This is a genomic window from Ornithinibacillus caprae (assembly GCF_009728145.1).
Classification (GTDB): Bacteria; Bacillota; Bacilli; order Bacillales; family Amphibacillaceae; genus Ornithinibacillus; species Ornithinibacillus caprae.
In genome coordinates this window covers 57672-143223 of the sequence record NZ_WOCA01000009.1, presented here as the reverse complement: position 1 = coordinate 143223, position 85552 = coordinate 57672, and the positions used below count along the sequence as shown (strand labels likewise).

Below are 85552 nucleotides of genomic sequence, written 5' to 3'. Positions count from 1 at the left end.
CTTACGAAGTAAATGATCTTGGGGTACTAAGTCTTCTATACTTACAAATTCCACTTCATTTTGAGTATTATTTCTAGTATGAAACACAGTTACCACCGCCTTATATTGTTACTTATATTATAACAAAATTACGCGGTGAATTGTTAAAGTATTCTAAATAAAAAACAGGCTGGCGAGGGTTTTTCGACAGCCTGAGCAGGGGAATTCCCCTGCCTTTTTTGAGTTATTTAGCTACTTTCTATTTGCCATTTTTTTACCTAATACTTTTAAATCATTTAATAAATCATCTTGTAATTCTGGATCATTTTCACAATGTACACCATAAACGTATTCATCGAAATTCTTTTCTACCCATACTAGTGTGCCTCTTATTTTGTATGTACTATTATTTAAAGAAAATGAGATCGACACCCACACATCATTTCCGTATACGGGAATATTTAAGGAAGTCAGTATTTTCATCCCATTTAGACTTATATCTAACATTTTTGCTTCCCCATCGGAAGATGTCACGCTTTTACCATTTAATTGCTCTATAGTAAAAACAATAGATAACGGTTCTCCAAACTCAAACCGAAATGCTTCATCTCGCTTATAACGCATTAAGATGTCCCCCATTTCTAAACTATGATTTTATCATACCAATTGCTACAATAGATGACAATATTTTCATTTGTTAAAACTATTCACACCTAATATAGAAGACGTATAAATTAATGAATCCGTATTAGAAAAAGTATTAAGTTTCTTTCAGAAGTAGCACATAAAAGCCACTTTCGGTAGCTTTTATGTTTATATTAATTTACTTATTTTCTCAAGCACTTGTTTGATTTCTTGATTGGTAACATCATAATGAGTGGTAAACCGAACGGTATATGGACCAAAAGCAACAGCTAATATCTCTTCTTCCTTTAATTTTTCAATGAATTGATCAGCAAAGATACCGGCTTCTTTCGTATTAACGAGTACGATATTTGTGTCCACTTTATTTTCAATTTCTAACCCTTTTACGCTTCCTAGTCCTGATGCTAATATAGCTGCCTTTTCATGATCGTCCGCTAAGCGATCTACCATTTTATTTAATGCTACTAAACCAGGTGCTGCAATAATTCCAGCTTGTCTTAATCCTCCACCTAAACGCTTTCTCCATTTTCTTGCTTTGACAATAAATTCTTTTGTACCAGCAATAATGGAACCTACAGGTGCTCCTAATCCTTTAGACAGACAAAATTGAATGGTATCTGTATAGCTAGCGTATTCTTCCACACTTATTCCTGTTGCAACGGATGCATTAAATAATCTTGCACCATCAAGATGAACTGGCAAATTATGTTTTTTTGCTATTTCATAAATCTCTTTCATATTTTCTAATGGAACAATCGCACCACCTGCACGATTATGTGTATTTTCTAAACAAATGAGCCCTGTTTCTGGTTGGTGAATATCATCTACTCGGATAGCAGCCTCCACTTCAAGTGGATTCATTGCACCATGATTTCCTTTTAACGTTCTTGGCTGTACTCCTGCAAAAGCTGCTATCGTACCTCCCTCATAAAAGTAAATATGTGAGTCCGCTTCTAAAATCACCTCTTGCCCAGATACACAATGAGTTAACACAGCAATTTGATTCCCCTGTGTACCACTTGGTACAAACATCGCCGCGTCTTTACCTAACTTTTTCGCAGCTAGTGCTTCCAGTTCGAGAATAGTTGGATCCTCAATATAGACATCGTCACCCACAATCGCATCAAATGCAGCTTGTCTCATTTCTTTTGTAGGTTTGGTAACCGTATCACTACGTAAATCAATCATTTTATTCTCTCCCCTCATTGCTATTCATTTATTTGTCATTTTCTTAATAATTCTCTAGCCAATAATTCATAGGAATTATTTCGCTTTTCATAGCTATACGTATTCGTTAATATCATAAACTCTTCAGCTTCATACTGTTTCTCAAGTTCTTGTAACTTGGCCCTTACGACATCAGGAGTACCAATAATCATCTTTCTCTTCATATTTTCCACCTTGAATTTTTCTTCATCTGATAAAGAGTAACCTTTTATTTCCTCCATTGTTGCCAATCCAGCTTCCATATCCCCGTTATCGCGTTTAATAGATGCTATCAAACTGCTCATCGCCAACTCTTCTGCTTCTTCAAACGTTTCTGCACAATAAACAATAATTGCTACAATTACTTTTGTAGATTGAATTGAATTTACTTTGCTAATTGCCTTTTTATATTTCTCCACAATAATCGGACCATCTTGATCGCTCATAAAATGCCCAAATGCATAAGCCATACCCTTTTCCGCTGCTAAATCCGCACTTTTTTCACTAGTTCCTAATAGCCAAGTTATCGGTGCAGTCATTGGTGCTGGGGTTGGTTTGACTTTTGAAAATACATGATCCGCTGGAAAATCATTATGTAAGAAGCGCTGTAATTCATCAATTGATTTAGGCATTTCCTTTACGTTGGCTAAAAAATCCCCTGAAAGAGCAATAGATGCTTCTGCGGATCCACCAGGTGAACGACCAAGCCCCAAATCAATTCTACCAGGATACAATGTCGCTAATAAATTAAAGGTCTCTGCGACTTTATATGGCTTATAATGTGGTAATAATACAGCACCAGCACCAATTCGTATCGTCTTCGTCTGTGCTCCTATGATACCTAGCATAACCTCTGGTGCAGGACAGGCTAATCCATTTAAGTCATGATGTTCTGCAATCCAGTATCGAGTGTAGCCTAATTTTTCTCCTAATTGGGCCAGATCAATGGATTGCTGCAAGGCGTCCTTCGCTGTCTTACCTGGTACAATGGGAGATTGATCTAATATGCTTAATTTCATTAAACCACCTACTATTTAAGCTTTCATTATTATAATTTTTTATATTGTAACATATCTGCTGAAGGACCACTTGCACTTGAACTTAAGGTTAGAATTTAAACTATTTTTAAAATAAACTTTTTTCGCCTTACTTTTTGTGATAATATATATCTAAATGATGCATATCAATTAGATGTAGGTGATGTAATGAAAAGAGAAAATGATACTAAATATGCAATACTTGGGCTAATAACAACCGGCTGTAATACTGGTTACGCCATTAAACAAAAAATCGATAATAGCTTAAATCATTTTTGGAAAATCAGTTATGGTCAGGTTTATCCAATGTTAAATCAATTGGTTAAAGAAGGGTTAGCAAATGTAACAGAAACGCCCCAGACCGGAAAACCAAATAAAAAAGAATACAGTCTTACACAAGATGGAAATTATGCCCTTGTAAATTGGTTGCAAAAACCAATTAAAGAAATACCCACAGAAAAAAATGAGCTATTATTGAAAGTATTTTTTAGTAGACATCAAAGCAATGCGGTTACAGTTAAACATATTGATCATTATTTTATACAACTCCAAAAACGCTTAGAAACATATGAATCCATTGAAAAAATAATCCTGGAACATTCACTAGATCATGCGGATTCGCAATTTTGGCTATTTACATTAGATTACGGCAAAAAAACGACACGTGCAGCAATGGATTGGTGTCAAGATACAAAGAAAAAACTATTATAAGGAATTCTTCAATCAGTAGGGTCTTAATTGGGGTGAATAAAGGAGGGAAATATGATGGGAAAGGAAGTTTTTACAGGAAGATACACGTGTGAAAATGAAAAGGACATTGTTGTTTTTATCATTGGAATGCGCATCAACAAAATATGGGCAATTCATAAGTGGTTACCCGTTCTTAAAGCTATGCCACCAATGATCCGTGAACTGTATACGAACAAAGATCTTGGGTTTTTAGCAGCAGAAAATTTTGGTAGCCCCCGAAGAACACTAATGGTTCAGTATTGGCGCTCATCTGAAGATTTAATGTCCTATGCTAAAGGGGCAAAACACTTAAAAGCATGGAAAGAGTTCAATCGAAAAGTGGGGAATAATGATGCAGTTGGAATATATCACGAAACCTATATTTTACCTGCAAAAAATTATGAAAGTGTCTATGGAAATATGCCTCATTTTGGCTTAGCACTTGCCACTGGACACAAAGCTATTGACCATACAATTAATTCAGCTCGAAAAAGACTTGGAAATTAGAATTTATAGAGGGAAACGAGCTTATGTCGTTTCCTTCTTATTTCCTATCTCATCAATTATTTTTTCTGCTGCTCTACGATAATAATTGCTCATATTTACTAAAGAAGCAACCAACAATAATTGCTCTAGATAGTTAGAATCCTTATCTTCTAGTAGGCTCACTTGTCTACTTACCTCATTAGCAGATTCTTGAATATCTTCTACAAAACGACCTCTATTCTGTTCGGATAAATAGAGGTAACTATTATAAAGATTATCTATATTAAAATCATCCTCGGTAATCTTCTCATTAACCTTATTCAAAGCAACCTTAATATCTTTGATGGATAAAGCGCCTTTCATCTGATAGATTAAACTAATCAATATTAAGTGTTCCTTCGAGTACTTCTTATTTTTAATTGGGAAAAATAACTTTCCTTTTGCATAGTTATTGATCATCGTCTTGGTCAGTATTTTTTCGTCTTCATCTCTTTTTGAGCTAGAAAATTTACTTTCAAATATTTGTATGATCTGATCCATATACAAATCTAAATCAGGCATTTCCTCAATCGTTAAATGGTTTTCAAGATTTAAAGTTTCTATCAATTCATTTATTTTATCCATATTCCAGACCTCATTGTTTTTTTAGACTCTTCATTCGTAGTGTCTATTCTAATAAGGTTATTATAAAGGAAACTCCTTCAAAAAGTAAAGCTTGACTAGATGACGTTTTGAGTATATCATTTTATGTAGTATTAAAAACTATGTTATAAGTTTAAGGAGAGATTTCAATGGGAATGTATATTCGAGAACCTATTAATGGACTAACTCACTTATTTGGAGCCATCTTAGCATTTGCTGGACTTCTTGCACTAGTTATAAAAGCTTCCATTGAGACGGGATCAGCACTTGCCATCACTGCAGTAATAATTTTTGGAGTTAGTATGATATTACTATACTCTGCTTCAGCCACCTATCATATGGTCGTAGCAAAGGATCACGTGATTGCTTTCTTACGGAAAATAGATCATTCAATGATCTTTGTATTAATAGCCGGTACGTATACACCGATATGTTTAATTAGTTTAAATGGAGTTACTGGTTGGATATTATTTGGGGTTATTAATGGATTAGCATTACTAGGTGTACTATATAAATTGATTTGGTTTAACGCACCTAGATGGTTATCAACTGGAATTTACATTGTTATGGGGTGGATCGTTGTCTTCTTTAGTTCTTCCTTAGCCAATATTATTGGTACGAATGGTATGCTTCTATTAATTCTTGGTGGAGTTGCTTACACAATTGGCGGTTTCATTTATTGGTTGAAACCAAAATATTTAGAGTTTAAACATATGGGATTTCATGAAATTTTTCATATATTCATTTTGGTCGGTAGCTTATTCCATTTCTTCTGTGTTTATTGGTATATACTTTAAAAATATTAGAAAACTTATCATTCGCTAATCCTTTATGGTTGCATTTAACCAGCATAAGAAGGCTTATGCTTTCTAAACTACAAAAACATGAAGTAGCCAAGCGTTGGCTACTTCATGTTTTTAGTATGATACTAGTTCAGACATTACATAATGATAAACTAATTGCTCCGTACTTACTAATGAATCCTCATGAGTTCTTTCATATGCATGTGAAGAATCAATCCCAGGTCCAATTAATCCATGGATAATATCATGACCAGAACGTATTGCTGCAGATGCATCTGAGCCATAATATGGATAGATATCTAGTTTATACCCGATATCATTTTTTTTCGCTAAATTTACCAAATGCTTTCTTAACCCATAATGATATGGTCCAGTAGCGTCTTTCACACAAATAGATACCGTGTATTCATCTGTAGATTGACCGTCCCCCATTGCTCCCATATCAACTGCTAAATATTCAACAGTTTCTGGAGTTACATTGGAATTTCCACCATATCCAATTTCTTCATTATTAGAAATTAAGAAATGAGTTGTATAAGGTAATGTTGCATTCTCTTCTTTCACGCGCTTAATAAGCTGTAAGAGAATAGCAACACTTGCTTTATCATCTAAATGACGTGATTTAATATAACCATTTTCAGTTTCCTGTACTCGTGGATCAAAAGATACAAAATCACCAACTTCTATACCTAATGCCCGAATATCCTCGGCATTATCGACTTTTGCATCAATCCGAACCTCCATATTTTCCTGATTGCGTTCAGCTTTACCCGCATCTTTATAAACATGGACAGATGTCTGATGCATAAGAATTGTTCCAGTAAATACCTTACCAGTTGATGTATGGATTTCACAATACTCCCCTTCGATCGCGTTGTAGCGGAATCCACCAATTAAATCTAGACGAAGACGACCGTTACTTTTTACTTCCTTCACCATAGCACCTAACGTATCAACATGAGCTGTTAACATACGATGTTCTTGCTCATTTTTACCTGGTAAAGTTGCAATTAGCCCACCTTTTCGGTTTCGCTTTGTTTCCACATTTAATACTTGAAGATAATCTTCTACAAATTGAATAACTTGAGATGTAAACCCTGATGGACTAGGAATAGATACCAATCTTTGAATAAGTTCTTTCGTTTCTTTTACCTTTGGATATGTAGTCATAATTAAATCACCCTTTCACTTCATCTCAATATCTATCTTAACGATTATTGTCGTAGATTAACAGAAATAAAAGCTATTTCAGATTACTTTTTCAAGTTTTCCACTTTCAAGATGAAATAAGAGTCCAGTAACTTTAACATCTTTTCCATATTCTTGATAAATCGGATGACTTTTATATTTTCTACCTGTTTTAGTATATTGATTTTGGATAACTCTGTAGTAGAAATGGATTGGTTATCATTTGGATTTGGAAGAATGTCGCGAATATAAGTTAGCCATCCATGTAATTCTTACGTTAAAAATCAATATTAGATTGTGAACTAGTGTATTAATGAAGTAGTAATCTGGGGCTTTCTAATTGACAATATTTAAAATTTGGCATATCTTAAACTTAACATATTAATCTGCAGATGTTTTTTTCCTTTATAAATAATTATGCCTTTAGCATTCTTTTAATATTTAATATTGACTGGATGAAAAAGTATCTTAATATAAAGGAAGAGAAACGTAAATCGATTTATTACATAACTAAGGGACTAGACTCATCCGATGTGTTCTTTAGTAGGACGTTAAAACATAATATTAAATGAACTATAAAAAGGGAGCTCTTCAAAAAATTTGTTGAAATTAGTTGAAGTGAAACCGACAATTTTCAAGATTCAATGGTTTTAAACCAACATTGAATTTTTGAAATTGTCGGTTTTTTTATTAATAAATGACTTTTAACCAATAATAGAAGTAAATAAAAATTGTTTAAAGAGGGAGAAGTTGAAATGTTAGTTTCACTGTATTTGTCATCATTGTTAACATTATTTTTTGTTATGCTTATAGCTTCTGGACTAAGTGGACTATTGTTTTTACATCCACGAATACCCTTAAGTTTTGTTCGCATTCATTTAGTTATCGTAGCATTACCACCTTTGGTTTCCTTAGTGGCTCTTGCTAATAGTAGTGTAAATGGCGGTGTTGGTCCTTGGTACTTGGATTCCTTAGCCTGGTTAATGGCTTTCTTTATTCTTGCGATTGGTTTAATCATTCAGCGTTTTTCTGTACGTTATTTAATGGGTGATCGTTCCTATCGAAAATATTTTACACTTTTCACATTCACTACAGGTGCTGCTTCAATTGCATGGTTAAGTGCTGATCTCCGCTTCATGATCATATCTTGGGGGGCAACTCTCATCGGTTTAACCTTCCTTATAAGGTTAAACAGTACATGGAAAGTAGCTACTGAAGCAGCTAAGGTCTCTAGTCGATTATTCATATTAAGTTGGGTTTCTTTATTAATTGCAATGATTTGGCTATTTCAAGTCACAGGTCAATGGCAAATATCATCAGCTCTAACAACTGAAAGTTTAGCCCATCTTGGTTCATGGGAGAGAACAGGGATCAATCTATTGATTATATTAGCAGTGATAATACCTGCAGCTCAGTGGCCATTCCAACGGTGGTTAATTGAGTCTATTGTTGCTCCGACTCCTGTTTCTGCGATTATGCACGCAGGTTTAGTAAATGCAGGTGGAATTATGCTTACTCGATTTTCACCTCTTTTTAATGGTGATATTGCTTCGATTATATTACTTATTCTAGCAAGTATTTCTGTATTGATTGGATCAGGAATTAGTTTAGTCCAGGTTGACTATAAACGTCAGTTAGTAGGATCCACGATTGGACAAATGGGGTTTATGCTTATTCAGTGTGCATTAGGTGCGTATATTGCAGCAATTATTCATCTTATTTTACATGGTTTGTTCAAAGCTACGCTGTTTTTACAGGCTGGTTCGGCAGTACGGCGATTCGAAGTATCGAATCGCGTTAATGAAAGATCATCCTATTTATGGATCATTGCTGGTCGGATTTTAGGCTTAGTTGCAGGGGGGGCTTTTTGGCTCATCGCTCCTGGAGAGGGATATCAATTGATTAGTGCGTTAATCTTAGGGTGGTCATTGTCCGTTTCTTGGACACAACTTGTAGCTTTTGGAGAGGGGAGAATTGGTCGAATTACTGGATTATCATTTCTAGGAGGAGCTGCCCTCATTTATTTTATCATACATAACATCTTCTATGAGTGGTTGCATACATCCGTTTTTCAGAGTGTTCAACCTCCAATGTCAGTTGTCATCATTGTCGTATGTCTCTTAATATTTGGTAGTGCGATAGGTACGTGGGGTGTTCGTAATCGTTCTTCTGTTTCCTTCGCAGTACTCTATCTTTGGTTAGTACAATTAGGTGAAGCGAAACCAAAGTCAGTAGAGAGCCATCCAAACTATCTTAAACAATATTTATCATAAGGAGGTAATCAGTGATGGGCGAAACATCTGTACTAACCAAGGAAAATGTAAAAAATAAAGATACAAATATTGATTCTGAAGAAAGTGATATTAACATTTTAATTAAATCTGCTAGTAAAGTCATTGCACCACTTTGGCCTATTTCTACATTTGCAGCACGTAATCCGTGGATGGGACTTGAAAAGCAATCTTTTGACCAAGTTGCAGATTGGTTAAAAAATACTCGTGATGTTGATATATACCCTAGTGCTTCTATAATCCTATCGGCAAAGAGTAAAGGTGAGATTAATGAAGCTTTTGTAAAAAAGGGTCTACAGCGTTGGCTTGATTCACATCCCTTTAATATCCCACGGGACATGGCTGAGCGATTTTGTTATGCTGCACTAAAATTAGAACCAATACCTTCTAACTTTATATCATCACTTAAACTGGAGGAATTAACAGATGAGTTTAGTGGACTAAATACGGATCATATCGAGAATTCTTTCAACCAACCAATTAGTTTACATATAGAGAATCATGATGGTGAAAAATTAATCAATATTCTCGATCATCATGTCATCAAATGGTGTAAATTATTTCTTGATGACTCACAGGCAGCTTGGACAATTCCAAATCGTGAGGAAGGTTTCTATCGTGCTTGGCGACGTCTCATTCAATATGATCCGGCACTTAGTAAAAAGCAGCGTGAAAGTTTAAAAGCTTGGCCACAAGAGGCTCATTTGGCTTTACAAGAAGCATTATCCGCACTGGGAATCCCAAAATCAGAAATACAGAATTACCTTGAAGGTCATTTACTTTCCTTACCTGGGTGGGCAGGAATGATGCTTTGGCGTTCTCAACAATCGAGCCATAAGCATGCACTTCTAACAGAATATTTAGCAGTTCGAATTTCCATGGAATGGGCGCTTATAAAGCCTTACTTACCTTTGAATCAACGATCTAAGAAAAAAGTTTCAATTACTCCCCTTTTAGCATCTTGGATCCATTGGGGGGGCCTTACAAATGAGGAATGGTCACAGATGTCAGCTACTGAGCAAAATGAATATTTATCATTTGCCTACAGATTTGATGATAAGCTTCGCAGGAAACTTTGGTTAGAAGCTTGGGAACAAACACACACAGACCGATTAAGTCAAAAGATTATTTCTAAACAATGTGAGACCAACGATAAAAGATCTACATTAGCTCAATTCGCCTTTTGCATAGATGTACGATCAGAACCATTTCGTCGTCAACTTGAAAAAGAAGGTCCAATTGAAACGATTGGAATTGCAGGTTTCTTTGGCTTACCGATTGCAATTAATGAACTTGGGAGTAATCATAGTCATTCTTCCTTACCAGTTATACAAAAGCCTCAGCACAAAATAAAAGAATCTGCAGAAGAAAATGAATTCAAATCATATCAACAACGTAAACAGGCAGTTAATTCTTTAAGCTTTACATTCAAAGTGATGAAACAGAATGTACTTTCAAGCTTACTTTTACCTGAGCTAAGTGGACCGTGGCTTAGTCTACAAATGTTAGCACGTAGTTTTGTACCGAGAGGAGCAGATCGTTTTATTCGTAACCTTCGTGAGACTTGGTTACGCAAACCTAATACAACACTTTCGCTTAATCAAGTTCATAATACAGAAGCGAAATTACCTATTGGTTTTTCTGATGAAGACAAGGTGAATTATGTGCGCCAAGTTCTTAAAATGATGGGGTTAACAACTAATTTTTCGCCATTAGTCGTAATTTGCGGACATGGTAGTAAAAGTCACAACAATCCCTATGCTTCCGCTCTCGACTGTGGTGCCTGCGGTGGAGCAGCAGGTGGATTCAACGCTAGGGTTTTAGCTACTTTATGCAACCTTCCTGAGGTAAGAGAAGAGCTTTCTTCTGAAGGAATTAAAATCCCTGTGGACACCGTTTTCATTGCAGCTGAGCATAAGACTACAGTGGATGAATTACACTGGATTTATATTCCCGAGCTTTCCGAAGCTGCACAAGAAGCATTTGATTGTATCGAAACTATTATGCCAAAGGTTAGCCATAAAGCAAATGCGGAACGGTTGGCCCAATTACCAAATTTCCAAAATAAATTTAAAGATCCGATTGCTGAGGCACACCGATTTGCGGAAGATTGGAGTGAGATCCGCCCAGAATGGGGGTTAGCTCGTAATGCCGCTTTTATTATCGGTAAACGTGAACTAACTCAGGATTGTGACTTGGAAGGTAGAGCCTTCCTTCATAATTATGATTGGAAACAGGATAAAAGTGGTGATCTCCTAGCTAACATTATTGCAGGGCCAGGAACGGTTGCCCAATGGATTAATCTTCAATATTATGCTTCAACGGTGGCACCTCACTATTATGGTAGTGGAAATAAAGCAACTCAAACCGTTACAGCAGGTCTCGGTGTTATGCAAGGGAATGCAAGTGACTTGTTAGCCGGACTACCTTGGCAATCCGTCATGCAATCAGATCACGAGGCTTATCATTCTCCTCTTCGTTTGCTGATTGTCATCCAAGCACCCAGCGAATATGTGAAACGGTTATTAAATAATGATTTAGTATTCCGAGAAAAAGTTCAAAATGGATGGGTTCGGCTTGCTAGTGTTGACCCTGAAGGACGTTGGGAAAACTGGTAAATGCTAAATTGACATCCTCCCCCACTTAAAATCTTAACGGATTTTTGAGGAAGGGGATTCCAATAGACCGAAAGACTATTGGGTGGTTACCGTTACCTCGGCTCAGTCCCGTAATTGGCTTGAACGAATTACTGGTAGAGCGTCAACAGCTAGGTGTACAGCGCAGTCAGGCGCCAAAAGAAAACACTAGGTTTCCTGCAACGACTGTTTAGTCGTAGTTTATTGTTCCGTATTAACGGTAATTCGATTACCGTGTGGCTCAGCCACCTACGATGAATGCATAGAATTTTACCTGATGAACGAATTTTTAGTCATCAGAACTCCATATTCTATCTACTTTTCAAGGAACATGTCATAAGTTGGTTATAGCAGATAGAACATTCGTTTGCATTGAGATTTTGATTTAGTATTTAAAAAAACAGGCGATTCATCTCCCACCTAAACGTTGCCTCGTTTTGATGAAGGAGTCTTGTCGCCAAAGTATGATAAAATCGTATTAAAGAATTTAAAAAAATCAAATAGATCATTTTTTGTTTAGGAGATGTATAAAATATGAAAATATCGAAAGGTTCTTTTGAATCAGAGATAAGTAAATCAATTACCCAATGGGAAAAAGATTACCTTGGGCGTGGGTCTGTTTCTGTAAAGACAGACATATTACGAGATATGATAATTGTTAATTTAAAAGGTATTTTAACACCAGCTGAATATAAAGTTTGTGAAACAAAAGAGGGAATGTTAACGATAAAAAAAACTCGTTCGGAGTTAGTTGAATCAGGTATAAAAGACCTTAAGGATATTATAATAACTATAACTGGAGAAAAAGTGAAAAGTTTTCATACTGATATAAGCTCTCGTACAGGTGAACGTGTGATGATATTTAAATTGTTTAATGATCTTGAGAAAAATCTTTTAATGTAAAGAAATAATGGGATATCACCTTACGAATGGGCATATTTTAGTAATCATAATGTCCTGCGATAACAATTCGAGCAATGTTAGGGACTGAAATATACTGGTTGCTCTAATGACTAAAATACAAATAAACTGACTTTTTCAGCAGGATAAAGATTATTATAGCAAACGCATAAATAACGTTATAGGAAAAAAGCGGAAAGTGTTTATCAACCTTTGTTTCTTTTTTTTGGGATTGTTATTGCACAGTACAAGAAGATAGAGATAGTTTCACTTAGACTTAGCCTTCCTTATCTACCTAATAAAGATATCTATAGAATTGAAAACGTGCATCGCTTTAGAACGGTGCACGTTTCCTCGACTACAATGATTCTATAAGGCTATCTCTATCCTGTTTATTTTGATTTAATTCTAGTTCTGTTTTACTTAACTGAGATTCAAGATTAGATACAATTTGATTTACGGTTGTTAGGTGTTCCCTTGTTTGTTGCAAGGAATCATTGATTCTACCTTGAACCATCCAATCCACAATTAATCCATCGAAGAAAAAGTCAGCAAACTTTAATAGTCCCGACATATCAATCTGCATATGGGCAACTTCATTAACATCAAGGAGTTCCTTTTGAAATTTGCGCATTCGAGATTGTGCGATATGAATATGGTTCGTTGCAGTATCAATGTGGCTATGTTTCACTGCACTAGAGATCATTCCTCCACCAACCATATCCCATGTTCCCCAGCCTTTAGCACTCTGAAGAGAATCTAATGCATGGTTCAGTGCTTTTTTTACTGTATTTCCTGCTGCAATAGCTTCCTTTAGTTCAGTTACGTGTGATTGAAGGTTCGCTTGCTGGTCATCTAATTGATACAGCTTTTCTGAATAGACTGAGTTGGTATCCTTAATAAGCTCTTCTTTTTGTACTAATAAATTTTTATATTCATTTTCACTATTATTTACCCTTTCTAATTGGTACCTTACATCATTTATACTGTTTGTTATTTCATTCTTGGTTTTTTTAGCTTCTTCTAATTTCAACTGAACAGCTGCAACTTCTTGTTCTTCCTTATCAAGTTTTTCATACTTATTGCCAACAATTGTCGAAACTAAGTTAGTGATACTAATACCTTCTAGTTTTTTCACATCTTTTTGTTCTTTTTCCAGTTGATGAGACAAATTTTGTATTGCGCTCTCTATTTCATGTAACTCACTCTCATAATCTGCTAATTGTCGTTCAAACTTTTGCTTTTTTCGTATATCTCCTTTGGTCTTAACAAGTTGCTCATTTATAGATACAATAATAAATACCCCCAAATAGTCATTTACTTAGTAATACGTATGGAAGAGTAACAGGTTTCATAGAATTTCTATTACTCCTCCCCCCTACATAAAAACTGAATAGTTCGCGTTTTTGCTACCAAAAGGACAGAACCTCTTTATAGAAGTTCTGTCCTAATTAGTTTGAACTAACCCACTTATACCCTACTCCCCAAACTGTTTGTAAATAGTCATCAATCGGAAAACCTGCATGGCGTATTTTATCTCTAATATTACGAACATGTGAATCTACAGTTCTACCACCTGTGTCAGAAGAATATCCCCAAATTAAATCAATTAACTGCTCTCTTTCAAATACTTGACTTGGATTTTTCATAAAAAGTCCAATCATAGAAAACTCTTTAGGAGTTAGTTTAATTGGTGTTTTATTATATGATAGTTCAAATCGAGATTCATCCCATACCAAACCATTTACTTCCATAATATTTGACTGAATCCTTCGTCTTAATAATGCTTCCATCCGTGCTAATAATTCTTCCTCATTTATTGGTTTAGTAAGATAATCATCTGCCCCTAATTTTAACCCTTTAACAATATCTTCTTTTTGGTCTCGAGCAGTGATCATAATAATCGGCACATCAGATATCTTACGGATTTCCTGACAAAGCTCCCATCCACTCAACTCTGGCATCATGATATCTAACAACACGATATCAAAGGATTTATTCTCCAGAAAAGATAAAGCCTCCATTGCCCCGAGTGCTTTTTTACAAATATAATTATATGGTTTCAGATATAAAGCTAACAAGTCTACCATTCGTTTTTCATCATCAACAATTAGTACCTTATTCATTTACATGTTCACTTCCTAACGATATTGTAATCGTAGTTCCTTTACCTAGTTCACTATGAACTTCGATCTCTCCACCATGAGACTCCACAATTTCTTTAGCAATGGCTAAACCGAATCCTTTTCCGCCACTTGCCCTTGATCTTGATTTTTCAACTCGATATAATCGTTCGAAAATATGTGGAAGGTCTTTCTCTGGAATTCCTTCCCCACTATCACTGATTACGATGTTTAGTTTACTTTTTGTTTCTGTTACTTCAAGTATTATTTGACTACCTACTTCTGAGTGCTTACGTGCATTATCTATTATATTTAATAACACCTGTTGAAAGCGTTCTGGATCAACAAATGCAATAATCTCCTTTGAACAGCTTACCGATAGCATTATATCTTTTTCAAGTAACGCTGGCCTAATTAAATTGGATATAGATTTGATTAAATCACACAACCTAACATTCTCTCGTTGAATTACAAAATTATTCTGATCCATTTTAGCCAATTCTAATAAATTTTTAATCAGAACATTTAACTGTTCTGTTTCTTCTCGAATAATAGATATATATTCATCTCTTTCATTTTCTTTAATACCTTTTCTATCTAAAATATCTGCATATCCTTTGATGTAAGTCAATGGCGTTCTTAATTCATGTGAAATACTTGCTAGGAACTCATTCCGTTCGTTTTTTAATCGATCTAAGTCTTGGGATAATTTTGTAATGGAATGTGCTAATTCACCTAGTTCATCTTTTCTATTCGTATAAAGTTCTATTCTATTATGGCCCTTACCTAGTTGCTCCGTAGCTTCCTTAATACGAATCAATGGTAAGGTAATATAACGAGAAAGAATGAAAATAGTAACTATTGTTAATAGAATGGTTGCGATACTAACTACTAGAAATTGAGCGTTTAATTGATCAATAATTTTGGCTACATGAATCGTATCAGCAAACATAAAAACATGACCTTTATGTACTCCATCAACAATAACCGGGGTGTTAGCTGCAATATACTTTTGGTCCATCCAACGATCTTCAATAATTTTACTTTCCATAGATAGGTCATTAAAACTTGTTTTTCCAATGATATCTAACATATCGTCATCGATTGGATCTGAGTTAACTAGAATATCTCCCGTCTCATCTGTAATGATAACCGCATAATCCGATACCGATTCCATGATCCCTACATGTTCCATTGTCGTACTTTCAAAATCATCTACAAGTACCTCCGTATGCGTTTCCCCACGTACTAACAGATTTTCCATTACCTCTTCAATCCGATCATTGACTAGACCCGAATATAAAATGAAAAATAAAAATGACTCAATGACTAAAATAAAGATAAAAAACAAACATCCGATTTTCAATGATAGTTTATTATACATAGTAAACCTCAACTTTTTCACCAATAGATTAGTGTATCAAAGATCCCAATGAACAATAACAATACACCTGCGACTTTTTGTACAACAGCCCCAACCCTCCTGCTTTTTTTGAGCACAGCGCCACTCACACCTAAATACCACATTAGAAAGATTACCAATAATAATGGAAAAGAAGTACCTATTCCAAACACCGAAGGAAGAATAACTCCATAAGAGGTAGTCAATACGACAGGCATTAAGGTAAGTATAAACAACACAAACATCGTTGGACAAAAAGCTAGCGTAAAACTAACTCCCAAAAGGAAACTCCCAATATAGCTATCTCTTAACTTATTAGGTATTTTAATGACACCTAGTGATTTGTTCAATCGAAATAACCCGATCATAAACAACCCAATCACAATCAATAATGGCCCAATTGCTTTTCGAAGTATCGGAAACAACTGTACTAAGGAACGATGAACCTCTTGCCCCACCGCCCAGATAATATTACCTAGTATGGTAAAGACTACAATTTTTCCTAGGATGAACAAAAAAACATGGCGCAAAGGTACTTTGTCTACTAATAATTTATTCCCATAAATCGTAATGGCACTAACGTTACTTGTAAGCTGACAAGGTGCTACAGCTCCCACTAGTCCAAGAAAAAATGCAAAAATAATGGGAAAATGTTTAAATCCATATGCCAACTCATGGAGTGGTCCGCTAAGCATACTACTTAGTTGGTTAAACAAATCAAACATAGCTTTTCAACTCACACTCCTCTAATTTATGCTTCCATCAACCAATATTTGTTTCCAAGATTCAGCACCATCAGTAGTTAGAAATGCTTGTCCTTTTGTTGTATAGAAAGCTATTTCTTGGTTGTTCTGAGGATGTTGAGAAATGTATATCGGAACATCTTCTTGTAAATCTGGCAAATTCATTGATTTACCTTTATCATCATCTAATTTATATTGAATCAGCTCAGGTATTGAATGATAGCTAGCATAGTAAAGATTATCTTCATTAAAAAATACAGCAGTTCCCTGTGCAGCTTCTGTTAATTGTTCAAAATGCTTACCACCATCACGCGATAAAAATATACCCATTGTTGTTGCAGCAGCAATGATATTGGAATCTGTTGGATGAATGGCTAAAGCAAAAATATCTCCCGTTAAATTTAATGCTTGAACAGCTTCCCAGGATTTTCCTTCATCTGTGCTTTTATAGAAACCAACGTCTAATTCAGAGTTTTTCATTGGATTCATAACAATGATATCATGGCTAAAATACCCAACACCCATCGCATGAAAATCTGTTTCCCCTTCAAATGCTAAGCTTTCAAGTGTCTCTCCTCCATTAAAGCTTCGTTGAAGACCGATTGGATTTGGTAAATCAGAATCTGCACCTGGATGTCCAGATGTATAAAATCCTTTATCGACAGCATTAAAACCCATATAGTCATTAAAATTCTTTGAGGTTTCATACCAATTACCATCACGGTAGATCTTTAACCCCGTATGTGTGGCAAAATATAATCCACCATTGTCTCCAGCATACCCTAAACCATGGACATGATCTATCATACCAGCATAAGGAACTTCAAAGTTTCCATCATTTTCAGTACTACTTTCAGTTTTAGTGCTATCTTCCATACTCTCATTTGTCGTCGTATCATTTTTTAAACCTTCACTTTTATTATTTTCATTCTCATTATTACAACCTACAAGTACCAATCCTATCGTAATGACCAATATAACGATCTTTCGTTTCATATAATCTTCTCCTTCATGCACTAATCACATTCTGTTATTCATCTCATTATACACAATAATAATTTATATTTTCCCTCTACTTTTTAATGATTTTTAACAATTCTTCATATTTTTCTTTATCTATATCTCCTCTTGCTAGTCGTTCTTTTAATAAATCTTCTTTCGTTTGTTTCGTTTGTCCACCATTAACAAAATTAGCAACTAAATAAAAGCCTATAACAATTAACAATATCCAAAATACTAGCATTCCAACCATCGGCCATGTAGATCCAAAACCGAATATTTCGTGCATAAAAAATCACCAGCCTTCTTTATTATTATTATAATAAGGGAAAATTATCGAGAAACTATGCAGTTAGCAAAATTAGGAATATGTCGAGCAATATAACATGTATTTGTAATCTACTTTGCACATATTTTGCATATTTAGAGGGTAGTGTAGGAATACAACTTTATGCAAGGAATGGAAGGGGCTGAAGCAACCATCGTTGGAGCGTTTGATACAACCGTCTATACCATATCCTATACCCCAACAAATGGTGGAGAAAGAGTCGAAAATCATAAGTGGGTCATTCATGAGGAGCTAGTAGATGCAGATAAGGAACCTTTAGAGCCTGGGACAGAGGTTACTGTTGATGCAGACCACATGGAGGGTATAGAAGGTGCAACCGCAACCATTGATTCTGCCGAAGAAACAACTGTATATATGGTTGATTTCGTCCCCACTACTGGCGGAGAAGAAGTAACAAACCATAAACGGGTTATAGAAAGTGAACTATCAGCTGAATAATACTCAACTTATTATAAAGTAGCTGTTTGATAGTCATCTATTAAACAGCTTTCTCTAATATGAGCTAACCAAATGTTATTCTAACCTGTTTATAGTATGATTGAATACAAACATTCAATCGGAGGGAATAGGATGCAACATATGTTAAAAGAATTATCTGCTATTCACGGTCCTTGTGGATTTGAAGAGGATGTTGCCATATACATAGCAAATCGACTAAAAAACTCAGCGGATTCCGTTGATACAGATGGCATTGGAAATTTAATCGTTCGAAAAAAGGGACACCAAGAAGGACCTAAGATTGTTATTGCAGCTCATATGGATGAAGTAGGTTTTGTTGTAAAAAAAATTGAAGAAAATGGATTACTTCGATTTGAAAAACTTGGTGGTCATGATGATCGCATCTTATTATCACAACGTATTCAAATTAAGTCTAAAAATGGATTTCACTCTGGTGTAATCGGTACAATATCCGCTCACATGAAGAAGTACGATGACCCCAATAAAATTCGTGCATACCAAAAATTATATATAGATGTTGGTGCGAGTTCTAAAAAAGAAGTAGCTGACCTAGGAATTGAAGTCGGCGACTCTATTACATGGTACCCACAATTTGATAACCTAACCGAAGCTCGTATTGTCGGTAAGGCATTCGATGACAGAGCAGGCTGCGCTGTCCTAATAAAAGCACTTGAAGAATTGAATACCAAGGATTTTGCAGGAGAAGTTGTTGGAATCTTTACTGTACAAGAAGAAGTTGGATTACGAGGTGCAAGAGTAATCAGTCACCAAGAAAACACAGATGTTGCAATTGCCTTAGACACAACTGCAGTTAGTGATACCCCTGAAGAAATGATGGACCAGACACTGGCATTAGGTGATGGTACCGGTATAAAAGTGATGGATGCAAGTTTAATTTCAAATAAAAAAGTGAGAGAACACCTAGTTAAAATTGCCAAAACACAAAACATCCCACATCAGTTAGAAGTGTTTCCTGGCATTGGTACAGATGCTGGAGAGTTAAGCTTAGCTCAACAAGGGATCCCAACTGGAGTATTATCTATACCTTCTAGATATGCACATTCATCAATCGAAGTAATAGATAAAAATGATCTTAACGCAACAAAGGAATTATTGATCGCTTTTATAAAAGAAATGAAAATATCAAAAGATTATCGATTTAAAATATGATGGTTAGAAGCATAGGCTTTCAAATAGCTTATGCTTTTTTCTATAGAAATTTTTACAAACGCTAATTACTGGGAAAGCTATAGGAAACAATGTGTATTTGTCGGAGATGATATCCATGGATTTACAACTTATTGAAGCATATGTACCAGATAAATATTTTGAAAAAGTTGATAACTCTTTACAAGATTATCCCCATCTATCCTATTGGGTATCTAATGAATCCAAAGAACGAATGCTAATTCGTGTCCTGGTAGAAACAAAAAATACAGAAGAAATTTTGGACTATCTAGAGAATGTAACAAATCTTATAGAGGGATTTGAAGTTCTACTCTTCCCTGTTCAAACTTATATAAACAGAACAACAGAAGAAGAAAAAGAGCAGAGAAAGAAAGAAAATGAGGAAGATGCAACAAAACTGCAGCGTGCTAGTCGACAGGAATTACTAGGAACGATACAGAAGTCGAGTCATATTACACTTAGTTATACATTACTTATTATATTATCAGCAGTGGTTGTTACAGTTGGGTTTGTTCAAAATAGCCAAGCAGTTATTATCGGTGCAATGGTTATTGCTCCTATGCTGGGTCCAACTATCTCTATTGCCTTTTCATCTATTTTAGGTGATTTTAAGCTGTTGCGTAGTTCTTCCGTTACATTATTTTACGCCATTATCATTGTCGTAGGGATATCCATCAGTTTCACGCTCTTTTTTCCAGTTCCAATGGAAAGTAGTGAATTTTCCTCTAGAACAAATGTTAATATATCGGATATTGTTCTAGGTTTAGCCTCTGGAACTGCTGGGGCATTATCGATCCTCAACCGATTACCTGGATCACTTGTAGGTGTAATGGTTGCTGTTGCCCTATTACCACCTACCGTTGTATTAGGGATGACCGTTGGTTCTGCTATGTGGCAAGAAGCTTATGGAGCTATGCTTTTGTTAATGGGAAATATTACATCTGTTATCTTAGCTGCCATTGTTGTTTTTTCATTAAGTGGAATCCGACCTGTAAAATGGGATCAAGTAGACAAAGCAAAAACATCACTTAAATTATCCATCCTCTTTGTTAGTTTAATTATTATAATGTTAATCATTGCGATTATTTTTAGTCAGGAGCTGATTTAGAATTAGAAAAATTGGCTAGTTACAAGCTTTTATAGTAAAACATTTAGTTGAACTTATGGCATGAGAAAGCATGTTCATTCTTATTAGTCATGAAAAATCACCATGCGAATTATTCACATGGTGATTTTTTATCTATTTTAGCAGAATGAATCTTTAGGTTTGGGAACGGACAATCCAAATAGTGGTCTTAAATATAGCGCTACAAACGTACCTGCTAATGCTAGAATCCCCCAAACATACCCATGAAGACTAAATGATGCAATTCCACCAAAGTATGCACCGATATTACATCCGAATGCAAGACGAGCACCATATCCCATCAATAAGCCACCGATTACAGAAGCAGTAGCATTTTTACCAGTAACTTTACTAAACTTGAATAAACCTCCTGCTGCGGATGCTAGAAAAGCGCCTAGAATCACACCGAGATTTAATACAGTTGTTGAATCGGCAAAAATAGAGGATTCTAGAACAGCTGCATTTGCACCTTGCCAGTATCCCCAGCTTGCTACATCCACACCAAAGAATTGCGCTACTTTAGACCCCCATAATGCAAAGGCAGAAGTAACTCCCCAAGGCTGGCCACGAGTCATTAGCGTTAAAGCATTAAGAGCAGCTAAAGCAATAGCAGCAGCAAATAATGGCCAAGATCCTCGGAAAATTCGCTTCCAACCGGTTGTCGATGGTAATGGGGCCATTTTTGGTCCATTATTCTTTCTTTCCACTACTAACGTGATCCAAGCAATAAGTCCAAATAACAGAATGGATAGAAACCAAGCACCACCATAGCCTAATCCAGTACTTGTAGCTAATGAGATAGGTTCAAATGCCGGTAATTCCTCCGTCCAAAACGGTAAATGATATGCTCCTATTGTTGATCCAACAATAAAAAATAACAGCGTAATAAACATGACGGATCGTCCGCCACCGACGGCATAAAGAGTACCTGACGCACAACCGCCACCTAATTGCATTCCAATTCCAAACATAAATGCGCCAACGATCAGGCTAATTCCTACTGGAGAAACATATCCTGAAGCCCCTGTGCCGAAAAATGAAAAACCAAATGCTAATATTGGAGCAAATAACGTAACAGCTACTGCCAACATTAACATATGAGATCGCAATGCTTGCCCGTTTCCAACTGACATAAGTCTACGAAATGCAGAAGTGAAACCAAAACGTGCGTGAAATAATGTGTAACCTAATAACAATCCAATAACTAGTAATAAAGGTTGAATCATTTTTTGTGTAACCATTAGATAGGTCATTAATATTGCCCCAGCAATTAAACCACCAATAATTAATGACATTTGTGGATTATTTAATTTCGGTGCAGAGTTATTTACTTGATTTGTTAGTTGTTGTACTTTTCTTGTTGCCTCCATTTAAAAATCACTCTTTTCCGATTAATTTACTCAGAATTACGTTTATTATATTAATAGGTTTTTAGCTATGTGTCAAATTGGTGTTAAGTGACGACAACATTTTTGGCAAGAAAAATAGAGAAGCTTATTATTTGTTAGATGCTTCTCTAAAAATATAAATTGTTATCCGTAGATGTTATTCCTCTTAGTACACATAACTTATTCTGGTAACATTACCTTACTGAATTCTTCTAGGAAAGCTTCGTAATGTAGATTTACCGCGATTCTAGTTTCACCAGTATTACTTGTTGGCCGAAAATCGATATAAGACATTCCCTTTACTTCAATATCCTCTACAACTTTTGCATCATAATAAATATAATCAACGATGGTAGGATTTTTAACTAGCATAATTGTAAGTAGGTCATGAATAGGAGCACCAGGAATACCAGGTACAGATTCCTTATAAAATTCGTAGTAAAATTCGAAGACTGGAGCTATCATAGACGCATAAATGTTTCTCTCGTTTTCAGATATAGCTTCCGCAACTTCAGGGGTGAGAATAGCGAATTGAGTAACATTTAATGGAGTAATCGTTAAGTTATGTGCAAACTTAAGAACAAAGTTAGAAGATGTCGGATCACCGAAGAAATTTGCTTCTGCCATTGCAGTTACATTACCTGGCACAAAAAATGCTCCTCCCATTACATAAAATGAATGTACCATTTTTATTTGCTCAGGGAATAGAATAAAAGCGGTAGCTAATGTTGTTGAACGACCTGTGTCTACAATGATAAGTTCATTTCTATACCTTTCTATAATGAGTCGAATAGTATCAAAAGGATAAATCTGATATTGTAAATCACTTGGAGGCTGTATTGGACCAATACCTTCCCCATGAATTTCTGGATAAAATGATACCTCTTCCTGTTGAACCGGCTTCGATGCTCCGGGTATGATTGGAATGTCGTATTTTCCTGCTAATTGCAGTAAATAAGCAGCATTGGCTGTTGCCTGGTCAATGGTCACATTTCCATAACCAGTAACTATACCAACAAGTTCAAGTTCTGGATCCAGCATGGTGTACATAATTGCTAAGGAATCATCAATTCCGGGATCACAAAACAATAGAATTTTTTTAGTAATAGGAATCCCCTCCTTCCTATTTTATATGTTTATTCTTGGTAACTATGAATTATATCTTGAGAAAGGAGGGTTACTTATGTAAAGCTTGTAAAACATGCTTATAAACTGCGACAAATACGATATAATATTTAATTATGAGTGCTGAGATCTAGTTCCATTATAAACAATGATTAATAAATTTTTGTACTGAAACTGAACCCAAGAAATTTTATAACAAGACTTTATTAATATACTTGGCTACCTCTTTATATAAACCAGTTTGATTGGAGTACTTTATATAATTCTTAATTGTTTGTAGCCACTCTAATGTAGAAGGTATTGTTTCTTCTATTGCATACAGCAAATCTTCCATACCAATTAATCGCTCTTGATTTGTTTCCATTATCTCCGTTAACACGTTCTCCGTTGCGAGCTCGATAACATTTTCAATGTCTGCACCGGAATAGTATTCTGTCTTTGTAGCAAGAATCTCTAAGGATATATCAGAACTTAATGGCTTCTCTTTAAGCTTTAGTTGAAAAATGGTTTGCCGTGCCTCCATATCGGGAGGTGGAACAAAAACAAGCTTGTCAAACCGGCCAGGACGTTTAAAAGCAGAATCAACATCCCATGGCATATTTGTAGCCCCAATAATAAGTAGATTATCTGTGCCAGTATCAATACTCTCCATCTCAGTTAACATGGAATCAATGAGTGGTCTCATGATATCGGAATTGGCTTTCGATCGACTATATCCAAGTGTATCCACTTCATCGAAGAAAAGGACGGATGGACGATTTGCTCTGGCAGTTTTAAAAACATCATGTAAATTCCGCTCACTTTGTCCGAAGAATGGATCTAGAATATCTGAAATATGAACAGGAAAAAAGTTTGCTCCAATTTCTCCTGCTGTAGCTTTTGCAATGAATGTCTTTCCACAGCCTGGTGGTCCAAATAATAAAATACCACCACCCGTTTTTTTACGAAACTTTGTGAAAAGACCCGGATCCATAAAAGGCTTAATGATCTTCATATTAATTGTCTTCTTTAAGGAGTCCAAACCACCCACGTCTTGAAATGTTACAGTTTTCGGCTGATATTGTTTAAGAGAAGAAATATTGTCCGTTTTCTTTCCATGTATAACAGTTAACTCCACAGTCTTTTCAACCTCATCAGGATTCGGTTGATCATCATCTTCTACATGTCTCACGCTAGCCAGATTATAAGCATTCTCTTCATCGGTATTGCGACTCTGCCCTTCTAATGAAGAAAATACTTTGCTGAGATAAGCAATAACATTTTGTTCCATAGTATAGTCGTTTTCGGCTAAAGCCATAGAAAATGCATATAATGCTTCACGAAGATTTTCTTGTTGAAGAAGCTCTTCCCCTAGCATATACCATGCTTGAATGTTTGATTTATCTTTTTCAACCATTGATTGAAGTAATTCGATTCTATCCATCTATATCTTTCCTTTTACAAAAAGTCTGTATAGTAAGGGCGCCAACCATGTGTATCCTGCTGTAATTAAATACAATGCTAAGATTACGATAGCAATACTATTTATATCTGCCCATGTCAATACAAGTACCAAGATAATAAATCCTATATAAAATACTGCAGGACCACCAATTTTATCAATTAACCGATTAGGTAAAAATAACATATGATTTGTACGATTGATTTCCTCAAGAACTTCAAGCACATGTTTATTTGTCGGATCAAGCAAGTAAAGTTGTCGAAGATATTCTTCAGCTGTCTTTGTATCTTCCTTTACTAAGTGGTAGACAGCAATATTAATTAACTTTTCTTGTTCGTTTCTTGCAATCTCCATCGTTCGTTGAAGATATTGTGCCTGATTGCTTCCATCATTTTTTGCCAAATAAAATCGATACACATAATCATTGACAGCACTGTCATCAGGATCTATCCTAATCGCCTCATCTAACAGTTTGATCGCCTTCTCATCATGACCTGTTAACAACATGAGATATCCATAGGCAGCATTTACATTAGCTTGATTAGGGTTTATTTCCAGGGAGCGCAAATAGGCATCTTCAGCTTCAGCATACATCTTTTGTTCCTGATAAGTTAATCCAATAAAAAAGAAAGCATACTCTGGATTGTACCCATTTCGTAAGGCTTCTTGAACCAATTCTCTCGCTTCTGTATATTGCTCCCTAGATAAGTAAACTACTCCCATTAGATAAAGAGTTTCAGGATCTTGTGGATCTGATAGTAACAAGTTCTCTATAATGGGACGTGCATCTTCATAACGATCCATCGAAAAATAATGTTCAATCATCTTTCTATCATTAGCATATTGTTCCTCGCACACCCTTCATCACCTCAAAACGAAAATCATAAGAAATTCTAATTAAATCTACATGGAAACAGCAACAACTAATACGAATTCCACCACAATTCCAACAACAATCCATATTAGCGCAGGTTTTAACAGTGCTTCCATTTTTCCACAAACAACCATATGTTGGTGAAACGCTTTATTGAGAACAAGCTTAAAAGCTATGAAAAGTAGAACACTCCCAACTCTATAACTAATATTTAGTGTTGTATTATCTAAATCAAGACTTCCACTTGTTATCATCGCAACAAAAACGAGTTTCGTCACCAATAAAGCTGCTCCAAAAATAATCAACATATAGATAAGTTTTTTAGAAATGTTTAGCCATTTCGCATTTTTTGCTCCTAGAACTACCATTGGGATCACTCCGCCAAAAAAGGCTACTAAAAATAGGTTATCTATATTAAATGATTTTGTACCCATCGTATTGGGTACTACTGATTTTTCGTAAATACTTTCTGTATTGTCCATTATTTCATCCCTTCTAGTTTGTTTACATCGTAATTTTTGAAATTGCCTAAAAGTATATTAGAGCGATATTACATATATCGGCTCATGTTACTTTTTATTTAGAGTTTTTACATAACTTACTTTTTCCACGAATTTTTATAATTACAATCATATTAACGGCAAAAGTAAAAGGCATGAATTCAATAAAATATCGAACCATGCCCAACAATCCACTTTATGAAATTCTTTGTTTCATACGCATTTGGAGTTACTCACTAACGAAAGCACCTAAACAATTGGTTCCATACATACTTATAAGGGTATTGTCTTCGATACTAAATTGGAGTAAATTAAAGCAATTAAATGGAATACCATTTAAATCATTTATAGAAATTAAACTGTCATCTTAAATATACAAAATTAACTTTTTTTACTGTTTGAACTTTACGTATTAAAAGCTGTACCATTTAATTTATGATTGTTTTATAACTGGGCTAACAGAAACAAAAAAGTAGTAAAAGAGGAGAGTAGTAAAATATGTTTCAATTTAATTGGAAAAGATTAGGGATAGTTGCGGGTTTATCTTTATCTCTTGTAGCAGCTGGCTGTGGACAAGATGACACAGATAATACTTCTAACAATGCGGAAAATGGTGGAGATAATCAGACAGAGGCATCCACAAATGTTGGTGAAGAAATAGATTACACCATCACAGGTATTGAACCTGGCGCCGGAATTACTCAAGCGACAGATGATACGTTAAGTGAGTATGAAAACCTTGCAGGCTGGGAACAAGAAATTTCTTCTACAGCTGCTATGCTAACTGAATTAGAAAATGCAATTAATAATGAAGAACCTATCATCGTTGCTGGATGGTCACCGCATTATAAATTTGCTAAATTTGATTTAAAATATTTAGAAGATCCAAAAGGTGTTTATGGCGATGTGGAATACATTGGAACAATAGTAAGAAAAGATTTAAAAGAGGAAATGCCTGAAGCCTACACGATACTTGATAGATTCCAATGGGAAGCAGATGATATGGAATCTGTTATGCTTGATGCTCAAAACATGGATTTTGAAGAAGCTGCCCAACAGTGGGTAGATGAAAATCAAGAGACCGTTGCAAAATGGACAGAAGGTGTAGATCCAGTAGATGGTACTTCCATAGAATTAGTATTAACACCTTGGGACACAGAACGTTCTTCGGCAAATGTTGCTAAAATTGTACTAGAACAACAAGGGTTCAATGTTACGCTTACCCCAGTAGACCCAGCTGTTATGTTTAAAGCAATTGCTACCGGTGATGGTGACGCTTCTCTTGCTCCATGGCTACCTGCGACGCACGGTGCTTTCTTCGAAGAGTTTGAAGGTGAATTCGACGACCTAGGAGAAAACTTGATAGGTGCCAAGATAGGATTAGTTGTACCAACCTATATGGACATTAATTCCATTGAAGATTTGGAACCTGCAAAATAAAGAGTAAACTAAAATCCTCCCTTTAGAAGGGGAGGATTTTTTTATCTAAAGCCAATTGTTATTTACCAACTTTTAAAGTCGGAACCAACCATTACTCCGCTCTACAGGTTCTTTTGAGATACCTATTTAATCCACTAATTTCACCAAGGATTTATGAATCGATTTACCAACAAACTAACTTTTAATTAAGCATAGAATTTCCAAAATAAAATAAAAAAACAATAAATTAAAGCATAAGCTTTCCAACCGGAAAACTTATGCTTTTCTTCACAACAAACAAAAAAACCACCAATATTATGTATTGGTGGAGACGGTGGGAATCGAACCCACGTCCAGAGATATCGTCACTCAGGCTTCTACACGTGTAGTTGGTATATTATCATTCGCTAACTTTTCAGCCTACCAACAGGCTTTCAAGTAGCTAGTCTGATTAGATTCCCAAATCATCCTCAGACGGCGGATGACAGGATAGCCCACTATAAGTTGAGACCCTACAATCTGCCACATGGGCGATAGCAGGTAGGATCCTTTAGACAGTGCTTACGCAGCTGCTAAAGAGTAATTGTTTTCTTTGCCAGTTATATTTAGGCGAGTAACGTTTTACGAGTCGTAACCTCGACGCGCAACCTGAGCTCGATCTACCCCTGTCGAATCCGTAACGCCCCCATAAATGAGAAACGCTTGGGATATATATCGAGCACATACATATAAAATTTTCAATGTCTTAGTCCCAAGACAATTACAAGTATAACATATAGCATATAAAAATCAAGAACACTTCAATGGAATGTTATGCCAGCTAAAATTAAGTCTTCCAATGGAAAAAAGGAGCTTGTATGAAAACAAGCCCCTTAAATCTATTATACTATTAATATGTGAATTTAAGTTTCATTGTATCAGCAATTAGTTTAGGTAAATCTGTATTATCATGAAAACCAACAAACTTATGTGATTGTGGTCCATATGCATAGACTGGAATATCAGCTCCAGTATGGTTATAACTTGTCCAGCCGATACTTGCACGATCACTTATTACTTTATTTATAGCAAGCGATGCATTTTGTTCTCGTTTAATTATTTTTTCTTCTTCACTTGTCAATTCTATACTAGAATAATTATAGACCACTTCAGAAATATTAGATCGTTCTTCGTTTAACAAAGAAGCCATATAGTCACCAGTAGCAGTTACATTCTGAAGTACTTGTGCATTTAAATCCATTTGGCCATTAGAACCCGTTGTCATTCCACCAGTATCATGATCTCCTGCTACCACAACAAGCGTTTTCCCATCTTCCTCTGCAAAATTGATTGCAACTTCTACAGCTTTTTCAAAAGCTTCGACATCTGTCATCGCCCATGCTGCATCATTATCATGTCCAGCCCAATCAATTTGACTTCCCTCAACAACTAGGAAAAATCCATCCTTGTCCTCTTCCAGTACGTCAATAGCCCTTTCCGTCATTTCAGCAAGGCTAGGTTCTTCTGTTTCCCCTCGATGTAGTTCTGGTGCTAGTGCCTCGTTTGCAAATAGACCTAGTAATTTTTCACCATTTTTAATATCTATATATAGATTCTGTAGCAGCTCATCACGAGTTTCTACAAATTCATAACCTTGTTCTTCTGCTTGTTGAATTGAATTAAATTAATTTTATCCTGATTTCCACCTTCTGATTTCGGTAAGAAGTTATTTTTTCCACCACCAAGGATAACATCTACTTCGCTTGAAAGAATTTGCTTAGCAATTTCTACTTCATTATTACGACTTTCTACATGCGATATTACGACTTTCTACATGCGATGCAAAAGAAGCTGGAGTTGCATGCGTAATAGTAGAGGTAGCAACTAAACCGGATGCTTTTCCAACTTCTTGGGAGGCTTCTAATATTGTTTTTAATTCTTTGCCTTCTGTATCAAGACCAATCACGCCATTATTCGTTTTTTCACCTGTTGCCATTGCAGTGCCTGCTGCGGCAGAATCAGTCACATCTGAATTAGCCGAATTTGTAGTAAACATGCCCTTTAAATGCTCATCCCAAATGGCATCTTCTCCTTTAAACACACGATAATTCGATGCGTAATCTGCACTAAATCCATCTGGGATCATATAAATTACATTTTCTACTTTTTTGTTGCCATGACCTACACCATTATCTTTTCCAAGCGAATCTGGCTTTTCCGCACCTGCCTGACTAATACTCAATCCTGAAAAAACAAGACCTACACTAAGAGCAACTACACCAATCTTCTTAAACATTTTATCCTCTCCTTTAATTTTGAATCTACTAATACAATAAATAATAGATATTAAAGGAGATTAAACTAGCAGTAAATCGTTTGTGTATTTTTTTCATACGAATTAACTATTACTTTTTTATTAGTTTTTTGATGCGATTATTTTATGGTTCGTGAAATAAGGAAGCCATCATCCTTTATTTAATATAGTTAGGATCACTTTATTCGTTAGGTTTGGAACTATTTCTAAAGAATATGTCATCTCCATTCGTTCTAATTTCTTATGTGCATCCATACCATATGGTCCAATATTAATTACTGGAACATTTATATCTCGTATATCTTGATAGTTTACAAAAAACTTTGAACCCCAGCTTGGATTATTATCTGCAACTGGTGCAAGATCTTTATCATCATCACTCAATGCCATAAAACTCATATCAGAAATATAAGGATAGAAATTTTTCACTACAATAGGGTACTCATAGCTTGGTTGGATATCCTCTACTGCTTTTTCCAATGCTTCGATTAATACGTTCTCATTTTCATTTTTCCCTGTTATCTCAATTCGAGGAGAATATAAGGATGAATTAAATACGATAATGGTAGGGTTTTTATCCTCCATCCATTTCCAAGCTTCTTCCACTACTCGAGCAGCATACATTCTAATATCTAATGTTTCATCATTTAATAAATCATATTTAAATTCTTGCATATGGTTTGTGTAGGTATTACCATGTGTTAGTTTTAACATTTGATCCATTTCTTCATACGTTATCACACGTGGTTTCCAAGATACAGGTTGAAATTTTTGTCCACTTACTTCACAAAATCGTTGATAACGTTCTTCATAGATTTTTATGGCATTTTGAAAGGCAATATCTGCTTGTTTAGTTACAATTTCTAATACATCTTTTGGCGTCCAAGAATGGAGAAAGAAATTATAATAGGCAAATGCAGACAATGCGGTTTGAACATCGTATGCTGGTTTTAAATCAATTTGTTTTAATGACACAGGTGGTACCGTTACTTCTCCATGCGCTTCATTGCAAAGTTCCGGATTATAACTCAATTGTCTGGTTAGCTCTGCGATTACAAAGTTAGGATCAAGTCCTTCAAAAGCAGCACCTACATGAGTTTCCGCACCAGTAACGAAAAAGGATGGAAGCAATTTTCCTACCGTTCCTTTATAGACGTAACGATTTTTATCACCTTCATATCTTGGTGCTACAAAATCTGCATTTATCGCTGCCACATACTCAAATTGATGCTCTTTTTTCCACTTTTTCAATGTCTTAAGTGCAGATAAAATTCCATTCGAACTGTCTTCCTCATCACATTCCGCTACGAGAACAAGGTTACCTTCTAATTCTTCTGGATGCTCCGAATAGTATTTTAAGAGAAATAAATGACTAGAGAGCCCACTTTTCATATCAAGTGCTCCCCTTCCAAATAACCAATCACCAGAATCCAATTGTTCCCTCGCTGTATTTGGAATTTCTTCGTTCTTTAAAATGTCCATCCACTCATCTGGAGAAAATGCATATTCATATAATTGGTTAAAATCACCTACTCCAACTGTATCTGTGTGCCCCATTAAAATTACTGTGCGATTACTCGATTTCTTTGTTCCTTTTACAAAAGCCAACACATTATAGCGTTCATGGTAATCATCTATTGTTTGTTCAAGGACTAAATTTTTTTGATTCTCCGCAAAATATGGATAAGAAGCTAGTAACGTATATAGCGAGTGAGCTATAACCATTTCACCTTCTGTATTAACAATACTATTAATTCCAACTAATTGTTTCGTTAACGAAAGAACTTCCTCTCTGCTATTTAGCAAGTCAGCCATTTGACATACCTCCTTATATAAAATCCATCAGTAAAAAGATGCTTATCTCTACTGATGGATTACTTCGATTAGTATTTACCTCATTTGATCTTTTATAGCGCGATCAATATCTCGTTTCATTTGTTTTTTCTTTAGATCTTCACGTTTGTCGAATTTCTTTTTACCTTTTCCTAAGCCAATTAATACTTTAGCATACCCATTTTTTATATATATTTTTAATGGCACAAGTGCATAGCCTTGTTGTTGTGTTAATCCGATTAGTTTATCAATCTCTTTTCGGTGTAAAAGTAATTTTCGTGATCTGGTTGGATCATGGTTAAAGCGATTACCCTGTTCATACTCCGAAATATGTAGATTAACTAGCTGTACTTCCCCACGTCGATCGATTCGAGCATGTGAATCCTTGAGATTAACACGGCCAGCACGAAGCGATTTTATTTCCGTTCCTTTTAAAACAATTCCCGCTTCATATGTATCTTCTATAAAATAATCATGAGACGCTTTCTTATTTTGCGCAATGACTTTACCTTGACCTTTTGGCATACAACTTCCTCCTACTACTTCCGTGACCTTCATTTTACCAAATATTCGAGTTTAATCCAATCAGTATGGCAGATGTTTTCGCCTGATGGCCTGTGTTTTCATCTGAAGACAGATATTTCTGCTTGAAAGCCGATTTTCTTCTCTGATGACCGATACTTCTGCTTGAGAGCCGATATTCTTCCCTGAAGGCAGATACTTCTGCTTGAGAACCGATATTCTTCTCTGAACGCCAATACTTCTGCTTGAGAGCCGATATTCTTCTCTGAACGCCGATATCCCCACCTGAAAGCCTACACCGTTCCCCAAAACCGATTCCTATAATAAAATAAAAGCTGTAGCCCAAACCTAAGCTACAGCCCAACCAACATCTCATTACATTAATAGCAGCAAACTTACCGCCATAACTGCCATTCCACTGATCAATCCATAGATTGACAAATGTGCCTCATCATACTTTTTAGCAGCAGGAAGTAGTTCATCTAATGAAATAAATACCATGATTCCAGCTACAGCTGCGAATATAACACCAAACATTAAGTCATTTAGGAATGGCATTAAAATTAAAAATGCCACGATAGCACCTACCGGCTCTGCTAATCCTGATAAAAAGGATAATTTAAAAGCTTTTTTCTTACTTCCAGTTGCATAGTATATAGGAACAGATACTGCAATACCTTCAGGGATATTATGAATAGCTATTGCAATCGCGATGGCGAATCCAACAGTTGGGTCTTGAAGTGTGGAAACAAAGGTTGCAATCCCTTCTGGAAAATTATGAATCCCAATAGCAAGTGCTGTAAAAACACCCATTTTTAATAAATCAGGATCTTTTGTTCCATTCTTTTTCATATCCTCTACCTTTTTTGGTTCGTGTGGATTTGAACTTTTTGGAACGAAACGGTCAATTAACGCAATTAATAGCATACCAGCGAAAAATGAGATAACCGTTAGCCAATTTCCACCTGGTTCTCCTAATTCACTAACTAATGAATCCTGTGCTTTAAAGAAAATTTCGACCATAGAAACATAAATCATAACTCCTGCTGAAAATCCTAATGAGAATGATAAAAATCTTGTATTTGTTGTTTTAGCAAAAAATGCCAACAAACTTCCGATACCAGTTGCTAAACCGGCAAACAGAGTGAACAAAAATGCTAAAATTATTTCTTGTGACATTTTTTTTACTCCTTTTGTTGTACTTGTTAATTAGTTTTTACCTAAGGCAACTTTTTTCAGTTAGGTATATTTTATTCTATTCAATCAAAAAATGCAATACAAATTATTTGAAAATATCGAAGGAAATAAAAAAGACTAATTCTATATTTTTTAACATACAGAATTAGTCTATGCACTATACATATGATATGCGCCTATTTTTTCTTTTTAGCTCTTATTTTCTTGGAAGGACTTTTTCTTCCTTTTCTTTCTCCAGGTTCACCACCTGATACAATTTCGAAATCAATAGCATGTTCATCCATATTTACAGCAGTGACCTTTACTTTCACTTCTTGTCCAATTCGGTATACTTTTCCTGTTCGTTCACCAATCATGGCATAATGTTGCTCATCAAAATGGTAATAATCATCCGTCAAGTAACTAACATGAACTAAACCTTCAATTGTATTCTCTAATTCAACAAATAAACCAAAGCTTGTTACGGAACTAATAACTCCTGTATATTCCTCACCAATACGTTCCTGCATATATTCAGCTTTTTTCAAATCGTCTGTATCTCGCTCGGCATCAACTGCGGTTCGTTCCTTAGCTGAAGTATGCCTTGCGATCTCAGGTAATTTATCCTTCCAGCTGCCAATTGTTTTCTGGTCTATTGTTTTTTCAATTAAATACGTACGAATTAACCGGTGAACAATCAGATCCGGATAACGACGAATTGGTGATGTAAAATGGGTATAAAATTCCGTCGCAAGTCCAAAATGCCCGATTCCTTGAGGATCATACTTTGCCTGTTTCATAGACCGTAGCATCAGCTTTGAGATAATCATTTCTTCCGGTTTTCCTTCTGCTGCTTCCAAGACTTTTTGTAAAGCTTGTGGATGTATTTCATTCGATGTACCTTTTACACGGTAACCAAGACCACCTAAAAACTCAAAAAAGTTCTGTAATTTTCCTTCATCAGGATCTTCATGGATTCGATGTATGAATGGAACATCCATCCAATGGAAATGCTCAGCAACTGTTTCATTTGCTGCAAGCATGAATTCTTCAATTAATTTTTCCGCTACAGATCGCTCTCGAATCACAACATCTTGAGCTTTACCCTCATCATCAACAATCACTTGTGCTTCTTTAAAGTCAAAATCAATTGCACCACGACCAAATCGTTTTTTTCGCAATATCTCAGCAAGTTTTTCCATTTCCTCAAACATCGGTACCAACGGTTTATAGCGATCACGAACTTCTTCATCTTTATCGACCAAAATTCGATTAACATCCTTGTACGTCATTCTTTCCGTTGTCTTAATAACACTTTGGAAAATTTCATGGTTAACCACTTTACCCGATGAATCAATTTCCATCTCGCATCCAAGAGTAAGCCTGTCCACTTGTGGATTTAAGGAACATATTCCGTTAGATAGACGATGTGGGATCATCGGAATCACTCGGTCAACTAAGTATACACTCGTCCCACGCTCAAAAGCTTCCTTATCAATTGGCGAGCCCTCTTTAACATAATAACTAACATCAGCAATATATACACCAAGCTTATAATTACCATTATCAAGTTTCTTAACCGTGACTGCATCATCGAGGTCTTTTGCATCTGCTCCATCAATAGTTACGATAACCTCGTCCCTTAAATCGCGTCTATTCGCAATTTCTTCTTCTCTAATGGTTTCTGGTGTTTGTGATGCTTGTTCTAAAACCTCATCTGGAAAATCCACTTTTATTCCATGTTTATAAATAATCGAAATAATATCAATACCAGGATCATTCTTGTGACCGAGGATTTCTATAATTTCTCCCTCAGCACTCATTCGACCTTCAGGATATTTTGTTATTCTAGCAATAACCTTATGTCCGCTAACAGCCCCATTATTCTGGCTTTTAGGAATGAAAATATCGTTCGGAATACGTTTATCATCCGCAATAACAAATCCAAATGATTTATTATCCTCGTATGTTCCAACTATTTCCGTAACGGCACGTTCGAGTATACGAATAACCGTACCTTCAGGACGATTACCATCTGCATTACTTTTCTCAATTCGAACAAGAACTCGGTCATTATTCATCGCTGAAGCTAAATCAGAATGATGAATATAAACATCCGATTGTTCTTCATCATCAGGAATTAAAAAAGCAAATCCCTTTGCATGCATTTGAATTTTACCACGGATTAAGTTCATTTTTTTTGGAAGTCCAAAGCGGTTTTTACGAGTACGTACAAGTTCACCTTGATGTTCAAGCTCATTTAGTGCTTTAACTAACTCCTTAAAATCAACTGCGTCGTCGATTTCTAGTTCTTCTTCTAATTCATGAACAGCTAATGGCTTCCTATCATGATCTTTAAAGTATTTTCTAACTCTATCTATCATCTCATTATCCATCTACTACACCCTCTTTCCTCTAGTTATTAGTGTGAACATTTTTTTGAAAAGGTAATCATGTTTCCCAATCCAATGTCTCTAAAAATGTATAAATATCTTCATGCAATTGTTCTTTTTCCTGATCAAGGGTTATTACATGACCAGATTCTTCATACCATCTTATTTCTTTTTCGTCTGCCTCAACATTTTCATAAATATATGTAGCACTCTCTGTATTAATCATTTTGTCTTGGCGAGCTTGAACTACCATTGTTGGTGTATAAATGGTATCGATATTACGTTTTACCTCTTGGATTAGCTCTCCTAATTGTGTAAACATCCGCTTGGAGTTTTCCATCAATGATTCTAATTCCTGACTAATTATCGAATCATCTTTTCCTTCAAGCTGTTTATATTCTTTCGAAAATGTTTGAAAACCACTTGTTAGTTGTGTTTCATTATCAAAAAACATGGGAGAACACATTGGTATGATTGCTTTTATATTTTCCGAATATGCAAGTTTTAATCCTAATACTCCACCAAGTGAAAGGCCAGCAACAGCTATTTCTTTATATCCAAGTTCCTTTACGTGTTCAAATGCTTGTTTCACATCATCCCACCACTGGTCTGGATTAGATTTAATTAATTCCTCCGGCGGCAATCCATGTCCTCGATAGATTGGAGCATGACTTGTATACCCTTTCTTTTCCAAAAATCTTCCCAGCATGCGGACATCAGCAGAGTGTCCAGTGAATCCATGTAATAATAAGACAGCTCTTGGCCCAGCTTCAAACGTAAAAGGTTTTGGTTGTACAATCTTCATTTTCGTAAATCTCCTTTATTTATCCCTATATTCTACTTTACCCTTTATACAATATACTACAACAACTATTAGAAAACTTGTTTTTTGCGTATACTAGGGAACTTTCCTCCCCGCCACACTAAAAAACCCTTATCACTATTTGTGATAAGGGTTAGTTCCTATTGTAATACGTATGCACTTAGGAAAGCTAGTACAAAGAATAATACACCTGTAATAATTGTTCCTCGGTGTAGAACAAGGTCAATTCCTCGAGCCTTTTGTTTCCCAAATAGTTGTTCAGCTCCACCTGAAATTGCTCCAGAAAGACCTGCACTAGTACCACTTTGCAATAAAACTAAAACAATCATAATAATTGCATCAATTACTAACAATACATTTACAACACCAGCCATGTTTCCATGACACCTCCTGTGCAGACAAATAGCTACTACTAACTTTAGCATATTTTAAGTAAAAATATCAAGAGAATTTTTTGAAATCTATATACACTTGTCATCTAATAGCTCCCATTCGCTATTCTTTCTTCTCTACCTTATTATTAAAAGTAGAATGGTTGACTAGATCGGGGGAAATGATGATGAGAGATAGTTTTTGGTTAACGACGGATGACCAGACCGAGATTTATTTGGAAAAGTGGTATGATCCTACCATTGCTCCAAAAGCAATTGTTCAGCTTGCCCATGGTATGGTTGAACACATCAGACGGTATGATGACTTCGCTAATTTTTTACTAGAACATCAAATTTTTGTTTATGGCAATGACCACCGTGGCCATGGAGAAACTGGAAAAAGACAAGGACTTATGGGATATCTTGCGGACGAAGATGGATTTCATAAAACAGCGAATGACCTTGTTGAAATTACAAATTATATAAAGAAAGAATACACCGATACACCACTTTACCTGTTTGGTCATAGTATGGGATCATTTTTAGTTCGTTACTATATCCAACAACACAGCCAATTGATTGATCGGGTTATTCTATCTGGAACTGGTTACTATTCAAACATAAGTACGTTTACAGGAATGAAAATTGCTAGTAAGCTACCGCCAAAAGAAAAATCTCCCCTAATGAATAAAATTGCTTTTGGTGGTTTCAACCGGAAAATAAGTCATCCTAAGACCAATTTTGATTGGCTCTCAAGAGATGATGATATCGTCCATGCTTATATGGAGGATCCGTATAATGGATTTATTCCAACCGCCAGATTCTTCTATGATCTAATGAATGGACTACATGCCATTCATAATCGTGAAAAAAATAAAGGAATTCGACAAGATCTTCCTATCCTTTTAATTAGTGGAGATGCTGATCCAGTAGGAAACTTCGGTCAAGGAGTATGGAAAACAGCTAACCTCCTGAAAAATGCTGGTCTAAATGATGTAACAACCATGCTCTTCGAAGGCGGGCGTCACGAAATTTTAAATGAAGTAAATAAACAGCAGGTTTATGAATCCATTCTTCGTTGGATACACTAGTCACACAATGTTCACATTCAAACGCTTACATAGTAACCACTTTTTAGCAATGAGGTCTATGACTTGAATCGACAAAAACAAAACGTTTAAAATAAAAACGGATTGATTTTTGATTATTTATAGAAGGGTTGGTCGAATTATGTCAAATATCCAAGGGATTGCAGCATCATCTGGAATTGCGATTGCGAAAGCCTATCAGCTGCAAACACCTGATTTATCATATGAAAAGGTAGCCATTGATAATCCTGATCAAGAGGTTGAAAGATTAGACGAGGCTTTAACTATTTCTAAGCAAGAACTAGAGAAGATTAAAGCACATACACAAAAAGAGCTTGGAGATGAGCATGCAGAAATATTCTCCGCTCATTTATTAGTTTTAGGTGATCCTGAACTTATTAATCCGATTAAAGATAAAATTAAAAATGAAAACGCTATGGCAGAAGCAGCGTTAGAAGAAACAGCAAACATGTTTATTAGTATGTTCGAAAGCATGGATAACGAATATATGCGCGAACGTGCTGCTGACATCAAAGATGTTACCAAACGTGTAATGGCTCATTTATTAGGAGTAAGCTTCCCTAACCCTGCATTAATTGATGAAGAAGTTGTTGTGATTGCAAATGATTTGACACCATCTGATACAGCACAATTAAACCGTCAATTTGTAAAAGGTTTTGCAACTGATATTGGCGGTCGTACTTCACACTCTGCTATTATGGCACGTTCTCTTGAAATTCCAGCAGTAGTTGGAACAAAAGAAGTAACAAAGACTATTTCGCAAGGGGACCTTGTAATTGTTGATGGAATTGATGGAAATGTAATCGTAAATCCTTCAAATGATGAAGTAGCTACTTACCGTGAAAAACAAGAAAATTTTGCTAAGCAACAAGAAGTTTGGGCGCAATTAAAAGACGAGCCTACATTCACTTCTGATGGGGAACAAGTTGAATTAGTAGCAAACATTGGAACGCCTGATGATGTTACTGGTGTACTTAATAATGGTGGTGAAGGTGTTGGCCTTTACCGTACAGAATTTTTATATATGGGTAAAAACGAATTGCCATCTGAAGAAGAACAATACGAGGCATATAAATCTGTTTTAGAACAAATGGGTAATAACCCAGTTGTAGTTCGTACATTAGATGTTGGTGGAGATAAGGAATTACCTTACTTGGATTTACCAAAAGAATTAAATCCATTTTTAGGATTCCGTGCCATTCGTTTCTGTCTAGATAACGAGCATGTATTCCGTCCACAATTACGTGCATTATTACGTGCAAGTGTTCATGGTAACCTAAAAATCATGTTCCCAATGATTGCTACATTAGAAGAGTTCCGTCAAGCGAAAGCAATTTTACTTGATGAAAAAGAGAACTTGAAAAATGAAGGCATTGAAGTATCTGACTCCATAGAAGTTGGAATTATGGTCGAAATTCCTTCAACAGCTGTTATTGCAAAACAATTTGCCAAAGAAGTTGACTTCTTCAGTATTGGAACAAATGACTTAATTCAATATACAATGGCTGCTGACCGTATGAATGAACAAGTATCTTACTTATATCAACCATACCACCCAGCAATCTTAAGCTTAGTAAACAATGTCATTGAAGCAGCTCATAGCGAAGGAAAATGGGCTGGAATGTGTGGAGAAATGGCTGGAGATCCAATTGCCATTCCAATACTGCTTGGACTAGGACTAGATGAATTCAGCATGAGTGCAACATCTATCTTACCAGCACGTACACAAATTAAAGGCTTATCTAAAAAAGAACTAGCTTCTTACAAAGACAAACTATTATCCATGTCAACTGCTGAAGAAGTTGTTGCATTTGTTAAGGAAAAGACTGAATAAGATATAGTAAAAAACACGTTAGGCGCTTAGAGCGTTTAACGTGTTTTTGGTGTTCTTTTTAAATACATGGTTGAGGTTAGTTTATGATATCTACAGGGCTTTATCGTGTGTCCGATGGTTTCTCTTATCTGTCCGATGTTTCCGTTCTCGCGTCCGATGTTTCCGATCCTGTGTCCGATGTTCTCGCTTCTGTGTCTGATAATTCCTCACTCGTGTCCGATGTTCTCACTTTCGTGGCCGATGTTCCCGCCCTCGTGTCCGATAATTCCACTCAGGTATCAATAATCTTCATTTTCTCTTCAATCGAAGTTCTTCCCTTATCACGGGGAATTGCTTTTGGATAACCAATTTGAAGGACAGCTGCAATTTTAACCCTCTTTGCATCTAGTTCTATTGCTTCATAAAATTCTGGATCATGCATGTATGGTGTAATCGTCCATAGCATACCAACTCCATATTCCCAAGCTGCTAATTGTGAGTTTTGTATAAATGCACAGACAGCTGCATATTCTTCCTCATATCGTACAGGGTCCTCTTCTCTTTCAAAATAGATCACAGCGTGGTGAGGAATAGCCAACAAAAATTGCTTCATCGATTCAATCATCTTTAACGTTTTGGGTTCATTGTCAGGTTTAATCATACCAATTCGTTGATAACTTTCAATAATTGCATTTACAAAGGGTTGTCTACCTTCTTCTTGATACAACATAATATTCCATGGTTCTTTCATATAATGGGATGGAGCGTAAGAACCAAAGCTAAAAATTTCTTTCAAAATATCCGTGTCAACTAACACTTCTTTAAAATTATAAATTGATCTTCGTTTTTTTATCGTGTCTAATATTGTCATCCGACTCCCCCCTAGAACCTTATACTATCAGATTATGAGAATAGTCGCATTTATTGAGGTGTTCTCCCCGTCATTACAGACATGAAATCTTCAAAAAACTTTTCATAATCAAAATTAAATGCAATTCGATGTCCTTTTATTTCTTTTTCAGCTTCTTCTTCCAAGCTACCAAACGGTCGAATATCGGCAATACTTTGTCCTCGCTCCGTCCCTTCTTTTGCTTGGACAATATGAACTGGTAGCTCCCGAAAACCAAACATATCTTCCCGGTCAACTGCCATGAGAGTGATCACATCGTGTAAAGGGCTACCTTGAGTGTTTGGATTTCTTTGCTTATAGAAATTATAATAATAATCTATTAGTGGCTTAACAATATCAATTTCTCCGACTTGATCAATATAGTCGACCATTTCTGGAGTGGCAATTGCATATTCCGTTACATTTAGAGGGATAATCGTAACATTTTCAGCATAAGTAAGTACAATTTGGGCTGCTACTGGATCACCGTGGAAGTTAGCTTCAGAAACAGCTGTTACATTACCGGGAACCCAAAAGGCTCCCCCCATAATATAGTATCCCTTCACATTTTCCATGGTTTCAGGATATAAAAGAAACATTGTAGCTAGAGATGTCAATCTACCAATATTTACGATAATTAATTCATTTTTATACTCTTCTATAACATCAATTATTTCATAGAAATTTTCAAACGTAACATCTTCTCCAGCAGTTGGTGGTGTAATTGGTCCAAGGCCGTATTCTCCGTGGATTTCTGTTACAAATTCTGGAAGTTCAGATGTCATAGGGATCTCTGCTCCTGATATAACGGTTAGATTAGCAACTTCTTCTGTATCAAATAAACTCCTAACATATTCTATATTTGCAATAGCGTTATCCCTTGGAATATTACCATAATCTGCTACAATACCAACAATTTCAATTGCTTCACTCATATATCCATAAATAAGTGCAATCGTGTCATCAATCCCAACATCAGCAAATATTAAAACTTTTTGAGCCATAAAATCACCCTATCCTCTTCATTTTACTTATATTTATTATCCAAAAATCTTGTCCTATGCTATTTCTTCCTAGATAACACCTATTATCATATAAGACATCCTTTGGATAAAAAATGCAAATTCTACACAAGCTATTACTTAAGTAAAATATTTAATTTCGTAATTACAAGGTGAATGGAATGAACTTTCTCAAGTGGTTATCCTCAAAAGGAAATAAACTGACTAAACAGGAAAAGGATCCTGAATTGGATCAAACAATAGATAGCCTCTTGGATCAGATGAAGGCCTCGAAAGATTTTATTCATTTTGTCCATAACAAGGGCTCCAATAATATGTATTGTTTTTATTTTAAGTCATTAGTTGATTCTGAGATTATTCATCGTGATATTCTCCCATATGTAAGTGATGAAATTACATCTCTAGAAGAAATAAAAGCAAATGTACCTATAGAAAAAATTGAAATAACGACGGATATAAAAAAAATCCAAAACCAATTATTAACTGGGTCTTTTCTCATTAAAATGAGTGAAAGAAGTGAAGAAGTAGTACTAATCACTGCTGAATTAAAGCAATCTCGTGAAGTATCAATTCCTGAGGTTGAGTTTAGTGTAGTTGGACCAAAAGAGTCATTTGTTGAGTCGATCGATACCAATATCAATTTAATTCGTAAAAGACTACCCATACCGGAACTGCGATTAGACGAATTCCAGGTCGGTAAACTTTCAAAAACAAAGGTTGCAATATTTTCGATTGAAGGAATTACCAATAAAGAAAACCTTAATACTGTTATTCAAAGAATTCAAGACTTGGAAATAGACACGATAAACGATAGTTCTTATATAGCACAATTAATTTCAGATAATCGAAATTCTCCCTTCCCTCAGATTATTGATACAGAACGCCCTGACCGATTGGCATCCGTTCTAGCCGAAGGTAAGGTGGGAATTATTGTAGATGGAGCTCCACACGCGTTAATAGCTCCTACAACACTTGTCGAATTTTTCTCAGCTTTTGAAGATTATTTCTTAAATTGGATTACTGCTTCCTTTTTTCGACTCATTCGATTATTTTCCGTCATGTTTTCTATCATGGTTACACCCTTATATGTAGCAGTTTTAACGTACCATTATGAATTAATCCCTAAAGATTTACTAGGGATTTTAGTTACTAGTAGAAGAGAAATACCTCTTCCACCAATATTAGAAGCTATTTTTTTAGAATTAGCGATTGAATTACTTAGAGAAGCTGGGGCTCGACTTCCTACCAAAGTTGGACAAACAATTGGTATCGTTGGAGGAATCGTTATCGGAACAGCATCTGTAGAAGCAGGATTAACAAGTAATGTACTCCTAATTATGGTAGCTTTAGCAGCTCTAGCATCATTTACAACACCTGTATACAAAATGAGTAATACCATTCGATTGATTCGATTTCCATTTCTATTCATGGCACACTTATGGGGTTTACTAGGAGTTGCAATATGTTTTTGCTTTATACTCGGTCATTTACTTCGTTTAACATCGTTGGGCAGACCATTTTTAGAACCATTGTACCCACCTCGCATACAAGATTTAAAAGATGCCTTTATTCGATTGCCCTTATCCTTTCAATCAAAACGGCCAGTCGAATTACAGACAGAAGACACAATGCGTTTTAATTCAAAAAAAGCTAAAGAAAAAAAAGAAATTGACGAGTAGGGATTTTATTGAAAAAATTGCAACGAACAGTTAATGAAAAGTATATGGTATCTCCGTTTCTAGCATTTTTTCTAATTCATTCCATCCAGTTTGGTATTGGAATTTTAAATTTCCAAGGAAAAATAATTGAAAGAGTTGGAAATGATGCATGGATTGCTGTAATCTTTGGCGGAATACTCATTCATATTATCATATGGTTAATATTTAAAATCCTAATAATTGGTAATGGTGATTTAATTACAATTCATTACGATGTATTTGGAAAATGGATAGGTGGCTTCTTCAGTCTTGTCTGGATTCTATATTTTTGGGCGATTGGGATCATTGTGCTAAGAACCTATGTTGAAGTTATCCAAGTGTGGATGTTCCAAGATATTAGTGTTATTTTCTTTACCATTACTTTCTTGCTTTTAGTCTATTATATAGTTTCTGGTGGTTTTCGAATTGTTACTGGAATCAGTTTCCTTGGGGTTGTAATTCCAGCTTATCTTTTATTAACACTTATCTATCCATTAAATCAAACAGAGTTTCGAAATATCCTTCCCATTTGGGATCATTCAACGACTGAAATCCTTCTTGCATCAAAAGACATGACACTAAGCTTTTTAGGTTTTAGTACATTACTTATGTTTTATCCCTACTTAAAACATGCTAATAAATCAAAATTGTGGGTGCACGGAGCTAATTTTATCACGATGTTCATTTATTTAGGAATAATGATTATATCGCTTGCTTACTTTTCCCAGAAACATTTGTTACGCTATCATTCACCAACTCTAACCATGTGGAAATCCGTTGAACTACCATTTGTTGAGAGATTTGAATATGTTGGAATTTCCTCGTGGGCATTAATTATTCTACCTAATATTTGCTTAGCCTTTTGGGCGGCTTCCCGTGGGATGAGACAGCTATTTAGATTCAGTCAACGAAAAGCTCTAATTGGAATGTTACTGTTCACTATTTTCCCAGTCTATATTATTAAAGAACGTGAACATATTGAAGTTCTAAATGACTATATATCTCATTTTGGTTTTTATTTAATTACTTGTTATCTTCCAATTTTATTAGTGGTCACTTATTTTCGAAAAGGGAGGAGAAAAAAACATTGACTCGATCAATTTGTATATTATTTTTTTTAATTGTCGTACTTTCTAGTTGTGTAAACAAAGAAATACTTGATGATGTTCGTATAGCAACTGCTGTTGGTTTTGAATTAGCAGAAAATGAAGAACTTAAAGTTACAGCAGTTGTACCTAATTATATGCCGGACAAAACCATTACTAATGAGGTAGCCACTGAAACCGCACGTATCAATAAAGAAGCAAGAGAGAAGCTAGATAGAACAAAATCTAGACCTTATGTGAGTGGAAAAATAGAAGTGCTAGTTTATAGTAAAGAAATTTCTGAAAAGGGATTGATGCCCTATATAGATTCTTATTTTAGAGACCCTACTGTTGGATCAAAAATATTTTTAACTGTGACCGATTCTGATATTCAGGGATTATTACAATACCAGTACGGTACACGAGACAACGGCATGTACATATCCGATATGATTGAGCATAACATTAACGTTGGATCTCTTCCTACAACAAACTTTCATGATTTTTTGAATTCTTATTATGCTGAAGGAAAAGACCCTTTTTTACCACTTATACGGCAGATTGATAATGAGATAAAGATTATTGGCAATGCATTATTTAAAGATGACAAATTAGTTGGAGAAATTCCTGAAGATAAGCTTTTTACTTTTAAGTCCTTAATGGATAGGAAGACAAGTCAAGATAGTATTACGATAGAAATGGATAAAGAAAAATATGCCTTTTTACACAAAATTAAAAGCAATCGGACATTTAAATTTGATAATGTGGAAAAAACAAAAGAATTTACTATTAATATAAATATCGAGGGCTTAATACATGAATATTCAGGAGGAAAAATTGACAAAAAGATGGCAGAAGAGATTACCAAAAAAACAAAAGAGCAAATTACCTCTCAAGCAGAAGAAATGATTAAAACGTTTCAAGAATTAGAAACGGATCCATTAGGGTTAGGAGAACATGTAAGAAGTCACACCAAAAATTGGGATTCTAAAAAGTGGTACGAAACATATCCTAACCTTAATGTTACTGTTAATACGAAAGTTAAGTTAACGGAAACAGGAATTATTGAGTAAAATAGTTTGAAAATAATCATGCAAAAAGTAGTGGCCTTTTCTCCATTCACGAGAAAAGGCCACTACTTTTTATACTTTCTAATTAACGTTGTGATGCTGGAATTAAATGTTATTGATTATTTTTTCAAGTTATAGAATGAGTTTAATCCACCATATTCACCCATACCAGCTAATTCATCTTCAATACGTAGTAATTGATTGTATTTCGCTACTCGGTCTGTTCGTGATGGTGCACCTGTTTTAATTTGACCAGCATTTGTTGCAACAGCAATATCAGCAATTGTTGCATCTTCTGTTTCACCAGAACGGTGAGAAATAACTGCTGTATAACCAGCACGCTTAGCCATTTCAATTGCTTCAAATGTTTCTGTAAGTGTACCAATTTGGTTAACTTTAATTAAGATGGAGTTACCAACACCTTGTTCAATCCCTTGAGAAAGTTTAGCAGTGTTTGTTACGAATAAGTCGTCACCAACTAATTGTACACGGTCACCAATGCGTTCTGTTAATAGTTTGAAACCTTCCCAGTCATTTTCATCTAAACCATCTTCAATTGAAATGATTGGATACTTGTTGATCATTTCCTCATACCAGTTAACCATTTCTTCTGAAGTACGTACAACACCTTCACCTTTTAGATTATATTTACCATCTTCGTAAATTTCAGAAGCTGCTACGTCCATCGCAAGTTGCACTTCTTCACCTGGTTTATAACCAGCTGCTTCAATTGCTTCTACAATTGTTTGTAACGCTTCTTCGTTAGAACCTAAGTTTGGTGCAAATCCACCTTCATCACCAACACCTGTGTTATAACCTTTAGATTTCAATACGTTTTTCAATGAATGGAAAATCTCTGCACCTGTGCGTAGTGCTTCTTTAAATGTTGGAGCAGCAACAGGCATTACCATAAATTCTTGGATATCTACGTTATTGTCTGCATGCTCTCCACCATTCAAGATATTCATCATTGGTGTTGGTAGAGTTTTAGCATTGAATCCACCTAAGTAGTTATATAACGGTTGCTCTAAATAACTTGCAGCAGCGTGGGCACAAGCCATAGAAACACCTAAAATAGCATTAGCACCTAATTTACCTTTATTTTCTGTACCATCTAGATCGATCATTAACGCATCGATAATGTTTTGACGAGTAACATCGATACCGATTAGTTCTGGAGCAATTACATCATTTACGTTGTTAACTGCTTGTTGAACACCTTTACCTAAATAACGGCTTTTATCTCCATCACGTAATTCTACTGCTTCGTATTCACCAGTAGATGCACCACTTGGTACAAGTGCTGAACCAAACGCACCTGATTCTGTAAATACTTCTACCTCAACTGTTGGATTTCCACGGGAATCTAATACTTCACGTGCATAAACGTCTGTAATATATGGCATGTAAAATCTCTCCTTTAATTATATTTATAATTATTTTTGAATTAATGATTTTCCTGTCATTTCTTTCGGCTGTTCTACACCTAATAAGTCAAGTAATGTTGGAGATAGGTCAGCTAAAATTCCACCATCACGTAGTTCAATACCGTCTTTCGTAACAATTACTGGTACTGGGTTTGTTGTATGTGCTGTCATTGGATTTCCTTCAGGTGTTATTACTTCATCTGAATTCCCATGGTCAGCAGTGATAATTGCTGTTCCGCCTAGCTCTATAATTTTATCAACAATTTTTCCTAGACATTCATCCACTGCCTCAATGGCATCTATGGTAGGTTGAAGCATACCTGAGTGTCCAACCATATCTGGATTAGCAAAGTTCAATATAATTGCATTATGTTCTCCAGAATCAAGTTCAGTTAGTAAGGCATCTGTTACCTCATAAGCACTCATTTCTGGTTTTAAATCATATGTTGCAACCTTTGGCGAATCAATTAATACACGTTTTTCACCAGGGAACTCTTTTTCGCGACCTCCACTCATGAAAAACGTCACGTGTGGATATTTTTCTGTTTCAGCAATACGCAATTGCTTCATATTGTTTTGAGCCAGCACTTCACCTATAGTGTTATCTAGATTTACTGGCTCATACGCCACATATCCATCCACTGATTCACTAAAATTAGTGAGCATAACAAAATCTAAATCCTTTGGTGGATTTTCTCCACGATCAAAGTCACGAAAGTCTTCATTTGCAAAGGTACGGGAAATTTGGATTGCACGGTCGGGTCGGAAATTATAGAAAATAATGGAATCCCCATCTTCTACTTTTCCAACTGGTTCTCCACTTTCGTCTGTAACGACTGATGGGATGACGAATTCATCATAGATTTCATTTTCATAAGACTCATCTACAACTTCCAATGCACTACGATATGCTGGTCCTTCACCATAAACCATCGCATCATAGGCTTTCTTCACACGATCCCAACGTTTATCTCGGTCCATAGAGTAATAACGTCCAGAAACAGTTGCTATTTTTCCAAGTCCCAGTTCTTTCATCTTTTCTTCTGTTTGTTCAATGTATGTTTTGGCAGTCTTAGGACCTACATCACGACCATCTAAAAATGCATGAACATATACTTCATTAAGATTTTGATCTTTAGCTAATTTTAATAAAGCAAATAAGTGGCTGATGTGACTATGAACACCACCATCTGAAAGCAATCCGAAGATGTGGAGTGCCTTTCCTTTTTCCTTTGCTTTTGCTATCGATTTGACAAAGGCTTCTTTTTCAAAGAACTCGCCTTCTTCAATGGATAAGTTAACACGAGTCAAGCTTTGGTATACGATACGTCCAGCTCCAATATTTAAGTGTCCAACCTCTGAATTACCCATTTGTCCTTCAGGTAGTCCGACAGCATTTCCACTTGCGCTTAATTGGTTATGAGCGTATTTTTCCCAATAGCGATCGAAGTTCGGTTTCTTTGCTTGTTTTACCGCATTACCCATCGTTTCATCGCGAATTGCGAATCCATCAAGAATGATTAATGCAGCTAATTTGTTTTCACTCATTTTACTCCAGCCTCCACAAGCTGTAAAAAGGATTCTGCTTCAAGGCTTGCTCCACCAACTAATGCACCATCAATATCTGATTGCGCAAGTAATTCATCCACATTAGTAGGTTTTACACTTCCACCATATTGAATAACAACTTTTTCAGCAACCGCTTCGGATGTAATCTCTTTGACCACGTTGCGGATATGTGAACAAACTTCATTTGCATCTTCACTTGATGCTGTTTTTCCAGTGCCGATTGCCCAAACTGGCTCATACGCAATGATGGTTTGTGTAATTTGATCATCTGAAAGACCATCTAAAGCTCGTTTTACTTGGCTCTCTACTAGACCTTTTGTTTCATTAGCTTCACGTTGTTCAAGCGTTTCACCAACACAAACAATTGGTGTCAAATCATGCTTAAAAGCAGCGTGTGCTTTTTTATTTACCGTTTCGTCTGTTTCAGCAAAATATTCACGACGCTCTGAATGTCCTAAAACAACATGGGTTACACCAAGATCTTTAAGCATCACAGGGCTTACTTCACCTGTGAAAGCTCCATTATCTTCAAAGTGCATGTTTTGAGCACTAACTTTTAGACTTGTTCCTTTTGTTTTTTCAACTAGTGTAGCTAAAAATGGAAATGGCGCACAAACAATTGCTTCGACATTGTCACTATTCGGTACTTTACCTGCAACATCGTCAACAAATTGATTTGCTTCGGATAGAACTTTATTCATTTTCCAATTTCCAGCAATTACTTTTTTCCGCATCGTATCACCTCTTAGTTATTTATCATTTAATGCTTCTACACCTGGAAGAGCTTTTCCTTCCATAAACTCTAATGATGCTCCACCACCAGTAGAAACATGGTCCATGTCCTCAGCAAAACCAAATTTTTCAACAGCTGCAGCAGAATCACCGCCACCGATTACCGTATAGCCCTCTGTATTTGCTAGAGCTTCTGCTACTTCTCTAGTACCACCAGCAAATGCATTAATTTCAAACACACCCATAGGTCCATTCCAAATTACTAGTTTTGAGTCTGCTACAATTTGACGGTACTTTTCACGAGTTTTCGGACCAATATCTAACGCTTCCCAATCAGCAGGAATTTGATCGATGTCAACAACTTTTGTGTTAGCATCTTCAGAAAAATCATCGGCAATCACAACATCTACTGGAAGAACAAAGTTAACACCTTTTTCTTCTGCCTTTTTAATAAAGTCATTAGCTAAGTCAATTTTATCCTCTTCTAATAGAGATTTACCAATTTCATGACCTTGTGCTTTAATGAAGGTATAAGCTAGTCCTCCACCAATAATTAGATTGTCGACTTTATCAAGTAGATTATCGATGACATTGATTTTATCCTTAACCTTCGCTCCACCAATAATAGCCGTAAACGGACGATCAGGATTTTCTAATGCTTTTCCTAGTACTTCAATTTCTTTTTCCATTAAATACCCTGCAGCTGCTGGAAGCTTTTCAGCAACACCTGTTGTTGAAGCATGGGCACGGTGTGCTGCACCGAAAGCATCATTCACATAAAAGTCAGCCATATCAGCAAAAGCTTGAGCAAGCTCTGGATCATTTTTTGTTTCACCTGCTTCGAAACGAACATTCTCTATTAAAAGAATGTCTCCTTCAGAAAGCTGGGAAATTGCCTCGTTTACTTCACTTCCATAAACAGCATCCGTTTTAACGACGCTTTTACCAATCAAATCACTTAAACGTTTTGCAACTGGATCAAGACGAAGCTCTTCAACTACCTCACCTTTCGGACGTCCAAGGTGACTTGCTAGAATCACAATTGCACCCTGATTAGATAAATATTCAATCGTCGGCAAAGCTGCTTTAATTCTTGTATCGTCTGTTACCTCACCATTTTTCATTGGTACATTGAAATCTACACGACAAAAAACTTTCTTACCTTTTACATTCAGGTCCTGCAGCGTTTTTTTATTCATTCGGATTCCCTCCCAATAGTATGTAAAATATGTCACTTAGAGTTCCCAAATTATTCCTCGCTACTCATTATATATAAAGTCGTTCTACAATCAAAGACTTTGATAAATATAGTAGAGTCCGTAAACTTAATGAAAGACATTTTGGCTATTTTGGGCTTCTGATCGGTCTTCACAATGCTTATCATGGACAATTTCGTCTATCTCGAGTGCGAATTGTCCTTCATTGCTCTTATCATGGACAATTTTGGCTTTTCGGCCTCAATTTGTCCTTCACAGCTCTTATCATGGACATGTTTGCTTCTTTTTAGCTTCAATACCTAATCAAGGACTTAACAATAGTCGCATCCTATATTATATAATGAAGTAACAAGAGAAAAGGAGGAGGAAAATCCCCTCCTCCTAAATGATTCCTTATTTTATAGTCCTTGTTTAGCCATGTATGCAGCTAAGTCTACACAACGAGTTGAGTAACCCATTTCGTTATCATACCAAGAAACAACTTTAACCATGTTATCTTCCATTACCATTGTAGAAAGGCCATCAAGAATAGAAGAATGAGGGTTTCCAACAATGTCTCTAGATACTAGTGGAGCTTCGCTATACTCTAGTACACCTTTAAGTTCACCTTCAGCAGCAGATTTAAATGCTCCATTTACATCTTCAACAGAAACATTCTTGTCTAATTCAACAACTAAGTCTACTAAAGAACCATCTGGAACTGGTACACGTGCAGCCATACCATTCAACTTACCTTCTAGCTCAGGTAATACTAGAGAAACTGCTTTTGCAGCACCAGTAGTTGTTGGGATAATGTTTTCAGCCGCAGCACGAGCACGACGATAATCTTTATGTGGTAAGTCAAGAATTTGTTGGTCATTTGTATATGCATGGATTGTAGTCATTAATCCGCGCTTAATTCCAAAGTTATCGTTAAGTACTTTAGCAAATGGTGCTAAGCAGTTTGTCGTACAAGATGCATTAGAAACAATATGATGCTCACTTGCATTATACTGATCGTGGTTTACACCCATTACTACAGTAATATCTTCATTTTTGGCAGGTGCTGAAATAATAACTTTTTTCGCTCCAGCATCAATATGCTTTTGAGAAGATTCACGATCAACAAAGCGACCTGTAGATTCAATAACAACTTCTACTCCAAGGTCACCCCATCCTAAGTTAGCAGGGTCACGTTCTGCCATAACTTTAATTTCTTTACCGCCTACTACAATATTATTGCCGTTTACAGTAACTTCCTCTTCTAAAACTCCATGAACAGAATCATATTTTAACAAGTGTGCAAGCATGTTAGCATCTGTTAAATCATTAACAGCTACAACTTCTACCTCATTATTTTTAAGTGCCTGACGAAATACATTACGTCCAATACGGCCAAATCCATTAATACCTACTTTTACAGCCATGTTTATTCCTCCTAATAATTAATTTAATTAAAAAATATATATTAAAGGGATGATTCCCTTAATAGCTGTTTTGCTGCGGCTTCATCTGTAATCAATACATCTGTTTTACCTTGCTTGAAATAAGATGCAATTGCTTGTCCTTTAGATGTTCCACCGGCAATGGTAATCACATGGTTAATATTTACCAAATCTTCTAATTGAATACCAACTGTGCGGACTTTATGAACAATATTCCCATTTTCGTCAAAATAATAACCAAACGCTTCACTAACTGCCTTACTGGCTTTTAGTTCATTTAATAGACTCTCCGAAGTCTTCCTTCTTTCAGCCATCTTAAGTGCATCACCTATTCCATGCATCACTACATTCGCACTTTTGATTTGCTGTAATGTCTCATTAACAGAGGGTTCATTAATAATAGTTTGGTATGTACTTTCACTTAATGGATCAGGCACATATAACAAGCGATATTCACCATTTGTTTTTCTAGCCATTTCCGAAACAATTGTATTTGCTTGGTTTTCTACCTTTTCACCTATTCCACCACGAGCTGGTACAAACAAATAACTACTTTCTTTATCAAGTGGGGTCATTACATCTGCCACTGCTGCCATTGTTGTTCCACCGGTAACAGCAATCGCAAAATCTGGTTTAACAATTTTCTTCAAATAACCAACACATGCTTTACCCATTTCTTGCTTTACCCAATCTTGTTCATCACTATCTCCAGGAACAATAATCACCTTTGTCAGGTTTAACTTATCCTTAATCTGTTTTTCTAGCGCACTTATTCCCATAATTTCGCTCATAAAATCTGCTAATTGATCAAGTAATAGCTTACCCTCTTTTGTAATGTGCATTCCCTTGGAAGTAATGTGAATGAGGCCTTGTTTATGTAAAAAATCAATCTCACCTCGAACAATACGCTCGGTTAAATTCGTATGTTCTGCAAGTCCTCGTCTTCCTATTGGTTGAAAAAGTTCCACACTGTGTAAGACAGAATATCGTTGTTGCATAATTTCCAACAAGTCTGGGTAAAGTTTCTGTTGTAAGTCTATTAACGTTCTCATGAAAAGAAACTCCATTTCCTTAGTTGGTCTTTTACAGTCCCATGCGGTGTTATTATGTCCCACTCATAATAAAAAAATACGTAATAAAAATTATCTTTTTTACTACAACTTCATTATAACATAACAAAATAAATTAACAATTAAAATGAACTCGTTTAATTGACGGATTTATGAAAGACGTGAACTATACTTTTTCAACGCTGATTCTAAAGCTTCTATACTCATCTCTTCACAATCGATTCCAATATCCTGAATTTGCACAAATGGGATGAGCAATTGATACTCTTCCAACCATTCATCATTTGTATAAATATCACGTTCCTCGATTTCAAAATTATAATCATACTGAAGCATCAAAAGCAATGCCTTTGCATCATCACATAGGGAGCAATTCTCTTTTGTATAATAGATGACTTTTAACATAACGTTTTCCTCCATTATTTTCTTTTTATAGATGACGGTATTCCCAATTGTTCACGGTATTTCATAACGGTTCGACGTGCAATTTGAATTCCAAACTCATCTCGTAATCTCATTCTAATTGCTTCATCAGATAAAGGTTTCAACTTCTCTTCATGCTCAATTAGCTCATGGATCAATTTTTTAACTACAAATGCTGCGATCGGTTTTCCACTCTGCTGCTTAATACCTGGTTGAAGAAAGAACTTTAATGGAATGATTCCATACTGTGTTTGTACGTACTTACTACGGATTGCTCGACTAACAGTTGACACATGAACATGTAGTTCATTTGCCAGTTCTTGTAAGGTTAGTGGCTGCAGCATATAATAACCGCGTTCAAAAAAAGCAGCCTGTTTTTCTACGATTTTTTTTATCACTTGTTCAATCGTATTGACTCGATATGATAACACTTGATGTAACCAATCAATTTGATTATTCTTTTCTTTTAGATATGCTTCCCCTTCTTTACCAAGATCACGTAGTTGTTTGTACGATTCACTAACACGAATAGTTGGATTACTCCATTTATAGAAGGAAATTTTCCATTCCCCATTCTCTTTTTTAATTGAGGCTTCTGGAATAATATATTCTGGTTCTTTTTCCACAAGTAATTGACCTGGCTTTGGGTGACAAGCTTGAATAGCATGGATCGTTTGAAGAGCCTCTTCTTCAGTTATACCATAATATTCTGTAATAGCAGAAACATCTTCTTCAGCTACCCAAACTAAATGGTTTTCCAATAAATCTTCCATATGTAATTGATAGCTTTTCATATTTTTTAATTGTAACAAAATACACTCAGAAAGCGTACGCGCTCCAATTCCAGCTGGTTCCAGTGATTGAATAAACGTTAATGCCTTTTCTACTTGTTTAATAGAAGCATCACATTTTTCGGACCATTCTTCCATACCAATCTCTAAATATCCCGTTTCATCAAGAGAATCGATCCCAAAAAGTACAACTGGTTTTAACTGTGCAGGCAATTTTAGCGTATATAATTGTTCTTTTAATTGGTCATAAAAAGAAAGCTTCCGCTCATTCAATTCTTCAAATGGGATTGGGTCAGAATGGACGTTTTTATACCGAGTTAATTCATAGTCAAAATTAACTTCTTCGATCAGGGGGTTGTCCTTAGATATTTCCTGGATATAATCTAATAGCTCAACACTAGAAAATTGAAGCAAATGAATGGCCTGAATAAGAGATTTACTCATTTTTTGTTGTAAAATCTGTTCGTGGACAATCTTTTGCCTCATGTAAACACCTCGTTAGAATAGTGGGTCATTATAATTATACGGAAATAAAATTTGAACTACAATTGACATCCTCCCCCACCTAAAATCCGAACGGATTTTTGAGGAAGGGGATTCCAATAGACCAAAAGACTATTGGGTGGTTACCGTTACCTCAGCTCAGTCCCGTTTTTCATTTATGCAAATTAAGGGTAGAGCGTCATTAGCTAGGTGTACAGCGCAGTCAGGCGCCTTACAGAAAACATTAGGTTTCCTGCAACGACTGTTAAGTCGCAGTTATTGCTTTTTCTTCGTTAGATGATCTTGTGGAAATGACAAAGCTGGCATTAACGTCAGCGTTTTTCTTATACCCACAAGAGCATGTATACAGCGAACCTCGACGGTTCTTTTTAACTACGTTACCGCAGTTTGAACATTCTTGGCTAGTTTTGAACGGATTTACTTTAACCACTTCTAGCTCGGCTAGTTGTGCTTTGTAAGTAAGTTTTTCTTCCAAGTCAAAAAAAGCCCAAGAGTTAATATTTCGGTCGCTACGTTTCCAAAGCTTTTTCATAGAGCGGATACTCTTCAAATCTTCGATTTTAATAATAGAGGCTCCTTGTTTTTGGGCGAAGCGTACAATTTCTTTTGAAATCACATGATTCCAGTAGTGAATGATGCGCTGTTCTTTGTTTTCAAGACGTTTTAAAGCCTATTTTATTTTTCATAAAAATTCTTCTCAAACGAGAGTATTTTCTACGTATATGTCCAATGTGTTTTCCAGAGAAGTGTATATATTTACCGGTTTCTTTATCTCCGGCAACCGCAATGTATTTAAGCCCACGGTCCACGCCAACTTCTTTTTCTTCTGAAGAAACTTCGTTCTTTAATTCAAATGTAATAGTGAACGAAAAATACCATTTTCCATTCTTGAAAAACAGTTGTCCGTTTCCTTTTTTAGGCTTAGAAATATTCTCGTAGGAGGGTAGATAGTATTTTGAAGCCTTATCCATATATCCATTCAATAGATAGTTTACCCAAAAAAGATTATAATCGTTCACCTTCAACGGAACATATTTATCAACCGTAAGGTTACCTTCTTCTAGAGTTGGGATTCCTACCTTTAAGTACCCATTGTCAAAACGAAATCTCCAGTTTTGATTATTGAATGGAATAGCAATTCTCTTCCGAAACTTTGGAAAACCTTTGATTTTCTTGTTTTTATTCCAATCTTGATACCTTGAAATAGCTAGTTTTCTTGCTTCTTGAATTAATGTGGTAGGCAATCTAGTATGGCTTATTTTAACATCGATTTCAGAAGCTTTTCATTTCGGAGTTTCTTTTTTTATGTTAATCGCCAAGTTACAAGATTCGGAAAAACGATGTTGCATTGTTTCATACATTTCTTGTTTAATATTTGTTGGTTCAAACAATGGCATTTTGATTGATAGTGTTGGCATATTGAATTCACCCCCTCATTGTTAGTTATATTTTACCAAACAGAACACCCGTTTGTCTTGATTTTAGATTTTAATTTATAAAATAGGCGATTCATCTCCCACCTAAACACTGTCGCGTTTTGAGGAAGGAGTCTTCTCGCCCAAGTTCGATAAAAAAAGAGCTAACTATTAGCCCCTGTTCAATACCTAATTATATATCTCTTTGTAGGCAATTACTTTCAGTGCGGTTATTTCTTCTGCCGTTAATTTCTCTTCCACTTCTTGAAGGAGCTCTTCTTTAGTGATTTGCCCTTGTTGAACCTTAGATTGTATGTCTTGAAGACCTGATATACCTATCTTTTTCACTAATACTCTAGTTGCTTGTTCTTTTGAAGTAAATGGTAGTGTACTTTCATCTACTGATTCAGCATCCTTTAAAAAAGCTGTTAACTCTGGATCATTTTCAATGATTTGTTTAATGTTTTCTAATTCGCCACTATTCTCTAATTCGGCTGACAAAGCATCCATTAGTTTTTCCGATGCTATATTTGTTCCGAAATAATAAACCCCATAACCTAAAATAGCCAAAACAATTATGGTGATAAATACAAATTTAAGAAACCTCATATTTCATTCCTCCCCTTACATTATTAATATACAACAAATCATGGAGGACTGGTAAGGATAATGCAACAAAAAGAGTCTGTCATGATTTGACCTTTATGACGATCTCTTTTCGATAAAAAAGCAAGGGCTGAAGATCGACTTCTACCCCTTGCTTTTATTGACTTTATGGTACGCGCCCAGAGGGATTTGAACCCCCGGCAAACCTGGTACCGGAAACCAAACAGACCAATTTCACCACTTTCTAACCCTTATTAACTAGTTATTTTTACAGACATCGATCTTCTTTTTTGGTAATCTGTTTCAGTTTATCCAATCCGATTCGTTTGCAATATTGTTAGCATTATTATATTAGTATTTTATTAAATTTATTTGTATTACGTTTACAATTTGGACAAGGAATTAAATTTTTCGTCCCAGCAATAAACATATCTTCACCCTTGCATAGATCACAATCTTGATCATTAACTTTCACTCTGATTGTTTTCTTATTGCTTTTTTCATTTTTAGGAATTTCCGTTGTTTCTTTTACACTTTTCACAGAAATATTTAATCCTACGATTTGCATATGAACCCCCTTCTTAAAAATATCAATTAGTTTATTAAAAGAATATCCCAAAATTACACCTGTTATCAATCCAATCACATAATAATACATTGAATCATCCTTTTTATATTTTTATGCATATTTTCATTAGTTCGCGCATATGCTGTAGCGTAGCGCAGGCGAGCGTTACAGCTTTATAGCCTATCTCTACCCTTCGACACGAAGGGCTGTTTTATGTCAAAAGTAGTGCTTTTTCATTGAAGGATTAACGGCTCACTGCAAAGAATTTATTTGTGAGGTGTTAATCGTGAAAAATAATTTGGAAGCTATATTAAAAGAACAAGGTCGCATGAAAGGGTGGCTTGCACAAAAAGCTAACGTTAGGCCAAATACAATTACTGAATTAATTAAAGGTGCTGAACCAAAACTAAAAACAGCTTATAGAATCGCTAAACCCTTAGGGAAAAGTGTATACGATATATGGCCTGATGTTGAAGAAGAGTCTTGAGAAGGCTCTTCTTTATTTTTTTATAAAAAATATCGGTATAACAGTAATATTTCCTAGTTAGAGGAATAATATACTACAAACAGCAATTTAGGAAATAGTTCATAACTAGTTCACAAAACAGCAATGAATATAGAATTTTCACAAATAGTTCCTAATTATTTTATAAAGGGGTGGTTCAATGCAAGTTATTGGAGTAGATCCTGGGAGATTCAAAACAAAAATTTGGTATGCTGGTGGTCATTTCGAATTCTATTCTAGTCTAGGCGAATATCGAGAATCGGAATTTGATGACGAGAAAGGAGATGATGATTTAATCATCGAATATAACGGAATGAAATTCAGTGGAGGAACACTTGCTATACGCGAAAGTGAGTATGGAGGACCGATGATGACTGACAGTAAGTTACATGATGACACACTTATTTTGATTCTAGTTGCATTGCATAAGGCATTCAAATCATGTGAAGTAGGTTTAGTGACAGGATTACCGGTTGCTGACCATAAAAGAGATAAGATATTATTATCCTCTATGTTAACAGGGTACCATGAGATTACTGTCAACGGTGTAACAAAATGGTTTAGAATTTACGCATCAGTAGCTCCAGAAGGTTCCTGTTTCTTCAAATATGCTGATAAAGGAACAGTCAGAGGCCTTCAAGTAGGCAGCAGAACCGTTAACGCTATTACTTTTAAAGATGGTCAAAAAATAGGGAAAGAATCAGATACATTTGATTTCGGTACCGAATCAGGGAAAAACAGAGATTCATCAGCAATTGCTAGAGCAACAATAGCAAACACTGGATCTCTTAAGTGGAAAAAAGACGATTTGCTTTTTCTTTGTGGCGGTGGATCGACTAAAGTATATAACCACATTAAAAGATATTATCGTAATGCCAACATGGTTTTGAATCCAGTTTTTTCAGATTCGGAAGCTTTTTATTACATTGCGAGGGAAATCTATGGGTAAATATATTCGACGAAATGCGGTATTCAATGAAAACAGCGAACGTGACATGAAGATTTGGAAGTGGGCATCTGATAAAACTGGTAACTTCAAAGAACAAAATTTCGCGGCTTTTATTAGAGATAAACTGGAATGGTGTATGAACAACGAAAGTAAAACCTTTTCTGAGGTTGAACAACATGAACAACCCCAGAAAAATGGTTGGTCTAGTTTGGTTTAGAGTGGTAACTGTGAAAAAGTAATAAGTGCTGCACCTACACCTATAAGTACCCATGGTAACATGTTATCACCTCTTTCTATGGTTATTATTAACGGTTGAACAATAAAATATTCACCAAGGAGTGAAAATTTATGATCATTAAATTGAATGGCAAGTATTGGTTTGATACGAATGAAGAACAACAAGAAATGGTATTTGTTCAAAAATCTAATAAGCTAAAGCAGTTTGCGATAGCTTTGTGGACTTCTACAGGTGTATTATTCGCTCAAACAGTTAGAGCTGAAAGTTTTTATGAAAATATGCGCCCACTCGAATATACTTTTCAAGACATCGCATTAGGATTAGGAATACTATCTGCACTTGCAGGATTCATCCTTCTAGGGATAAAGAAACGCTGGGGAGTAACTACACTAAAAACCACTGCTCTTGTTGTTGGCGGAGTGTTCTTGGTACCCAGTATATTAATGCTAATCGCTATTGTCGGAACAATGCTTAATGAAGCGCTAACAGATGCATTCCAAAACGTCCGAGATATGAAGGACGTGATGGGAGAATGAAATTTTTTATAGGATTAATTACAGGATTTATAGGCGGGTGCTTCTATGCTCTTTACCAAACTGTAGAAGCTCCAGAAGGAAAGATAGTTGGGTTAATGGAAAGTATTAAAGCTGTTTTGGGAGTGTTTTAGATGGAAATGGCATGGGAAGGTAATACGCTTAGGATTCATTTTCTAGACACACAGCCTTATAAAGAAACTGTTCAACCAACGGTTAACGCAGATATAGTCGCTAAGGTGAACGATGAAGAAGTACCGTTGCGATTAATTAAATCTCAATATAAACCAGATCCTTTTAAAACTTTCCAAATCATCCCGCACAGAAACGTTAAGAATGATAGAGTAGATCAATTTGCTGACATTATGGCCGATTCTTATGCTGAAATGTTTGAGCGTTGGAATAGTGGCAAAATTTATGCGCCTGAAAGAATATTTTTTGAAACAAACATATCAAGTAAATCCTATCAAACATACATCACTACCAACACAGATATGTACGACATTATCAAACAGCAATCTCAATTAACTTGGAAAGACGTTACTCTTCAAGATGTTAAGCAAAACGTAAAGCGCAAGCCCAAAACAGAAGATATCCTAGCATTCAATATTAAGCTAAAACACCCTTTCTTTATGTCTCTAAAAACCGATAGGACCATGCAACAAATCCCTTTGGAAGAATTATTAGAGATGTCTCGATTCATGAAAGAAGGTGATCATGCATTTATTCAATTTGGCATTCAAGCTGCTGAACAACAATGGTATAAGGACGCTGATAAGAAGAAAGAAGAATTTGATAATAAACCCCCTAAATGTTGGAAAAATAAAGAGTTTAGTAGATCAACAGAATTAAAACCTAGTCATCTAGGATTTGATTTTGTTCTTAGGTTGATAGTTCAATCGAAAGACGAAAGAAGGAAAAGACAGATCGCTAGAGGGATCCTCTTAGCGTTGAAACAACTGAACCAGGATAATGAATTAAAAGAGAAGCAAATTAAACCTCATAAAGTTAAAAAATTTTTAGATGACATAGAACGCCATCATATCCCGGTACCTTTTATATTTGGGAAAAGACAGATCATAACCCCGCCAGAAATATCCCATTTTATTAAACTACCACAAAGAGCCTTACAAGATGAGTACCCTATCATTGAGACTGTGACAGGTCGTGAAACAGACATTCCAGATATACTCAAAAAAGGAGGAATTCCCTTTGGTAAAGCAATCTTCAAAGGTAAAAAGGTACCAATATATATGCCTGTTAATAATTACGATGAACTATGTTTGCCTCGTGCCGTAATCGGTGGTATGGGATCTGGAAAAACTAAAGGATTCGGAGCGAACTGGATTGTTGAATCCATCAATAACGGATTTGGTGCATTAGCTATTGATCCTGCAAAAGGGGAAATTGGGGATGAAGTTCAATCCGCACTTCCTAATGACCAGGTTGAAAGGATTCGATTAGGTGAGACCCCAATATCTTTAGATTGGTGTGAAGTGAAACATTCATCTAGAGCAAAGAATCGTTTGGCGAACACTATAATTGGATTTTTTAATACTTCTACAGACGAAACAGGTGCACAAACCTCTAGATACATTCGAGCTGCAGTTATGGCAATGCAAACTGGTAAACTATCTGAAATCATACGTATTTTTGAAGATGAAGAATACAGAAAGAATGTACTGGAGAAAATGCGAGATGGCATCCACAAATTATCGCTTGCTGATTTCTCGGAAATGAGTGCTGGAAAAAGAGCACAGATTATTGCTCCTATCCTAAACAGACTTGATACAATATTAGGAGATGAGTATTTATCAGAATGCATGGAATCTGATGAATCAGTTGATATGGTGAATCTAATGAGCCAACGTAAAGCGTTTATTATTGATGTGCCTAAATCAGAATTAGGACCTGAAGCTGTAGACCTTATTGTAAACCTCTTAAGCACTAAAATAGACTTAGCTATGACTTTAAGAGAAGAAAAAAATCAGTTCCCATTTTTTGTTGTATTCGACGAACCACACCAGTTCCTAAAATCGGCTAAAACATGGAAATCTGCAGCAGTTGAAAGTCGTAAATGGCGTGTTGGTTATGTGTGGATGTTTCATTCTTGGGAACAAATACCGCGAGACTTAGCCGAAATAATTAAGTCAGCAGGACCCCATTATCATTTATACTCATGTAGTAAGAAGACGTTTAGTGATCTATCTGAGGAAATATCTCCGCTAACTATTGACGATGGATTAAAGCTAAAAAAGTACCATGCAATTAATGTTATACGAGCTGGTAGCAATGGACTAATCAAACCTGTAATTGCAAAAATGTCTCCTCCCCCAGGTATGGCCCAAACATAAGATTGTACTCAAATGAATATACTCACCTTAGAAGGGAGGGGTTGTTATGACAGACATTGAACAGGAGAGATGTAATAGAATAGCAAACATGTGTAGAGAAATTCTTGATACTGAGGAACCGTTTTATTGGCATTTAAATATGTCCGATACACAAAAAAATTACACAATAGATTTTCTGTTAAGAGCTGTTTTGGGCTTTGCTGAAAGAGAAGATAATGAATTATACTTAAAATACGTAGAAGAAAAGTTTAATGCAGCTTATAATAAAATAAAAACAAATTTAAATATGTAAGCTATCCCCCTCGATCGAGGGGGATATTTTATTTTTATAAATATTAATAATTTGTTTTAAAGGATTTTAAAACACTTTTGTTGAATGTATTATAGATATTTGTAAATGGTAGATATCATATTTTTTGAAAAAGAGGAGCAAACAATGCAAGCAATCAGATGTATGATCTATGACTGTTACAAAAAGCCTATAGCCAAAAACTTGTGTATGAGCCATTACAGTAGCTTTAATAAACAGAGAAAGATATGTCCTATCGAACTATTGGAATATGTTGAACAGATAAATAATAAGAAAAAATACATTGCTGAAAATTGGGATAAGAAAACATGCTTAATTAAGGATTGTGAAAACAAACCAAGATCAAGGCATTTATGTAGCAGTCATTATAGACACTATCTAAATAACAAACAGCCGTTATCATTAGAAGAGTTTGTGGAGTTGAAGAACAAAAAAGTAATTATTGAGGACAATAAAAATAAGCCTTCCATTTGATGGAGGGTTTTTTGCATTATAAAACGTCATTACATTTCCATGTTGGAATTTTTTGGTATAAAATAATAAAAGCTTATGAAAGGGAATGAGTATATGAAACATAATCCTGAAATAACTTTATTTATAAAGCACTTAGAACGACTGGAAAACGAATACTCTAATTGTACAAATGAAGATAGGATGATCAAATTAAGAGAAGAGATATTGTATTTTAATAAACTTATTTATGACTATGAAACGGAATCAAACTAATCAATCTGTACATCTAAAACATCATGTAAATTTATCTTCGTGAAGTCCTCAAACAGTATATACTTTTCTATCGCATCGATCTTCTTTAGCTTTCCAGTAACATAATGATAATCATGATCTTTATAATATTTCACTGCTACAGTAAGATTATTATGAATTGCAAGCAGTAGTTTGTTGTTAATTTCCTGCAACTCCTGATCATCAAGTACAGGTTTTTGTTTATAATGGTACTGTTTATCTAAGTCTCTAAGCATTTGGATGTGTTCTGGCATCATCATTGATGTCCATTTAATGGATCCTCTATCGTGCATTTTTTCACCCCTTAACAAGAACGTTTGTTCCTATGTTAGCATAAGAGATTAAATATGGCAAAATAAAAAAGCCCTCCTAAGAGAGCTTTTAACTAAGATATTTGTAATTCTTCAATATCATGAGCTTCTTTAGCAATTGTGGTAAACAATTGGTTTATTTCTACATTATTTTCTATATCTAACTTTACAACTTTATCATCAATATCAGATAAATATTCTAACATAGATTTAAAATCTTTATCTATTATATCAGACTTCCTGTAAAGCAAGTGAACTTTTCTCTCTGTTTCAAGATTTTCAAACATAAATTTAGTTTTAGCTAACCATTCTGTATTTCTAGATGGACCTTTTACAGAAGGTACCCCTTGCATATAATTCCAAATACCATTCTTATAACAAAAATCCACTTTTATTTTTACATTTTGTAGATCTTTAATTGGTCTAATTTCAAAATCACTTATCACTTTCTTGTTTAATAGTCGTCTATCTTCTAATAATTTCTTCATGTGTTTTTTAGTACTAATATGATTTTGATCAAGATTCAGGAATTTTTCACCTATATAGGTACAAAATAAACTTTTAAATAACCCTTCTAAATTTCCACTTAGTGAGAATTTAGGCCTCGTTAGGAACATTTTTTTATCGATGTAATGATCGTAAATTTTTTCAAGAAAATCATTTTGAGAAGGAGATCCAATTTGGACATCTCCAACAGTACCAAATAAATTATTGGAGCTTTCATCTAAATAATACTCAAGAACTTCTTTATAAGTTTTGTATATTTGGACGTCAGTTTCAGATTGAGTAACTGCCCGAATTTTTGGCGAGTTCTCGTTTACTAGTAGATACTTAGATAATGCATTTCCCTCTCCGTCCAATGAATGTAATAAAACTCCTACATTTACAACTTCACCTGCTAAGTCGTCCGCTCTATACCGAACTATACTGTACCAACTTGCCTTACGTTTTTCCATTCTAGAACACCTCCTCTATAATTAGAAAACGCTCCTCTTTCTGCTAGTCTCTGTATTAGCAGTTTGACTAAGCTTTTTTGTTTTAATATAAAACTTTTATAAAATGCTATTTGATTTTGTTTCTCCACATACCATTCATTTGGAATGATCTCTAACCAAGAATCGATTAATTCTTCATCGATAGATTCAATGTCATGTACTGTATCTTGAAAGGAGTGATTTGAAACATTTAATAAGTCTATAGACGCTTCTATATTTCTAAAAACTTCTCCCATTCCATTTGCTTGGCCTTGTTGGAGGTTGTTTCTTAATATTAGATTTATAAACCAATCTAAATATTGTACAGAATCATTGGGAGATCGTAAAGCATTAATTTTATCAGTATTCCAAACAGGACTGAAAAATGCATGTCCATGATCAATGGCGTATAACTTTCTTGAAGATCCATCATTTGATATTAGTAGATTTCCAGTATTTCCATATCGATCAAAATTAGCAATTAGCAGATCCAGAGCAAGAATTTTTGAGATATCACCACTATTAACAATATTATCGAAAAAAGCTTTCCAACTTCTGATAGTATAAGGTTTTCCCGTTTTTAATGCTTCTTCATAATTGGCTTTGAGATTTTCTTCCTTATCTTGTAATTCAATAGAAGCGAAGTGAATACCTTCTTGAAATTTATGTACGAACGTAATAGCAGGATCATTTTCAATCAATGTTGCATCAAGGTGCGCAATAGCTGCGTCCGCTACAGGAACACCTAAATAGTTTGCTATCTGATATGACAATACTTCGTTTAAAAACATGCAATCATGAATAACAGTTTTACCATCTTGCTTAACCTTTTGCTTCTTCATGATATAACGATTAAAATCGCTCCCAAGTACTAATGCAGGCTTGCTTATTCCTTCGCCAAGATAATCAAGTACTGTTTCTACTTCAATATTTTTAACCAAAAATACTTTCTCTCCCTCCTATAGCTTATCCTCTTTTGTTTAATTTTATGTCATTATGGAAGGGTATTCAATAGAAAGCAATGAAATAATTTATTAAAACACATAAAAGCCCCCTACTGTTTCCGCAGCAGGGGGCTTTTTTTAGATAATAATTTAACAAAAGTTAGTAGTTATTTTGTTATTTTAATTTATTATTATAGATTACCTTTGTTAAGTCTACGTTGCAACCCTTTAACCATCGTGCTAGGTCTACTGATTACCCCGTCAACACGGGTACCAAGATATTGTTGTAACTTACGTACAGTCTCAGGACCAATCAATCCATCCACTTTAGCACCGATTAATTTTTGTAACGCACGTATTACAGTGCTGCCACCCTTACCATAATGCACACCACTGATTTGTCTTGTAGTAGCTGTATTGTACTGACCACTAATGATACTATCTGCAGGTGTACCTAGATAGAGTTGTAGAGCCTTGGTGGTTAATGGGCCCCAATAGCCATCTACTTTTAGATTAGCTTTAGGCTTTTCGATGGTTTCACTTTTGACTTGTTCTTTTTTAGGTTCTGCTTTCTTCTTTTCTTCTGGAGCAACATACTTAACCCCTTCATCTCGACAAACAGCCTTTACTACACATTCATACATACCTTCACGATAAGACTTATCTTTCAATTTAGGGAAGTTAGGACCATCTAAGAAATCATACTCGACAATTGTTGTTCTTGTTGCACCTGTATCTCGATGCATGTAGTAATAATCTTTACCAGAAGCTAACATACGTGTAAATGTGCGCCTTACTGGATAACCAGCTTTTTTGAATTCTTCTTCTAGTAGCTTCTCGAACTTTCCATCCGAGTAAATAGAATGGATAAACTCTACCCCAGCTCCACCACCAGCATTATAATGATGCGAAATACATTTGGCATGTTTTTTAACTTTATTAGTACGTTCATTTTGAGATAAAGTCACATCTGAAGTACGAGTCATAGCACTATCAATGCCTAACTCTTTTAATCTAGCATTGACATATTTAGCAGCTTCAAGCGTCCAAACTTTTTCTTGTTGATCATTTTTGACTGCTCCTGGATCAGATCCGCCATGACCTGCATCATCAATTCGATTTGCCATTACTTTTCATCCCCTTTCGACTTTTTGCTTAACTCAAATAACCCTACAGAAGCTAGACCAGATATCCCACCAGCCCAAACTCTCTCACCTAATCCAATGTCCACAAAAAAAGCAGCTGCACCTAATCCGATGCCGACTGCCATTGCCATTACTGGTAAATATCTTTTGTTTACTCCTGTTGCGCTTTTTACTGCTTGTACCACACCGCTTGTTACTGGTGCGATTACGGATGCAATTGCTAGGATTTCGACCACATCAAACACCTCCTTCCATGTTGTCTATCCTTTTATGTGCTTGCTTTGATGATTCTTCTACTCTTGTAACACGTTCACCTAATGCTCCTATTTGCCTTTCATTAGCTCTTAAATCAATTCGAATGGAATCAACTCCGTTACTAATATTGTCTAGCTTTGTTTCAATTACTGCTTCTCTTGTTGCATCGTTTTTTACGTTTTTTTGTTGCTCGTTTTGTTGTTTTTGTTTATTAAGTTGATATCCCATAATCCCAATAATAATTGATGCTAAGGATATCAAGACTCCAATTTCAATTGACATGTTCGACCCCCTAATATAAATAACCCGTCATCAATCAAGATGACAGGCTAAGGATGTTAATACTATATAAAAGTTATCTGATACCAAACATACAAACCTAGTAGTGTTACTAAGCCCATTATTATTCTTCTAAACTCTCGATGTATGGATATATTCTTTAAAATAATTGATACTAATCCTGAGAAAGCAAGAAGTATCAAAACTAGTATTGCGATGTTCAAAGCAAAACCATTTATAGTTTGTTGTAAATCTTCCAATTCATCCCCTCCCATTACCTATATCGGATGGTGGACGGGGTTATTTAAAACATAAAAAATACGCCTATACAGCGCTACTTACTTCAGGATCATCCTCTACTGGATCACTATTTAATAATTGATTTATTTTTTCAATGACAATAGGCTTCAACGTTTGAATATCTTCGGAACCGTTGTATTCAGACGGAGGTATTAATACATTTCCACTCAGATTTATTTGAGTATTACTTATACCTCTAAAGTAAACATTCGCACTTTCAATTTCTTCATTTACATAATTAAGCTTTACATTCGTAATACGTAAGGACATTTAAATACCCTCCATTTCTTTAATTGTAGCCAGTAATTCCTTGTATATATTTAAAAAGTGCATCCTCAGGTTGGTAGATTGTAGGGTACTCATATGGTATTAGTTGCACCCCATCTGCTAAGGTTCTAATGTCTTCGCTATTGTCCAGTCTTATCCGTAAATAAGCTGTGTTTTGAGGTAGGTTATGAATCGTAGCCCCTACCCTTTTCCAAAGATACGGTTCGTTGGGATTTATCGTAATACTTACATTTGCTACACTAGAACTCTGTATTAGGTTGAACTCCCAATCATAAGCATGTACCAACAACCTCGAAGTAACAGGGGCTGATGTATCTTCGTATGCAGCAAAATAGACACTTACTGTGTACGGCCGACCAGTAAGCATATTAGCAATATTTAAAGGTACATATTGTTTCCAAAAATAACGATTTTCTAGAATTGCCGCTTGATGACCAAAATGTGCTCTTTGGAATTCACTAGTATTTAAAGTAGATTGGATACGCGCGTATTCTCTTGCTCCTTGAATATCCCACAAAAAATAGTTACCCATACGATCAACATCAACTCGCCTTGTAGCATGCGACCAAGAACCAGTCCCTAACGGTACTAATTCAAAACTATGGTCGTTAACCATATTACTGGCTCCATAGATTAACGATTCTAATTGTGTGTTTTCATCAATTATTCTAAATCCTCCACTATCAACCAATATCCCATTATCATCTATTAAAGTATTGCCAGCTCTAAATTCGCCACTAAATGATCCCGTTGCCCCTTCTAGATGACCTCCGAAGGTCACATTTCCATCCTCCACTATGAACTGACCGTTTCCTAAATTCATAGTTACGCCTCTTATATCTCCTGCTGTAACATTGCCTAAGTCAGCACTTAATGCTGAAAGTTTGAGTACGTTAAGTACATCTACAGTCATTTGCGCAGTATCCCAAGTGCTACCGTTCCATTTTTTTATGGCAATTACTTCTCCTGCTGAATTAGTTTGGAACCAGGTGCCATTTACTGCAGGATTGCTCGGCTCATCAGGTCCCATATATGCTATCCCATCTTTTCCAGACGGTCCTTGTTCTCCTTGGGGGCCTTGATCCCCTTTATCACCTTTAGGACCCTTGAATAATGCCCAAGTGTACTTACTAGGATCTGTGCTATCACTTTGGACATAATCTGTGTAAGTCCCAATATAAGATTTATTTGTTGGATCAGTTGTCGAAAACCCACTTGTACCGTCTGAGCTAGTGGCATACGCAGTGTGGAGATAAGGGGTTCTGCCGTCCTCACCTGGCTGTCCTGGTATACCCTGGTCACCTTGCAAGCCCTTTGTTTTCGTCCATTTATACATGGAAGGGTCTGTTGAATCGGTAGAATTCGAATCTACGTACATACCGATATAATCTCTATTAGGGTTATTAACACTAAAGTCAACAGTTCCATCAGAACTATTTGCATAAGCTATATGAGTATAGCTTGGTAACCCGTCTTCACCAGGTGGACCTTGAATACCTTGGTCACCAGGATCTCCTTTTTCTCCTTTAATCGTGTGCCAGTCACTACCGTCATACAGATTCATCTGTGGAGGGTTTTTAGACGTGTCCACCCACTTGTCTCCTTTAGTGGGGTTTTCAGGAGGAGTATCCTGTTCTGGTATTACCTTTTCCGCATATTCTTGTAACTGTTGTTCCGATATCTTTTGAGACAATGCCTTTTGCATACTCCTAAACAGTGCCATCACATCTGCTTCTTCAAATTCGATAAAGTCACCAAGAATATACTTTTTCTGTGATGGGTTAGATAGACTCCGTTCAACTGACTTCACTCTTGCTTCTAGATATAATGCTGGTGTATACGAGGTATCTTTAATACGCACAGTATCGCCTTTACGTACCTTCTCATGGTCAAATCCAAAAATATGTTCTATGGAAGCTTGATCTGCTTCATATTCCACAACAGAATTAACACGCTTTTTAAGTTCTGTTTCCCCTAATGAACGTAATCTTTCTTCAGTCATTTCTTCATCTACTGACTGTGGCTCATAAATACCCCATAAGTGTTGTGGATTATTACTTGGTCTACCCCAACGTTTACGTGCATCTTCATCTGTTACAATTACTTTTAACCTTGTACCATCTTCACGTTCAGGTCCATAACATTCCAAAGCTGTTATAATATCAGACCTTTCACGTCTTTTTACTCCTATTAGGTCTTTGCCAACCGTAATTTCTTTCCCATTCCAGGAGCCTTGACGCTCAACCAAATCAACATATCGGCCAGTTACCTTACTTCCTTCTGTCTCGATACGGAAGTTTAATTCACCTTCAAAAGTTTTGGCACCTGTTTTTAGTACAGAAAATGGATAGGAGGTATTTTCAACCGGAATAGTACGAATACCTAAGTAGTCTGTTTTCCCTCTTTGCCAACCGGTACCTAAAAGAATAGTATCTAAAAAGGTATTTACTGTAATGCCTTCAAACACTTGAGGTTCTATTGTTTTGTCCTTTTTTAAATCCTCAACAAAGGATGCGATAGTATACACTTCTTTATTTTGTTCATGTTTAAGGGATTCGTTAATGATGAACTCACGAAAGTCTCCATCTTCTCCAGGTATAATGACTCGATTTCTCTGTTGGACATTCTCACTATTATCATATGAAACTATGAAGTTAAAATACTCTACGTAATTTTCTAGACTACTAAAATGAGTATCATTCCAAAATTTCTTTTTCTTGTTACTATAAAAATCAACTATTTCATCTGACTGATGGTGCAAAACATCTATAGTAGACAAATTTATCACCTCCTACAAATAGAAAAAGCAGCTACCCTAATAGGGGCTACTTTTTTCTGGACATTGATCTTTTTCGAAAAGTAGGTTTCCATCCTTTGACCAATATTGAATTTTTTCCTTTATTGGATTTTCAATTGTGTCTCCGCTTCCCGTCACTACATTTAACTTTATAACTTCTATAATCTCAGCCTTTTTACAAGGAGTACTCATTCTCTTCCCACCAATCTAGTTCATTTCATCTAAATACCTTTTAGCAGCTATATCCATAGAGATATAATGAACAACCACTTCAATAAGAATTTTTAAATCATTAACATCTTTATCTTCCCACTTCCTAAGATAATGCGCTTCATCGTTCCCTAGCCAAGCTGCTCTCTTTGACATTTGTTTTATACGTTCATTTTCTAACTGATCAATACACTGGCTCAAAGGCATCCTAAAATACCTTTCTTTCGATTCTTTACCTTTATCCGAATGCAAAAATACTAAATAATCTTTTATTAAAAATTCAAGTGCTTTTCGGTAACCTAGTCCGGAAATATGATTTAAATCATCCTGTTCGGCTTCATATGACTGATTATAAATCTCAGCGAAATTTGATGATACTTTTTTTATATCTTCATTAAACTCTTTCTCAACATGTCTGTGGGGAGTGGTCCTTTTTAGTTCGAACGGTTCTGTTCCTTCTGTTCTATGATAATAGCATATCATTAAACTGTTACATTTAAGATTAGTGCATTGAAACACAGCTTCCATTTCATTATCAAATCCCATTTTTCTGTTTACATATACTAAAGAAATGAAAATGGGCTCGATGTTCTTTTGACACAACCCACAATAGTGCGGAAATTCATCTAGCCGGCAGTTTGAATCTACATCTTTCATTTTAAAATAAACAGTCCTTGTCACTTTATCATCTCCTCAAAATATATCTCCCCCTATTCTATCAAATAATTAAGCTCTAAAATAACTCTTGTTAATTATTCATACCTTAGCCTAAATTCACTTCCTACTTATAAGCTGGTCTATATCTTAGACTTGTATCAAAAGCATCCTCTGGGAAAGTAAATAAATGATTCTCTCCTGGATCCAGTCCAAAATAATTAGCACCAAATGCTTTCATATCAGTTCTAGGCTCATCATTAATCATGACTAATTCCTTCTTTGCATCAACCAAAATTTTATCTCCTGCATGTGCAATGTAAGGAATTAAACTATCATCAAGTAATAACGTGTTATTTTTTCTTACTCTCAACCCTATAGCTTGCATATTCAATGATGGGTTTGAACCGTATTTAGCAAAATATAAAGCGACTTGGCGAATTGGTCTTTGGAATTCTATAACCTCAGAAGTAATGTCTTCAGCATGTCTAGCATGAGCTTCTCCATCTCTAACTTGCCAAGTACGAGCGGAGTACTTATTCCCTTCACGTTTCAACTGTATGTTTAAAGGACGACTACTAAAAACGGTTGATTCAGATCCAGAATCCCCTGGATAGTCCATTACTCTTGTTCTTCGGTAATTTTGGCCATCATTCATTCTAACTAACACGCGTGCGTTTCTTGTTCCCATACGAGTGTTTATAAGCCCTATAGAAGCAACGATCTTATCGTTCTCATCTAAAAATAATGCAAATACTTTACCTATCCCATTCCCATTGCTATATAACGAAGTTCCAAAAGTTATTTGAAAATCACCAATTTCTTCAGGTAAGGACCTTCTAATAGCTGGACCATACCAACCAGAACGCTGAGTTCCAAATGATGTTGGTGAGAACGAAGTTCCGCCTACTACACCAACCGTTCCATTGCTTACATATCCTCCTGTTACTTCATCATCAAAAAAGAACCCCTCAGTCATAGGTGACCAACCTACAAGGGATTCCATTGGATAAAACACAACTTCTGGGTATTGTTCTATAGCCTGCTTATCAATGTCAAATGGTTGTCCAATCATAAAAAAATCCTCGTCACCTTTTGCTACCATAAAAGAAGTAACGCTCTCTTTTGCAGTTGCTTCCATGATTGGATAAGTTTCTGCAGTTCCTTCGTTTTCAACAGTTGCTGCATCTGATAGGTTGAGTGACTTTTCTGGACCGTATTTGTATGGATCTGGACAAATAAAATTTATTGTTAGTATTGAGAATGAAACAAATTCTTGTGGATCCACTCCCCCATCAACCATAGCAAAATACGTTCTATTTGGTTGGTTATCGAAGACTAATGGCATTACTTCATCTTTAATAAGCCATTCTGCTAATTCTTCAGATTTGGCTTGTAAGTCTTCTTTGCTTACTCCTTCAATAAGAAGTTTAACGGGCATGATTATAGGTTCAGTTTCTATGTTTTGAACATGTCCACCAGCCATACCAGCTACTTTTAAAATATTCACCTGACGATTAGCCCAATATGGTCGACCACGTTCCAAAACACTAACATATTCTTTTCTAATTGAATTGAAAGTTAAGCTATTCACCAATAATCACCCCTTAAACGCTTCTCTTATGGCGTTTTTTCTTTTTTGTTCTTCTGAAATGATAGATTCTAACGACTTACCAACTATACGATCATTTAGAACAACCGATAGATCCTGACCTTTTTCTACTGCTTCAGCAATTCTCTCTAGTAATGGGATAACTTCTTCTTTGGACAACTCTTCATCACCAGTATTCAATTGATCAGCAAACTTACTTAACATCAATTCATTTATAGGCACAATATTAATAACCGATTCAGCCCAACGACCACTTGTAACCCAATCCAATTTTTCTGCAATACCGTTGTCTTTAACTTCAGCACTCCACCCAGTTGCCTTTAATATCATTTTCCCAATTTTGCCTAAGACAGAGTCTTTAAGTGGAATTATCGCTTCTGCTCCTGCTTCGCCTACTCCTTGCAAACCTGCATTATTAGTGTCAAATATTGTAGGTTTATTAAAAATACCACCTTCAGCATTCCAAGAAATGCCGATTTTAGGTACCTTAGGTGGTGCCAAAGAAAATTCACCTTCAATAGAAAACTTTGGTAACTTCGGTTTAGGTATTTTAATTTTCATCTTGTCACCGATATTAGAAAAGAACCCAGTAATTTTGTCCACTGTTTCTTTCACTTTGTCTCGAGCAGTCTCAATCGGATTAGTGATTGCGGATTTCACTTCTCCAAAGATAGTAGACACCTTAGTTCTCATTTCGGAAAACTTATTCTGTACCCCAGTTACGATTTTTCCTATCGTATTAGAAAAGAATTTAGAAATATTCCCTAATATTTTTGAGATTAATTGCTTCGTATTTTCTAGCTGATTACCAATAGCGTCCTTCATTCCTTTAAAGTCGCCCTTTACCAAGGACTTCAAAAAGTCGAGCGCATTTTTAAAGGTGTTTCGTATAAATTTCAGGACCGCCTGTATGTTTTCTTTTCCCATCTCCATGTATTTTCGAATGGTATCAGTGACAGATTTGAATTTTCCGTTGGTAACCTCGTCTATCCAATTTAGAGCCTTATTAAAGAGGTCCTCTAGATTTGAGAAGAAATTGGAGAAAAACTCTATTAAAAATCCCCAAATTTCAATTGCTTTTTCTCTTATGGTGTCCCAATTTTTCCATACAGCAATTCCTATAGCTATAAGTGCTGCAATCGCTGCTACGATCCCAAAGACAATTCCTGTTAAAGGCAATAAACCAATATTTAATGCTGCAGCTGCTCCCGCTAAACCTGAAAACATACCAATCAATGAACCTAATACCATAAGTAGTGGACCAATACCAGCCGCTATAGCTCCAATAATTAATACTACTTTTTGACCAGTAGGACTTAAGTTGGCGAACCAGCCAGTTACTTTTTCTACTGCGCTTATCACCTTAGGTAACCACTCGTCAGCAAGCTTCAACAATATGTCGCCTACTGGTTGTAGTCCATCTTGTGCTTTATTTTTTAATAAGAGCATTTTATCTCCAAAAGATTGCGTTTCTTCACCCGTTCCTTCGATGAGTCCCTGTGAATCTTCCAAACCTTTCCCTAGCTCTTCAAGAGATGGCATTACCCCGCTTCTGATTGCTGTTGTGATTCGCTGTGCACCCTCTGCACCAAACACTTCACTTACTATGGATAACGCTTCTGTTTCGGATTCCGCATTTTGCATTTCGTCAATAATGTTTTGAAGTTCCTTCTTAGCATCCTTGCCTTCATCTGCCCAATTACGAAATGCTTTATTTAGTCCGGGCATAACACGAGTAACCTGTATTCCGCCCTTTTCTAATTTACCGAATAAATCTGCTGCTTCATCCATAGTAAAGCCTGCATTTTGTAGAACGGGTCCAAATTTTGTTAAATGTCCCGTTAAAGCGTTTAGAGATACACCATAATCTTGTGTTGCTTTAAATAATTTATCTAGGTACTCTTCTCCCTTTTCTGCAGGTATCTGCCATTGAACAAGCGCATTACCAAAAGCATTGGCATTAGAAACTCCATCTTCTCCTAACATTCTAGAAGCTTCTAATACATTTTTTGTTAACCCCTGTAATACCTTACCAGTAGCACCTGTCATAGTGTTTAATCCCGCAATAGCATTAGAGGCGGTATCGGCATCTACTGGAATATCGGTGAACACTTCTCGAAAATCTTCTTTCAAACCTTCTAGATCTTTACCTGTTGCACCTGTACCAACTCGAATATTATTAAAAGCCTTGTCCATACTATCTGCAGCTACAAAAGCCGCCGTACCAATCGCCATAATTGGAACGGAAACATTCTTAGTCATACTGCCACCAATAGATTTCATCTTTTTACTGGTCTCATTAAACTTTTTGGTTACATTTTGAGCTGTTTTTTTAGCTTTGTCATCTAGACCTTCGAAATCATTCTTTATACCTTTGATAGCACTTTTCATCCCATTAGCTTTCGCAACAAAGGAAGCTTGCAACTCTCTTATAGTCGCCATGATTTACCTCCCTTCAAGTCGTTTTGTCTTCTCGAAATCCCACTCGTATACCTTGTCAGCGGTTTTCTTGTTCTGTGGATTAAGTGACTGTTCGAACTCCTGTTTCGCTCTCAAGTATTGTGGATCAGGCTTACTAAATTGAGGGTGTGAAAATACATTTGATAAATAATTAACCCACATTTGGAATTTCTCTTTTTCTAACTCCTTATCATCTCTTTCCAATGCCATTTCCATATACTTGAACAGTTCCACAGCAGGACTAGAAACGACTTCATTACGTCCACCTAATTCTTTTGCTAATTTAAAAACAAATACTTCAGTTAGGCTGGTTTCGTCTCTTTCTTTCCTAGGAACTGACTTAGGTTGATCCTTGCTTTGGTGACGGCTAAAGACTTTTTTGCGCGCTTAATCAATTTATCCATGTCATTTACTTCAAGAATTGCGTCATAAATATCAAATACTACTTCGACTTTCTGAGTCATGAGCTTCTCTAACTCAATTCCCGACAATACCGATAGAAGCTTAAACGCCTGTTCTGGTATTCTTAGAAGTAACGTTTCGAATGCTCCTAGAGTCGCTTTGAATAATCGAGCGCTAGTTTCATCGTCCATATTTTCAGCTTCTACACCCTGTTCTTGGGCAGTATCGAATGCCTCTTCCAGTAATGCTTGTAGCCCTTCATCTTTCTGAGCAAGGATAAAGATGTCATTGATCACTTTGAGTGTCTCTGATATTTGAATTAGATCTAGTTCTTCTATTTCGTGTTGAATGGTTTCAACAACGTTGTCTTTTTTAATCTTCAATGCTATCTTCATTACGATTTCCTCCTTAAAAAAAGAATAAAAAAGAGCCCTAGTTAAGGACTCTTGTTCATTTTTGATTTATACTGCATTCGGATCTGTGCCACCACGGTAGAAGAAGTTACCTGGTTTAGATGCGTCAAACCCTTCTCGTGGCATCATAGTTAGTGTCAATGGAAAATTACCTTGCTCATTTGCATATCCACGTGTCACACCGCCGATGGAAGCCATATTGTAGATATTAAAATCTTGAGATTTTTCTTCAACAGGAAGAACCCTTGGATGAATGTTAACTTTTCTACCTTTAACTTTCGTTCCGATTTTACCATCCATATGACCTACAACTTCACTAGAAGTTGCATCGGTAATGTTTTCAGTAACACCCAAAGCAAGCTCTAAAATATCAGCAGACTCTTGGCCAACAACGATAGTCAATTGACCTTCCCAACCTGTTAACCTACGCTCTACAATCGTATCTCCAAAATCTTGGAAAGTTATATCCGCAAACAAAGGAGTTAATGTTAATTCTCCGCCTTCTGCTTGTAAATAGTCTTTTCCGTCGAATTTTATAACATCTTCACCCTCGCCAATAGTTATATCGGCTAAGCCAAAGACATATTCCTTTTGGTCCATCTAATCATCCTCCTTTATCTCTTTCAAAGTAACATCAAAGTTAATACTGTATTCCATAATTTCATCTTTCACTCCAACAGGGATCGGTTCACTACTAGCCATAATAGTAAAAACGTGAAATTTTCTAGTTAAAACAACTTCACCATCTTTTTCATATTCAGTAGAAACAACAAAATTAATTTTATTATGAAATGCTTGAAATGTTTGTTCGGCCGCAAATTTGGCAAAATCCCAATCGGATGAGCGAATATACACTTGATAAGACGGATAACGATACTGTGTATCATATTGATCGGGAGGGAATCCAGGCGTTGAATACACGGTTCCTGTGTTGTCATCGGCTGTTCGGTAGTCGATTGTCCACGTCAAATCAGGAACAACACCTTTCAACTGATTCATTAATGCTTCTTGAATCATGGATTTGTTCCTAGAATTCGTTTTAAGGCTCTCTCGTTCATCTTGTCATAATCCTTGCTGATAGCCTTAATTGCATTTTCTAAATATTTTGGTCCAGGTGTATATCCTCGCCAAGCAGGTTTCCCTGCAGTGCCTTCACCGATTCCTGGTTCTTCATGTCTTCTTAATGCATAAACAACATTTGTCCCCCCACGAACAACAATCGAATCCCCTTCTTTAACCGCCTTATCAAAGTTTATTGAATCTTCTAGATTACCCTCAGCATGATGAACAAGCGCTTTTGTGCCTTCTTCTGCTAGCATTCCGAACTTCGTATATTCTTCTAGAACAATCTTCTCCACGTTTTCACTCATGTTATCTAGAAGCTGAGTAAACTCTTTTAAACCTTTCCACTCAATATCAAAGATATCATCAGCCATCGACAAACACCGTCCTATAATAGACTTTGGTGCCAGCTAGATTAGTAGCTTCTTCTTTTGCTCGAATGGTACCTTCTCCTGAGCTTCCTCCAACCGTCACATAACCAATATCAGTTCCAACTTTCGGATTTATTCCAGGTGGAACATCAATTTCAATTGCTACTTCGTGTTCTCTACCTTTGGGGTCCTTTACAATTTGCGATTTGAACTGTACCCGCGCTTTTGTAGTAATGCTTTTCGCAATTATAGCTTTGCCGTACTTATCCGTGACTGGCTTGCCATCAGTATTTAACTTGGGTAAATGAATAGTAGCCTTTTGTTTCATTGGAGGTCTCATATTAATCGCCCCACAGTAGCTTTATTGTTCTTCGGATTACCAAGAATTGAAACAACCTCAGGCGAAATATTAGTACCCTCAAAAGTAACAGACACACCTTTAACCGAGTAGGATTTCACCCCATGGCGCTTTAGTTTGGAATACTCCTCATCTTCACCCTCAAGCATATACAAAGACTGCAAAGCAACGACTCTGACACTCAACTTGGACTCATCATAATTATCTTTAAGTAACTCACTAGCATTAAAAATTAGCTTGTCTTGTTCTGATACTTCCATTTCCTTATAGAGATCGTTGCCATACATCTTCTCTAAATAATCCTTCACTTCTTGATTAGTAATCATATAGATCACCAACTTATTGGTTTTCTAGAATAAAGTTGATACGCTTTTCCTCGTTGGTAAGCTCTGATAGATCGCCTTCCAATTGTTCAACAATAGCCTTTTGTTCATCAGCGCTCAACTTCTTAATGGATGCCTCCGTGTACATATCTTCACCTTTGCCATTACCAGCAGCACCTTCTCCATCATTTTCTTTCGGATCTACAGCTTCTACTTTATCACCAAGACGTTTAGCCTCTTCTTCAGTTAACTCAACTTCATTATCAGTTTGAATTACTTTCCCATTTTTTACTAAATATGCTTTAGCAATATATTTTGGCATATCAATGCCCTCCTTTAATTTCTAGAGTAATAAAAAGCAAAGTCATAAGACTCTGCTTTTTAAACATCCATAATAACGATTGATTGCGGACGTTTTAACGCAGGGAATACTGTTTCACCAATAAAAATAGATTGACTTGGTGGATTAGTTTCCCTGATTTCAGTAATTGAGTAAATACCAGTTTCATAGTTTTTCTCAACTGTTGGACCAACATAAGTTTCTCCTAGATCTTCACCAAGGAACACTACCTTATCATCATCTAATAGAGCTGCTTCTCCAACACCATCAATGTCTACTACATCATCGTTAATTTCATAAGATGGTAACCCAAGTGCATTAAAAACATTCACTAAATCATTTTTGGTAAGTAAACGTTGTCCGTTATTTTCTCCATATACTTGAACACGGATCTGTTCACTTTGAAGCAAATGAGCTTCTGTAGCGCTAGTCATGTGCATCACACGAGGCTTACGACGCTTGTTTGCTTTTTTGTACTGTTCAACCCCTGCTTGTATATCGGTTAACGGTTTAGACGTTGGATCAGACCATGGAGTTGTTACAGTTAATTTATTTTCTGCTGGAATATCAAAGTCAACAGAGATGTGAATGTCGTTCTCTTCATCGTCATAGTTAAGCACCCCGTTATAAACAGCCTGCGCCCTCATGTATTCCTCTGTGTCATAAACACCTTGAATTAGGTCATCTGTAGTGTCATAAACATACTCAACCACTTGCGCTTTTTCTTCATCATCACGCGGGCGATTGAAACGCAACAATTCTTCCTCATCTAAACGAATACCATGCTGTACTTTTGCTACAGAACCAAATGCTTTTTCAAGTTCTTTTTTGTCACGTAATGGAGCTGAAGCATTAAATCCTGTAATGGATGCAGCACGACCATACTTCCCATTAATTACGTTGTATGAAAAATTGATATCCTTAATTGACTTTGTTGGTAGAACATTACGCAGCTTATAATCTTTCGCTGCTGGTACGTTTTCCACATACCCCTGAAATTCTTCTCCTTGAAACTCTTCTAAATGTAATGGCATGTTTGTTTTCCTCCCTTGTTATCCTTTAATCAAATTAAATATCAAATACAATACGGCCTTTTGTAGCCTCTTTAAACGCAGCGTTAACGTACGTGCATTTAGATTCAATCGGATGACCTGCAGCAAGAACTCCTACAACAGGGTTTTGACCTTCTACAATCTTTACATCATTCATGGTAAGACCTGCTCCCGTTGCTGTGGCTGGAGTACCAGTGTCAACAGTTGTGTCCCACGGTTTATACAAACCACTAGCATTATCTTTAAATACAGCTGTACCAGCCTTCACATATTCACCTGCAGTAAATGCTGAAGAATCTAGTGTAGCTCCACCAGTTTTAACTTCGATACCTTGCGTGTTACGTAAAAACTCATTTTGACCAGCAATTTTCTCCCTACGTGGTTGTAAATTCATTATTTATCTTCCTCCTTCTTGTGGCGCTGTTTAGCACGTTCAGCACCTTTGGCTTTTCGATCTTCTTTTTTGGTTTTCTTGTTATTCTTCTGACGAGAACCAGGCTTGTAAGTGCTTTTCTTTTTCTTCTTGGTTTTTACTTGTTCTTCATCTTCATCTTCCTCGTCTTCATCATCGTCATCCTGTTCCCCAAGATACTCAGGAAACTCCTCTTCCAATTCTTCAAAGAGCTCATCGAGGTTTTCAGGCTCACCATCTTCATCCAGTTCAATGTCATCCACGTTGATCAGACGTGCTAACAATCTAGGATTCACATCTTTATCAATAGCAAACTCTTTTACCATGGCTCTTTTTTCTACACGTTCCGCACGTGCGAGGCGCTTTTCCTTCTCGCTCAGTTCGTTTTTAAGGGTATTTAATTCCTCGTCCTCTTCATCATCTTTCTTATCTTTCTTTTTGCCAGCCTGTTCCTTGAGTCGGCGATACTCTTCTGGATCTACATCCTTATACTTTTTCATTCGCTTGCTCAATTGCTTTTTCATTTTGGCTTGATATTGCTTTTTGAACTTCTTATCTTTTAGCAATTCGTCCAAATCAGGAACATCATCGTCCTCTTCGTCTTCCTCATCATCGTCATCATCATCTTCGTCTTCTTCGCCCCCTTCAGCAAAGAATTGAAGATTCAACTTAAGATGATTCTCACGATTAATCTCTTCCATTGGCGCTGGAAGGGGGCGCTTGTTAAAACGAGTAAATACCCCATTAATTAGTGAAACGAACCAAACAAAAATAGCTTTAATCATAATATTTCTCCTTTCCTCTGCTTTTTGGTAAGCAGGAACCTTACTCATATAGCTTTTAAAGCCTTCAATATGGTTTGGGCATAATAAAAAGCACCCTAGAAGGATGCTTTAACTTTAATTCATGAAATTTTGCATTAATGTTTTCTTACGCTCTTCAACTTCTTTCACAATGGCCATTCGGCGATCCACATCAGTTGTGCGTTTCATTTCCTTTTGTAATACTCTTACTTTTTTATCAGTTATGAAACTCGTGTATCGTTTTTTGCAATGCTTGCATGTGAAGTAATGCTCCTTTATTCCTCTTGGATGGTTCTTTTCTTTTAGCTGCATTTTAAACACTTTGTTACAATCAGGATTTGTACATGTAACCCGCATTTAATCTGCTCCTCTCATCTTTCTAAGGGCACCCTGGTAATCTTGTATTAGCGCATTATAATTATCAGTATTAGCACGCTTCATACGTTTAAATGCACCTAAATTAGCTGGAGCATCATCACCTAGGACACCTTTTATATCAGCATACCTTTTCTTTTCATAGTTGTTCAATCTATTTAACCGCTGTTTTTCTTCATAGGCTTGTTTTTGTGCTTTTGAACGAGTATCTTTTGTAGGATCGAAGTTCTCAGCATGTCTTCTAGCCTCGTCAATCTCATCTTGATCTTTATATTCAAGAACATACGGCTGAATTGAACACTGACAATGTGGGTGTACCGGTATAGTAGCTGGATCAAGATAAGGGAAATCCTTATTACCCTCCACCATACTAAAGACAAAACCCCTGTAAACATAGCATTGTTCACATGTCGGTGTGTTTCCTGAAACGGTGAATAATTCCACCCCGTTTTCTCGGTACCGTTCCGCAGCGCCTTTTATGTTTGCACTTTTAATATTTGTTCTCGTGACAACTTGGCTATAGAAATCCAAAGGCAATCTTTTTCCGTCAATCGTGATAAAAGATGTTAACCCTTCTGAAGCAAATGACTCAGCGACTCGACTAGTAAATATCTTTCTTGGATTCCCTCGTACAAGACCAGATTGCAAATCTTTTTTTGTTACAGATAAGGCGTTTTCTATAGATGTACTTGTATTTCTTCTAGCTGTTCGAATTGCTGCCTTTAAATCAAGCATCGTATTATCTGTGATCTCTGCAATAGCTTCCAAGTGAGCCTGGGTTTGAAATGCTTTTTTAACTTGTCCTGAACTAGTTAAGCTAGCAACTAACTCCACAGAAACACCAGACTTTTTTAATGCTTTTGTTGCTTCATCCACACCTTTGAAATAAGATTTAAGTATTTCTGGAGGAATAACCTCTTCAACAGACTGATTAATCCTTTTGAAAGTATTATCGATTGATATTAACATCTTTTGTGCCGTTTTATCATTAGCTAAATTGTTACTATGCAGAATCTCCAATATTTCTATTCGAAGTGCTTTCATTACTTCTAATAATTGTTGTTGATTCATGTTATCACTCTACTCTTTCATAGAATTACTCATCATCTTCTTTCCCTTGTATTGGATCACCGTTTTCATCACGATTTCCCATAAATTGTTGCAGGGTTTGTCTACCGTTTAATAGCGAAAAACTATCATCGCTAGACTGCTCTGCTTCAACTCGTTCCAATTCCTCTTGGATCCACTCTTCGCTAGCATGTGGATTGTTACGTCTAATCGTTGTTTCAAGCGATTGAGTACCGTCCGTATATGCCCGGTTATTTTCTTCAATAAGTTCTTTTCTGCTGATTGGAATCATGGATTTAATTGTAATCTCTGGTTCCTCAATAATTACTGCTGGATCTTCTTTATTTGCAAGCCAAAGAACATTCTCGAATAACTGTTGTAGGAAGTAAATATACTCACTTTGTAATTGCTCCGCCTTTACAATCGAAATGAACAAATCATAAAACTTAGCCACTCCTGATTGAGCACTTCCGGAACCACCTTCAAGGTAAAAATCAACAGCTTTTTCAGATGTTTTTGTTTCAATGAACATCATTTTCATAAGGTCTTTTACCCATTCAATATCTCCGATTTTAGTAATATCAATTTGAATGACCTCTAGAGCCTTTCCTTTGTCATCAAAAGTAGTTATCTCTAGATCTCTATGATCTATTTTTGACTCATCACCATACCGTTCAAGAGCTGCATTTTGTAAAGCCTGCATAATTTCTTTTGATACGGCTATCCTAGGCTTCCCATTGCGTTCAAATGTGATGGCGTTTCGAGTTAACGTCCAATTAATCTCATCTTGTTTACCCTCTTGGTTCTTTAAACACGAAACTCCTAAAGGATTAGTGAATGTCTTCTCATTCGCCCAATAAACAATAAATTGACGAGTGCGCCCCTCATAGAAATGTTCTAACTCATCCAAGCCTAGAAGTTCTTTTGCTTCATCTTCTTCTACTTCCTCTGTTTGATCTCCAGAGTTAATGTGATATAGGTAGTGAGTTGCTCTTAAGCCTTTTTCCTCAACTCGCTCTCGGTACACATGAAGATAATCTTCCTCGTCAAATTCACGTTGATACACCAAATCAGCGCCTAAACCATCTTCATGAGGAAAATATACATCACGTTGCTTAAAATCGATTCTGAGTCCTCTCTCGTCATTCCAGGGCACACCAACTAGACCACCATCTACTTGTTGCTGGACAATATTGCTCCAATGTTCGAAGCGTAAGTTGGAATTTTTCTCGATTTGCTCGATTAGTTCTTTCTGTAGATTTAATATTTCACCATTAACCGTATTGTCATTTGGTCCATCTAACTGACCTGCAGTTTTTTCATTAGCTTCCTCATTTTGCTCCTCTGTTGAATTAATAGATGATGTTATTGCACCTATTGATCTAGCAACTAACATAGCAGGTATTTCAGGTATAAGCTTAGACACGTTAGCCATAATATATGGAGTACGCACGTTCATAGCCTTTTGAGTACCTTCTATGATGTTGTCAACAATCTCACCTTTTTCAATTAAATCTTTCGCCCGAGAAAAGATTGTGGAATGATTACCTTCGTATAAATCACGATAAAAGTAGACATTTCCATGTGATTTTTCAATTACAGATCTATTCCATTTTGTCCATTTGATTGTCATACACTCACCTGCCTTTGTACAAAATAAAAAACACCTTTAGGTGCTCGATTTTCTTTCTAATGCAATTAATCCAGAAGCAATACTTTCGATTGCTTGCTCTTCAAAAGTAGAATAAAACTCATTGTCTTTAAAATGATCACTAATAGGTGCTAACTGGAGATGTAACAACTCATGAACTAAATCATTTTCCATATCACGTACCCAAATAAAAGAAGGGTCATAATCAACTTGATCAAGAATTGATATGGTAGCCATTTTCTTGCTTAATGTCCAGTTCACACAAGCTAGTGAATCTTGCATCATGTCTCTTTCTCTACGAACCTTAACTTCTATTATCCAATCTTGTAATCTAAGTTTCTCTTGCCAATACTTTAACATTTCTTGTAGTTGTTCTTCCGAAAGAATAGTTTCCTGCATTTCATCACTCCTTTACCATGCACTAGAACTGCTAATACCAGCTTTAGGTGCAAATAAAATTGTATTTACAAAATACCTATCTCCATCCATTGCATGGTCAAATTGTTATACTGGTTTGTCTTCTCCTCGATCTGCTGCTTTTTTATCCCAAATGTAAGATGAAAACTCCCTAAACGTCTCCTTACAACAATCGTTAAAGTAAATCATCTCATCAATTAATGCAGTTTGAACGTTTCTGATTCCATCTAGAACTTCATTCTTAGCTTTAATGACATAGAATCCATCTTTCCTTAACTGAGCAATGAAACTTGCAGCTGATGGATCCACGATAACTCCTTTTAATCGAATACCTTTTGTAAATTGTTTCAGGTCTCGGCTATACTCCACATCAGTTTTTTGCTTCGAGGAACTACGGCCATCATGGAAGTACTCTCTAACTTTGTACCATTTATTGTTGTATTTCCCCCATAAGCCAAACGTTGTAGGGTTTTGAGTACCATAGTCAATTGAAACATAATAATCTGTGTAATTGCGCTCGATAGTCTTTTTAATGTGCTTGTCTTTATCGAACATGTCATATATAACACCCTCAGCAAGCACCCATAGACCAAGGATAAACCGTTGATAGAAAATACCAGTAAACATCCGTTTATAACGATTCTTAACTCTTTCGGATAGAGAAGGATTGTCATCCATAGTGAAATGAAGTCTAATAAGATTTTTCTCTTTTAGCTTGTCAATGTACTTCTCTTTAAACCAATGGAAAGGACTTGCAGGGTTACAGTTATACCAATACTTTGACCCGTCTACAGAACAACGAGCTTCCGCTTGGCTAACAAACGACTCTGGCATTAATGCTGCTTCATCAAAAAACATTCCAGCTAATGTAATCCCTTGAATTAGATCCTGTGAAGATTCATCTTTACCGCCAAAAACATAAAAGTAATTGGTTACACCATTCTTGGTAATAGTTAAATAGTTATCTGCGCGATGGTCCTTTACTCTGTATCCTCTCGACTTCAACATTCGTTTTAATGGAGTAATTACATTTCGTCTGAAAGAACCTATCGTTTTTCCAGCCATGCCAAAGTTTTCTTCGTTAAATGTTTCCATCGCCCACATGACATAGGAAAGAGACATA

89 protein-coding genes, 1 other RNA gene and 1 pseudogene (1 of these 91 running past the window's edge) are annotated in these 85552 nt (G+C 35.9%); 23 read left to right on the top strand and 68 right to left on the bottom strand.

Features of this window, described 5'->3' with window-relative positions; all coding sequences use genetic code 11:
- Window positions 1-231 precede the first annotated feature (231 nt).
- From GMD78_RS12770 to GMD78_RS12760, 3 genes are all read right to left on the bottom strand, one after another.
- The gene (locus GMD78_RS12770) at window positions 232-603 is read right to left on the bottom strand and encodes a PilZ domain-containing protein (protein ID WP_196493810.1); all 372 of its coding nucleotides are present in this window, start codon (window positions 601-603) and stop codon (window positions 232-234) included.
- A 189-nt stretch (window positions 604-792) separates the two neighbouring features.
- Window positions 793-1812 (bottom strand): low-specificity L-threonine aldolase, encoded by a 1020-nt coding sequence (ltaE, locus tag GMD78_RS12765; protein WP_155669200.1) that lies wholly within the window; start codon window positions 1810-1812, stop codon window positions 793-795.
- 35 nt (window positions 1813-1847) lie between these two features.
- Window positions 1848-2849: an LLM class flavin-dependent oxidoreductase gene (locus GMD78_RS12760; RefSeq protein ID WP_155669199.1), complete on the bottom strand. Its 1002-nt coding sequence runs from the start codon at window positions 2847-2849 to the stop codon at window positions 1848-1850.
- A gap of 186 nt (window positions 2850-3035) precedes the next feature.
- Here GMD78_RS12760 and GMD78_RS12755 point away from each other — a divergent pair, with 186 nt between their 5' ends.
- Together GMD78_RS12755 and GMD78_RS12750 are read left to right on the top strand one after the other, a co-directional pair.
- Entirely contained in the window at window positions 3036-3578 is a 543-nt protein-coding gene (locus GMD78_RS12755; protein ID WP_155669198.1) for a PadR family transcriptional regulator, read from the top strand.
- Window positions 3579-3632: 54 nt separating this feature from the next.
- Entirely contained in the window at window positions 3633-4103 is a 471-nt protein-coding gene (locus GMD78_RS12750) for a DUF4188 domain-containing protein (RefSeq protein ID WP_155669197.1), read from the top strand.
- 21 nt (window positions 4104-4124) lie between these two features.
- Here GMD78_RS12750 and GMD78_RS12745 read toward each other — a convergent pair whose 3' ends face one another.
- Window positions 4125-4706, bottom strand: coding sequence for a DUF1836 domain-containing protein (locus GMD78_RS12745; RefSeq protein ID WP_155669196.1), 582 nt, complete (start codon window positions 4704-4706; stop codon window positions 4125-4127).
- 167 nt (window positions 4707-4873) lie between these two features.
- Here GMD78_RS12745 and trhA point away from each other — a divergent pair, with 167 nt between their 5' ends.
- The gene (trhA, locus tag GMD78_RS12740; protein ID WP_155669195.1) at window positions 4874-5521 is read left to right on the top strand and encodes a PAQR family membrane homeostasis protein TrhA; all 648 of its coding nucleotides are present in this window, start codon (window positions 4874-4876) and stop codon (window positions 5519-5521) included.
- A gap of 120 nt (window positions 5522-5641) precedes the next feature.
- Here trhA and GMD78_RS12735 read toward each other — a convergent pair whose 3' ends face one another.
- Window positions 5642-6697 carry a M42 family metallopeptidase gene (locus GMD78_RS12735; protein WP_155669194.1) on the bottom strand — a complete coding sequence of 352 codons (1056 nt, stop codon included), beginning with the start codon at window positions 6695-6697 and terminating at the stop codon, window positions 5642-5644.
- 773 nt (window positions 6698-7470) lie between these two features.
- Here GMD78_RS12735 and GMD78_RS12730 point away from each other — a divergent pair.
- The 3 genes from GMD78_RS12730 to GMD78_RS12720 all read left to right on the top strand — a co-directional run bounded on the left by GMD78_RS12730 (window position 7471) and on the right by GMD78_RS12720 (window position 12545).
- Window positions 7471-8988 carry an NADH dehydrogenase subunit 5 gene (locus tag GMD78_RS12730; RefSeq protein WP_155669193.1) on the top strand — a complete coding sequence of 506 codons (1518 nt, stop codon included), beginning with the start codon at window positions 7471-7473 and terminating at the stop codon, window positions 8986-8988.
- Between the two features lie 14 nt (window positions 8989-9002).
- The gene (locus tag GMD78_RS12725) at window positions 9003-11624 is read left to right on the top strand and encodes a DUF2309 domain-containing protein (RefSeq protein ID WP_155669192.1); all 2622 of its coding nucleotides are present in this window, start codon (window positions 9003-9005) and stop codon (window positions 11622-11624) included.
- Between the two features lie 552 nt (window positions 11625-12176).
- Window positions 12177-12545, top strand: coding sequence for a Na-translocating system protein MpsC family protein (locus GMD78_RS12720; RefSeq protein WP_155669191.1), 369 nt, complete (start codon window positions 12177-12179; stop codon window positions 12543-12545).
- Between the two features lie 355 nt (window positions 12546-12900).
- Here GMD78_RS12720 and GMD78_RS12715 read toward each other — a convergent pair whose 3' ends face one another.
- The 6 genes from GMD78_RS12715 to GMD78_RS12690 all read right to left on the bottom strand — a co-directional run bounded on the left by GMD78_RS12715 (window position 12901) and on the right by GMD78_RS12690 (window position 18098).
- Window positions 12901-13851 carry a coiled-coil domain-containing protein gene (locus GMD78_RS12715; protein WP_155669190.1) on the bottom strand — a complete coding sequence of 317 codons (951 nt, stop codon included), beginning with the start codon at window positions 13849-13851 and terminating at the stop codon, window positions 12901-12903.
- Window positions 13852-13993: 142 nt separating this feature from the next.
- On the bottom strand, window positions 13994-14668 hold the full coding sequence (locus GMD78_RS12710; RefSeq protein ID WP_155669189.1) for a response regulator transcription factor: 675 nt from the start codon (window positions 14666-14668) through the stop codon (window positions 13994-13996).
- On the bottom strand, window positions 14661-16049 hold the full coding sequence (locus GMD78_RS12705; RefSeq protein ID WP_155669188.1) for a sensor histidine kinase: 1389 nt from the start codon (window positions 16047-16049) through the stop codon (window positions 14661-14663). Before GMD78_RS12705 ends, GMD78_RS12710 begins: the two co-directional genes overlap by 8 nt.
- Before the next feature lie 17 nt (window positions 16050-16066).
- Window positions 16067-16792 carry a cytochrome c biogenesis CcdA family protein gene (locus GMD78_RS12700; RefSeq protein WP_155669187.1) on the bottom strand — a complete coding sequence of 242 codons (726 nt, stop codon included), beginning with the start codon at window positions 16790-16792 and terminating at the stop codon, window positions 16067-16069.
- A 21-nt stretch (window positions 16793-16813) separates the two neighbouring features.
- Window positions 16814-17806 (bottom strand): F510_1955 family glycosylhydrolase, encoded by a 993-nt coding sequence (locus tag GMD78_RS12695; RefSeq protein ID WP_246187653.1) that lies wholly within the window; start codon window positions 17804-17806, stop codon window positions 16814-16816.
- Window positions 17807-17882: 76 nt separating this feature from the next.
- A complete protein-coding gene (locus tag GMD78_RS12690) occupies window positions 17883-18098 on the bottom strand; it encodes an SHOCT domain-containing protein (RefSeq protein ID WP_155669186.1) in 216 nt (71 codons plus the stop codon).
- A 162-nt stretch (window positions 18099-18260) separates the two neighbouring features.
- On the opposite strand from GMD78_RS12690, the pseudogene GMD78_RS12685 reads away from it, so the two are divergent.
- The 3 genes and pseudogenes from GMD78_RS12685 to GMD78_RS12675 all read left to right on the top strand — a co-directional run.
- A pseudogene (locus GMD78_RS12685) lies at window positions 18261-18596 on the top strand (YdhK family protein); the annotation flags it as partial.
- Between the two features lie 132 nt (window positions 18597-18728).
- The gene (locus GMD78_RS12680) at window positions 18729-19787 is read left to right on the top strand and encodes a M42 family metallopeptidase (RefSeq protein ID WP_155669184.1); all 1059 of its coding nucleotides are present in this window, start codon (window positions 18729-18731) and stop codon (window positions 19785-19787) included.
- Between the two features lie 115 nt (window positions 19788-19902).
- A complete protein-coding gene (locus tag GMD78_RS12675) occupies window positions 19903-20913 on the top strand; it encodes a TIGR00341 family protein (protein ID WP_155669183.1) in 1011 nt (336 codons plus the stop codon).
- A 137-nt stretch (window positions 20914-21050) separates the two neighbouring features.
- Here GMD78_RS12675 and GMD78_RS12670 read toward each other — a convergent pair whose 3' ends face one another.
- From GMD78_RS12670 to GMD78_RS12650, 5 genes are all read right to left on the bottom strand, one after another.
- Window positions 21051-22301: a YeeE/YedE family protein gene (locus GMD78_RS12670; RefSeq protein WP_155669182.1), complete on the bottom strand. Its 1251-nt coding sequence runs from the start codon at window positions 22299-22301 to the stop codon at window positions 21051-21053.
- Window positions 22302-22499: 198 nt separating this feature from the next.
- Window positions 22500-23408 carry a nucleoside hydrolase gene (locus tag GMD78_RS12665; protein WP_155669181.1) on the bottom strand — a complete coding sequence of 303 codons (909 nt, stop codon included), beginning with the start codon at window positions 23406-23408 and terminating at the stop codon, window positions 22500-22502.
- Between the two features lie 226 nt (window positions 23409-23634).
- The gene (locus tag GMD78_RS12660) at window positions 23635-24867 is read right to left on the bottom strand and encodes an ATP-binding protein (RefSeq protein ID WP_155669180.1); all 1233 of its coding nucleotides are present in this window, start codon (window positions 24865-24867) and stop codon (window positions 23635-23637) included.
- Window positions 24868-25743: a tetratricopeptide repeat protein gene (locus tag GMD78_RS12655; protein ID WP_155669179.1), complete on the bottom strand. Its 876-nt coding sequence runs from the start codon at window positions 25741-25743 to the stop codon at window positions 24868-24870.
- A gap of 45 nt (window positions 25744-25788) precedes the next feature.
- The gene (locus GMD78_RS12650; RefSeq protein ID WP_155669178.1) at window positions 25789-26241 is read right to left on the bottom strand and encodes a hypothetical protein; all 453 of its coding nucleotides are present in this window, start codon (window positions 26239-26241) and stop codon (window positions 25789-25791) included.
- Window positions 26242-26757: 516 nt separating this feature from the next.
- On the opposite strand from GMD78_RS12650, the gene GMD78_RS12645 reads away from it, so the two are divergent.
- On the top strand, window positions 26758-27699 hold the full coding sequence (locus GMD78_RS12645; protein ID WP_155669177.1) for a glycine betaine ABC transporter substrate-binding protein: 942 nt from the start codon (window positions 26758-26760) through the stop codon (window positions 27697-27699).
- A gap of 302 nt (window positions 27700-28001) precedes the next feature.
- On the opposite strand, the gene ssrA is transcribed toward GMD78_RS12645, so the two are convergent.
- The 10 genes from ssrA to secG form a co-directional block, all read right to left on the bottom strand.
- Window positions 28002-28365, bottom strand: a transfer-messenger RNA (tmRNA) gene (gene ssrA / locus GMD78_RS12640).
- Window positions 28366-28567: 202 nt separating this feature from the next.
- A complete protein-coding gene (locus GMD78_RS21875; protein ID WP_343042298.1) occupies window positions 28568-29332 on the bottom strand; it encodes an alkaline phosphatase in 765 nt (254 codons plus the stop codon).
- A gap of 123 nt (window positions 29333-29455) precedes the next feature.
- Window positions 29456-29953, bottom strand: a complete 498-nt coding sequence (locus GMD78_RS21870; RefSeq protein ID WP_343042294.1) for an alkaline phosphatase — start codon at window positions 29951-29953, stop codon at window positions 29456-29458.
- A 168-nt stretch (window positions 29954-30121) separates the two neighbouring features.
- Entirely contained in the window at window positions 30122-31786 is a 1665-nt protein-coding gene (locus GMD78_RS12630; protein WP_246187652.1) for a M20/M25/M40 family metallo-hydrolase, read from the bottom strand.
- 75 nt (window positions 31787-31861) lie between these two features.
- Window positions 31862-32329 (bottom strand): SsrA-binding protein SmpB, encoded by a 468-nt coding sequence (gene smpB / locus GMD78_RS12625; protein WP_155669176.1) that lies wholly within the window; start codon window positions 32327-32329, stop codon window positions 31862-31864.
- Between the two features lie 34 nt (window positions 32330-32363).
- Window positions 32364-32690, bottom strand: a complete 327-nt coding sequence (locus GMD78_RS12620) for a hypothetical protein (RefSeq protein ID WP_155669175.1) — start codon at window positions 32688-32690, stop codon at window positions 32364-32366.
- An 11-nt stretch (window positions 32691-32701) separates the two neighbouring features.
- The gene (zupT, locus tag GMD78_RS12615) at window positions 32702-33505 is read right to left on the bottom strand and encodes a zinc transporter ZupT (RefSeq protein WP_155669174.1); all 804 of its coding nucleotides are present in this window, start codon (window positions 33503-33505) and stop codon (window positions 32702-32704) included.
- Window positions 33506-33699: 194 nt separating this feature from the next.
- The gene (rnr, locus tag GMD78_RS12610; RefSeq protein WP_155669173.1) at window positions 33700-35898 is read right to left on the bottom strand and encodes a ribonuclease R; all 2199 of its coding nucleotides are present in this window, start codon (window positions 35896-35898) and stop codon (window positions 33700-33702) included.
- Window positions 35899-35953: 55 nt separating this feature from the next.
- Window positions 35954-36700, bottom strand: a complete 747-nt coding sequence (locus GMD78_RS12605; protein ID WP_155669172.1) for an alpha/beta hydrolase — start codon at window positions 36698-36700, stop codon at window positions 35954-35956.
- A gap of 158 nt (window positions 36701-36858) precedes the next feature.
- Window positions 36859-37092 (bottom strand): preprotein translocase subunit SecG, encoded by a 234-nt coding sequence (gene secG / locus GMD78_RS12600; protein WP_155669171.1) that lies wholly within the window; start codon window positions 37090-37092, stop codon window positions 36859-36861.
- A 185-nt stretch (window positions 37093-37277) separates the two neighbouring features.
- Here secG and GMD78_RS12595 point away from each other — a divergent pair, with 185 nt between their 5' ends.
- Window positions 37278-38180 carry an alpha/beta hydrolase gene (locus tag GMD78_RS12595; RefSeq protein ID WP_155669170.1) on the top strand — a complete coding sequence of 301 codons (903 nt, stop codon included), beginning with the start codon at window positions 37278-37280 and terminating at the stop codon, window positions 38178-38180.
- Window positions 38181-38319: 139 nt separating this feature from the next.
- Complete coding sequence (ptsP, locus tag GMD78_RS12590; RefSeq protein ID WP_155669169.1) at window positions 38320-40032, top strand: phosphoenolpyruvate--protein phosphotransferase; 1713 nt, start codon at window positions 38320-38322, stop codon at window positions 40030-40032.
- A 271-nt stretch (window positions 40033-40303) separates the two neighbouring features.
- Here ptsP and GMD78_RS12585 read toward each other — a convergent pair whose 3' ends face one another.
- Both GMD78_RS12585 and GMD78_RS12580 read right to left on the bottom strand, forming a co-directional pair.
- Window positions 40304-40882 carry a nitroreductase family protein gene (locus tag GMD78_RS12585; RefSeq protein WP_155669168.1) on the bottom strand — a complete coding sequence of 193 codons (579 nt, stop codon included), beginning with the start codon at window positions 40880-40882 and terminating at the stop codon, window positions 40304-40306.
- 50 nt (window positions 40883-40932) lie between these two features.
- Window positions 40933-41904, bottom strand: a complete 972-nt coding sequence (locus tag GMD78_RS12580; protein WP_155669167.1) for a nucleoside hydrolase — start codon at window positions 41902-41904, stop codon at window positions 40933-40935.
- A 179-nt stretch (window positions 41905-42083) separates the two neighbouring features.
- On the opposite strand from GMD78_RS12580, the gene GMD78_RS12575 reads away from it, so the two are divergent.
- Genes GMD78_RS12575 through GMD78_RS12565 form a run of 3 tightly spaced genes read left to right on the top strand, consistent with a single transcriptional unit; the run spans window position 42084 to window position 45777 of the window.
- Window positions 42084-43601: a spore germination protein gene (locus GMD78_RS12575; protein ID WP_425495057.1), complete on the top strand. Its 1518-nt coding sequence runs from the start codon at window positions 42084-42086 to the stop codon at window positions 43599-43601.
- An 8-nt stretch (window positions 43602-43609) separates the two neighbouring features.
- Complete coding sequence (locus tag GMD78_RS12570) at window positions 43610-44710, top strand: GerAB/ArcD/ProY family transporter (RefSeq protein ID WP_246187651.1); 1101 nt, start codon at window positions 43610-43612, stop codon at window positions 44708-44710.
- Complete coding sequence (locus GMD78_RS12565; RefSeq protein ID WP_196493809.1) at window positions 44707-45777, top strand: Ger(x)C family spore germination protein; 1071 nt, start codon at window positions 44707-44709, stop codon at window positions 45775-45777. The genes GMD78_RS12570 and GMD78_RS12565 overlap by 4 nt, the downstream gene beginning before the upstream one ends.
- A 116-nt stretch (window positions 45778-45893) precedes the next feature.
- Here GMD78_RS12565 and eno read toward each other — a convergent pair whose 3' ends face one another.
- The 13 genes from eno to GMD78_RS12505 form a co-directional block, all read right to left on the bottom strand.
- Complete coding sequence (eno, locus tag GMD78_RS12560) at window positions 45894-47180, bottom strand: phosphopyruvate hydratase (protein ID WP_155669165.1); 1287 nt, start codon at window positions 47178-47180, stop codon at window positions 45894-45896.
- A 30-nt stretch (window positions 47181-47210) separates the two neighbouring features.
- Window positions 47211-48749 (bottom strand): 2,3-bisphosphoglycerate-independent phosphoglycerate mutase, encoded by a 1539-nt coding sequence (gene gpmI / locus GMD78_RS12555; protein ID WP_155669164.1) that lies wholly within the window; start codon window positions 48747-48749, stop codon window positions 47211-47213.
- Window positions 48746-49504 (bottom strand): triose-phosphate isomerase, encoded by a 759-nt coding sequence (gene tpiA, locus GMD78_RS12550; protein ID WP_155669163.1) that lies wholly within the window; start codon window positions 49502-49504, stop codon window positions 48746-48748. Before tpiA ends, gpmI begins: the two co-directional genes overlap by 4 nt.
- 15 nt (window positions 49505-49519) lie before the next feature.
- Complete coding sequence (locus tag GMD78_RS12545; RefSeq protein ID WP_155669162.1) at window positions 49520-50701, bottom strand: phosphoglycerate kinase; 1182 nt, start codon at window positions 50699-50701, stop codon at window positions 49520-49522.
- 416 nt (window positions 50702-51117) lie between these two features.
- A complete protein-coding gene (gene gap / locus GMD78_RS12540) occupies window positions 51118-52125 on the bottom strand; it encodes a type I glyceraldehyde-3-phosphate dehydrogenase (protein ID WP_155669161.1) in 1008 nt (335 codons plus the stop codon).
- Between the two features lie 41 nt (window positions 52126-52166).
- Entirely contained in the window at window positions 52167-53195 is a 1029-nt protein-coding gene (locus tag GMD78_RS12535) for a sugar-binding transcriptional regulator (RefSeq protein ID WP_155669160.1), read from the bottom strand.
- A gap of 168 nt (window positions 53196-53363) precedes the next feature.
- A complete protein-coding gene (locus tag GMD78_RS12530; protein WP_155669159.1) occupies window positions 53364-53618 on the bottom strand; it encodes a glutaredoxin family protein in 255 nt (84 codons plus the stop codon).
- 14 nt (window positions 53619-53632) lie between these two features.
- Complete coding sequence (gene rpoN, locus GMD78_RS12525) at window positions 53633-54913, bottom strand: RNA polymerase factor sigma-54 (protein WP_155669158.1); 1281 nt, start codon at window positions 54911-54913, stop codon at window positions 53633-53635.
- A 262-nt stretch (window positions 54914-55175) separates the two neighbouring features.
- On the bottom strand, window positions 55176-55565 hold the full coding sequence (locus tag GMD78_RS12520; RefSeq protein ID WP_343042296.1) for an RNA-guided endonuclease TnpB family protein: 390 nt from the start codon (window positions 55563-55565) through the stop codon (window positions 55176-55178).
- 19 nt (window positions 55566-55584) lie between these two features.
- Window positions 55585-56175 (bottom strand): hypothetical protein, encoded by a 591-nt coding sequence (locus tag GMD78_RS12515; protein ID WP_155669156.1) that lies wholly within the window; start codon window positions 56173-56175, stop codon window positions 55585-55587.
- A 39-nt stretch (window positions 56176-56214) separates the two neighbouring features.
- The gene (locus tag GMD78_RS21755; RefSeq protein WP_281349707.1) at window positions 56215-56349 is read right to left on the bottom strand and encodes a hypothetical protein; all 135 of its coding nucleotides are present in this window, start codon (window positions 56347-56349) and stop codon (window positions 56215-56217) included.
- 186 nt (window positions 56350-56535) lie between these two features.
- On the bottom strand, window positions 56536-56955 hold the full coding sequence (locus tag GMD78_RS12510; protein ID WP_155669155.1) for a hypothetical protein: 420 nt from the start codon (window positions 56953-56955) through the stop codon (window positions 56536-56538).
- A 343-nt stretch (window positions 56956-57298) separates the two neighbouring features.
- On the bottom strand, window positions 57299-57520 hold the full coding sequence (locus GMD78_RS12505) for a hypothetical protein (RefSeq protein WP_155669154.1): 222 nt from the start codon (window positions 57518-57520) through the stop codon (window positions 57299-57301).
- Between the two features lie 286 nt (window positions 57521-57806).
- On the opposite strand from GMD78_RS12505, the gene GMD78_RS12500 reads away from it, so the two are divergent.
- The 8 genes from GMD78_RS12500 to GMD78_RS12470 all read left to right on the top strand — a co-directional run bounded on the left by GMD78_RS12500 (window position 57807) and on the right by GMD78_RS12470 (window position 62883).
- Window positions 57807-58007, top strand: coding sequence for a helix-turn-helix domain-containing protein (locus GMD78_RS12500; protein ID WP_155669153.1), 201 nt, complete (start codon window positions 57807-57809; stop codon window positions 58005-58007).
- Window positions 58008-58185: 178 nt separating this feature from the next.
- Window positions 58186-58974, top strand: a complete 789-nt coding sequence (locus GMD78_RS12495) for a ParM/StbA family protein (RefSeq protein WP_155669152.1) — start codon at window positions 58186-58188, stop codon at window positions 58972-58974.
- Entirely contained in the window at window positions 58967-59191 is a 225-nt protein-coding gene (locus GMD78_RS12490; protein WP_155669151.1) for a hypothetical protein, read from the top strand. The genes GMD78_RS12495 and GMD78_RS12490 overlap by 8 nt, the downstream gene beginning before the upstream one ends.
- Before the next feature lie 131 nt (window positions 59192-59322).
- The gene (locus tag GMD78_RS12485) at window positions 59323-59748 is read left to right on the top strand and encodes a hypothetical protein (protein WP_155669150.1); all 426 of its coding nucleotides are present in this window, start codon (window positions 59323-59325) and stop codon (window positions 59746-59748) included.
- Window positions 59745-59879 (top strand): hypothetical protein, encoded by a 135-nt coding sequence (locus tag GMD78_RS21750; protein WP_281349706.1) that lies wholly within the window; start codon window positions 59745-59747, stop codon window positions 59877-59879. The genes GMD78_RS12485 and GMD78_RS21750 overlap by 4 nt, the downstream gene beginning before the upstream one ends.
- A complete protein-coding gene (locus GMD78_RS12480; protein ID WP_155669149.1) occupies window positions 59880-62099 on the top strand; it encodes an ATP-binding protein in 2220 nt (739 codons plus the stop codon). It begins immediately after the preceding gene.
- Window positions 62100-62145: 46 nt separating this feature from the next.
- Window positions 62146-62391, top strand: coding sequence for a hypothetical protein (locus GMD78_RS12475; RefSeq protein ID WP_155669148.1), 246 nt, complete (start codon window positions 62146-62148; stop codon window positions 62389-62391).
- Between the two features lie 144 nt (window positions 62392-62535).
- Entirely contained in the window at window positions 62536-62883 is a 348-nt protein-coding gene (locus GMD78_RS12470; RefSeq protein WP_155669147.1) for a hypothetical protein, read from the top strand.
- A 248-nt stretch (window positions 62884-63131) separates the two neighbouring features.
- Here GMD78_RS12470 and GMD78_RS12465 read toward each other — a convergent pair whose 3' ends face one another.
- The 27 genes from GMD78_RS12465 to GMD78_RS12325 form a co-directional block, all read right to left on the bottom strand.
- Window positions 63132-63446 carry a YolD-like family protein gene (locus GMD78_RS12465; RefSeq protein WP_155669146.1) on the bottom strand — a complete coding sequence of 105 codons (315 nt, stop codon included), beginning with the start codon at window positions 63444-63446 and terminating at the stop codon, window positions 63132-63134.
- 92 nt (window positions 63447-63538) lie between these two features.
- Complete coding sequence (locus GMD78_RS12460) at window positions 63539-64420, bottom strand: hypothetical protein (RefSeq protein ID WP_155669145.1); 882 nt, start codon at window positions 64418-64420, stop codon at window positions 63539-63541.
- Window positions 64387-65379 (bottom strand): HipA family kinase, encoded by a 993-nt coding sequence (locus GMD78_RS12455; protein WP_155669144.1) that lies wholly within the window; start codon window positions 65377-65379, stop codon window positions 64387-64389. The genes GMD78_RS12460 and GMD78_RS12455 overlap by 34 nt, the downstream gene beginning before the upstream one ends.
- A gap of 194 nt (window positions 65380-65573) precedes the next feature.
- The gene (locus GMD78_RS12450; protein ID WP_155669143.1) at window positions 65574-66509 is read right to left on the bottom strand and encodes an N-acetylmuramoyl-L-alanine amidase; all 936 of its coding nucleotides are present in this window, start codon (window positions 66507-66509) and stop codon (window positions 65574-65576) included.
- Window positions 66509-66763 (bottom strand): holin, encoded by a 255-nt coding sequence (locus GMD78_RS12445; RefSeq protein ID WP_155669142.1) that lies wholly within the window; start codon window positions 66761-66763, stop codon window positions 66509-66511. Before GMD78_RS12445 ends, GMD78_RS12450 begins: the two co-directional genes overlap by 1 nt.
- A 1-nt stretch (window position 66764) precedes the next feature.
- A complete protein-coding gene (locus GMD78_RS12440; protein ID WP_155669141.1) occupies window positions 66765-67064 on the bottom strand; it encodes a hypothetical protein in 300 nt (99 codons plus the stop codon).
- Between the two features lie 62 nt (window positions 67065-67126).
- Window positions 67127-67321: a hypothetical protein gene (locus GMD78_RS12435; protein ID WP_155669140.1), complete on the bottom strand. Its 195-nt coding sequence runs from the start codon at window positions 67319-67321 to the stop codon at window positions 67127-67129.
- A gap of 64 nt (window positions 67322-67385) precedes the next feature.
- Window positions 67386-67631: a hypothetical protein gene (locus tag GMD78_RS12430; protein ID WP_155669139.1), complete on the bottom strand. Its 246-nt coding sequence runs from the start codon at window positions 67629-67631 to the stop codon at window positions 67386-67388.
- A gap of 19 nt (window positions 67632-67650) precedes the next feature.
- Entirely contained in the window at window positions 67651-70428 is a 2778-nt protein-coding gene (locus tag GMD78_RS12425) for a phage tail spike protein (RefSeq protein ID WP_155669138.1), read from the bottom strand.
- Window positions 70429-70653: 225 nt separating this feature from the next.
- Complete coding sequence (locus GMD78_RS12420; RefSeq protein WP_196493808.1) at window positions 70654-71337, bottom strand: DUF4145 domain-containing protein; 684 nt, start codon at window positions 71335-71337, stop codon at window positions 70654-70656.
- A gap of 100 nt (window positions 71338-71437) precedes the next feature.
- The gene (locus GMD78_RS12415) at window positions 71438-72904 is read right to left on the bottom strand and encodes a distal tail protein Dit (RefSeq protein WP_196493807.1); all 1467 of its coding nucleotides are present in this window, start codon (window positions 72902-72904) and stop codon (window positions 71438-71440) included.
- Window positions 72905-72910: 6 nt separating this feature from the next.
- A complete protein-coding gene (locus tag GMD78_RS12410; RefSeq protein ID WP_155669135.1) occupies window positions 72911-75364 on the bottom strand; it encodes a phage tail tape measure protein in 2454 nt (817 codons plus the stop codon).
- A gap of 320 nt (window positions 75365-75684) precedes the next feature.
- The gene (locus tag GMD78_RS12400; protein ID WP_155669133.1) at window positions 75685-76179 is read right to left on the bottom strand and encodes a hypothetical protein; all 495 of its coding nucleotides are present in this window, start codon (window positions 76177-76179) and stop codon (window positions 75685-75687) included.
- 66 nt (window positions 76180-76245) lie between these two features.
- The gene (locus tag GMD78_RS12395) at window positions 76246-76797 is read right to left on the bottom strand and encodes a hypothetical protein (RefSeq protein WP_155669132.1); all 552 of its coding nucleotides are present in this window, start codon (window positions 76795-76797) and stop codon (window positions 76246-76248) included.
- Window positions 76798-77214 (bottom strand): phage tail terminator protein, encoded by a 417-nt coding sequence (locus GMD78_RS12390; protein ID WP_155669131.1) that lies wholly within the window; start codon window positions 77212-77214, stop codon window positions 76798-76800.
- Window positions 77211-77633 carry an HK97 gp10 family phage protein gene (locus GMD78_RS12385; RefSeq protein ID WP_155669130.1) on the bottom strand — a complete coding sequence of 141 codons (423 nt, stop codon included), beginning with the start codon at window positions 77631-77633 and terminating at the stop codon, window positions 77211-77213. The genes GMD78_RS12390 and GMD78_RS12385 overlap by 4 nt, the downstream gene beginning before the upstream one ends.
- Window positions 77626-77958 (bottom strand): hypothetical protein, encoded by a 333-nt coding sequence (locus GMD78_RS12380; RefSeq protein WP_196493806.1) that lies wholly within the window; start codon window positions 77956-77958, stop codon window positions 77626-77628. The genes GMD78_RS12385 and GMD78_RS12380 overlap by 8 nt, the downstream gene beginning before the upstream one ends.
- Before the next feature lie 8 nt (window positions 77959-77966).
- Entirely contained in the window at window positions 77967-78314 is a 348-nt protein-coding gene (locus GMD78_RS12375; RefSeq protein WP_246187650.1) for a hypothetical protein, read from the bottom strand.
- A gap of 13 nt (window positions 78315-78327) precedes the next feature.
- The gene (locus GMD78_RS12370; RefSeq protein WP_155669128.1) at window positions 78328-78633 is read right to left on the bottom strand and encodes a hypothetical protein; all 306 of its coding nucleotides are present in this window, start codon (window positions 78631-78633) and stop codon (window positions 78328-78330) included.
- A gap of 59 nt (window positions 78634-78692) precedes the next feature.
- Window positions 78693-79685, bottom strand: a complete 993-nt coding sequence (locus GMD78_RS12365) for a major capsid protein (protein ID WP_155669127.1) — start codon at window positions 79683-79685, stop codon at window positions 78693-78695.
- Window positions 79686-79719: 34 nt separating this feature from the next.
- Window positions 79720-80097, bottom strand: a complete 378-nt coding sequence (locus GMD78_RS12360) for a hypothetical protein (RefSeq protein ID WP_155669126.1) — start codon at window positions 80095-80097, stop codon at window positions 79720-79722.
- The gene (locus GMD78_RS12355) at window positions 80097-80900 is read right to left on the bottom strand and encodes a hypothetical protein (RefSeq protein ID WP_196493805.1); all 804 of its coding nucleotides are present in this window, start codon (window positions 80898-80900) and stop codon (window positions 80097-80099) included. The genes GMD78_RS12360 and GMD78_RS12355 overlap by 1 nt, the downstream gene beginning before the upstream one ends.
- A gap of 114 nt (window positions 80901-81014) precedes the next feature.
- Complete coding sequence (locus tag GMD78_RS12345) at window positions 81015-81275, bottom strand: hypothetical protein (RefSeq protein ID WP_155669124.1); 261 nt, start codon at window positions 81273-81275, stop codon at window positions 81015-81017.
- Window positions 81276-82364: a phage minor capsid protein gene (locus GMD78_RS12340; protein WP_155669123.1), complete on the bottom strand. Its 1089-nt coding sequence runs from the start codon at window positions 82362-82364 to the stop codon at window positions 81276-81278. It abuts the gene before it with no gap.
- 25 nt (window positions 82365-82389) lie between these two features.
- Window positions 82390-83994, bottom strand: coding sequence for a hypothetical protein (locus GMD78_RS12335; RefSeq protein ID WP_155669122.1), 1605 nt, complete (start codon window positions 83992-83994; stop codon window positions 82390-82392).
- 36 nt (window positions 83995-84030) lie between these two features.
- Window positions 84031-84411, bottom strand: coding sequence for a hypothetical protein (locus GMD78_RS12330; protein WP_155669121.1), 381 nt, complete (start codon window positions 84409-84411; stop codon window positions 84031-84033).
- A 105-nt stretch (window positions 84412-84516) separates the two neighbouring features.
- A protein-coding gene (locus GMD78_RS12325; RefSeq protein WP_155669120.1) for a PBSX family phage terminase large subunit crosses the window boundary here: on the bottom strand, window positions 84517-85552 show its 3' portion. 179 nt of this gene lie beyond the right edge of the window; only the last 1036 of its 1215 coding nucleotides appear in the window; the start codon falls outside the window, past its right edge; its stop codon occupies window positions 84517-84519.

Bases quoted from the DNA above. Each gene is read 5' to 3' on its own strand.
- GMD78_RS12770 (WP_196493810.1), bottom strand. From the start codon at position 603: ATGCGTTATAAGCGAGATGAAGCATTTCGGTTTGAGTTTGGAGAACCG.
- ltaE (WP_155669200.1), bottom strand. From the start codon at position 1,812: ATGATTGATTTACGTAGTGATACGGTTACCAAACCTACAAAAGAAATG.
- GMD78_RS12760 (WP_155669199.1), bottom strand. From the start codon at position 2,849: ATGAAATTAAGCATATTAGATCAATCTCCCATTGTACCAGGTAAGACA.
- GMD78_RS12755 (WP_155669198.1), top strand. From the start codon at position 3,036: ATGAAAAGAGAAAATGATACTAAATATGCAATACTTGGGCTAATAACA.
- GMD78_RS12750 (WP_155669197.1), top strand. From the start codon at position 3,633: ATGGGAAAGGAAGTTTTTACAGGAAGATACACGTGTGAAAATGAAAAG.
- GMD78_RS12745 (WP_155669196.1), bottom strand. From the start codon at position 4,706: ATGGATAAAATAAATGAATTGATAGAAACTTTAAATCTTGAAAACCAT.
- trhA (WP_155669195.1), top strand. From the start codon at position 4,874: ATGGGAATGTATATTCGAGAACCTATTAATGGACTAACTCACTTATTT.
- GMD78_RS12735 (WP_155669194.1), bottom strand. From the start codon at position 6,697: ATGACTACATATCCAAAGGTAAAAGAAACGAAAGAACTTATTCAAAGA.
- GMD78_RS12730 (WP_155669193.1), top strand. From the start codon at position 7,471: ATGTTAGTTTCACTGTATTTGTCATCATTGTTAACATTATTTTTTGTT.
- GMD78_RS12725 (WP_155669192.1), top strand. From the start codon at position 9,003: ATGGGCGAAACATCTGTACTAACCAAGGAAAATGTAAAAAATAAAGAT.
- GMD78_RS12720 (WP_155669191.1), top strand. From the start codon at position 12,177: ATGAAAATATCGAAAGGTTCTTTTGAATCAGAGATAAGTAAATCAATT.
- GMD78_RS12710 (WP_155669189.1), bottom strand. From the start codon at position 14,668: ATGAATAAGGTACTAATTGTTGATGATGAAAAACGAATGGTAGACTTG.
- GMD78_RS12705 (WP_155669188.1), bottom strand. From the start codon at position 16,049: ATGTATAATAAACTATCATTGAAAATCGGATGTTTGTTTTTTATCTTT.
- GMD78_RS12700 (WP_155669187.1), bottom strand. From the start codon at position 16,792: ATGTTTGATTTGTTTAACCAACTAAGTAGTATGCTTAGCGGACCACTC.
- GMD78_RS12695 (WP_246187653.1), bottom strand. From the start codon at position 17,806: ATGAAACGAAAGATCGTTATATTGGTCATTACGATAGGATTGGTACTT.
- GMD78_RS12690 (WP_155669186.1), bottom strand. From the start codon at position 18,098: ATGCACGAAATATTCGGTTTTGGATCTACATGGCCGATGGTTGGAATG.
- GMD78_RS12680 (WP_155669184.1), top strand. From the start codon at position 18,729: ATGCAACATATGTTAAAAGAATTATCTGCTATTCACGGTCCTTGTGGA.
- GMD78_RS12675 (WP_155669183.1), top strand. From the start codon at position 19,903: ATGGATTTACAACTTATTGAAGCATATGTACCAGATAAATATTTTGAA.
- GMD78_RS12670 (WP_155669182.1), bottom strand. From the start codon at position 22,301: ATGGAGGCAACAAGAAAAGTACAACAACTAACAAATCAAGTAAATAAC.
- GMD78_RS12660 (WP_155669180.1), bottom strand. From the start codon at position 24,867: ATGGATAGAATCGAATTACTTCAATCAATGGTTGAAAAAGATAAATCA.
- GMD78_RS12650 (WP_155669178.1), bottom strand. From the start codon at position 26,241: ATGGACAATACAGAAAGTATTTACGAAAAATCAGTAGTACCCAATACG.
- GMD78_RS12645 (WP_155669177.1), top strand. From the start codon at position 26,758: ATGTTTCAATTTAATTGGAAAAGATTAGGGATAGTTGCGGGTTTATCT.
- GMD78_RS21870 (WP_343042294.1), bottom strand. From the start codon at position 29,953: ATGTTTAAGAAGATTGGTGTAGTTGCTCTTAGTGTAGGTCTTGTTTTT.
- GMD78_RS12630 (WP_246187652.1), bottom strand. From the start codon at position 31,786: ATGGCTGACTTGCTAAATAGCAGAGAGGAAGTTCTTTCGTTAACGAAA.
- smpB (WP_155669176.1), bottom strand. From the start codon at position 32,329: ATGCCAAAAGGTCAAGGTAAAGTCATTGCGCAAAATAAGAAAGCGTCT.
- zupT (WP_155669174.1), bottom strand. From the start codon at position 33,505: ATGTCACAAGAAATAATTTTAGCATTTTTGTTCACTCTGTTTGCCGGT.
- rnr (WP_155669173.1), bottom strand. From the start codon at position 35,898: ATGGATAATGAGATGATAGATAGAGTTAGAAAATACTTTAAAGATCAT.
- GMD78_RS12605 (WP_155669172.1), bottom strand. From the start codon at position 36,700: ATGAAGATTGTACAACCAAAACCTTTTACGTTTGAAGCTGGGCCAAGA.
- secG (WP_155669171.1), bottom strand. From the start codon at position 37,092: ATGGCTGGTGTTGTAAATGTATTGTTAGTAATTGATGCAATTATTATG.
- GMD78_RS12595 (WP_155669170.1), top strand. From the start codon at position 37,278: ATGAGAGATAGTTTTTGGTTAACGACGGATGACCAGACCGAGATTTAT.
- ptsP (WP_155669169.1), top strand. From the start codon at position 38,320: ATGTCAAATATCCAAGGGATTGCAGCATCATCTGGAATTGCGATTGCG.
- GMD78_RS12585 (WP_155669168.1), bottom strand. From the start codon at position 40,882: ATGACAATATTAGACACGATAAAAAAACGAAGATCAATTTATAATTTT.
- GMD78_RS12580 (WP_155669167.1), bottom strand. From the start codon at position 41,904: ATGGCTCAAAAAGTTTTAATATTTGCTGATGTTGGGATTGATGACACG.
- GMD78_RS12575 (WP_425495057.1), top strand. From the start codon at position 42,084: ATGAACTTTCTCAAGTGGTTATCCTCAAAAGGAAATAAACTGACTAAA.
- eno (WP_155669165.1), bottom strand. From the start codon at position 47,180: ATGCCATATATTACAGACGTTTATGCACGTGAAGTATTAGATTCCCGT.
- gpmI (WP_155669164.1), bottom strand. From the start codon at position 48,749: ATGAGTGAAAACAAATTAGCTGCATTAATCATTCTTGATGGATTCGCA.
- tpiA (WP_155669163.1), bottom strand. From the start codon at position 49,504: ATGCGGAAAAAAGTAATTGCTGGAAATTGGAAAATGAATAAAGTTCTA.
- GMD78_RS12545 (WP_155669162.1), bottom strand. From the start codon at position 50,701: ATGAATAAAAAAACGCTGCAGGACCTGAATGTAAAAGGTAAGAAAGTT.
- gap (WP_155669161.1), bottom strand. From the start codon at position 52,125: ATGGCTGTAAAAGTAGGTATTAATGGATTTGGCCGTATTGGACGTAAT.
- GMD78_RS12535 (WP_155669160.1), bottom strand. From the start codon at position 53,195: ATGAGAACGTTAATAGACTTACAACAGAAACTTTACCCAGACTTGTTG.
- GMD78_RS12530 (WP_155669159.1), bottom strand. From the start codon at position 53,618: ATGTTAAAAGTCATCTATTATACAAAAGAGAATTGCTCCCTATGTGAT.
- rpoN (WP_155669158.1), bottom strand. From the start codon at position 54,913: ATGAGGCAAAAGATTGTCCACGAACAGATTTTACAACAAAAAATGAGT.
- GMD78_RS21755 (WP_281349707.1), bottom strand. From the start codon at position 56,349: ATGCCAACACTATCAATCAAAATGCCATTGTTTGAACCAACAAATATT.
- GMD78_RS12510 (WP_155669155.1), bottom strand. From the start codon at position 56,955: ATGAGGTTTCTTAAATTTGTATTTATCACCATAATTGTTTTGGCTATT.
- GMD78_RS12505 (WP_155669154.1), bottom strand. From the start codon at position 57,520: ATGCAAATCGTAGGATTAAATATTTCTGTGAAAAGTGTAAAAGAAACA.
- GMD78_RS12495 (WP_155669152.1), top strand. From the start codon at position 58,186: ATGCAAGTTATTGGAGTAGATCCTGGGAGATTCAAAACAAAAATTTGG.
- GMD78_RS12490 (WP_155669151.1), top strand. From the start codon at position 58,967: ATGGGTAAATATATTCGACGAAATGCGGTATTCAATGAAAACAGCGAA.
- GMD78_RS12485 (WP_155669150.1), top strand. From the start codon at position 59,323: ATGATCATTAAATTGAATGGCAAGTATTGGTTTGATACGAATGAAGAA.
- GMD78_RS21750 (WP_281349706.1), top strand. From the start codon at position 59,745: ATGAAATTTTTTATAGGATTAATTACAGGATTTATAGGCGGGTGCTTC.
- GMD78_RS12480 (WP_155669149.1), top strand. From the start codon at position 59,880: ATGGAAATGGCATGGGAAGGTAATACGCTTAGGATTCATTTTCTAGAC.
- GMD78_RS12475 (WP_155669148.1), top strand. From the start codon at position 62,146: ATGACAGACATTGAACAGGAGAGATGTAATAGAATAGCAAACATGTGT.
- GMD78_RS12470 (WP_155669147.1), top strand. From the start codon at position 62,536: ATGCAAGCAATCAGATGTATGATCTATGACTGTTACAAAAAGCCTATA.
- GMD78_RS12465 (WP_155669146.1), bottom strand. From the start codon at position 63,446: ATGCACGATAGAGGATCCATTAAATGGACATCAATGATGATGCCAGAA.
- GMD78_RS12460 (WP_155669145.1), bottom strand. From the start codon at position 64,420: ATGGAAAAACGTAAGGCAAGTTGGTACAGTATAGTTCGGTATAGAGCG.
- GMD78_RS12450 (WP_155669143.1), bottom strand. From the start codon at position 66,509: ATGGCAAATCGAATTGATGATGCAGGTCATGGCGGATCTGATCCAGGA.
- GMD78_RS12440 (WP_155669141.1), bottom strand. From the start codon at position 67,064: ATGTCAATTGAAATTGGAGTCTTGATATCCTTAGCATCAATTATTATT.
- GMD78_RS12430 (WP_155669139.1), bottom strand. From the start codon at position 67,631: ATGTCCTTACGTATTACGAATGTAAAGCTTAATTATGTAAATGAAGAA.
- GMD78_RS12410 (WP_155669135.1), bottom strand. From the start codon at position 75,364: ATGGCGACTATAAGAGAGTTGCAAGCTTCCTTTGTTGCGAAAGCTAAT.
- GMD78_RS12400 (WP_155669133.1), bottom strand. From the start codon at position 76,179: ATGAAGATAGCATTGAAGATTAAAAAAGACAACGTTGTTGAAACCATT.
- GMD78_RS12395 (WP_155669132.1), bottom strand. From the start codon at position 76,797: ATGGACCAAAAGGAATATGTCTTTGGCTTAGCCGATATAACTATTGGC.
- GMD78_RS12390 (WP_155669131.1), bottom strand. From the start codon at position 77,214: ATGATTCAAGAAGCATTAATGAATCAGTTGAAAGGTGTTGTTCCTGAT.
- GMD78_RS12385 (WP_155669130.1), bottom strand. From the start codon at position 77,633: ATGGCTGATGATATCTTTGATATTGAGTGGAAAGGTTTAAAAGAGTTT.
- GMD78_RS12380 (WP_196493806.1), bottom strand. From the start codon at position 77,958: ATGAAACAAAAGGCTACTATTCATTTACCCAAGTTAAATACTGATGGC.
- GMD78_RS12375 (WP_246187650.1), bottom strand. From the start codon at position 78,314: ATGATTACTAATCAAGAAGTGAAGGATTATTTAGAGAAGATGTATGGC.
- GMD78_RS12370 (WP_155669128.1), bottom strand. From the start codon at position 78,633: ATGCCAAAATATATTGCTAAAGCATATTTAGTAAAAAATGGGAAAGTA.
- GMD78_RS12365 (WP_155669127.1), bottom strand. From the start codon at position 79,685: ATGCCATTACATTTAGAAGAGTTTCAAGGAGAAGAATTTCAGGGGTAT.
- GMD78_RS12360 (WP_155669126.1), bottom strand. From the start codon at position 80,097: ATGAATTTACAACCACGTAGGGAGAAAATTGCTGGTCAAAATGAGTTT.
- GMD78_RS12355 (WP_196493805.1), bottom strand. From the start codon at position 80,900: ATGATTAAAGCTATTTTTGTTTGGTTCGTTTCACTAATTAATGGGGTA.
- GMD78_RS12345 (WP_155669124.1), bottom strand. From the start codon at position 81,275: ATGCGGGTTACATGTACAAATCCTGATTGTAACAAAGTGTTTAAAATG.
- GMD78_RS12340 (WP_155669123.1), bottom strand. From the start codon at position 82,364: ATGAATCAACAACAATTATTAGAAGTAATGAAAGCACTTCGAATAGAA.
- GMD78_RS12335 (WP_155669122.1), bottom strand. From the start codon at position 83,994: ATGACAATCAAATGGACAAAATGGAATAGATCTGTAATTGAAAAATCA.
- GMD78_RS12330 (WP_155669121.1), bottom strand. From the start codon at position 84,411: ATGCAGGAAACTATTCTTTCGGAAGAACAACTACAAGAAATGTTAAAG.